The following is a 112,477-nucleotide window of genomic DNA, read 5'->3' on the forward strand; positions in this document are numbered from 1 at the left end:
TTTGGGGTAAGAGCTTCGTTGGCGCATGGAAATCCCGGCGATAAGGGCTATCGCGTCCGCTTAAAAATACGCGGACACCATCGTCCTTAATGCTGGAGTTCGGAAGGTGAGTTGGCCGGACGGATACAAAAGTTCAACCAAGTGTTCATGGTCACATGCCTTGACAAGGTTTCCTTACAACTTGCTTAAGCTAAGCTTACATTTCTGTAAGCTTCAGATTTAAATAATTGATTTGCCCATACTTTAAGACTATATCGGCGATAACTACTTGCACCTGAGAACTTCCGGCATTGCGATGCGTAGGGTGGCTTCATCCCACCAACTCTGTTGCGCCAAGACGTTCAGGCGGGCGCACTTATTGTCGTCCGCGTTGACCACGATCCTGGGACTTTAAGAGTGATGCGTCTGTTCCAGCAGCGCATCGCGCGCACTCGAGTATTCCCCCCAGTGGCTCAGCGCCGTCTGGTCGATCGATTTCAGTTCATCGATGCACACTAGGTAACCTTACCTGACAGAGGCATGAGGCATGAGGCATGAGGCCAAGATTGTGATTCTGTAAGCTACGGATTGCTTTGATCGATTCACTGCATTCTCAAGGCGCACGCAATGCTGAATGCACCGCATAAAGCCCTTGATAGCCGCAGATTAGCCAGAACTAAAACTTACTGACAGAGGCTCAGAGCAGTTGGCGGTAGACCGTGTATTGACCAGGACTGATACTCTCCAGCCATACCCTCGGTGACGCCTAAATTCTGTTGATTATCGACGTGGTAACAGCGGGCCTAGATGGCGGGAGTCGTTGCGGACGGCTCACTCGTCATGCCGCCCGACTTGGGGCTTGGGGCGGCTGCGACGGCAACGACCGTCCACCATCCCGACCTTACCAGCAGCAGTATTAGCATCACCATCAGGGGTAGCGTCAGCCAGCCATAGCTGTGCTGCGCCAACACTCCGAAGAGCCAACCTCCTGCAGCCGAGCCCAGGGTCTGGCCAAGACCCGATGCTGCGGCTAGACCGCCCATAACGGCACCCAAGCTGTTCGGCGCGGCGCCTGCGGCCAGGTAGGTGATGACCGGAAGTACCAGACCTATACCCGCCGAAGTCAGGCTGACACCCAGGTACATCCAAGCGCCTGAACGACCGGCCGCCAGCACCGTCAAACCAAAAATCGCGAGGACAAGCCCGATGCCGATGAGGGTTCGCGCCGCGCGTTTCTCCAGTAACGACGTAACGAAGAGCACGGCGTTTACGCCCAGCATGACAAGGCTGCACTCGGCCAGCATGAGCGCCGCGTGCCGAGGGGACTGTTGCAGCACAAGACCGAGTTCAAAGCCCGCCAGCACGAACATCACTACTCCACTGAGCCACAGCAGCGCGGTTGGCTGAGCGCGGACCAAGCTTGCCGGCTTGGTTTGGACGGCAGCCTCAACGACAGGCGACGAGGGCAAAGTGCCAGCCAGCCCGAGCATCATCATCCCGCCTAGCAGGGCTGATAGAACCAGCACGAGCTTCGCTGATAGCGCCGTGTTAACCACTCCGTCGACAAGTAGTAATCGCCCGACACCGTTAGCTACCTCGATCAGTGCGGGACCGAACAGAAATCCCAGCAGTGACATGGCTCCCAGCCACGCGAAACGCCGCGCGCGCTGCTCCACCGGCGTGTGTTCGGCGACCAACGCCGCGACGACAGGAACGACCGCGGCGACGAAGAAGCCGGTCGCAGCGCGCAGCACATATATCCCCACCAATCCGACAATCGCTGGGAACAACAAGAGCAATTGACTGATGACGTAGCCGGCGAGCCCGATTAGCAGGATCCGGCCGCGCCCGACTCGATCCGAAGCGATCCCCCAGAGCGGCGCCCCCAGCAGCACACCGGCCGCATACACACCACTGAGAAAACCAACGTGCTTGCTGACTTCAATGTAGCTTATGCCGGGCAGCATTGAGGTCAACCAGCCTGGCAAGACGGGTATTAGCGCCCCATAGCCGGCGGAGACGCTGAAGACAGAACCCGCCAGCCACGCTAGCTGGACAGCCCGCAGCACATCTGGTCCAGCGGTCTTTCTAGAGCTACTGGCAGCGATGGTTTGTTTCACTTCTGTACGTCCGGCGCAGCCCACAAGCGGGTGAGCAAGTTGTAGATGGGCACGAACACCAGTCCGACATAGGCCCCGTAAAGAAAGCTCTCGATCAAACCTAGGCAGAAGCCCCAGAAGGTAAGCCACTTGAACGCTGGCAGAACCATCTCCAAGAATGCAGCCATGCGTAGGTTCGCCGGCACGATCAAACCATAGATGACGCATAGCACGAAGCTGATGGCGGCGAAGAGTCCGAGCGACCAACTGACAATTTTAATATTCAGCATTTGTCTTGCTCCTTATGGGCTTCGAACTGGCAGTGCTCGCGACGCTGGTGAGCATTGTTTGCGTGAACATTGGAGCGCGAGTGAGCTCGGTCACTCAGTGCCGATGGCCGCCTGACTTCGTCTTCACCGCGCTACTTTGCTTTGCGCTGTTTTCTTTATCCACACTGCCGTGACCGCCGTGACCGAACAGGTGCATCGCGATAAAGGCGATGAAGATCAAAATCCAAAACCAGTTTTCTGTCAGCCACACCATGACGTTTCTCCTTCAGGGGTTGTCGATGTGTCTATACGTCAAATGGCCCTTGCATCATCCATCCTAGCCATCGATTGCATATCATCTGAAGCTTGGTTTTTAGCGCTTTCATATAGATCTATTAGCGCTGGGTTGCTCGTCTCCAGCACCACCTTCGTTTTTTCCATTTCTAAAGACAAACCATGCGCCACGACGAGAAATTTATCTGTTCTGATGGCTTGCTCATACTCGATCACGCGGTCCTTCGGGATTCCAATCCTGGATAGCGCTGCGTCAAATGCGGCCACACTGCCGAATAAAGCGGAACCCTCGACGACCGCCATTATCATTCCATCTAAGCGCCCTAACCCCACGATACTGAAACGCTGCGTATCGAAGCCATCGATAGCGAGTTTACGGACAGCCACCACAGCATCACCATGGTTGGTGAAGGCGGCGATTAGCGTGCTTTCATACTGTGTTTGGTGTTGCATGTCTCGACTCCTCGCATGAAAAGCTGAACGACTGGTCAGCCAAGGCGCATGTTTCCACGCTGCGCTGACATCGGTATTTTTATGAAGTGCTCAGCCTTACAGCAGCACCGGCTTGTCAGGCAATTCATTCGCGTTGCAGCGCTCAGAAGGAAAGTGCAGAAGTAGGTGCTGCGTTACTGCCTGCACGCCACTGAGCACGCCAGCTTCGAAATTTCCCTGGCTGAAGGCGTCCTCCATTTGGCGACAGACCTTGCTCCATGCCTGCACGTCCAGCTTGGCGTTAATGCCGCGGTCAGCAACGATTTCCACGGCCCGATCGGCAAACAACAGATAGATCAGTACGCCACTATTATCTTCGGTGTCCCACACACCAAGTTGCGAGAACAGTTCAATCGCGCGGTCGCGGGTAGACTGCCCATTAAGCAGCGCCGCAGCGCTTAGCCCACCTTCGAGCGCGAAGCGGATTTCTCCGGCATGTACGACCTCGCTCGCCTTGATGGCCGCTTCAATCTTACTCAATGTACTCCCTGGAAAGATCCGCCTGAGTTGCCTGTCAGTCACCAACAAGTGATTTATGACCCGTTTAAGCTTCATTACTACCACCTCCCCGACGCCCCACCACCACCGAAGCCACCGCCGCCACCATGGAAACCGCCGCCACGGTTGCTCAGCCCACCATAGAAGCCGCCGTGTCGATACCCCGACATGCTGCCACCGAACATGCTGAAAAGCACCGCAGCCACGCCGGCGAGCAATGGCATCAACAACCCTCCGGCAGCGAACCAGGCGATCAGCGCGACCACCCCGCCGGTAACCACGGAACCCACTCCCTTGCCCAGCGACGCGCGCAACACTGCGCCCACGCCGAGGGCCAAAATAAACAACAGCGGAATGTACTGTTGTATTGCGCCAACATCGGCTGAGGTTGGCGCTATGGGCGCGGGCAAGGCTTCGCCGTCAATGACCCGAACGATTTGCTCCACCCCATCCCTGATACCGCCATAAAAATCCTGACGTTTAAAGCGCGGCAGGATGATCTCGCTGATGATGCGTTTACTGGTGGCATCGTTGAGTGCGCCTTCCAGGCCGTAGCCCACCTCGATTCGCAGAGCCCGGTCGTTCTTCGCGATCACCAGAATGGCGCCATCATCAATATTCTTACGGCCAAGTTGCCATTGCTCGGCCACTCGCAACGCGTACTGTTCGATTTCTTCTGGAGCCGTCGAAGCCACTATCAACACCGAAAGCTGGCTTCCCTTCCTGGCTTCGAGCGCCGTTAAGGATTGCTCCAGTGCAGCCTTTTGCTCTGTTGAGAGTGTCTCCGTCTGGTCGATGACATGCCCCGTCAATGGCGGAACTTGGAGCTCTGCGACGGAAATCAGCGCCCAGCCAAAGGTCAGCGCTGCGAGCAGCAAGCGACTGCTTCGACTGATGGCTTTAGCGGAAATCACTTGGCTGCCTCGGTATCAAAGCTGACACTCGGCGGCGTCGAGATTTGTTTTTCATTCTCGACCGTGAAGCTTGGCTTTTCCTTATAGCCGAGTGCCAGCGCAGTCAGGTTGGCGGGAAACGAACGCACAGTCACGTTGTACTCCTGCACCGCCTTGATATAGCGGTTGCGCGCCACCGTTATGCGATTTTCGGTGCCTTCCAATTGCGCCGCGAGATCGCGAAAACCCTGATTGGCACGCAGGCTCGGATAATTTTCAGAGACCACCAGCAAGCGCGACAATGCCCCGCCCAACTGGCTTTGCGCCTGCTGGAATTTCTGCAACGCCAGCGGGTCGTTGACCAACTCCGGAGTCGCTTGAATCGAGGTGGCTTGGGCGCGGGCTTCGACCACCTTGGTCAGTGTGTCCTGCTCGAACTTCGCCTCGCCTTTGACGGTTTTGACCAGATTGGGCACCAAGTCTGCGCGACGCTGATATTGATTGATCACCTCCGACCAACTGGCCTTAACCTGTTCGTCGCTGCTTTGAAAGTTGTTATAGCCGCAGCCAGTGAGACTAAGCACTAGCGTTAGCACAATTAGAGTCGATAGTTTCTTCATCATCAATACTCCTTAGGATTGAATCGGCGAAAACTCAAGATGCTACTTCGGTTAGGCTCCGCCTAGGCTGCGGCAAGACAAAGTGGAAATAAATTACGCTGCTCAGCAGTGCGGCAAAAAAGCACCACACCGAGATGAACCAGGCTGTATAGAAGTAATAAACTGCGCCAAATGACAATAACGCCAACGCGCCGAAGACCTTGACCATACGGTGTGTGGACAGCAGCGGACTCACGGTGGTTGAAACCAAGTACAGCAACATCACCGCAGCCGCATAGAAGTGTGGCGAGTCATATTCAACATGCTGGCCGATGGGACGCGACACTACTGAGTACACCACAAGCATGTACAACAGATAGGTGCTGACCGCAGCACCTATTGCAACCACCGGGATCAGCGCACGCCTGCGGCGACCAGGAGGCTCAAGCATATACACAGCCAAGGGTATGTAAGCCGGCCACAGCACATGCGAAAAGAACGAATACACGTGTGTCATCAGCGTGTTCAACAGTGGTGCATCAAAGTTGAAGGTCAGCCAGACCACTCCTTCAACCAGTTGCTGAATGGCGAATAACAGCGGAATGGCAGCGAATGCTAACTCGTTCGGACGGCGCGCTGCCCTAAGTACCAGCGTACCGATCCCGAGCAGCAAGGTCCCTGCGGTAAAGCTGGCAGTGGCTGAGAAACACATTTAGTCAGCCCTCCCGGCCACTGCTTGGTTGAGCGGGCTCATAAGGATGCGTCTGTTGCAAGATTATGAACCGGGGCAGATTTAGCCTGCTTAATACCCACGAGCTTGGTGCGTTTAAGCAGCAGCGCATTGATAGCCACAACTGCCGAACTGCCCGACATGGACAACGCTGCGACTTCCGGCGACAGAATAAAGGGGTAGAACACCCCGGCAGCGAGCGGGAAAGCGATGGCGTTGTAGGCGACTGCCCACCATAGGTTCTGGTGCATCTTGCGCAATGTTGCGCGTGACAACACGATGGCGCCGACTACATCGTAGGGATCGCTCTTCATCAGCACCACCTGGGCGCTTTCCATCGCTACATCGGTGCCTGCCCCGATGGCAAAGCCAACATCGGACTGAGTCAAAGCCGGGGCGTCGTTGATACCGTCGCCGACCATGCCTACCTTGTGCCCCTGCTCTTGCAGTTCCTTGACCTTAGAGGCCTTCTGGCCAGGCAGCACGTCGGCAAAGAGGATGTCTATGCCAAGCTCTTTCCCGATGCGTTCGGCGGTCGCCTGGTTGTCACCGGTTAACATCGCGACCTTGACACCGCGCTCCTGCAGCTTGGCAATAGCCTGCTTAGAGGTTGGTCTAACAGCATCGGCAATGGCTATTAGGCCGATCAACTTGCTTGCGCGGGCGACATAGACCACTGTTCTTCCGCCGCCCTGGAGCCTAGCGGCTTGCGTATCCAGTTCCCCAAGATCGATCTTCTCCGCTTCCATCAACTTGCGGTTACCGAGCAGGACAGCATCGGCGCCAATCGAAGCGCGCGCACCCTGACCGTCGATATTGGCGAAGTCGGTGGCAATCTCGGTAGGTAGCTCGCCGGCGCGCTTGAGGACGGCGAGCGCGAGCGGGTGTTCTGAGAATTTCTCGACCGCAGCTGCCGTGGCCAGCAGACGGTTTTCGTCGACGCCCTTCGCGGTCACCGTCTCGACGACGTCCGGTTGACCTAGTGTCAACGTTCCGGTCTTGTCGAAGACGACGACGGTCAACTTGGTGGCGTTCTCGAGGGCAGACGCATTCTTGAACAGAATGCCGTTCATCGCTCCCAAGCCGGTGCCAACCATGATGGCCATTGGCGTCGCCAGCCCCAATGCGTCAGGACAAGCGATCACGAAGACCGTAATCGTCAGCGTGAGCGCAAGCAGCAAAGGCTGCCCGAGGACCCAAAACCAGACAATGAATGTCAGCAAGGCGATCGCAATGGCGATCCATACCAGCCACTGCGCTGCTTGGTCAGCGAGTAGCTGCCCAGGCGCCTTGGAGTTTTGGGCTTCTTGTACCAGCTTAACAATCTGCGCCAGAGCAGTGTCAGCGCCCACCTTCGTAGCCTTGTACTGGAAGCTGCCGCTCTTGTTGATCGTCGCGCCAATCACGGCGTCGCCGACGGACTTTTTGACCGGCATTGACTCTCCGGTGAGCATCGATTCATCAACTTGCGAGCTTCCGTCAGTTACTTCACCGTCGACCGGAATTTTGTCACCCGGCTTAATGATAACGGTTTCGCCCGCAAGGACTTCTGACGTTGGCACCTTGGTTTCAACACCGTTGCGGATGACCGTAGCCAAAGGCGGTGCCAAATCCATCAAAGCTCTGATGGCATCAGATGCGCCTGCCCGCGCTCGCATTTCCAGCCAATGCCCGAGCAAGATAAATACCAGCAGTACGGACACAGCCTCATAGAAGACATCCCCCTCGAAGAAGAAGGTGGCGCCCAGACTGAAGATGTACCCCGTGCCTACTGACAAAACGACCAGCGTAGCCATATTGGCCACACCATTGCGCATGGCGCGCCAGGCAGCGACGAAGAATGGCCAGCCCGGATATGCGATACCCGCCGTGGCGACGATGAACAGGAACAGCTTGCGCTCTAGTCCAAACGGAGTTGCGAAATCGCCGAACATCTGGCCCATCGGCGAATACAGGAATACTGGAATGGCGAACAGCAGCGCAACGAAGAACCGGTTGCGCATGTCGATCGCCATGTCTTGCATCGACATACCGGCCGAGTGCCCCATGTCATGCATCATTTCGTCTTTTTCTCCACCTGCCGAGCCTTTTGCCGCAGCGTGCCCCGCGTGGGAACCCTTGCGGGCAGAACTCGATTTATCCGGTGCGGCGCTGGAGGCCTTTTTCTCGTGGGCCGTGTGGTCGACATGTTTAGTTCGTCCGTCCGGGGACGCCCCGTCCGCCTTGTGTTCTGAAGGGCTGCAAACGTGAGCGGGCAACAGCTCACCGCCACAGTGATAGCCGCAGTCGGCGACACGTTGCTGCAGGTCTGTGAGTGTGACTTGGTCCTCGTCATAGTGGATCGTGGCGCTGCCGGCAACATAGTTCACATCAACGTGGTGGACGCCAACCATGGTCGCAAGTTGTCGCTCTACGCCCGAGGCACTCAGTGCGGAGACCAAGTTACCGACTTCAATGGTGCTTATCTTCATGATGGTTCCCTATTAAACAGTGTGATCACGACAGCCGCTGGTGGGGGATGCAGTCAGGCGTGAATTCGAACACGATGTTCAGGTCGGGCCGGACGTTTTTGTCCTTCTTGCCGGCGTAGTGCAACCGCCGCAGAATGTCGCGCATCAGGTTCAGGCGCCCTAGATGTTTGTTGTCAGTGCGCACGATGTGCCATGGCGCGATTGCAGTGTGAGTGCGTGTCAACATTGCATCGCGGGCATCTGAGTAGGCCTTCCACTGCTTGACTGCTACCGAGTCGATCGGGCTGATCTTCCACTGCTTGAGCGGGTCGTGTTTGCGATCGGCCAGGCGTTTTATCTGCTCTTCCTTGCTGATGTCGAGGTAGTACTTCAGCAGCTTGATGCCTGAATTGACCAGCATCTCCTCAAACTGTGGCACCGAGGTCATGAACTCCTCGTACTCATCCTGGGTGCAGAAGTCCATTACGTGCTCAACGCCGGCGCGGTTATACCAACTGCGGTTGAACAGCACGAGTTCCTCAGCCACCGGAAGATGGGGTACGTAACGCTGGAAGTACCAGCCACTGCGATCACGATCGGATGGTTTGCCCAGTGCAACCACCCGCGTTTCACGCGGACTGAGGTGCTTGACGATGCGTTTGATGCTGCCATCCTTGCCCGAAGAATCGCGCCCCTCAAGAATCACCAGTATCTTGTCCCGGCAGCCAATGAAATGGCGCTGCAGTTTGACCATTTCTAGCTGGAGAAGGTGTAACTGCTCACGGTAGTCCTCGCGCGAAATCGAAGCATTTTGTGGCTCGACACTGAGGACGGAATCGAGGCGGTTTATTAATAAAGCGTCGATTACCTCAACATTGCCCTTGTGTTGCTTTTTCTTGCCATGTTTTTTACTCAAGATTGTATTCCTCCGTCGAAGTCAGAATAAGGAAAAGAGGTGCGCCTATGGACTTAGCTTGAAAAATCATCTCGTCTAAGTGACATTCACTTTACTTGGGTCAAAGTCTTTTAATATTTAATACACCCATCTTTTACACTTGTGTGTAACACACAGGTCAAGCACCAAATCTGATTGAGTGCATGTCTAATAGCGAGACATGCATCTCCGTGATACCTAAGGCTGAAACTCTGATTTAGCTAGATCTAGCGTAGACGGTCATTACTGACACACCAGCTACGCAAAGATTACATTTTGGTAAGGTTCGTGATTTCTGGATTACTTTTGTCAAGATTGAGTCTGCCATTATAAATTTAGGCTAACAGGTTTTAGACGGCCATTAATTAACCTAGATCAATGACAAACATCCTTTACCTCAATGGGCTTAAATAGAGGCGGCGGAGAACTTGAAGCTCCTTGATAGGGATGGTGTCCGACTCCTGAGGATTTTTCTCTCTGGAGAGTCGGATGAGCACTTGACGGTGTTCATGGGCAAACTCTAGACAACGCTTGCTGACATCAACCTGAAGCCAGAATTACATTTCTGTCAGTTTCTGGTTGGCTGGGCTAATTCGTTGCAAACTCAGCCCCATCATCACTTCGAGAGCCACTCCTATGAGACTGCTGGTTGCGGAAGACGAACCGAAAATAGGTATCTACTTGCAACAGGGCCTTACTGAGGCTGGGTTCAACGTTGATCGTTTCACCAATGGTACTGAGGCCCTGCAACACGCCTTGAGCGAAGCGTATGACCTGCTGATTCTGGACGTTATGATGCCCGGTCTGGATGGGTGGGAAGTGCTTCAGAAGGTGCGTTTGGCAGGGAAAGATGTACCGGTGTTATTTCTGACTGCGCGAGACCGTGTTGAAGATCGCGTTAAGGGGCTTGAGCTCGGAGCGGATGATTACCTGATCAAGCCCTTCGCATTTTCTGAATTGCTGGCCCGCGTCAGAACACTGCTGCGTCGCGGTAATGGCGCACCTTCGCCAACCAATTTGAAACTGGCCGACCTTGAGGTTGACCTGCTCAAACGCAGGGCCATTCGGGGGGGGAAACGCATAGACCTGACGGCCAAAGAGTTTGCGCTGCTGGAGTTGCTGCTCCGTCGCCGGGGCGAAGTGCTGCCGAAGTCGCTCATCGCCTCGCAAGTTTGGGACATGAATTTCGACAGCGATACAAACGTAATCGAGGTTGCGGTGCGCAGGCTCAGAGCGAAGATTGATGACAGTTTTGAGGTCAAGCTGATCCACACAGCACGTGGTATGGGCTACATGCTTGATGCACCCGATTCGGAGTCAAAATGAACCGTCTGTCCCTGACTACACGCATGAGTCTGATGTTCATGCTTGCGGTAACAGCTGTGCTCACCGTCGCCGGAGTCAGCTTTAACCACCTCAGCCAGCATCACTTCAAAATGTTGGATCAAGAGGCTCTAAACGAAAAACTCCACTCGACCCAGAGAATCCTGGGGGAGCTGAAGAGTACCGATCAATTCGGCGAGTTAAAGCCAGAGTTACAGGCTCTGCTCGGGGCTCACCGTAATTTGACAGCCGTCATCCTAGACGATGACGGGAGGCTACTTTTCGCTGATCCAGGGCCACTCAATGTTCCGGAGGAGTTCCTCACGACGACCAACAATAATTTTTGGGAATGGCAGAACCAAGAGCAGATGTTCCGTGGCTTGACTGCTCAAGCGATGGTGACCGGTCGGGACAAGCCGCTGACCGTGATCTTGATCTCTGATGTTACTGAGCACATGTTTTTCTTTGAGACGCTCCAGCGATGGTTCTGGATAGGGCTGGTGATCAGCGCGCTCGTCAGCGCGGGGCTGGGCTGGTTGGTTGCCGGCAGTGGCATGCGTCCTATTCGTCAGGTGACCAAGGTCGCTGCGTCGATGTCGGCCAAGTCACTTAAAGAGCGCATTCCATTAGCGTCTGTTCCAAAAGAGCTTCAACAGATGGTGTCGTCGTTCAACGCGATGTTGTCACGTCTGGATGATGCTTTTGTCCGGTTATCAAATTTCTCTGCGGACATTGCTCACGAACTGCGCACACCGGTCAGTAATCTGATGACCCATACCGAAGTGGTGCTCTCTAGAAAAAGGAATATTGAGGACTACGAAGACAATCTGTATTCGAATCTGGATGACTTGAAGCGTATGTCTCGGATGATCGACGACATGCTCTTTCTGGCTAAATCTGACAACGGCCTGATTACCCATGAGAACAAACCGATAGACCTATTGGACGTCGTAGAGAAGCTGCTCGAATACTACCGCCTGCTGGCAGATGAGCGCGGCATCAACCTAACGGTTTCAGGGGCAGGGAGTGTCCGGGGCGACGTACTAATGCTGCACAGAGCTATCTCGAATCTGCTTTCTAATGCGCTGCGGTACACCCCGGAGGGGAGGACCATCAATGTCGATATCCAACAGAGAAGTACCTCGACATTTGTGGTTGTGGAAAATCCAGGAGAAACCATTGCCCCCGAACACCTTGAAAAGCTCTTCGATCGTTTTTATCGCGCGGATCCGGCACGGCGTGAAGGGAGCCCCAGCAATGCTGGACTGGGGCTCTCAATTACGCGGTCGATCGTAGAAGCCCATGAAGGCAAGATCTGGTGTACCTCATCCAATCGAAAAACAGCCTTCCATATGGAATTTCCTAATGCCGGATCGAAACGGGCCTAGCCTCGCTGAGGCGCCGTCTTGGAGCAAGGGGCGATTCACTTTGCTCCAAGACGGATTGACCGACAGGCTTCAGAGAGAAAGCCAATGTAGCGCACATTGGGAAAATAAAAAGCCACGATGACAACCCTCAATTATGGACCAGAGGGCATGCGCAAAGCTTACTGAAATGTAATCGAATGGTCGGCAGTCATGTGGCATCGTGTCCTAGCTCTATAACGCGGATCATCCTGATCCATAACCAGGGTTAAGTTCGCGGCATACGCTTGGTATTCGCCTGTGGTTTTAATCGGAATTGAGAAGTAAAAACTAGATCTCCCCCACCCAACCTCGAACCAACAGCTTATGCTGTGAGGAGTCTTGCATGTCATTCTTTAAAACTACTACCGTAGCTGTTGTACTTACCGTCGGTTTGCTCGTGAGCGCTATCGCCCAGGCGCATCCAAAACTGGTGTCTTCTACCCCAGTGGAAGGCTCGACGTCTGCGGCACCTTCCAAGATCGAGCTGCACTTCTCGGAGAATCTCACGACTCAGTTCTCGGGAGCGAAACTGATCATGACTGACATGCCGGGTATGCCGAATTCACCTATGGGTGTTAAGGCTGGTGTCGCCGGCGGCGACGATCCGAAAATGATGGTTATCACGCCCGCCGCTCCGCTAACCACAGGTACTTATAAGGTCGAATGGCGGGCAGTCTCCTCCGACACTCATCCTATTACCGGCAATTTTTCTTTTAAAGTGAAATGATCCATGAGCGACTCAATCAACATCGCCCTTCGCTTCGCTCTTTATTTAGACCTGATGCTGCTGTTTGGATTGGCCATTTTTGGCTTGTATAGCCTCAGGGGAAAGGAGCGGGTATCCGGCGTTGCCTTGAATTTTGAGTCGCTCCTTTTCGGCACTGCAGTTGTTGGTGTACTTCTGTCCCTTGCTGCCATGTTGTTACTTGCGAAAGCGATGAGCGGCGTTTCAACGTTTATGGAGCTTCACCATCACATCTTCGAAATGGTTCTAACTGGTACCGACGTCGGGCTCACCTGGATGGTCCGAATAGCAGCCCTGGTGCTGGCAGGTATCGCCATCACACTTAACAAGCACCTCCCAACTCTCAGTCTTTGGGCGGTTACCGTCTTCGGTGCTATTGCTCTCGCTACCCTAGCGTGGACAGGACATGGCGCAATGGACGAAGGCAATCGTCGTTATATACATTTCATTAGCGATATCCTTCACCTTCTGGCAGCCGGCGGTTGGATGGGAGCTCTGGCCGCATTCGCTTTACTGCTGCGTGCGAAAAGACTAAACGGCGGACAAGAAATACGGGTTCTCTCCCGTGTCCTGACTGGGTTTGAATCAGCTGGCGCGCTAATTGTTGTGACTTTAAGCATTAGTGGCGTAGTGAACTATCTCTTTATCGTGGGCCCAACCCTGGACGAAGTGATGCTAACTACTTATGGCTTTCTGCTATTTTTGAAAGTTTTACTCTTCGTAGGTATGATTATATTAGCGACGCTAAATCGGTTCCATTTGAGTCCACTGTTAGAACGCTCAATCAAGGAAGGGGACCATACCGTCGCCGTCAATGCTTTACGACGTAGTATGACCCTTGAATTCTCCGTTGCAGTAGTCATAGTATGTCTTGTCGCTTGGCTAGGAACCCTGAGCCCGGAGATGGATATGAGCACGGTGCAGCATTAATACTCCGCATAATGTCCACCGCTACCTAGAGCAACGCAAATTTTGTGAGCGTTGAGCCAAGCGTCCATGTTGCCGTAACGCTACGGTCTCAAGCCACAACTCGTTTGTCACCAGCAGTTGGCTCCGGGGGTTAAAGTCCGCACCCTTGCCGCTAATAGTCAGGAGCAAGTGCTGCCAAAGGAGCCAAGTGCTTAGAGCCTGTTTGCAAGCAAGAACATAAGGCAGAAATATCCCCTTGAAGGGCGATCGCCTTCTCCTAAATACTGTCAACATCAGCGGTAGCTACGGCGAGAGGGGAGCCTTCCAATATCGTCGGGGCGATCTGTAGATATTGGCGGATAGCTGTTTGATGACGGTACAGGGTTCGAGGATTCGCATAACGAGGAGCTATGCGCGCCCCGTAACTCAGGCACGACCTGACATGGTTGACGATTTCAGCTGGAATCTCTTCGAGAGCGGGAAAGTAATGCAGCTGTTGGAATACTTTAAGTAGAACGGCTAACCCAATGGTAAGAACAGGGCTTTTAGCCGTTCTAGAAAGCCATTCGAGCTCAGATTCTGAGAGCGAATAGCTCTGATGAAGCTCTTTCGACGACAGATTCGCCGGCAGCTTCGGATAGGCTGTCCGCTCCAGAGAGGCCATGGAGTTCGTCCCTCAAGGAAAAGCAAAACCTTCAGCATAGACGGCTAAACTTAGGACGAGGAAAGGAACCGCAGAAAAAATTTAAATCATAGCAATATCATAATATTACAGAGCGAATGTCCTAATTTTCCTTTATCTCGGCATAACCCCTTCCACGGAAGTCCCATCCTGCCGAGTCGCCAATGAACGCGGCAAGGGTTTGGAAGTAGCCATTGCCGCCACCTTGACCTTCGATCGTGTAAAGCACCACGGCATCCTTGATGCCGTCGTTATTTAGGTCAGCAAACTTAACCTGACGGCCCTCTTTGTATTCATCCCCGCCATCCCGGGCGATTTCACTCGCGATCATCCGATCTGCAGATGCAGCAAGGTCGGATGGCACTAATGCCTGAACAGTCGATTCGACGGCCTGTGCTGCTGGTTCCGCCGGCCGGGCAGTCGGGGTGACCTGAGCCTGAATCGGTGCCTGAGGTACCTTGCCTAACAAGATTGCCTCAGTCTCAGTCATTGGTTCATTAGGCTTAGCAGGTGCTTTGCTCGCGTGAACACCGGAGCTGATCTTTTGAAGCACTGCAGCACGTAATTCTTGCATGTCTGCAATGTCAAAAAGTTGGTTGCGTGTGTTGCCGAACGGTTGACCTTCACCCAGGAACCATCGTGCAAAAAAACCTGGACGCTTGTTTTCCTGTTGATCGACCAAGTGGTCAATTAGCTCATTGGCAGTTTTTGAGAAACGATCAAATCCATCTTTGCCGACGACTTGCACGATCGAATCCTTCTCCCGCTCGATGTTGCTTCGCGCGAGCTCGAGCATGACAATGTTCGTGTCGACCAGTTTGCTTTCGCACTCGTTCGTATAATTTCCAAGGCATGCCTGCCTGTATTCTTGAACTGCATTGTTTGCCTGGAAATCGTTGTAGGCTCCGCAGCCTGACATAGACACCAAAACACCTGCAGCTACAACCCCACGAAACATGCCCATCCAAATATCCTTTTAAACCCGAGAACCGGTAGACTGCCGTGGCGATCGCCAGCAGTCGCTCCTAGTGATGAAGTAGTCGAAACCGCCTACAGGACCAACTCCGTGGTCTTTCTGTAGGCAAGAAAAAGCCCCCGTTTCGCGGGGGCTTTCTCAACCCTTGCGGGTTAGCCGATGTTCACGCCCATCGATTTAGCCAGAGGCGCCAGGCCACCAGCAAACCCTTGGCCGATCGCCTTGAACTTGAATTCGTCGCCATTGCGGTACAGCTCGCCGAAGATCATGGCGGTTTCGGTCGAAGCGTCTTCGCTCAGGTCGTAGCGCGCCAGTTCTTTGCCGTCAGCCTTGTTCACTACACGGATGTAAGCATTGGCAACCTGGCCGAAGCTCTGCTTGCGCGCTTCAGCGTCGTGAATGGTCACTGCGAAAACCAGCTTCTTCACAGCGGCAGCCAGACCGTTCAACTTGACGGTGGCTTGCTCGTCATCACCTTCGCCTTCGCCGGACTGGTTGTCGCCCATGTGTTCAACAGAACCATCCACCGATTTCTTGTTGTTGTAGAAAATGAAGCTGGCGTCGTCGAGAACCTGGCCACTTTCACCCAAGATAAAGATCGACGCGTCGAGGTCGAACTTGGAGCCGTCGGTAACTCGTGCGTCCCAACCAAGACCTACAGTGACTTCGGTCAGGCCTGGGGCCTCTTTAGACAAACTTACGTTCCCGCCTTTCTGCAGAGATACGGCCATTTTCGATTCCTTTACATGAGGTAAACAAGGCCTTGAAATCAAGGCCAAGTAAACAAAAAACAGTTTAATTAATGACTAAATTTTAAAAATTCATGCCGTAGTTATTGGCCAGAGCTTTCAAGCCGCCGGCATAACCCTGGCCAACAGCGCGGAATTTCCACTCGCCGCCGTTGCGGTACAGCTCAGCAAACACCATCGCAGTTTCAGTCGACGCGTCTTCTGCCAGATCGTAACGAACTACTTCCGCATTGGTCGTATCGTTAACGATGCGAATGAAGGAGCCGCCGACCTGACCGAAGCTTTGCTTGCGTACTTCTGCATCGTGGATGGTAACGATGAAGACCACTTTGTCCACGTCGGCCGGGATGCGGCTCAGGTCTACCTTGATTACTTCGTCGTCGCCGTCGCCTGCACCAGTGCGGTTGTCGCCAGTGTGCTCAACCGAACCGTCAACGCTTTTCAGCTGGTTGTAGAAAATGAAGTCGGCTTCCCCGCGTACTTTGCCATTTGCGCCCAGCAGTAGCGCACTGGCGTCCAGATCGAACTCAGCACCATCAGTAGCACGCGGGTCCCAGCCCAGGCCTACCAATATTTTGGTCAGGCTCGGGTCAGTTTTGGTCAACGAGAGATTGCCACCTTTCTGTAGGGTCAACGCCATGGGTATTACTCCTTGTGGTATGGGCTATTTTTCAGCGGTTTCAGGTTGAGCTTCTTCCTTGCCTGGGAAGACAAGGCTTGCAATCACACCGATCGCCAGTACAACCATAACGATCAGCAGGCTGGTGTTTGCATCGATTGTGTAGCCATGGTGGAACATGTGGTCGGTTGCGTTCAGGCCGAGTTTAATGGCGATGAAGAACAGCAGCGCGACTACAGATTTTTCCAGGTGGACCAGGTAGCGTTTCAGCGCTTCGAGCACGAAGTACATGGTACGCAGACCCAGGATCGCAAACAGCATGGCTGAGTAGACGATCAGCGGTTCACGACTAACCGCGATTACCGCCGGCACAGAGTCGAATGCGAACAGGACGTCAGACACTTCAGCCACAACAAGGCAAAGGAATAGCGGGGTAGCAAAAATTGTTCCTTTTGCTGCCAGGGTCATGCCTTTGTTTTCAGGCTTCTTCAACTCAACCTGAAGCTGTTTACGGCTGACGAAGAAGTTATGGCCATAGAGTTTCGGCCACACAGGGAACAGCTTCTGTGCGAAGCGGTAAGCCATGTGCTTGGAGTAGTCCTCTTCCTCGTCATCATCACCGCCGGCGCGCAGCATCATAACTGCGGTCCATGCCACGATTACTGCGAAGACGATTTCGACCCACGGACCGAAAGCCAACAGTCCGGTACCAATGGCTACGAAGATGCCGCGGAACACGATGGCGCCGATGATGCCCCAATACAGGACTCGGTGACGCATGCCATCCGGCACTTTGAACCAGGCGAAAATCGCCATGAACACGAACAGGTTGTCGACGCTCAGAACCTTTTCCAATGCGTAGCCAGTTACAAACAGGCTGGCGACTTCCGGGCCGTGCTGTACGTATAGGAAGCCGGCGAACGCTAACGAGATAGCGATCCAGAAGATCGACCAAATCGAAGCCTTAGCCAGGGAAATTGGCTTGTCACCGCGGTGAGTGACCATGTCGAGGAGAAGCGCGCTGAGTGCGATCCCGACGAATACCGCCATGGTAAGCGGAGGGAAACCGATGTGAGTGTCCAAAGTACCGCTCCTTAAAGTTCAAAATCAGCTGGGTTAAGGCCCAGCTCAAGGCAGACCAAGCGGCACGCTGCTTTTTCTTTGTCATCGAAGTCGCCGTCAGACGCACCAATGGCGCAGCCGACGCGAACCAAGAGGCGTGCAGCGCCAGCATCGTTCTTGATCTTGCCGATAACCTTCAGTGCTTCGGCCTGGCCAAGCTGAAAATCGAACTCGAACTTTTCGCAGTGTGCGTTGAACGCCTTGATCACATCGCCCATGTCGAACACTTTCAACTCAGGCGAGTTTTGAATGAAGCCGGTCATCTTCTGTTTTTCTTCAGAAGATATACCACCTGACGCCGCCGAGATGAGCGCGCAATTCGCAGTCATCGCATCAAGAAATTTCTGGTTCTTGAACTTCGAAACTTCAGTAGTCAGTGCTTCACGCGCTGCAACTACGTTTTGTTTAAGCCATGCAAACATGTTGTTTTCCTCCAAGGGCGGGGTCGACAGACCCTGCCAGATTTTCTATTTGGAGCCTGCGCGCCAGTTCATGCCCCAGCCGTAAGCTTTGTCCATAACTGCGTGACCTCGATGGAAGTCCACACGCCGAGAGACCTTAACGGCGCCGTTCACATTTTCAAGCATCGCAATGGCACACATTGGTTCACGGCCGCCTTCTTCATTGAGACGCACCTCAATTTCAGGTTGGCCTGGGATGAAAATGGTCACAACACCATCGGTTTCTCTCCAGTTCGGAGCACCCTCGTAGATGAAGGCGAAGACCAAGATCCGGCGGATTTCACTCCACTTGGTCCCGTTGATGTGCATCCACTCACCACCAGCGACAGAGCCAGTACGGTCGTCACCCATCAACTGAATGAAAGGCTCACGTGTAAGACTACCGAACGATTTTCCGAGGGCTTGAACAACTCCCTTCTCGCCGTCCTGCAGTTCGTACAGGCAACCAACGTCCAGGTCGACGGATTGGCTTCGCTTGAAGAACCCGCCCGAGCTGCCTTTGTTCCAGTTCAAGTTCACCTTGATTTCGCCGAAACCGGCTGCAGTCTTTTCAAGACTGATAGACGATCGTGTTTTATCGAGGGTGACCTTGCTCAGACTGATCGTAGATTTAGGTGCAGCGGCCGGAGCAGGCGGTGGCGTTTGTACCACAGGAGCGGGGGCAGGTGCTGGGGCCGGCGCTGGTGCGGCGACCTCTACACCAAAGTGCTTGGCCAACGGCTCAAGGCCGCCATTGAAGCCCTGGGCCACACAGCGGAATTTCCAGTCACCATTTCGGCGATAAAATTCGCCGAGGATGAGTGCTGTTTCCTTCATGCCGCCAGTAGGGATTTGGGCTTCAATGCCACCCGTCACCACAACCGAAAGTTGTGACACGCGCTCAAAGCTCGCCTTGTTCTCGTAGATAGTGGCGGTAAGGGCCACTTTCTCAACTGCAGACTCAAGACGACTCGTATCGAGGGAGAACACTGCGCGCCCGGCCGAGGACTCGGTCAGCTGAACGGCGCCACCCAGAATTTGAGGCTGGCCATAGAAACACATGTCGCCATCGCCTCGGACTTTGGCCGAGGCGCCCAGTGCGAAGGCCGAGACGTCAATGTCGGCCCCTGGGATTGGCGAGTAATTGATATCAACGCGAAGCAGGCCGCTGGCAACCGGCGCATTACCACCAGGTACGAGATTCGCCATTAGCGCAGCGCCTGAACGGCCAGAGTGATCAGGTCGTCGGCAGTTCGACCATTCGTGGTCGTACCGATTGCCTTGAATTCCCAGTCACCATTCTCGCGGGTCAGGCTCGCCATGACGATTCCGGTGTGCCCACCTTTTTCCGATAGGTTGAAGCGTGCTAGCTCATTGTTGTTGCTGCCATTCACGATACGGCAGTAGGCCTTTTCGACCTTCTCAAATGACTGGCCGGTGAAGGAATTCACAGTAAAGATAAGGTACTTAACGGTTGAAGGCAGACGTTGCAGGTCAACATGGATCGTCTCATCATCCCCATCGCCATCGCCTGTACGGTTGTCACCGGAGTGCTGGATCGATCCGTCCAGGGACTTCAATTGGCGGAACCAGACCAGGTCGATTTTCTGAAAGTCGCTGTTGAGCAGAATGCAGGAAGCGTCGAGGTCGATCTCTGTACTGCCACCAAACATCTTGCCAAGGAAGCCTGCCGGCTTTACCGGGTCCCAACCCAAACCTAGGCTAATGCTAGTAAGCGAACTGCCGGCCGTTTTAGCCAGGGAGATGGATTGTTTTTTTTGCAGGGTGAGTGCCATGGTTACGCTCCTTGTTGGTCGTCTGTGTTCATGTGCCGGTCAGCGTTGACCGTCACTTGCAGGTTGGCGTGCGCGACATTGCTCACGCCCCATTCCCGCTGCTATCTGCCCGCAGTCGAAGTCGACACCATGCGGGATGAAAGTTTCGCCAGTATGCTTCTTGCGCCGCAGCCAACAACTCGAAATCGCCGCGGGTGTCGCCCCATGCTTTAAACCGGTAATTGCCAAGTGACCCATACACAGCGTCAAGTCTGAGCACTTTGTTCTCGCATCTACAGTTGTTGCCAGTCATACGCCCGTTCAACAGACCGTCTTCCACTTCAAGCCCGGTACCGATCACCTTGATGCCAAGGCGATCTGCAAAAGGCTGGACAATCAACGCTGGGGATGCAGAGAGCAACGACAGCACCAGCCTCTAGCTCAACTGCGACAGATTCTAAACCTGAAGGCCGCATGAGCTGTACCCAATACAACCCTCAGAATTTCACGGTTCGCTTTTGAAAGCACTTCACATCCTCGCCAGTAAGAAACGTACTGATCAGCTGTGCCTTCAACTCTTCACGTTTCAAATCCCGAGTCAGGAATCGGACGCTTGGCAGCGCAAGCCGCAAAATGCCTCGTTTAAATCCGATGCTTCCGAAAGCGAACTTCAGGAAAGGAACGAAGCTATCGCGCCGAGTCAGTGTGCCGTCGAAGTCTAAGACCGGCACCACCTGTGTTCGCTGCGTGGCTGCTTTGTCAGCTTTCAATGTCATCGCAGGGCCTCAGCCAAGCGGATAGGCGCCTCGACAGGACCTACATCCGGCTGACGAACTCCGTGCCATTCCGCTCGCTCAAGGATGTTGACCGCCCACTTGTAATGGGTCGCAGGCTCGCACATGGCATCGTTGTGCTTGAACACTGCAGGAGCAACGTCACTGACAATCATCTTCGCGCAGTTGAGGTCTTCGAGGCTTACGCGCAACGTGTCCTGGATCGTGCTGATCTGCGATGGATGAATCGCCGTCTTGCCTACCAAGCCATGGGCGATGTCGAGTTCCAGCTCCTCCATCAGCAAATGCGGTGTCGCGAGTTGCTCGAACACCGGTGCCGTGAGTGCGAAACCTTGGGATCCCATGACGCCTGCCAACATTGGGATCACGTAGCCCATAGGGGTGCTATAGAGCGTTGTTGCAGGATTCCTTCGAAGTCCAAGACTTCCCATCAGGTCGTTCCCACCGATACGTAGGGCGATAATCCGCTTATTCAGGCTCGCCTTCAGCGCCTGGCCCAACTCGACCATTGCCACAGGGTTGAACACGTCTGTAGTTTCCAGCGTCGGCATGAGGTACAACGCCGGGTTCGTAACGGCCTGCTCCCATTCCCCTAGGTTGCGCAGGGTCAATTTCGGCACTACGAACCCATCAATGTGGGCCATCAAAGGCCAATCATTAAGCACAGCAGCCATCACCGAGTCTCGGGGACGAACAAACAGCAGCGGACCATCGGACGGACGCCCACCGCGCTCGTTGATCGCGGTCAGCAGGCCATTCAGGTTTCTCAACGCCGTGTCGACGTCAATTTCCGCGATCGCATCCTCCAGACACACGACCAAAGAACGTAGTTCTGGAAGTTTTGTGCGGAAAACCACATCAAGCAGATCCGCACGTGTGGCCGGCATGTAAAGCGTTGCCCCCAGGGCGTAAGGAGAAAGGACTTTCATCAGCTCACACTCCGAATGATGGTTACCGCCCGGTAAGGGCCTAATGCAGCACCCACTTCTTCCACAGCGACCCCAGCGCCCTCAGTCAGGTGCATGAGCAGCTGAACATCACTGTCGCTACGGCTGCGCACCAAGACGTGATCAGGTACGCGACGCAGTACCGCGCGTGTTGCTTCGGCAATACCAGGCTTTACTCGATTGAGATTGGTAATGCCGAACTGGGAGGCCAGAGACTTGACTACGTGCGAAGCTGCACCCTGCAGTTCAAAACGCTGGGTATCGGTCCATGGAGAGGCTTGAGGAACCGTCCCCAGTGCCTTTCGCTTCTCCTCGATCTGCTCGATGAACTCGCGGGTTACATCGTGCTCACGCAGATGGTCATAAACCACACAACCATGCAGGCCTCCATCTGCGGGCCATATGGAGCGCGAAACCAGACCAGAAACCGTCGCACCAAGGATGCCGGAGGGCATAACCCAGTCATCAGCCGACGCGGACAACCACGCCCGGCCGCAGGGATCTGCCAGCACTACAAGCCGGGGTTCCTCAGGGAAGCGCGAGTCGCGATTGAGGCTGCGCTGAATCTCGCCAGAGATTGCGCCCTTCCCTGTCCAGCCATCGACGAAGACGATGTTCTCGGAACCATGTGCCTGAATGATGGCCTCGAGGGCGACTTTGTCGATCCCCCGATCTCGGACAATGCTGATTCCGTAGTGGTGCGCATCTCGACCCATGTCGAGCAGGGCCCGACGCAACAACACGCCGAGCGGCAAGCCAGCACGAACGAACGACACAAGCACAATAGACGGGCCCGTGCATGCCTCGCTCAGCGCCAGCGCCAGGGACTGAACGTCCATGGCCATGCGGGTACCGTTTTGTTCGAGTGCGCGCTCGTAGAGGGCTTTGTGCACGTCAGTCGGCGCACTCTCAAGGCTGATCATTTCGGAGTAGTGCTTCTGCTTCGACTGAATCAGCCGCTCCTTCTCCAAGACATCAGTGGTCTCCATCTGAACGGCCTGCAGCAGGAACTGAACATCATCTGCTGCATAGCTGCCGCTCCCAACGGTAACCAGACCTGCAATAGCCTTAGTCATGGACTTTCCCTCCAACCAGCTTGGCTAATTGGCTACGCGCTGGGGTCGCCCACATATGGCACTCCCGCATGAAACCGAGGTCAGTGATGCTGTCCCCAAAGCCCAGCACCGGACGCTCACCATGGGCCTTACGATCACGGCGCAACAATTCTTGAACAGCCACTTCCTTCGACAGGCCCTGCGGCAAGAACGCGAGGTTGTTGGAATTGCCGTGGATGTGCATGCCTTCCAATAAACCGCGGGCCTGTACTTCAGCGAGAACCGTTTGCAGGACTTCATCATTGGATTCGTTGTGCTTGGTCACCACGTAGTGGCGGAGGCCTTCTTCCTCGACAACCCATCCGCGCAAGGAAATACCAAGCTCCTTGCCAATGGCAAGGGTTGCTTCACTGAGGCCTGGCAAGCGATTCTGATAGTCAGCAAGAACATCGCTCATGCGAGCTTGCCATTCCTCGTCAAGCTTTCCATCAGCACCAAGGATCACGCCGCCATGCGAGCAGACGGCACCGTGCATAAAAGGCAGTTTCACACGACTGAATGCTTCAACGCTGCGCGCTGTAACTGGGACCACGTCGGTCGTGGACAGGAGCCACTGGGCGAGGGAGTGTTGGACCGTACTCATGTAGCCATTGGGCTGTCCCTCGATATCGAGAGTCGCAGTAATCCGCTGAGAACCTTCTGGCATTTTGCGAGCAGTCTGGAACAGGGTGTCGTCGAGATCGACCAGGGCGAGGGGGCGCTTATTGACCATCGACAATCACCTCCGCGCTCAGGGATTCTATCAGGGCGGCGGACACAGCCTGCTCAGGTGTTTCCGAGCAAATAAGGACACGATCAAATTGCCCTGGGCTGACATTGTAGAGGAAGTTGGGGATACCGAGACCGTAGTTGTCCGCGAACGACAACGCGTGACCGATGGCATGGCCCAGTGCGATTGGTGAGCGACTGGTCGAACTGAAATGCACATCAGCACCAGCACGCTCCAAGCGCTCGGCAAGCAAAAACGGACGCCAGACAAATTCGCTGGTACCAACCACGAGTACGCGCTCACCCGCTTTGACTTTCAGATCGAGAGCCAAAGTGTCTTCTACACAGCGAATACCATGGCGCCCCCAATCGCTTTCCGTCGACAACGGCCACACTCCGGGCTCGATGCTGCCCACGGCCGGCATTTCCGGCAGCGGCGCATCAGCGTCCTCGTGGAAGGTATACGACCCCTGCAACAGCGAAACCTGATGAGCAGAGTCACCGATGGTTTTGCGCACCGCATCGCCAGACCAATCCGTCAGTACGCACGTCACCACGCGCTCTACCTGAGTCAGGCCGGCATCGACCAGCGCACGGTGAAGATTGATGAAGGTTTTGCCCGTCGAGGCTTCGTCGTCGACCAGCACTAGCGAACGGGCATTTAACATCATTTCCCGAACGTCGGCATCGATCGGCAAATGAATGAGGTGCGCACTGGCGTGACTATGTTCTTCTTCAAAACGGGCGAACAGGTCATTGCCAGTAGGGTGGCGTGTGCTGACCATGTAAACCGTGTCCGGGCGCGTCGCGCTGTATGCGCGATGCACACCAGCACCCAGGCCAACTGCTGTTTCAGCCATGCCGATAACGAGTACGGGCCCAGGCAGGTCGTCAGGAATTTGTGAAGCGAGGCTATTGAAGCTTGAATTCATGATCGAAGGCCGCACAGGTATGTGGCGACCGAGTACTTTGGACACGAAAAGAAACGCACGCTTTGGATTACGGCGCTCGGCAAAACCGAACAAGGAGTCCGGGTCGATATGTGTGGCATCGACAGTGACATCGAGACGCCCGCGCATCAGTTGTGCGCTTAGAGCTTGTTTAACTGCGTTACATTCCATGAAACAAATTCCTAGGGTAGCGTGAGGTCGATAACCTAACGTCTCTTCCGCAGCTTTAAAGTCAAAATAGGGGCTAAAAATTCTTGGCTTCGACGCGCCACATAGATGCTTGGGCCGAACGTGCTAATTCAGCAGTTGTGAACGTCCTGCTGCTGGATGCTTGAACTGCATCAATGCGGCACGCATCCAGAAAGGAGAGGAGCAAAGACGCTTTAACGGCAAAGTTCATATTTTGAGCATCAGGCATTGTAGAAGTTACCAAACCGATAACAGCGCCTGTCGAATCAAATAAGGGAGATCCGCTAGAGCCAGGTTGAATAGCCGCAGTAAATTGTAGAAGGCTAGAATCGTTATGCAGGCCAAACAACGCCGACACACCGCCCTGGGTCACGTGGACACCACCGCCGGCGAAACCCGACATAGGGAAACCCAGCGCGACTACAGATTCGCCCAAGTCGCAGCCGGAGCCGTCCTTAAAAGAGACAGATCTGAGGACAGGGGACTCCATCACCCTGAGGAGAGCGATGTCATTACGCTGATCAACGACGACCGGCTCTGCACGATAACGACCTTCAAAGGAGGAAATGAATATGTCACTCATGCCCTCGATTACATGAGCACAGGTGAGCACATGGTGCTGGGAAACGGCGAAACCAGTGCCGGTTGCGCACGTTCGTGCGCGGTCAGCCTCCGCAGAGCTACTGCGCCCTTTTGGATGAGCGTCATTAATATCGATCCCGATGCGGCGGCCTAGAGCGGCTAAACCATAAGCCGAACCCTCAGCCAGTGCGCGAAACTTCCATTGCTGATTGCGGATGTAGAATTCGCCGATAATGATCGCCGCTTCACCGTTATCGCGAAGGTCCAACCTATATTCAATCTGTTCGTCAACAAGTAGGTGCAACGAACGAAGATCGCTTACCGGTCCTGCTGCAGAAAAAGTGTATGCGATGAGAAGTAGCCGATCGCTACCGGACGGGAGGGCTGACAAGTTCAATTTACAACCAACCTTTGCTTGGTCGCCGCTCCACTCCATCCAAGACTGTGACGTCTGAAATAGGGCAGCCTCACCAGTGGGTTGGCGTTTGTCATTTACCGGCAGTATGGCAATCGCAGCGTACTCCCCGAAAGCCGAGGAGTTCCCGCATTCCAGAGTCCATTCACTCCGTGCACTTGATACCGCAGTGTTTGCGCCTGGCGCGAGCACCATCATTCCTTGATTACTCCTTAAGTGCTAAAACCACCGCGCTGCAATGGTACCAAACTTCAGGTTTCTCAATGCCTCAGGATGTCATTTTGGCACTACAGCTGCAACGGTGACCCCTTTCACACGTACGTCTGGCCGCCAAACGGTAGCTGGCTCAGGGAGATTCAGGCGGCGCGTAGCAAATATACCCGCCAAATTGACGCCAGCCTCCCGGGTATAACCAACGCCACCAGAGTAGCGCGGGTTGATTTCCAACAAGTGGGGATGACCGTGCACATCATCCTTCGTCTGAACATTCACGATGCCGTCACATTGGAAATGCTCGGCCGCTTTGAGTGCGAGCTCGACCGCCCGACCTTCCTTCTCAAAGATCTGATGAACACCAGTCTTTCTTCTGGCTACGAACGACACCGCTCGTCCAGCCTCGCAGACCATGTCGACCGAACACTCGCTCCCAGCCATGTAAGGCATGACAAGCATCGCCGGCGGCGACCCTCCATCACAGTACGCATGCATGTAGGTTTCGAAATTCGCAACTCGCGCATCGGGATCTGCAAAACAACGGAAGGGATCGGCGCCTTCCTTGAAACGCCAAAAGCCTTGGCCATAAATGCCGACTGCGGGTTTCACGCATACCTCACCCGACGCGGCGAGGGTTTTGTATGCAGCAAACATTTCATCAGCATTCGTAGCAGTAATCGCTGGCACGCAGGCCAAACCCGCGCGCTCAGCTTCAACGGTGAATTTGCTCTTGTCGTCGACAAGATCGAAAGTTCGCATCGACATCCCGCCGGTTACCAGAACCAACCCAGCTTGCTCGAAGCGTGTTCGGGCCTGCTCAAAGACGCCACCCAGTCGACCTGCCAGGATTACTTTGATGCCATAGGTGCGTGCAGTTGAAATCACCCACGATATCCGCTCTTCATCACCACGAGGCTCGGTAAAGCTGATATCGGCACCGGCCGTGATTTCAGGACGATCGTCTCGATGCGAGGCAAATATCTTCACGTCAGGCGGCAACGCATCACGTGCGCCTTGAATAATGTCGCGCTGGCTAGACTGCCCTTCGAGAAACCAAATCATGTTTTAATCTCACTTGTAGATGTGCACTGACAGTCAAACCCTATGACGGGAACTGACAGCATCCGATGGTCAACCAAAACATAACGAGTGCTGCGGTAGCGTCAAGGCAATTCAGCGCGCTCCTTCAGGAGAGCGTCATCACAAGACAAGCTCCCATCCACAATTTGGTTTTCAGGTTTAAACTGGACCGCTTGCATGCGGTTCCTGCGCTCGTAAAGTAATTAGGGACGGTAGTGGTGAGGCAAAACTAAGCGGGGTCCGCCGAAGAAGAACAAATAGCATTGTCACTTTTGAGTCGAGTCCAGTTCAGAATGGGCACCGACCACAACATTTCCTTGGCAATTTTGCACCGATATCAAGTAAGTCGTCCACAGACATTCTATTTCAGCGTATGAAGCTGCAGGGTAACTGAAGCTCACCCCGTACCGTTCTCAAATTTTGAACCAGTAGAAGCGCAAGTGGCCCAAGCTATTGAGGCCCTCATGGTGATCAGCCAAAACGCGGACACACGATATGTTTCCGCGACTCCAAGCCGATTGCAGCTCGCGCGTACTTATTATGTACCACATGGCAGGAACGGCTGTAAAACTGCACTGTTGGCGCTGATTAAAAACTGACCCGGTGGATGCGGAAGAAATCTTGGACTACTTGGAGGCAGTTCGTGTAATAACCACCGCTCAGATTAAATAGGCGGTGCGCCGAGACCGGACGTCAGTCTGGGTGCTGGGCACATTTGTTACGCCATCCGATGCACTGGTCTTGCGGTGGTGATTTGTGGAGCAATGGGGTCACTGGGCATAGAAATTTTTTCATTCGGTTGCTGACATGATTTCTCAGACTTTCCTACTAGCTAAGCCCGCCTCTTGACTGACGCCCAATACGCTCAGTCAAAATACCCAGGATGATGAATATTGTGGCAATCATGGCGCGAATATATTTTTAGCAATACGGAAGCGAATTATATCTTTGAATAAACCCACAAGTTTTCGACACTCAATTGCATGCGAATACTATTGGTGGCAACATAGGACTCAGAAGAATCAGTACTTTGAATCACAACACGTCAGTGTCGTGAAGTTTCGGATACGGTCCTAACCGAGCGGCAATTCATCACAGACAACGGAGTTACATAGAACGCATTCGTTATACGCGTGTTCCACCTTCAGCGTATCAGGAGACCGGACGACTAAAGCACGAATATCTATAGAGTGCATTAACAACGCTTCTAAAATACCGATATACTGAGTTCGCATCGCCACATACATTTTATCAACCTTATTTAACTCACATTGAAGTATTGAAATCTTCTCCTGCAAATTCCTACACTTGGCATCTTTATCAAATGCCCATTTAGAGATAAGTGAAGATTGCAATACGACATCAATCTCAAATTGATATTTCCTGATTGTCTCCCTTGATACTCCTGCGTAAATGGAGAATTCTTTTTGGCTGTATGTATACTGCACAGAGCGATCGCGATAAAAAACAATTAACTCCAACAGCTTACTTCTTAGATACTCCTTGAGCCTTTCCCCCCTGTAATTCATACAACCTCCTCAATGATTACTCTTTTTAAAAATCTCTGTCAGCAGAAAGTTAGCTGACTGCTCCACGCTTTCAAAATGCTTATATTGGGGACTTGACTCACCGCCGGCGTTGACTATATGAACTCTGATCAAACTCGCATCATGAGCTATTCGCTGAATTTCAGACCTTTGCTTTTCATTTTGCGAGTCTACAATAAGCACCTCGCAGGGCTTGCCATCACCTCCCTTTGCCAAACAGGAAAGATGATTTTGACAAGGCTTGAGTGCAAGATTATGAGCGCACCCGCCATGAGGCATTGGGTTGATAACACGAATAGCAGCCGTAAGATAATCTTCGGCCGCCTTACGATCTGCTATCTTAAGATTATTGAACGTAGTCTGTATCAATCCCACCGCCTTGTCCTCCCTAACGCGCTGCATCATATCTTGAAGTATAAGTGATCTACTTAATGCCGAGGTGTGGTCGTATATTTGAGCTTGAGCATAATCCGCTCGTCCTAAAATAATATTCACCTGAGCGTCCGAAAGCCCGCCCTGCTTATATACAGTATTGAGCCAATGACGGATATCATGCCAAGTAAACTCTGCAACAGTGCCTGTTCGCGGATCAAGGATATCAAATTTTCTAAATAGTGAGCCACCCTGTGCTGACGTACCGCCCAACCAACTTATGAACATCCCGTCACTAACTTTTCTAAACTCGTTCGACCTTACGGATTTTGAATAGGTCAAAAGATTACGCGAAATAACGAACAACGAGTCCTCAGGTTCTAATAACGTTTTCGAGTTCGCACGAATTGTCGGCGAGATCGAGCAATAGAACTCCTCCTCATATTTAAAGTCGCGTTCAAACGGGTATACTTTATCTTGGAGCTGACATAATAATGCATCATCAAATACCCCTCTCACTACTTCCCGCATCCAACTTCTCGCAGAGACAGTCACCCCGCAATTTTTTTCCATACACTTCGCGGTTATCGAATGAGGGTGCATCCGCAGTTTCCTCTGCCAGTTTTCAACTTCACAGGTCACTGGAGCAAGTTCATCCCAACTTTTCTCATACAGATAAACCTTTTGTGACATCGCTATCTGGTTATTTAACAAACGGTTAAAAACGCGAGTTGTAGTGCAGAGGTACGCCGCTGCCTTCGATGGCTTCTTGAATCGCTCTAGTAATCCTATAGCGTCAACGAACTGTCCGGTTGAAAAATAATAGCTTCCTTTTGGCGTGAACAGCCTATGTTCTTTTGTCCATTCGGATGCAAATTTTTTCGAAAAGTACCTTAGCGATTGGTCCGAACTCAGTATTTTCTTCCAATCTAGGCGCGGAGCCGATCGTAGCTGTTTAACTATATGTCGCCCTTCCATTGTCGTCTTAGCGATGAAAGTCACTGCTGCTTTGACCGCAGGATACATTTCCTGAGGGAAAGGTCTATACAAAAGCGTACCACCCTTCTCAGGAAAAACTTTAAAAGCCCATCTCCCTTGAAGTTTTATCAAGCATTCCAACGGAAGGCACGCTAATTCATTAATTCTGCATCCCAATGCAATATTTATCAATAATGCATTAATGAAAAACTTGTCACGAAGCTCCAATTCCGGGTGATTAACCAATGCGACAATATCTCGAAGAACCTCCGTCGGCAGCAATTTTTTCTGCCTTCCACTTTCAGACCCATGCCTTCCATACTCAAGACGGCTCTTTGGTGCTGTATATAAAATCCTTAATCCAAGCCTCATTTGTAGCCATTTAGAGAAGGCTTGGAGATTGGATAGGCTTGATACTTTTCCTACTATCCCGCGCTCGATATAAGTATTCTCAACTGCGATAAAATCGAGAAGGTTAATCTGGGCAATCGTTTTATCACCAATCACCGAATCAAGCCTTACCAATGCCTCGATAATCGCGAAAGCTCCGCCATCAGCAATTCCCACTTGAACTCGCTTAGCTGCAATGTAAATTTTCGCCACCATCCTCAAAGCATTGTTTTTAAGGCGGCCAAAACGAAGAGTTAAAACAGTTAAATTTCCGGGCCTTTTAACCCAATCCAAAATATCCCAATCATCGCTAAAAACATTAATTTCGGGGCTCAATACTTTCGAGACGGAAGTCGTAAGCTCGTGTAGTGCGATAGGCACTTCCAACATTAATAAACTCTCGCTCATAGGAAGTTACTCACCATTTTCTATTCTCGTTACAACATCTTTAACGGATTGGTAGACCCTTTCTAGATCCTTAAGAACCTTACTACGTTCTTTGCCACCTTCAGCCTTATCCCACCTCGAAAGTTCGGTCTCCAAGTACTGCAAAGACTTTTTATGATCTGCATCGCGCCAAGCAATAAAATACCTACACCCATTATAACAACTAAAGAAAGGGTGCTGCCCGCACACTCCTTCTTTGCCGCACTCTCCCACAAGAGCGGGCGTTTGTACGACGGGAATCAGTATCGGCGAACCAGCACCCCGAGGACCAACACGTCCGTTAAAAAAGAGACCATTAAGATCTGAAAACAAACCTCCAAGCCTCTTGTTAGCTCGTTCTAGCAGCGGGCAAAACTCCGATGCCAAACAATCTATGTACCAATCTGCTGCGGTGATGGAACTATGTTCTAATACATATTGAATTTCATCTCTTGACGCCCCTTGAACAGCCATTTGTGTAGCCCCACTATGGCGTATTCGATACGGAGTTAACACCAATAGCTCTTTCGTCCTCGGGCTGACGAGGCCTATTTTTTGGCTCCAAAGTGTTAATCCACGACCAAAGTCTGGTCTTTTCCCACCCGACATACTAACTAATAAGGTTTTTCGCGATTTCTGCAAAACTCTCACATGGGGTAGTGCGGAATAATCTCGTATAGCAACCGCCAGCTCTCCGGTTATGGGCCATAGCTCTGCCTCCTGACCTCTTTGTTTCTTCGCCTTAGGAATCCTCAAAAAAAACTGCTGGTCAGATGCTGTGGGGTCGGGCATCCATAGTGCGCTGTCTAACATTTCATGTAGCTGAATGGGGCGTTTTAGCGTTTCAAACGCAATCCATGCGAATAACCGGACAGACGTGTCCCAGGTTGATTCATCGGGTGCCTTGGCCACCATAGCTCTTCTTACAACTTCTATTTCCGAACTGGTCAATGCCCCTCTGGTTTCATGCCATTGGAGTATTATATTCTTTGACTCACCTGGTTTAAACTTTATTGCATCCAGCTCTAACGCATAAACTTCATCGGCGCCGGCCAAACAGTTCTGCGCTGAATATCTATAAAACATTCGAAATTGCCCGCCTGCCTGTGACTCAGCCAATGTGATATCAAACAGATCCCCCAACGAAAGATCGGAAAAATCAGTCCACGAAGTATTCCATTTTGACTCAAGACACAATAATGCTGAACGAAAGCTAGGCAGAATACGAGGACAAACCTTTTTAAGCTTAAATTTCAAATACTCATGCGCAGCATTAATGACTATTTTAGGAAGCTTGTATTCATCCAAACATATTGAATACCGCCGCCTCTGCCACTCAGTTTCAATCCTGCAAGTTGTAATATCGATAAAGAAAGGGTTCAGTGCATCAGCCCGACATTCAACATAAAGCCTACCCTGTTCATCACGAAACTCTTCGAGATGATTTAATTCAATATTCATCTATGATTCCTTCCTTGTTCATCTGAATTAGCCTATTCCTAGTCAAATCCCTGATCGCTCGTTTGGCATAACACCGCAGTGAGTTGGGGCTGCGCCACCCACCCATGTAAACTATGTGATCAATTTCTGTGGCATTATTCTCCAGCGAGCTTGCTGCCTCATAGAGTCGATTAAAGACCGCATGCCTAACCACGTGCCAATGAAATTTATCAACACATTCCAAACGTATATCTTTTGAAATCTTGTTAGCTGAAGAGCAAGATAGGGGACGGCCCATATTAGACGATCCATGCGACACAAACAGGAAGTCATGATCCAAGAATACTGTGAAGCCAAGTCTTTTTCCATTTGCCTTTACTCTATACGTGGATACATACTCTTCAATGTACCCGATAACATCTTCGTCTCCCGGACCAAAGTAAAGCAATCGTCCATAGGTTTTAACAAGAGGATTATTTGGCGTCCGTGGATCTACGTAGTTTGCTCCTCTCTCTTCTATACGAACGATTTCAAGCGAAGGATAATCACCTGTAAGATTTATATCTTCCAATCGAAGGGCGAGCGCTTCACCAATTCTAAGACCAAACCTCAGCATCAATCGCCATAAAATATAATTACGCAACTGCAGACCACGCTTTCGTGTGGCGTTGTCCAACCTAGCTTTCAATAATTTCTCGATCAATTGCAGTTCGTCATCAGTTAAATCCTGCGCGATAGCGTCAGCGTTACCGCCAGCCATGACTTCGGACCAAACCTGTTTATGGCTCTCAATAAGCTTAACGTAATTAACATTGCTGTCCACTTGATAACTTACTAACGGAGTGAAGTTCTCCACAAACCACAGCGCGAATGCACTACAGCTGTGAAGCACCTTGGTAACATATCGGCTTATTTGATCACCACCTTGGGATGGCAATATTACGGTTTCGAGCCAGCGCGCGAAGCTCCTGACATTCTTGAAATCAATACCACGCCCTTCTAGCAGCATTACCTCAATATCAACACCATTCTTTCCCGCCCATGTAAAAAGGAATGCCAAATGATAAAATATTGTTCTTATGCTGGATTTAAATCTACGATTACCTAATGAATACGACACTTCGTACACACTTGCACTCACGACAGGTATGAATGTTTTTTCAGCAACCAACATATACCTTGCTAGTTGACCACGAGCAAACTTTATAACTTTGTACTCTAGATATACCCGTTTCGTAGAGGCACTACGATTCGCTAAGTTAATCATGAGCGCTCCTCTCGCCCACGCCAGCTAAGTTCGCAAGTTCAACAGCCTGATAAACGTCTACTTCCCGTAAAATAAATTCACCGAAAGAATAATCATTCGCAGCTTTTGACTTTTCTTGACAGAGGAAATTTTCACGCGATCGAAGAGGTGGCTGTGAGGCGCTAAATGTTGATGCCTCACAAAAAGAAGGAATAGGGATGGAAATAGTTAGACGCATAGCTCATACCCCGACGAAAGCTCTGTCATGGGGGTACAGATGCCGGGCCGCGGATAATTCCGACGCCTACCTGCTATCCAAAAACCCGAGGTGCTGCATTGGCACTGTTTTTCAAAGTAGACCTGCCTATCGTAATAATCAACCCCTGCATCACGGCTTAGCGACGACGGCGCTGGACGTTCCTCAGACTACACGTATCTAGGCACGCGGCATTAAGGTAAATCATGGATAAAGCCGAAGCTGACCGTCATGACAAGATGCTTGAACTCGCTGAGTTGCTGGCAGAAGTGTTGCAAAAAGCCGTGCCGTCCCTGAGCGAGCAGCAGGTGGAGGAAGCCGGGATCTACATGGCGAAGAATCGCGATGTGTTTGCCAAGGCGTTCAAGAGCCAGCCGGATGCGTTGTCCGAGTTGCTGAACCCGGCGGCGGAATAAAGCCCGAATTGAACAGGCCCTGGATCGTTGATTCAGGGCCTTTTTAATAAGGGCTAGGCGTACAGCAGGCGCTCGGCCAGTTCATCGGCCACTCGGGCGGGTGAGCGTTTTTCGGCTTGAGCGTGGCCGAAAATTTCGGTCAGGCGTGTGCCGATGTTGGACAGGTGCGCGGTGATGGTCGCCAGGTCCGCGCCACTGTGCTTGAGGGCGACGTAGATCAGGCCGCCGGAGTTGATCACATAGTCCGGTGCGTAGAGGATGCCGCGCGCTTCCAATTGGTCGGCCACTTGCAGGTGGGTCAGCTGCGCGCTGGCGGAACCGGCCACGGCGGCGCAGCGCAGTTGGGCGACGCTCTGGCGGTTGAGGACAGCGCCCAGGCCGCACGGCGCGAGAATGTCGCATGGGGTACTGAGTAGGGCGTCGTTGGCAATCGGGTGGGCGCCCAGTTGCTCCATGGCTAGTTGCACTTTGCCAGGGTCGATATCGCTCACCAGCAATTCGGCGCCAGCGGCGTGCAGTTGTTCGGCCAGGGCGTAGCCGACGTTGCCCAGGCCCTGGATTGCCACACGCAGGCCTTCCAGGTTGTCGCTGCCCAGGCGGGCCATGGCGGCCGTGCGGATGCCGGCGAATACGCCCATGGCCGCATGGGGAGACGGATCGCCGGCGGCGGTGGTGCTGGTGACAAAGCGCGTGTGCTGGGCGATGCAGTCCATGTCTGCCACGGAGGTGCCGCTGTCGATGGCGGTGATGTAGCGGCCATCGAGTTGCTCGATGCACCGGCCGAAGGCTTCGAACAACGCGGCGCGGCTTTCCACATGGGCCGGGCGGATGATTACAGCGTTGCCGCCGCCCACCGGCAAGCCGGCCAGCGCGGCTTTGTAGCTCATGCCTCGGGCCAGGCGCGCGGCGTCGGCCACGGCGCTTTCGTCGTCGGGGTAGGCCAGGTAGCGACAGCCGCCCAGGGCCGGCCCCAGGCGACTGCTGTGAATGGCAATGACCGCCTTCAACCCGCTCACCGGGTCAACGCTCAGGTGCAGGGATTCAAGGCGGGTGCTGTGCATGAGAGCAAACATCGTCAAGCTCCCGAATCACTTCTTGTAGTCGCCAAGTATAGGCCGCCGGTAAAAGATTGCCGGAGCACGCGGGAATAAGCCGACCGCAATTTCAGGCTTTGTGACATAAACAAGTAGGCTGGTTCTCAAGAAGCTGGACGAAAGTTCTCGGCAAGGCTAAAACGAGACATCCGACGGAGAATGCAATGAATCCCCGCCAAGCCTTTTTCGACTGCCTGCACCGCTCGCCTGCGGCGCTGTTTGAAGCCGCCTTATGGATCGCTGCCGAGCACGACCCCGCCGTGGAGCCACGGGCGATCCTGGCTGACTTCGCGGTGCTGCAACAGCAGGTAAGCCTCGGCATGCCGCTGCTGCCGGCCGATGAGCTGGGCCAACCGTTGCTGCGGATACTGAACGACCTGGGGTTCGCCCAGGATGACTTCACCCCCTTGCGCCCCGCCGCCGCGCTGTTGGACAAGGTGTTGCAGCGCCGCCGCGGACAGCCTCTGGCCCTGGGGCTGATTGCCCTGGAGTTGGCGCGGCGCCTGGAGATCCCGATGGTCGGGGTCAACTTCCCCGGGCACTTCCTGCTACGGGTAAGCGGTGCCGATCATTTGCTCGACCCCTGTGGCGGGCGGCGGCTGTACCCCAACGATTGCCGCGAATTGCTGCAACGCCAGTACGGCCCCAATCTCAAGTTGCAAGCCGAGCACCTGCGCAGCGCCGAGCCACGGCTGATCCTGCAACGGCTGTCGCGCAACCTGCGGCAACTGCACCTGGCCAATGACAATCACCTCGCGGCGCTGATCGACGCCGAGCGCGTGCTGGAACTGGGCGATGCCAGCGCCGCCGACTATCTGGCGCGGGCCAGTCTGTACAAGCACCTGGATTGCCCGAATGCCGAGCGCTTCGATCTTGAGCACGCGCTGTTGCTCAGTGAAGACCCGGTGCAGCGGCTGCGTCTGACGGAGCGGCTGGGGCATTTGCCGCCTGGGGCGGTGGTGCATTAAAGGGGGCGACCGGTGAACCGCGTCGCCCTCATCGCCGCCTCGCCGGGGCTCGACAGCTCCTACAAATAAGGGGGTTGCCCTTCAGGATTCAAGCGGGTGCTGGAGGATCTCAACCGGCGCCTTGGTCTCGGGGGAGCGCACCTGAATGATCAGCAGCGCGGCGATCACCGCCGGAATTGCGCAGAAGAAGAAAATCTGCTGCACCGGTACCTGCATCGCCAGCAACATGCTGCCAAACAGCGGCCCGAGGATCGAACCAAACCGCCCGACACCCAGCGCCCAGCCCGTGCCCGTCGCACGTACATGGGCCGGGTAAAAGTTGCTGGCAAACGCATTGAGGGTCAACTGGCCACCGATGATGCAAAAGCCCGCCGCAAACACAAACGCCACCAGGTAACGCGGGTTGTCGTGATTGAGCCCCAGCAGAATCGTGCACACCGCCGCGGCCGCCAACACACCGGAGAGCAGGCGGACCTTGCTTTTCAGGCGGTCGGCAAACCAGGCCATGCCAATCGCGCCCAACGTGCCGGCGAACAGGAACATCGAGGTCACCAGGTTGGCTTTGTTCAAGGCCATGCCACTTTCCAGCAGCAGTGACGGCAACCAACTGATCATGAAGTACAGCAGGATCAGGCTGACAAAAAAGGTCGACCAGATCAGCAGCGTCGGCCGGGCATAGCCATTGCGAAACAACTCCACCACCGTCAGCTTGCTGCCCTGCTCCTGGCGATTCTGTTCTTCGCTGGCCGCCGGCGCCTGCCAACCAGGCAGCATGCGCGCCGTGACTTTCTGCAGGCGCGCATAGGGCGGCGCATCGCGCAACAAACGTGGCAAGGATTCAGGCAGCAGCCATACCAGGAAGGGAAACAGCAGCAACGGCGTCACACCACCGGCGAGGAACACCGCCTGCCAGCCGAAACTGTCGATAAAACCCGCCGCGACAAAACCACCCGCCGCGCCACCGAACGAGAAACCACAGGCCGCCAGCGTCACCATCAACGTGCGCATACGCGGTGGCGAATATTCCGACATCAAGGCCATGGCACTGGGCATCGCGCCACCCATGCCAATGCCGCAGATAAAGCGTGCGGCCATCAGCGTGTTCAGGGAATTGGCGAATACCATCAGCACCGTGAGGCTGGCGTAGATCAGTACGCAGGCGAGCAGGATGCGGCGCACGCCGAAGCGGTCCGCCAGGGGCGTCACGGCCAGGGAACCTAAGGTCAGCCCCAGCAGGTTGGCACTGAACACCGGGCCGAAGGCGGCTTTTTCCAGGCCCCAGTCCTGGGCCAGGGCCGGGACCACGTAGCCCAACACTTGGGCATCGTAACCATCGGTGACCAGCAACAACGCCAACAACAGGAGAATCAACCACTGGTAGCGCGACACCGGACGGGCGTCGAGTGCCGCGCGAAAGCTGGCAATCTGATTGTGCATCGCAAGGTACCTGTTTTTTTTATTGGATATCCGCCTGTAGGAGCTGGCTTGCCGGCGATGGCGGTGTATCAGGTGAAGCGCCATCGACGGCAAGCCGGCTCCTGCAGGGGTTAGGGGGTGTCAGGCTGGTTGGAGGGATGGGCCTGGATAAATGCAGGATGTTTGGCAGCCAAGGCTGCTACGCGCAGGATTCGTGGGTAGCCATCCAGTGCCACCTTGAAGCGCTCTGCCGCATACAACTGCGGGATCAGAAACGCATCCGCCAGCCCTGGCTGGTCACCAAGGCAGTAACCCTGCTCGCCGATCAATTGCTCCACGGCGCCCAGGCCCTGGCTGATCCAGTGCCCGATCCACTCCAGCAATTGCGCCTCGTCATGCCCCCACTGGCGCAACAGGCTCTGGGTGCTGGAGTTGTGCAACGGGTGAATGTCACAACCGATGATCGAGGCCACCGCGCGCTCATGGGCGCGGGCTGCCAGGTCCTTGGCGAGCAGCGGCACCTGTGGATAACGTTCATCCAGGTACTCGATGATCGCCGGCGACTGGATCAACAGTTCGCCCTCGTCGGTACGCAAGGCCGGGACACGGCCCTGGGGGTTGATCGCCAGGTATTCGGGCTGGCGGTTGGCGCCGCCCTTGGGCACCAGCAGGTTGACCGGCAGCGCGGTGAAGTCCAGGCCCTTGAGCGCCAGGGCGATGCGCACCCGGTAGGACGATGTGGAACGGTAGTAGGTATAGAGTTCCATCCCCTCGCCCCCTTAGCGCGCGGCGACCACAGTGCCACGGCATTCGCCGAAGCCGATGGAGGCAAATCCATCACGCGTGCAGCGGGCGCGCAGGATGATTTCGTCGCCGTCTTCAAGGAACTTGCGCACTTCGCCGGAGGCCAGCTCGATCGGCTTTTTGCCGCCTTCGGTGATTTCCAGCAGGCTGCCGAACTGCCCCGCTTCCGGGCCCGACAAGGTGCCCGAACCAAACAGGTCGCCGGCCTGCAACTGGCAGCCGTTGACGCTGTGGTGCGCGACCATTTGCGCCACGGTCCAGTACATGTGTTGGGTGTTGCTCAGGGTCAGACGATGGGCCGCCAGGTTCTGCTCGCGCATCGCGGCGGTGGTCAGCAGCACTTCCAGTTCGATATCAAAGCCGCCAGCGGCCTGATCACGGGTGTCTAGCAGGTACGGCAGCGGTTGTGGATCGCCAGCCGGGCGTGCGGGCTGGGCCTTGCGGAACGGCTCCAGGGCTTCAGCCGTGACCACCCAGGGCGAGACGCTGGTGATAAAGCTTTTCGACAGGAACGGCCCCAGCGGCTGGTACTCCCAGGCCTGGATATCGCGGGCCGACCAGTCGTTGAGCAGGCAGAAGCCAGCGATGTGCTCGGCGGCATCGCCAATGGCAATCGAGTCGCCCATGGCATTGCCCTGGCCGATCCAGATGCCCAGCTCCAGTTCGTAGTCCAGGCGTGCGCATGGGCCGAAGGTCGGTTCGGTCTGGCCGGCTGGCAGGGTCTGGCCCTTGGGCCGGCGCACCTCGGTGCCGGACGGGCGGATCGTCGAGGCGCGGCCGTGATAGCCAATTGGCACGTACTTGTAGTTGGGCAACAACGGATTGTCCGGGCGGAACAGTTTGCCGACGTTCTGCGCGTGCTCGATGCCGACGTAGAAGTCGGTGTAATCGTTGATTTTCGCTGGCAGGTGCATCTGGCAATCGGCGGCCAGTGGCAACACTTGGGTACCCAGGGCTTGCAGCTTGGCTTGCTGGCTGCTGCCCTCGGCGAGCAGTTCCAGCAGGCGTTCGCGCAGTGCCACCCGTGGGCCACGGCCCAGTTCGAAGAAGGCGTTCAGTTGGCCGTCCGCCATGGCATCGATGGCGCGGCGCGCTTCACCGTCAAACAGGTCACGGGCCGCTTGCAGATCAAGAATATGCTCGCCAATCGCCACGCCACTGCGCGGTGCCGAACCGTTGAGGCTGAAGATGCCCAGGGGCAGGTTCTGCAAGGGGAAATCCGGGTGACCGTTGGCCGAGGCCACCCAACTACGGGTGAGAGTGGACTGAGTCATGGTTTATCTCCGATTCGGGTTGAAGGTTGCCGGCAGCGTGGCCCAGCAAGCGTCGTAAGTGTTTTGCAGTTGCGGGCAGTCCAGGGCGAAGCGGGTCGGGCGCAGCACCTGGCTGGTCTCGAACATGAAGGCCATGGTGTTATCGATTTTGTGCGGCGCCAGGTCCACGGCGATGGCCTTGGTGCAGGTCTCGCCATCCGGGCCGTGGGCGCTCATGCAACTGTGCAGCGACGCGCCGCCGGGCAGGAAACCTTCGGCCTTGGCGTCGTAGGCGCCCTGGATCAGGCCCATGTATTCGTTCATCAGGTTGCGGTGGAACCACGGTGGCCGGAAGGTGTTTTCGGCCACCATCCAGCGCGGCGGGAAGATCACGAAGTCGAGATTGGCCAGGCCGTGGACGCTGGTAGGCGAGGTCAACACGGTAAAGATCGACGGATCCGGGTGATCGAAACTCACTGTGCCGATAGTGTTGAAGCGGCGCAGGTCATATTTGTACGGCACGTTATTGCCGTGCCAGGCCACCACGTTCAGCGGCGAGTGATCGAGGGTGCAGCCCCACAGCTCGCCGAGGAACTTCTGCACCAGCGGCGTGGGCCGTGAAAGGTCTTCGTAGTGGGCGACCGGGGTCAGGAAGTCCCGGGGGTTGGCCAGGCCATTGCTGCCAATCGGCCCCAGGTCCGGCAGGCGCAGCGGCGCGCCGTGGTTTTCGGCGACGTAGCCGCGAGCCTGGGCATCCAGCAGTTCGATGCGAAATTTCAGGCCCCGTGGCAGCACGACGATTTCCAGCGGCTCGACCTCCAGCACCCCAAGTTCAGTAGCGATGCGCAGGCGGCCTTGCTCGGGAACGATCAACAGTTCGCCGTCGGCGTTGAAGAACACCCGCTCCATGGAGCAGTTGGCGCGGTAGTGATAGATGCTGATGCCGGAGGGTTTCTCGGCGCCGGCGTTGGCCACCATGCCGACCAGGCCGTCGATAAAGTCGGTGGGTTCTGCAGGTACATCCAACGGGTTCCAGCGCAGGCGGTTGGGCGTCACCTCGCCCAGCGGGCCACCGGCCAGTTGTCGTTCCAGCTTGATGAATGCCGGGTGATTGGCCGACGGTTGGATGCGATACATCCAGGTACGCCGCGCTTCGCTGCGCACCATGGTGAAGGCGGTGCCGGAGAACAGTTCGGTGTACAGCCCGTAGGGCGCTTTTTGCGGGGAGTTCTGGCCGACCGGCAGTGCACCTGGCAAGGCTTCGCTGGCGAATTCATTGCCAAAGCCCGATTGGTAATCGAGGGTCATGGATCGTCCTCAGTAAGGAAGTTGTTTTTATCGTAATCCAGTTACGCATAACGTAATTTGCTCCGTATCGACCGTCAAGCTATAAAGACCGCCATTCGTCTTTCGGACACACGCTCTCCATGGAAAAGCCCCCCGCCCCCCGCGACACCGGTAAACAGAAAGTCCGCTCGGCCGAAGTCGGCACCGACATCCTCAAGGCCCTGGCCGAACTGTCGCCGGCCACGTCCCTGTCGCGCCTGGCCGAACATGTGCAGATGCCCGCGAGCAAGGTCCACCGCTATTTGCAGGCGTTGATTGCCTCGGGTTTTGCCGAACAGAACACGGCCACCAACCATTACGGCCTGGGCCGCGAAGCCTTGCGTGTGGGGTTGGCGGCGCTGGGCAGCATGGACGTGCTGAAAGTCGCCACCCTGCCCCTGGCGCAGTTGCGCGACGAGTTGAATGAAACCTGCTTTCTCGCGGTGTGGGGCAACCACGGCGCAACGGTGGTGCATATCGAACCGGCGGTACGCGCGGTCACGGTGGTAACGCAACTGGGGTCGGTGCTGCCGCTGCTCAGTTCATCCACGGGCCTGGTGTTCAGCGCCTTTTTGCCAGAGCGCGAAACCGTCGACCTGCGCACGCAGGAGATCCAGGCCGGCACCGCCCATGCGCTGGCGGACGACCAGGCGTATGGGCAGGCCTGTGCGCAGATTCGCCAGCGGGGCCTGCACTTTGTGCATGGCTTGCTGATGCCCGGGGTCGATGCGCTGTCGGCGCCGGTCTTTAATGCCATGGGCCAGGTGGTGGCGGTGATGACGGTGGTGGGGCCGACGTCGTTGTTCCATGCCGATGAAGATGGACCGGCGGCCCGGCAGTTGCTGGCGGCGAGCCAGGCGGTGAGTTGGCGGATGGGTTATCAACCCTGACCCGTTGCAACTGAATGCATGTGGGCAAATGTGGGAGCGGGCTTGCCCGCGATGGCGGTGGGTCAGTTGATACATTCTGCGACTGATACACCGTCATCGCAGGCAAGCCAGCTCCCACAGTTGGTGAGTGGTGTGTGCAAAGTCCTGTGCCCAGCCGAGATCCCCTGTGGGAGCGGGCTTGCCCGCGATGGCGGTGGGTCAGGTGATACATTCTGCGACTGATACACCGTCATCGCAGGCAAGCCAGCTCCCACCTGTTGATCGGCGTTGCTGGGAGTAATCAGGCCATCAGGCCCAGGGTCTTGGCCTTGGCCACGGCCTGGGTGCGCCGCTCCACCCCCAACTTGCTGTGAATCCGCCGCGCGTGGGTCTTCACCGTGTGCAGCGAGATAAACAACAAGTCGGCAATTTCCAGGTTGGAGTTGCCCAGCGCGATCAGTTGCAGCACCTCCAGTTCCCGTTGGCTCAACGGGTTTTCCCCTGGCGCCGCCACTGCATCCTGAGGTTCAAGCCCCAGTTCACTGAGCAACCCCGGCTGGCGCAGACGCAGTTCGCGCACCGCCTGTTGCACCTGGCAGCGCGCCGCCAGGGCCAGCCCGGTTTGCAGCGCGCGCACCGCGTTCGCGCGCTCGCCCAGTTGCCAGGCCACCTCGCCCAACACCAGGTGCAACTCCACTTCCAGGCACTGCATGCCACGCTCGCGGGCCGTATCGAGCAAGGCCGTGAGCCGCTGGATGGGTTGCTCGGCCCGGCGCAGCTTGACCTGGGCCAGCACCAGCAAGTATTCCAGCCGGGGGATCAGCTCCAGGGTCGCCGGCGGTGCCTGTTTCGCCTGCGGGCCATGATAGTGGCGCAGCACCCGGCTGACGGCCTCCAGGGTCAGTTCGGCGCGCCCCTGCTGCAACCAGAAGTGCCCACTGAGCAACAGCAACACCGCCCGGTACACCGTGTCGGGCACCTGCCGGCGCTGCATCAGGCGCTCGGCGTCGCGCAACTGGATAAACGCCTGGGCGTAGTCGCCACGGTTGGCCGCCAGCATCGCCAACCCAAGGAAGCCGTACAGCACGCGCTTATCCTGGCTATGCAGGCACATGCCCAGGCCGGCTTCGAGGCAGTCGGTGGCCAGCGCGTCATGCCCCTGGCGCAGTGCCAGGTGCCCACGGCGCAAGGCAATCCGGCCCATCAGCGGCCCGGCCTTGAGGCGCTGCTGCACCAGCATGGCCTGCACGCCTTCCAACAGGCTCTGGGCCCGGTACGGTGCGCCCCGCTGTTCCAGCAGTTGCGCGTGATCAAGCTCCAGCACCGCTTCCAGCAGCAACGAACCATGGGCCCGCGCCAGGCACAGCGCCTCGCGATTGAGTGCCTGGGCCACATCCAGTTCGCCGCGCAACAGCGCTTGCTGGGTCAGCCCGGACAGGCACATCAGACGCGACGTCCAGGCGCTGTCCGGCAAGTCATTCAATGCCTCCAGAAAATGCCCACGCGCAGGCACCGCTTCCCCCCCAAGGTGCAATAACCAACCCCACTGCGCCTGCCAGCGCGCCAGCAGATGGCGTTGCAGCGCGGCGGTGGGTTGCGGGGTGAAGCGCGCCAGTTGATCGATGCATTGCGCGGCCTGGTCGAAACGCCCGGCAAACAGCAAGGCCGCCGTGACCAGCCCCACCAGTTGCGCCGAGCCGAGCATCAACTCGTCGCCATGTTGCTCATGCAGGCGCAACAACAGCACGGCGTTTTGCTGGCGGAACAAGTCTTCAAAGCTGAAGTGCTCCAACAGGCTGACCGCCACTTCGTACTCTTCAGCCAGCAGCGCCTGCTCAAACGCCGCCTGCCAGTCCTGGGCTGCGGTAAACCATTGGCAGGCGCGCCGGTGCCAGGAACGCCGGGCCGGCCAGGGTTCGTCGCGCAGTAACTGGGCCAGGGGCGCGAAAACCTGCAGCCACTCCGGCGAATCTTCCCAGGGCTCGATAAACGCGCCGAGGGCCTGGAGCTCGCGCAGGTAGTCGGCGCCATCGCCAAACCCGAACAGGTGTTCGCACAGCCCCGGGTTGAAACGCGGCAGGTGCGCCAACACGCGCCAGGCCTCCTCCAACTCTTCGGGCAAGGTGCTGAACAGTTCGTGTTGCAGGTAATCGAGCAAGGTCTGGGAGCGCCCATGCCAGGCACCGCTGTCGGGATGGCTGTCGCCTTCGAGCAGGGCGATACGCACGCCGGCGCACCAGCCGGCGCTGAACTGCAGGACTTTATCGGCAGCCTGCCCGCCCGCGGCGTGATGCTCGAGCAGTTGCTGGACCTCGCGCTGATCGAACGCCAACTCGGTGCCGCCGCACTCCCACAACTCATCATCGAGCAACAGCCGTGGCCAATTGCAGGCCGGCCGGCGCCGCGCGCCCAGCCACCAGACCAAGGCCGGGCTGCTGGCCGCCAGCACCCGATCGAGCAAGGCATCCAATGCGGGCGCCGCCACCCGGCAATAGTCATCGAGAAACAGCCAGGCCGGCGCTTGCCAGCGGCTCAGGTCGAGCAACAAGCTGGCTTGATCGACAAACACCAGGCCCAGGCTTTGGGCCAGGCGCTGACAGAAATCCAGCGGGTCCAGGGCCGCACCGTTGAGGGGCAGCCAATACACTTGGCAACTCGCCGGGGCCTGCAGGGCGCATTCGGCCAACAAGGCACTCTTGCCACTACCGGCCGGCGCGCACAGCAACCGGACCCGCGCCTCGGCCCCCAGCAACGGCTCGGCCAGGCGTGGGCGCAGCAAATGGTGGGAAGACAGACGTGGCATGAATCCAGGGCGATCCAGGCGACGGGTCATGGCGGTCATTACAACGTCCCTTTTTTATTGTTATGCGGCGTGCGGTCTACCGTAGTCCTGTCAATGGGCGTTGTTGAAGAAGTATTCAGCGGGCTGATTGCCGGGCATAAAAAAGCCGGGCTTCATTTGAGCCCGGCACAGGGTTGGCAGGTTAAAACCCGAGCCTATGTGGGAGCTGGCTTGCCTGCGATGGCGGTGGGTCAGGTTGATGGGTTTTGCCTGGTCCACCGCCATCGCAGGCAAGCCAGCTCCCACAGTGATTGGCTTTACAACCTCAGGTCAGCGTACGCCCGAGGCGCGCAGGGCCGATGGGGTGTAGTCCGCCGCCTTGGCGTTGAAGCCGAATACAAAGCTGCTCTTCTCTTCGTTCTTCATGCCCAGGGCGATGTAGCGGCCGGCGATGATGTCGTACAGGGTCTCGACGGTGTAGGCCGGGGTCTGGTGGTTGTAGTAGAACTGCGCATGACCTTCGGCAACGCGCCACAGTTGGCCGCGGCCGTCATAGTGATCCACCAGCGCCACTTGCCAGCTGTCTTCGTCGATGTACATGTGGCGCTTGGCGTAGATGTGCCGCTCGCTTGGTTTCACCGTGCCCACCACTTCCCAGACCCGGTGCAGCTCGTAGCGGGTCAGGTCCTGGTTGATGTGGCCGGCCTTGATGATGTCGTCATATTTAAGGGACGGCGAATCGAGCTTGTAGGCGTTGTAGGGAATGTACATTTCCTTCTTGCCCACCAGTTTCCAGTCGTAGCGGTCTGGCGCGCCGGAGAACATGTCGAAGTTATCCGAGGTGCGCAGGCCGTCGGACGCAGTGCCCGGCCCGTCGTAGGCCACTTGCGGTGCACGGCGCACGCGGCGTTGGCCGGCGTTGTAGATCCATGCCAGGCGCGGTTCTTTCACCTGGTCGAGGGTTTCGTGTACCAGCAGCACGTTACCCGCCAGGCGGGCGGGCGCGGTGACCGACTGCTTGAAGAAGGTCAGCACGTTGGCGCCCTTGGCCGGGTCCATGTCCGGGATCAGTTGTGGCACTGCCACTTCTTCTTCAAAGCGGATCGGCGTGTAGCTGCCGTTGGTCTGCGGTGTGGCCTGGGTGATGATGCGTCGCAGGTTGCCGCCGTGATAGCGAGTGATGTGGTTCCACAACACCTCGACGCCATTTTTCGGGATCGGGAAGGCGTAGTAGCGGTTGCCGGTGAAATTCTCCAGGCCGTTGCCGTCGTTGATCGACTTGACGTTGAGCGCGCTGCGCTTGATCGACTCGTAGATATCGTCGGGCAGGTTGACCGTGCGGTGGGTGGTGTAGACCGGGATTTTGTAGGTCTCTGGGTAGCGCTTGAACATCGCCACCTGGCCGTCCGACAGTTTGTCCTTGTACTTGTCGACCGTGGCCGCGGTGATCACGAACAGCGGTTTTTCATTGGCAAACGGGTCGGCCAAAAAGCCCTTGCTGTCCACCGCGCCGGCGTTTTTCGGGATGCCACCGGTCCAGGCCGGGATCGAGCCATCGGCGTTACCGGCTTTCTCGGCGCCCACTGGGGTCAAGGTCGTACCGAGCTTGGCTGCTTCTTGCGGTGACACGGCGGCCATCACGTTGGCGGCCACCAGGCTGAGGGCCAGTACACCGCACTGCAAAATCATCTTACGCATGGTTGTTGTCCTTGTTCTTTTTTAGCCGAATCAGAAGTTCACGCCAAAGCTGAGGGCGAGGAAGTCACGGTCGGTCAGGGTGTTGTAGTCACCGCCAAAAAAGTCGGTGTAGCTCAGGCTCGCGGTGTAGGTGTTGCGGTAGTCCGCATCGACCCCGACGCTGAGCGCCTTGGCCCCTTCGTTGAACAGGCCATTGGGGCCGTAACCCTTGACGTCATGGGACCAGGACAGGTTGGGCTTGAAGTTGATCCCGGCGATCACGTTGTTGTAGTCCAGGATCGCCCGGGCGCGATAACCCCAGGAAGTCGCCGTGACGAAGCCGTCGGTATCACCGCCAAAACCGTATTGGCCGTAGACCGAATCACGGCCGTAGCGCAGCTTGGTTTTGTTCTCCAGCCCGCCCACCCGCACGATGGCCGCCTCGCCCACTACGGTCAGGCGTTCAGCGCCCAGCACCTGGTCGAAAAACTGGGTCATGGTGGTTTGGAACTGGGTGATTTCCTTGCGCCGGTAGCCGGTGTTGTCAGCGCCGAATGAGCTCTTGATCGGCGACACGGTGTTACCGGCAATCGGGTTGACCAGAGCCAGGGTCAGGTCGGTGGTGTTGAGTTGCACCGGGGCGTTGGGGCGGTAGCTGATTTCCCCGGTCCAGGCAGTGCCGGTGGGCAGGGTCGTGGAAAAGCTGGCGCCGTACAGGCGAATGTCTTCCGGGTAATCCAGGTAGTACTGGCCGCGTCCGAGCATCACGCTCTGCGCCAGGCCGGCGCCGCTGCCGGGGGCAATGCCGTTGGCGGTATTGATGATATTGCCGATGGTCGCAAGGTTAGTGTTGGCCGTGAGGGTGCCCACGGTCGGCGTGCGGCTGTGGTAGTTCATGAAGTACAGGCCGTATTCGGTGTCATCGCCGAGCCAGCGCAAGGCCATGCCGAACTGCCCGGAATCACGAGCATCACGGTCGGCGGCGCGGCGCACGATCACCCCTTCGTTGGTCACGCCAAAGCCTTGGCCGAACGCAGCGGCCACAGGTTGCAGCGGGCGGATCGCCGGGCTGCCGACCGTGTAGTTATTGGTGCAGCCATCGGCCGCCACGTCGCCACCAAAGAAGGTGCCGCAGTTATCCAGTACGGTCTGGTCCCATTCCAACTGGTAAAAGCCTTCCACGGTCAGTTGGTTGGTCAGGCCCTGGGAGGCAAACAGCATGTTCACCGGGATCAGGCCTTCCTTGATCTCGGCGCCAGGCCGGCGGAAGGCCGAGACGTCGACGGGGTTGATGCTGTTGATGGAGTTGCCGATGAAGGTACTTTCGCCCCAACTGACCACCTGCTTGCCGGCACGCACGGTGCCCGGCAGGTCGCCCAGGGAATAGTTGTGATAGACGAAGGCATCGAGGATCTGTGCACCGCTGGATTTGGAGCCTTCCTTGCGGTTGTGGTCGCTGATCGGCTTGAACTCACGGTCTTCGTCCTTGAGTTCGAAGTCGTACCAGTACTTGCCCCGTACAAACACCCCGGTATCGCCGTACTTGAGCTCCAGGTCGTGCAGGCCCTTGAAGATTTTCGAGTAGGTTTCGCCCTTCTTGAAGTTCAGCCGCCCGTCATCCCCGGTGGAAGCCTGGCCACTGCCGCCGTTGACCGTGCCCACCAGCTTGCGGTCGGCATCGCGCATGCCCCAGCTGGCACCCACCGACAGCGACGAATCGAACTGCCCCTCGATCTCGCCGATATTGAATGAAACAGCCTGCGCCTGAACGCAGCAACCCAAAGCAACCGCAGCGGCCAGCGCCTGTGGCCTGAAGATGGCGCGCATTGTTGTTTTTGTCATGCGTCTTCCCCGGTGGTGTGACAGAAGGCCCCACCCTACTGCCCGCCATCAGGAGCGATAAGCGCACCAAGGAGGTATTCGTTGTGTCGCTCCAAAGGATTAACGCAGGCTCTAGCGTGGGTATTGGCGGGGCTATCGACGCAGTGGATGGAGCGCCATCAAGAGAATGGATACCCCGCCCCGTCAGGCGCGCCACTGTTGTTGTTTTGGTAACAGTCCTTGTCCTGAATCAGTGTTTTTCATTCTGTTACAACGGACTATTCTTACCGGGCTTTCAAGGCGAACCGCCTGCTTCACGAAAGCCAGTTTTTGACGGATTGAAGCGTATTTTCAGTCTGTTACCGGTGTTCACTGACGTTGATTTGTAGCTCCTTGATCCAACGTCTTACTTCGGCCGCTGCTTATGCAGCGGCCTTTTTTATGCCTGAAACAAAGCGGGGCGCCATAAGCGCCCCGCAGGATTTACTGTTTTTCAGGTAACGATCACAGGCTGTACTTCTGCAGGTTGTCCATCATCTCTTTCAAGGCTTCGATGTTGTCCTTGGGATGGGCCGCCCCTTCAAAGTCGCAGATCTGCTGCCAGTGCGCCGCCACATCCTCTGGCGAGAAGCCCGCCTCGGGGTCAAACCCGACGCCCAGGCTGCGTTCCCAGCGGGTCTTGCCGATCCAGCCGCCGCCCACTTCAAACAGCCCAGAAGTTTCCTGGCACGCCTCGCTGCCCAGGTACACCACCAGCGGGCTGACCAGTTCAGGCTTGAGCCTTTCGAACACCTGCGGCGGGATCAGGCCTTCGGTCATGCGCGTGCCGCCGGTAGGTGCGATGGCATTGACCAGGATGTTGTGCTTGCGCCCCTCCAGCGCCAGGGTGCGGGTCAGGCCATACAGGCCGAGCTTGGCCATGCCGTAGTTGGACTGGCCGAAGTTGCCGTAGATGCCCGACGTGGAGGCGGTGAAAATCACCCGTCCGTAGCCTTGCTCGCGCATATGCGGCCAGGCGGCGCGGGTGACTTTGTAGGCACCTTCGACATGCACGCGGTAAACCAGGTCCCAGTCGCTGTCCTCCATTTTATGGAAGGTTTTGTCACGCAGGATCCCGGCGTTGTTCACCACCACGTCGATGCGGCCAAACACCTCGAGGGCGTGTTGCACGATCTTTTCGCCGTCGGTCACCGAATCGTGGTTGGCCTCGGCAATCCCGCCGGCCTCGCGGATCTCGGCCACCACACGGTCGGCCGCCGAAGCGTTGGCGCCTTCGCCCTGAGTCGAGCCGCCAAGGTCGTTGACCAGCACCTTGGCCCCGTGCCTGGCGAACAGCAGCGCATGGGCACGCCCCAAGCCACCCCCGGCACCGGTGACGATCACGACTTTATCTTGGAACTGCACAGACTCACTCATAGGGAACTCCAGCGAAGACAGTGGACGATGGGTTGAGTGTCAGGCACGGGGCTTGTGGTCACAATAAATACGGGCGGGGGTGAATGGTGCGCAATAAGGCACGGGGATGATCGGCTCGTATAGGAACTGGCTTGTGTGGGAGCTGGCTTGCCTGCGATTGCATCACCTCGGTACAACTGATTTACCGAGGTGTACCCATCGCAGGCAAGCCAGCTCCCACACAAGCCAGTTCCCATAGCTGGTCTTTGCTGGCCTCGATACCCTCGCGAAACGCCAGGTAATGCTTGAGCACCTGCACCGGCGCTTCAATCTGCGGGTAGTGGCCGATGTTGGCCAGTAACACCGTGTCGGCATCCGGTATCAGCTCGCGGTAGCGCGCGACCATATGCGCGCCGGAGATCGGGTCGACTTCGCCATCGATCACCCGCAACGGCACTTCGCCGCGCTGCATCGCCGCCACCCAGCGCTCGCGTTGACGGCGGCGCTGGGGGATGTAGGCGATGAGTTTGTGCAGGATCCGTGGGCCATCGTTGTTTTCGATCAGGCTCCAGAAGTCATCCAGGGCACTTTCGCTGGGGCGGGTGTCGGGGCCGAAGATCTGCTTGAAGCTGTCGGCCAGGGCATTGCGCCCGAATGCGCGGCCGATCATCCAGCCCAACGGGCTGAGCAAGAGTTTTTGCACCAGCGCCGCGCGGTGGGTCTCGGGGAACAGCCCGCCATTGAGAAACACGCAACTGGCCAGCTGGAACCGCCCCTCATAGTGCCGGGCGAGCAGTTCCTGGGCCACGCTGTCGCCGTAGTCATGGGCCATGACATGCACCGGCTGTTGAATCCGCAGATGGGCCAGCAGGGCCTGTTGCAGGTCGGCCTGTTCCAGCAGGCAATAGGTGTGGTCCAGGGGCTTGGCCGAGTCGCCAAAGCCGAGCATGTCGCAGGCAATCACCAGGTTGCGCTGGGCCAGCGGCTGCCAGAGGTAATGCCAATCCCAACTGGCGCTGGGGAAACCGTGGATCAGCAGCAAGGGCTCGCCCTGCCCGGCCACCCAGTAACGGATGGTCTGCCCGCGAAAGACAAAACTCTGCCCGCGCTTGCGCCAGGCGCTCAGGGGGATCTCGGCCAGTGGCATCAGAGTCGGTATCCAGGGTCTTGTTGATCAAGCTTGCGCAGCAGCGCCGGCCAGGCCAGCGCGCCGCCCATGCCTTGGGCGCTCTTGGTCACACCGGCAATCATGGCCTTGGCCCCCGCCAGAATCTGCGGCTCGATGGCGATCAATTCGGCCCCGCCGTTTTGCGCCAGCACCTGGATGTCGCAGGCGCGCTGGAAGGTGAACATCATCAGGAAGGTATCGGCAATGGTCGCGCCGCAGGTCAGCAGGCCATGGTTGTGCAGCATCAAAAAATTGCTCGGCCCCAGGTCGGCTTGCAAGCGGGCCTTTTCCTCGTGGTTCAGCGCCACGCCTTCGTAGGCGTGATAGGCCAGGCTCGAGAGCACGAACAGCGACTGCTGGCTGATGGGCAGCACGCCCTGCTTCTGCGCCGATACGGCCACGCCCGCCGCCGTGTGGGTGTGCAGCACGCAGACCACGTCGTGGCGTACCTCATGTACCGCGCTGTGGATGGTATAGCCCGCCGGGTTGATCTCGTAGGGGCTGTCCATCAGCTTGTTGCCGGCCTGGTCGACCTTGACCAGGCTGGAGGCGGTGATTTCGTGGAACATCAGCCCGAACGGGTTGATCAGGAAGTCTTCGGTGCCCGGCACCTTGGCCGAGATATGGGTGAAAATCAGATCATCCCAGCCATGCATGGCCACCAGGCGATAGCAGGCGGCCAGGTCGATCCGTGCCTGCCATTCGGCGGCGCTGACCTGGTCTTTTACACTCTGTGTCGATGGTACGGGGGCTAGGCTCACGGCAAGGACCTCGACGCTGACGCTGTGGTGTTCTTATTATTTTTGGGCTGAAGGGCCAGTCTAGTCAGACCACAGGCCTGCCGTAGTTGCGTTGGCAGCCAGCTTGATGACCGAGCGAGTCAACCGTGAGGATAGTTCGGATTCGTACAATGTGGTGTCAGAGAAGCGACGCCAGTAAAGGTGCGGCAAACAGGTTGAGCAAGCCCGTCAGGACCATCACCAGCCCGGCCACCGAGCCTTCTTCGCCGCCCACTTCGTGGGCACGGCTGACGCCCGCTCCGTGGGCGCCCACCCCAAACAACGCGCCCCGCGCCAAGGCACTGCGCAGCGGCAGCCACTTGAGCAGGACCCCGCCGAGCATGGCGCCGAACACACCGGTGAACATCACAAACACCGCCGTTAGCTCCGGTACGCCGCCCAGATCGTGGGCCAGGGGCATGGCAAAGGGGGTGGTGATCGAGCGTGGCACCAACGACATCGTCACCGCGCTGTCCAGGGCCAGCGCCTTGGCCAAGCCAAAGGAGGTGCCAATGGACGCGGCGCTGCCGGCCAGCATCCCCAGGAGCAACGCCGACCAGTGCCGCATCAACAATTGGCGCTGCTGCCAGATCGGGATGGCGAATGCCACCGTGACCGGGCCCAGTACCAGCATCAGCCAATGGGTGTCGGTGGCGTACTCGGCATAGGCGGTGTTCAGCGGTACGGCCACCGCCAGTAGCAGCGCGGGCACCAAAATCAGCGGTGACAGCAGGTAGCGCCCGGTGCGCCGGTAGATCCAGCGGCTGAAACCATAGGCCAGCAGGGTCAGGGCCAGCCAGAACAGCGGCATCAGTTCAAGCTTCATGGCGCAGCTTCCAGCGGCAGACCAGTTCGACGGTAAACGCCGTGACCAGCATCACCATCAGGGTACTGAGGGCGATCACCAGCATGATCCGCCAGCCGTCATGGCGCAGCAGGCCACCGTAATCGAGCAGGCTCATCAGCGCCGGGATAAAAAACAACAGCATTTCTGCCATCAGCATGCCAGCGCCCAATTGCAGGGCCGCCGGCTTGATCAGGCCGCTGGCGAACACCAGCAACAGCAGGCCCAGGCCAATCACTCCGCCGGGGATCGGCCAGGCCAGCCATACGGCCAGTTGGCAGCCCAGCAGGTAGATCGCCAGCAATACCAGCAGCTCAACCAGCAGCCGGCCCAGGTGTTTGAAGGTGAAACGTTTAGTCGACATGGGTTCCTCGCAGGCCCTCATTTTAAAGAGCCCTCTGGCATCCCCAAAGCGAATTGTTAGACTGCAAGCCATTCCAAACTGGAATTGGTGCAATGGAATTCAAACAGCTGCGCAGTTTTATCGAAGTGGTGCACCGTGGCGGTTTTACCCAGGCCGGGAAAACCCTGCATATCAGCCAGTCCGCCGTGAGCAAGCAAGTGGCGCAACTGGAACAGAGCCTCGGTACCCCCCTGCTCGACCGCATCGGTTCGCACGTGCGCCTGACCGCCGCCGGGCAGGTGGTGCTGCAACGGGCCGAAGCCATGTTGCGCTTGCAGACCGAGCTGGTGAGTGAGCTGGACGACCTTAATCAAATGACCCGTGGCGAATTGCGCATGGGCCTGCCGCAACTGGGGGGCGATATGCTGTTTGCCGGGCTGTTTGCCGAATATCGCCGGCGCTACCCCAATGTCAGCATCCAGTTGCTTGAAGGTGGTAGCCGCAATATTGAGCAGGCCATTCTCGCGGGTGAGTTGGACGTCGGCGGCAGCCTGTTGCCCACCGATCCGGCGTTTGCCTGGCAAGCCTTCTGCGATGAGCCGCTGGATGCGCTGCTGCCCGTGGACCACCCGTTGGCACAGCGGGCCCAGATTGGCCTGGAGGAATTGGCCGACACGCCGTTCTTGATGTACCAGCGCAGCTTTGTGCTCAATGACCGGCTGCTCCAGGCCTGCCAGCAACTGGGCTTCACGCCACGGGAAAGTGGGCGCAGCGGCCAGGCGGATTTTCTCGTCGCACTGGTGGCCGCAGGCCAGGGCGTAGTGCTGCTGCCCAGTGTGGTCGCGCGCGGCCTGGAGCGCCCCGGTGTGGTGCGCCTGACACTCAGGGCGCCCGATTTCCTACGCTGGGACATCGCCTTTATCTGGCGCAAAGGCGCCTATCTGTCGAAAGCCGCCCAGGCCTGGCTCGCGCTTTTGCGCGAGTACCCGATCAGCCGCGCAGTGCCGTGACCAGCTCCGCCAGCCAAGGCTCGGCATCCGCTTCCGGGGTGACGCTTTCGCTGGCATCCAGGCGCAGCATCGGCAGCACTTCACGCACGCCCAACTCGCCAAACAGCTCGCGCATCTGCTCGCCGCCGCCACAGAAGGTGTCGCCGTAGCTGGCGTCGCCCAGGCCGATCACCGCACCTGGCAAACCGCGCCAGGCGGCGGGCAGTTGGTCGCGGATCGTCGAATACAGCGGCATCAGGTTGTCCGGCAGTTCGCCCATGCCGGTGGTGGAAGTGACGGCCAGAAAGGCGTCCGGGGCGAAGGCCTGCACGTCGGCCAGGGTCGCCCGCGGGTTATGCCAGGCCTGGAAACCGGCTGCGTTGAGGATACCCATGGCGTGGCGTGCAACTTCTTCTGCCGTGCCATAGACCGAGCCGGAAAGGATGGCGACTTTCATCAATCTGATCCTGTAGTTGAGTGAAAACCTGGGATATTAACAGCTGGCAGCCGGCTCGGTTGCCCTACACTAACAAATCCACAAACACGCTATGGATCGTTCAATGATCAACGCCAAGCTGATGCAGATGGTGGTCAATGCCTCCAACGACGGGATTGTCGTGGCGGAACGGGAAGGCAAGGACAAGCCGCTGATTTACGTGAACCCGGCCTTCGAACGCATGACCGGCTATAACCTGGACGACATCCTTTATCAGGATTGCCGCTTCCTGCAGTCAGGCGACCGTGACCAGCCAGCGCTGATGGCCATTCGCGAAGCCCTGGACAGTGGCGGAGCCTGCCGGGAAATCCTGCGCAATTACCGCAAGGACGGCACGCACTTCTGGAATGAGCTGTCATTATCGACGGTTTATAACCAGGCGGATGGGCAGACTTACTTTGTCGGCGTGCAGAAAGACGTCACGGTTCAGGTCAAGGCCCAGCAGCGTGTTGCCCAGCTGGAAGCCCAGGTGGCGCAGCTTACAGCCGAGTTGGCCGCGCTCCGGGCGACGAGCGGATCTAACAAACTTTAGAAAATACGGTCTTTAGGGTGATAATCCGTTTAATCACGCATTTCCTTGAGCCACATCAATGCAACGCGACGCCCTTTTGACCCAGGACGAACTGGACTTCATCCAGAACATGCACCACAACCCACAACTGAATGTGCGGGATGTGTCGTCGAGCCTGACGGTCAATGGCGGCGCGCAGATCCGCGATCTGCTCACGCGCCTCGCGGCCCATGAGCAGGTGACGATCCAGGCGCAGTTCGATAACCAGCAAATGACCTTTCCTCTGCAACTGGTGGAAGACGAGTTCCATGCGCTGCACTTGCGCCTTGGGGTGCCGAGCATTTTCGAAGACGGGCCGATGATCCGGCCGTGGCGCCTGGTGCTCGAAGAGCCGGTGGCCCTGGAGAATGTCAGGGGCCAGCCTGGTTCACTGTGGGTGCATGAAGTGTCGTTCAAGGGCCTGCTGGTGCAGTCCCGGGGCCGTAGCAAACCACCCAGGACGTTCTCGATGTGGTTCAGCCCCTCTGGCTACGAGCGAATTGCGGTGCGTGGCACCCTGGAGCGCGAGACCGCGCGAGGGCTGTTTGCCTACCGCTTGAACCAGGGCGATGTGGATGAAACCGAGCGCCTGCGCCAGTTCATCCTGCAACAGCATCGCCTGGCCCACCCTGAAGTGCATGCCTGATCTCAGGTATCCAGGGTTCCACTGAGAAACTGCTGCAAGCGCCGCTGCATCAACCTTCCTTCACTGCCCAGGCAACCGATAAAGCTACCGGCCAGTTGCTGCTGGGCCATGTCCGAGGCATCACCGGCCAGCAGCAGCGGACAGTCCAGGGTCAAGGCCAGGCGCCCCAGGCGCTTGGGTAGTTCGTGGGTTGGCGCGCGATTGGAGAACAGCACCAGGGCCTGCGGGCGGATCTTCTCGCAGATCAGCGTCAACTCATCCAGGGGCTGGCCGACGCTCAGCACATGCACCACCCGTTCATCACCACCGAGCATGAGCCCGGCCACCAGCAGTTCCAGTTCGCGGCACTCACCGGCAATCGCCGCCAGCAATACCTGCGGCGTGCGGCCAGCGCGGGCCAGTTGCAGGCGCTGGGAGATCCGCGCACGCAGGAAGCTGTCGAAAAACAGCCATTCGCTGGCTTGGCCGAAACGTCCCTGATGGCGCAATAACTGGTGCCAAAGGGGCATCAGGATGTCCTGGAACACCACCGCAGCGGGGTACGCAGCAAAGACCTGGCCGTACAGGCGCTCCAGCTGCAGCTCATCAAACGCACCGATGGCAGTTTGCATCTGCTGCTGCCACTGGGCCCATTCATGATGGTCGCTGCCTTCCTGCAGGTGGTGCAGTGATGACGATTGCCCATCGTCCCGAGCGAGAATCTTGCCGACTTTGCTGACCGCCACACCACGCTCGATCCAATCCAGAATGCGATGAACGGTCTCGATGTCCTTCTGCGTGTACAGGCGATGCCCACTTTCGGTGCGCACCGGCTGGATCAACCCATAACGGCGCTCCCACGCGCGCAGGGTGACCGGATTGATACCTGTCAATCTTGAGACTTCACGAATCGGGAACAACTCATCGCCAGTGCGTAGGGCACCTTGCTCAAGACCGGGGGATGGAGCTGTGATTACAGACATCAAAGGACCGAAAATTGGCACGTAGTTGGATCCCATTTAACGCTTTTATACCTGTCTTTTTCAAGGGATCTGCCCAGCCGTCCAATGCCGCTGGCGTATTTCGTCAAATCAGGAATAATCCTTGCCTGTTTTTTTGCGTCGCCACCCTACCCTGCGGCTTCGCCTGGGACGCCACCTACCCGGTGCAACGCGCCCACACATTCGGAGATACACAATGTCTACCCAACCCGTCACCTTGATGGTTGCACGCCGTGCTGCCCAAGGCCGTTATCAAGACATGATGAGCTGGCTGCGCGAAGGCGAGCAATTGGCCACGGACTTCCCCGGCTACCTGGGTTCAGGCGTACTTGCCCCGCCTGCCGATGGCGGCGAATTCCAGATCATCTTCCGCTTCGCCGACGAGCAGACCCTGCATGCCTGGGAGTTCTCGGCCTCGCGCAGCGCCTGGCTGGGCCGTGGCAGCGAATTGTTCGCCAACCCCATGGAGCATCGGGTCAGCGGCATGGAGGGCTGGTTTGGTGCCGTGGGCCAGCGTCCGCCGCGCTGGAAACAGGCCGTGGCGATCTGGCTGGCGTTTTTCCCGGTTTCACTGCTGTTCAACTTTGGCCTTGAGCCGTTGCTCGCCGAGTTGGGCATGTTCAGCCGCGTGCTGGTCAGCACCCTGGCCCTGACGCCGTTGATGGTCTATCTGTTCATTCCGCTGTCGACCCATTTGCTGGCGGGCTGGCTCAATCCTGCCCCGCCGCGGGTAAAACCTGCCGAAGCGGCCGTTTGAGCCGATCCGCAACAGGCCGGTCGCTGGTATAGTTTTAGCTTGCCCGCGACCCGAGCCTCCCATGACCTCTCCCGCACCGATCCTGATTACCGGCGCCGGCCAACGTGTCGGCCTGCATTGCGCCCAGCGCCTGCTGGACGCACAGCAACCGGTGATCTTCAGCTATCGCAGTGAACGTCCAGGCGTGCAGGCCCTGCGCGAGCGCGGGGCGATTGGCGTGTTTGCCGACTTCTCGTCCGAGGCCGGTATCCTGGCGTTCATCAGCGAACTCAAGACCCATACCGACAGCCTGCGGGCGATCATCCACAACGCCTCGACCTGGGCCCCAGAAACACCCGGTGACGAGGCCAACGCCTTTATCGATATGTTCAGCGTGCACATGCTTGCGCCGTACCTGATCAACCTGCATTGTGCTGAGTTGTTGCGGCGCTCGACGCCGGCCGACATTGTGCACATCAGCGACGACGTGACCCGCAAGGGCAGCCGCCAGCATATTGCCTACTGTGCCACCAAGGCCGGGCTCGACAGCCTGACCCTGTCCTTCGCCGCCCAATACGCGCCCCGGATCAAGGTCAATGGCATCGCGCCGGCGATGGTGATGTTCAACGACGGCGACGACGCGGCTTATCGTGCCAAGGTCCTGGCCAAGTCGGCACTGGGTATCGAACCCGGGCCCGAGGTGATTTACCAGAGCGTGCGTTACCTGCTGGACAACCCTTATGTGACCGGCACCACCCTGACCGTCAATGGCGGGCGGCATGTCAAGTAAACCCGAACACCAGCGGCCTGGGGTTCCTGCAACTGATTGGACGGAGCAAGTAGCAATGCCACAACTTCAACCAGGTATGGCGCGCATCCGGGTCAAGGACCTGTGTCTGCGTACCTTTATTGGCATCAACGAGGAAGAGATCCTCAACAAACAGGATGTGTTGATCAACCTGACCATCCTGTATGCCGCACAAGACGCCGTGCGCGACAACGATATCGACCACGCCTTGAACTACCGCACCATCACCAAGGCCATCATCGCCCACGTCGAAGGCAACCGCTTCGCCCTGCTCGAACGCCTGACCCAGGAGCTGCTGGACCTGGTGATGAGCAACGAGTCGGTGCTGTATGCCGAAGTCGAAGTCGACAAGCCCCATGCGCTGCGCTTTGCCGAGTCGGTGTCGATCACCCTGGCAGCCAGCCGTTAACCCCCCTGAATCTGTGTGAATCCCATGACCGACCAACAACGCCTGGAACTCGAAGCCGCCGCCTTCCGCCGGCTGGTAGCGCACCTGGACAGCCGCAAGGATGTACAGAACATCGACCTGATGAACCTCGCCGGTTTCTGCCGCAACTGCCTGTCCAAGTGGTACAAGGCCGAGGCCGACGAACGCCAGATCGAGGTCAGCCTCGATGACGCCCGCGAAGTGGTGTACGGCATGCCGTACGCCGAGTGGAAAGCCCAATACCAGCAAGAAGCCAGCGCCGAACAACAAGCGGCGTTTGCCAAAGGAAAACCCCATGACTGACCTGAACACCCTGCGCACCCGCCTCGACAGCGGCGAACACCTGTTTGCCGACACCCTGGCCTTTATCGCCGCCGGCTACGACTACCAGCCACAAGCCTTCACCAATGGCAGCGTAGAAAACGCCGCCGGGCAGAATGAAGGCTCGTGCAAGACCCTGGGCCTGGCGCTGCTGGAAGGGTTGAGCGACCAGCAGGCCTTGCTGGCGTTTGGCGAGCATTATCGTTCGGTGCTGGCGACGCCTGAGGGCACGGATCACGCCAATATCCGCGCGCTGATCGAGCATGGGTTGGCGGGAGTGAAGTTTGTCCAGCCGCCTTTGACCCGCCGCTGATCCAGCTTGCAAACCCGGTCAATGTGGGAGCCGGGCTTGCCCGCGATGGCGGTGGTGGCTGTCACACCGCCATCGCAGGCAAGCCAGCTCCCACATTGATTGGATTTCCAGATTGAGATTGCGCTGTTCGTCCAGTTACACACAAAAAAAACCGGCCTTTTGGCCGGTTTTTTTATGGCAACGGTTTAGAAAGAAGCGTCTTTCAAGCCGTCGAGGTAACGCTCGGCATCCAGGGCCGCCATGCAACCGGCGCCGGCCGAGGTGATGGCCTGGCGGTAGACATGGTCAGCCACGTCGCCAGCGGCAAAGATCCCTTCGATGTTGGTTGCAGTGGCATTGCCTTCACGGCCGCCCTGCACCACCAGGTAACCATCTTTGGCGGTCAGCTTGCCTTCGAACAGGGAGGTGTTCGGGGTGTGGCCGATGGCGATGAACACGCCGTCGACTTTCAGCTCGTCGAAGCTGCCGTCGTTGTTTTTCAAGCGCGCACCGGTCACGCCCATGTTGTCGCCCAGGACTTCATCCAGGGTAGCGTTGAGCTTGAGGATGATCTTGCCTTCGGCAACCCGCGCGTGCAGCTTGTCGATCAGGATCTTCTCGGCGCGGAAAGTTTCGCGGCGGTGAACCAGGGTCACGGTGCTGGCGATGTTGGCCAGGTACAGCGCCTCTTCCACTGCGGTGTTACCACCACCGACCACAGCCACCGGCTTGTTGCGGTAGAAGAAACCGTCGCAGGTCGCGCAGGCGGAAACGCCCTTGCCCATGAACGCCTCTTCCGATGGCAGGCCCAGGTAGCGAGCGCTGGCGCCAGTGGCGATGATCAGCGCGTCACAGGTGTAGACGCCGCTGTCGCCGGTCAGGCTGTAGGGCTTTTTCGAGAAATCCACTGCATTGATATGGTCGAAGACGATTTCGGTCTCGAAACGCTCGGCGTGTTCTTTCATGCGCTCCATCAACACCGGGCCGGTCAGGCCGTGGACGTCACCCGGCCAGTTGTCGACTTCAGTGGTGGTGGTCAACTGACCACCCGCCTGCATGCCGGTGATCAGCAACGGCTTGAGGTTGGCCCGGGCTGCGTAGACCGCAGCGCTGTAACCGGCAGGGCCGGAACCGAGAATAATCACTCGCGAATGACGGGTATCAGACATGACTCACTCCTATCGACCGCCCGGACTACAGGGCGGCTGGAATAAAAAAGGACCGCGAAGCACTTGGGGAAGGCTTGAACTCGCAGGCCCTGAAAATAATGGGTGCAGCGTATAGAGGGGGGCAAGATTAAGGAAATACGGATTAACAATCCAGCTCATAGGCGGTCTCTATTCCGTGGCACCTATTAATCAACATGTTTGTTACCGTTAATGTCGGCTTGCTGACCGTGCTTTCACCGTATCGGCAAAGCCGGTAAGGTCGGCGCGTTCGCCCTTTTGCCCGGAGTTATCCATGCCCGCCCCCGTTCTGTCAGGCCCACAATACCTGCGTGAAGGCCTGAAACTGGTCTTGAGCCCAGGCCTGCGCCTGTTCGTCCTGCTGCCCCTGGCGATCAACCTGATACTGTTCGTCGGATTGATCTATTTTGCTGGCCATCAGTTCAGCCTGTGGGTCGACACCTTGATGCCGACGCTGCCCAGTTGGCTGAGTTTCCTCAGCTACATCCTGTGGCCGCTGTTCGTGCTGCTGGTGGCGTTTATGGTGTTTTTCAGCTTCACCATGCTCGCCAATATCATCGCCGCACCCTTCAACGGTTTCCTCGCGGAAAAAGTCGAAGTGGTGGTGCGCGGCACCGATGACTTCCCCGCCTTCAGCTGGGCCGAGCTGTTTGCCATGGTCCCGCGCACCCTGGCCCGGGAAATGCGCAAACTGGGCTACTTCCTGCCCCGGGCCATCGGCCTGTTTATCCTGTCGTTCATCCCGGTGGTCAACCTGATTGCCGCACCGCTGTGGCTGCTGTTCGGGGTGTGGATGATGGCGATCCAATACATCGACTACCCGGCCGACAACCACAAGCTGGGCTGGAACGAAATGCTCGCCTGGCTGCGCCAGAAGCGCTGGCAGAGCATGAGCTTTGGCGGGATCGTCTACCTGGTGCTGCTGGTGCCGGTGGTCAACCTGCTGATGATGCCAGCAGCGGTGGCCGGGGCGACGTTGTTCTGGGTGCGTGAGCAAGGCGCCGAAACGATGCTGGCGAAAAACCCCTAGGCTGTTCGATTGACCTGGATCATGGCGATTTGCCCATACAGAGCACATGGTTATTAAAACTATAAGCCTGTGGGGAGCGCACCATGTACAGACCGTTGATGCTGATGTTCGGATTGATGTTGGGCGGTGAGGCCTGGGGGGCCGCCGCCGCCAATGAGCCCATATTGCCGGTACAACCGGCGAAGATCACCGATGCCGACAAGGTCGAACTGGGCAAGCAATTGTTCTTCGACCCACGCTTGTCCAAGTCCGGCTTCATTTCCTGCAACTCGTGCCACAACCTGAGCATGGGCGGCAGCGACAATCTGCCCACCTCCATCGGGCACAACTGGCACCAGGGGCCGATCAACTCACCGACGGTGCTCAACTCGAGCATGAGCGTCGCGCAGTTCTGGGACGGACGCGCGGCGACCCTGCAGGAGCAGGCCGGCGGCCCGATCGCCAACCCCGGTGAGATGGGCTTTACCCATGACCTGGCGGTGGACGTGCTGCGCTCGATCCCGCAGTACCAGGCCGCGTTCAAGAAAGTGTATGGCGATGACGGCATCAAGTTCGACGATGTGACCAACGCCATCGCGGCCTTCGAAGAAACCCTGGTCACCCCCAACGCCCCATTCGACCGCTGGCTGCTGGGCGACAAAAAAGCCATCAGCGCCACGGCTGCCCAGGGCTACCAGCTGTTCAAGAACATCGGCTGCGTGGCCTGCCACAACGGCGAGGCGGTCGGTGGCAGCACCTTCCAGAAAATGGGCATGGTCGAACCCTACGCCACCAAGAACCCGGCCCAGGGCGTGGCCGGCCTGACCGGCAAGGATCAGGACCGGATGATGTTCAAGGTGCCAACCTTGCGTAACGTCGCCCTGACCTACCCCTACTTCCACGACGGTGCCTATTGGAACCTGAGCGAAGCGGTGGACGTCATGGCCCGCCTGCAATTGGGCCGCAAGTTGAGCACCGATGAGGTCAGCCAGATTGTCGCGTTCCTCGACACCCTGACCGGCGACCAGCCGGACTTCAAGCTGCCGATCCTGCCGCCGTCCTCGGCCAAGACCCCGCGCCCTACGCCGTTCAACTAAGCCAATGCCGGGCCCTGTCGTCACAAATCCGTCATTGCGATGACACAATGGCGACATGGCCCGCGCCGACACTGGCTGCATGACGACAGCCTTCCTGAACATCACCCTGATTACCGAAACCTTCCCACCGGAAATCAACGGCGTGGCCAACACCCTTGGCCGCCTGTGTGATGGCCTGCGCGCGCGCGGGCATCAGGTGGAGTTGGTGCGCCCGCGCCAGGGTGGCGACTTGAGTCGCATCAGTGACGACGGCCTGCTGCTGTGTCGCGGCTGGCCTTTGCCGGGCTATCCCGGCCTGCAATGGGGCCAGTCCTCGATGCACAAGCTGCTGCGGCGCTGGAAACGCCAGCGCCCGGACGTGCTGTACATTGCCACCGAGGGCCCGCTGGGCTTGTCCGCCTTGCGTGCGGCACGGCGCCTGGGGATCAGCGTGGTCAGCGGTTTCCATACCAACTTCCAGCAGTATTCCAGCCAATACGGCCTGGGCATACTCAGCCGCTTCCTGACCCACTACCTGCGCTGGTTCCACAACCGCTCCACCCTGACCCTGGTGCCCAGCGTCAGCCAGCGCCTGGAGCTGGAGCGCCGCCACTTCGAGCGCCTGGACCTGTTGTCACGCGGCGTCGACAGCCAATTGTTCCACCCGGCCAGGCGTGACAATGGCTTGCGTGAGCAATGGGGCCTGGGTAATGAAGATATTGCCGTCCTGCATGTCGGACGCCTGGCACCGGAAAAAAACCTCGGTTTGCTCAAACGTTGCTTCGAGGCGTTGCAGGCGACTTATCCACAGCGTCGCTTGAAGCTGATCGTGGTCGGCGACGGGCCGCAGCGCGAAGCCCTGGCGAAAACCCTCCCGGCAGCAGCGTTCTGTGGCACGCAACGCGGTGAGGAGCTGGCCCGGCACTATGCGTCGGGGGATTTGTTTCTGTTCCCCAGCCTCACCGAGACCTTTGGCAACGTGGTCCTGGAAGCCATGGCATCGGGCCTGGGTGTGGTGGCCTACGACCAGGCGGCCGCCACCCAGCATATCCGCCACGGCTACAGCGGTGCCGTGGCGATGCCGGGGGATGAGGATGCGTTCTGCGATGCCGCCAGTTGGTTGCTGGAAGAGCCGGAGAGTTTACGCCGCGTGCGCCTGAATGCGCGCCAGCATGCCAGTCGCCAGGGCTGGCCGGCGATTATTGAGCGGTTTGAACATCAACTGCGCGGGGCGTGTGGCGAGGACTTGCTGGAGACGGGCAGCTCGAAGCTGACCTGACGAGCCCTATCGCGGGCAAGCCCGCTCCCACAGGTTGCTTGCATTCCAATGTGGGAGCGGGCTTGCCCGCGATAGAGCCCGTCAATTCCCCCCTTAAACCAGGGTAGTCAACGCCTCACGGCTGAACGGCAAGATATCGCCCTCACGCCCTTCACGCACTTTCAGCGCCCAATCCGGATCGACCAGCAGCGCACGCCCCACGGCCACCAGGTCGAACTCGTCGTTATTCAAGCGCTCCAGCAGTTTTTCCAGGCTTGCCGGCTGTGCGATTTTGTCGGTGTTGACCATGAACTGCAGGAACTCGCCATCCAGGCCGACACTGCCCACGGTGATGGTCGGCTTGCCGGTGAGCTTACGGGTCCAACCCGCCAGGTTCAGCTCGGCCCCCTCAAACTCAGGCTCCCAGAAACGCCGCGTGGAGCAGTGGAAAATATCCACGCCCGCGTCAGACAACGGCTTGAGAAACTCACCCAACGCCTCGGGGGTTTGCACCAGGCGCGCGGTGTAATCCTGCTGCTTCCATTGGGAGAAACGGAAAATGATCGGAAATCCAGGACCTGTGGCGGCCCGCACGGCCTGGATCAACTCAATGGCAAAACGCGAACGGTTGGCCAGGCTGCCACCGTATTCGTCCGTACGCTGGTTGCTGCCTTCCCAGAAGAACTGATCGACCAGGTAACCGTGCGCGCCGTGGATTTCCACGCCGTCCATGCCGATGGCCTGGGCATCCTTGGCGGCCTGGGCGAAGGCGGCAATCACCTCCTTGATATCCTCGACCGTCATGCCACGAACCAGCACGTTGCCGTCCTTGAGTTTCTCCATCGGGCCATAGGCCGGGACGCTGGCATCCGGCTCGGTGCCGATGCGCCGCACGCTACCGACATGCCACAACTGCGGGACGATCTTGCCGCCTTCGGCATGCACCGCATCGACCACTTTCTTCCAGCCGGCCAATGCCGCTTCACCGTAGAAATGCGGCACGTTCGGATAACCGTTGGAAGCCTGGTGGCCCACCACTGTGCCCTCCGTGATGATCAGGCCTACGCCGGCCGCCGCGCGACGGCGGTAGTACTCGATCACTTTGGAATTGGGTACGCCACCCGGGGAAAACGAACGGGTCATCGGCGCCATGACCACACGGGACGGCAATTGCAGCGCACCGAGCTGGAAAGGTTTGAACAAGGCTTGGACAGGCATGGGAGCACTCCGCACGAGAGGGATTTTATGATGCGGATAATATGGAGCGTGGGCAGTGCCGGATAGCACTATTGATTGCGGTGATTAAGGGGTAAAAGCCGTGAGCCACATAAAACACCGTAGGAGCCGGCTTGCCGGCGATGGCCGTTACTGCGGGTCGCCGGCAAGCCGGCGCCTACAGCAGGTCAGGCCAGGGCTTTTTCGATGGCCTGGACCACGCTCGGATCATCAGGCGCGGTACGCGGAGAAAACCGCGCCAATACTCGCCCATCCTTGCCCAGCAGGAATTTCTCGAAGTTCCAGGTGATATCCCCCGGAAACTCTGCCCCCTCACCCGCCAGCAGGCGGTACAACTGATGGCGATCAGGGCCGTTCACCGAAAGCTTGCTGCCCAGGGGAAAGCTCACGCCATAGTTGAGGCTGCAGAACTCCTGGATCTCTTCTTCGGTCCCAGGTTCCTGGCCTGCGAACTGATTGCACGGCAGGCCCAGCACGGTGAAACCCTGGCCCTTGTATTGCTGGTAGAGGTTTTCTAGCGCGGCATATTGTGGAGTCAGCCCACATTTGGAGGCGACATTGACCACCAGCACGACTTGCCCCTTGTAGGGCGCCAGAGGCAGCTCCTGACCATCCAGGGCTTTGAGTTTAAGGTCGTGGAAAGCACTCATGAAGAACTCCAGGTTTCCCATATTCTGTGTAACGGCCATTCGAGATTACAGCCGCCAAGTCGGCAAGAATAGCCGCCAATCAAAAAAGGCGCCCGAAGGCGCCTCTCTTTTCAACTGACTGGACGTGGCCCGTCAATCAATGGTGGTGACCACCTTCGCCGTGTACGTGGCCGTGAGCCACTTCTTCCTGGGAAGCGTCGCGGATGGCAACGATCTTGACCTGGAAGTTCAGGCGCTGGCCTGCCAGCGGGTGGTTGCCGTCGACGGTCACGTCATCGCCGTCCAGGTCGCGGATGGTCACGATCTGCATCTGGCCGTCCGGAGCGGAGGCGTGGAACTGCATGCCCACTTCCAGTTCGTCGACGCCTTCGAACATGCTGCGGCTCAGGGTGCTGACCAGTTCGGCCGAGTACTCGCCGTAGGCATCTTCAGGTTCTACGGCAACGGTCAGTTCATCACCAACCTCTTTGCCTTCCAGGGCCTTTTCCAGGCCAGGGATGATGTTACCTGCGCCTTGCAGGTAGACCAGCGGCGCGCCGCCGGCGGAGCTGTCGATGACCTCACCAGCGTCGTTGGTCAGGGTATAGTCAATGGAGACAGCCTTGTTGGCGGCGATCGGCATGGGGCGAGACCTTTTGCATAAGAATGAAGAACGGACAAGTCTAAACAAGGATTTGCCCGAAAGCGAACACAACCCGGACAGACGGAGTCGATCCGGTGACCCGACGGTCGTCGGATTTCACCAGGATGCAGATGGCCACTGGGTCGCCGCGCTGTCCTGCGGCCATACGCAGCACCTGCGCCACCAGCCGCCCTGGCAATCCCGGGGCTGGGTGATGGATCCGGCGCAACGCCTGGCAAAAATAGGCCAGCCCTTTGCCTGTGGCTGGTGTGCGCAGCGCCCGGATAACGATACCCTTGGCAGCTGATTCCCGGTCGGCGCGCAGCCATAGCGCACCACCGAAGCCATGCACCTTCAGAGAATTCGCATGCAGACTTTTTTTATCGCGCCCACCGATTTTGGTGTGGGTCTGACCTCCATCAGCCTTGGGCTGGTGCGTACCCTTGAACGGGCCGGGCTGAAAGTCGGCTTTTTCAAGCCCATTGCCCAGCCCCATCCCGGCGACACGGGGCCTGAGCGCTCCACCGAGCTGGTGGCCCGTACCCATGGCCTCAAACCACCGCAACCATTGGGCCTGGCCCATGTCGAGCGGATGCTCGGCGATGGCCAGCTCGATGAGTTGCTCGAAGAAATCATCACCCTTTATCAACAGGCGGCCGTGGGCAAGGACGTGCTGATTGTCGAGGGCATGGTGCCGACCCGCAGCGCCAGCTATGCGGCACGGGTCAACCTGCACCTGGCAAAAAGCCTGGATGCCGAAGTCATCCTCGTCTCGGCCCCGGAAAACGAGGTGCTGACCGAACTGTCCGGCCGTGTGGAATTGCAGGCGCAGCTGTTCGGCGGCCCGAAAGACCCGAAAGTACTGGGGGTGATCCTCAACAAGGTGCAGACCGACGAGAGCATGGAGGCCTTCGCCGCCCGCCTCAAGGAGCATTCGCCGTTGCTGCGCAGTGGCGATTTCCGCCTGCTTGGCTGCATCCCGTTCCAACCCGAGCTCAACGCCCCGCGCACACGCGATGTGGCCGACCTGATGGGCGCGCAAGTGCTCAACGCCGGCGACTATGAAACCCGGCGCATGAACAAAATCATCATCTGCGCGCGCACCATGCGCAACACCGTGGAGCTGCTCAAGCCCGGCGTGCTGGTGGTGACGCCGGGGGATCGCGACGACATCATCCTCGCCGTCAGCCTGGCCGCGATCAATGGCGTGCCCCTGGCCGGCCTGCTGCTGACCAGCGACACCCTGCCCGACCCACGGATCATGGACCTGTGCCGTGGCGCATTCCAGGCCGGGTTGCCGGTGCTGTCGGTGAGTACCGGCTCCTATGACACTGCCAACCAGCTCAACAGCCTGAACAAGGAAATCCCGATTGATGACCGCGAACGTGCGGAGATCATCACCGATTTCGTCGCCAGCCACCTGGATGCGCGCTGGCTGCACCAGCGTTGCGGTACGCCACGGGAGATGCGCCTGTCGCCGGCAGTGTTCCGCTATCAGTTGATCCAGCGCGCCCAGGCCGCCAACAAGCGCATTGTGTTGCCCGAAGGCAGCGAGCCGCTGACCGTGCAAGCCGCCGCCATCTGCCAGGCCCGCGGCATTGCCCGTTGCGTGCTGCTGGCCAAGCCGGCCGATGTCCAAGCCGTAGCCCGCGCCCATGGCATCGAGCTACCTGAAGGCCTGGAAATTCTGGACCCGGACCTGATCCGCGAGCGCTATGTCGAGCCCATGGTGGCGCTGCGCAAGAGCAAAAGCCTCAACGCACCGATGGCCGAGCAGCAACTGGAAGACACCGTGGTGATCGCCACCATGATGCTGGCGCTGGATGAAGTAGACGGCCTGGTCTCCGGGGTCATCCACTCCACCGCCAATACCATCCGCCCGGCCTTGCAGCTGATTAAAACGGCGCCGGGCTGCACCCTGGTGTCATCGGTGTTTTTCATGCTGTTCCCTGAACAAGTGCTGGTCTACGGCGACTGCGTGATGAACCCGCACCCCAGCGCCGCGGAACTGGCGGAAATCGCCCTGCAAAGCGCCGACTCGGCCGCCGCCTTCGGCATCACCCCACGCGTGGCGATGATCAGCTATTCCAGCGGTGACTCGGCCAGTGGCGAGGAAGTGGAGAAAGTCCGCGAAGCCACCCTGCTGGCCCACGAGCAACAGAGCTCGCTGCTGATCGACGGCCCGTTGCAGTACGACGCCGCCGCCAACGAAAACGTCGCCCGGCAACTGGCGCCCAACAGCCTGGTGGCGGGCAAGGCCACGGTCTTTGTATTCCCCGACCTCAACACCGGCAACACCACCCACAAGGCGGTGCAACGCAGTGCCGATTGCGTCAGCCTCGGCCCCATGCTGCAAGGCCTGCGCAAACCCGTGAACGACCTGCCCCGTGGGGCCCAGGTGGACGATATCGTCTACACCATCGCCCTGACCGCGATTCAAGCCGCCAACCGACCTATGGATGCCTAAATGCTGGAATTCCTGCCTGCCCCCCTGCGTGGGGTAATCGCCTCGCTGTTGCTGGCGTTGAACACAATTCTGCTGTGTTCATTCCTGTTTATCGTCGCGCTGTTCAAGGCACTGCCCTTCGCCAAGCGCTTCAGCGAATGGCTGATGAACCAGACCCACGAGGCCTGGATCAGCAATAACAACACCTGGATGAACCTGGTGCGCCGCACACGCTGGCACCTCAAGGGCCTGGAAAGCCTGGACTACCAGCACTCGTACCTGGTGACCAGCAACCACCAGAGCTGGGTCGACATCATGGTGCTGCAGTACGTGCTCAATCGGCGGATCCGTCCGCTGAAGTTTTTCCTCAAGCAGGAGCTGATCTGGGTGCCGGTGATTGGCCTGGCCTGGTGGGCGCTGGGCTTCCCCTTCATGAAGCGCTACACCAAGGCCTACCTGGAAAAACACCCGGAGAAGAAAGGCAAGGACCTGGAAACCACCCGCAAGACCTGTGCGAAGTTTCGCGACAACCCGGTGGGTATTTTCAACTTTGCCGAAGGCACACGCTTCACCCCAGGCAAACATGCGCAGCAGCAGTCGCCGTTTCGTTACCTGCTCAAGCCCAAGGCTGGTGGCATTGCGTTTGTGCTGGATGCCATGGGTGAGCAGTTGAAGTCATTGGTCAACGTGACTATCCACTATCCGGGCGGCCGCCCGGGTTTCTGGGACTTGCTGTGCGGCAATGTGCAGGAGGTGGTGGTGCAGTTTGAAGAGGTGCAGATCCCGGCCGAGTTCATTGGCAAGAATTATGAGCAGGATGGGGAATATCGGCTGGCGTTCCAGGGCTGGATCAACCAGTTATGGGAAGACAAGGATGCTCTGCTGAGCCGACTTCACATCGAGTACCCAGGCAATAGGTGATCACCATGTGGGAGCAGGCTTGCCTGCGATAGCGGTCTGTCAGAGGTAAGTGCATTGCCTGGCCTCCTGCAATCGCAGGCAAGCCAGCTCCCACATTGACGGTGTTGACCTTTAGAGTGTGAAAAAAGCCCGCCACCGAGTGATCGGTGGCGGGCTTTTTTGTGGCGGCGAGGTTTAGATCGCGCCGCGCTGGCGCAACAGCTCCAGCACTTGCTTGACGCTGTCGTCCAGCGACAGTGCCTGGGTATCGATCACCAGGTCAGCATTCAACGGCACGTCGTACGGGAACGACTCGCCAGGGATGTTATCCCCACCGGCGGCGTACAAGCCTTGCGGGTCACGCTCGGCACACACCAGCGGCGAGGCCTGCACGTAGACCGTGAGCAAGCGGTCACTGCCGATCAACGCCTTGGCCTGTTCCCGGCCTTCGGCATCCGGTGCGACGAAGGCCGCCAGGGTCAGCAAGCCGGCTTCGTTGAACTGACGCGCCACGTGGGCCGCACGCCGCCAGTTCTCGGTACGCCCGGCACGGTCCTGGGGCAGGCCTTTGTTCAGGTCATGGCGCAGGTTCTGCCCATCCAGCACAAACACCGCACGGCCCATATCGAACAGTTTGCGCTCGACCGCATAGGCCAGGGTGCTCTTGCCAGCGCCCGACAAGCCGCTGAACAACACGGTAGCCGGCTGCTGGCCGAAGCGCTGGGCGCGTTCTTCGGTGGCCACATGGGCCAACTTGCCGTGCTGCGCGGCGCTGCCATGGCTGACCGGCGGGGCGATGATCATGCCCGCAGCCACGGTGCCGTTGGTCAAACGGTCGATCACGATAAAGGCGCCGGTGGTGCGGTTGCTGGCGTAACCGTCCAGGGCAATGGCCGCATCGAGGCTGACCTTGACCCGGCCGATCTCGTTCAACTGCAAGGCACTGGCCGGGCCTTCCTCGAGGGTGTTCACATCCACACGATGCACGATGCCGGTGATCGAACCCGGCACATAGCTGGTGGCGCGCTTGATGTCGTATTTCTTGCCCGGCAGCATCGGCTCCTCGGCCATCCACACCAGCATGGCGTCGAAGGCATCGGTGACTTGCGGCACGTTGTCGGCATGCACCAGCAGGTCGCCACGGGAGATGTCGATCTCGTCTTCCATGGTCAGGGTCACGGCCTGGCCTGGGCCTGCGTGCTCCAGTTCACCTTCGAAGGTGACGATGGATTTGACGCGGCTGCTCTTGCCCGACGGCAGCACTACGACTTCGTCGCCCTTGTGCACGATGCCGCTGGCCAGGGTGCCGGCAAAACCACGGAAGTTCAGGTTCGGACGGTTGACGTACTGCACCGGGAAACGCAGGTCGGTGTAGTTGCGGTCGTTGGCGATCTCGACGGTTTCGAGGATCTCCATCAGCGACTGGCCGGTGTACCACGGCGAACGCTCGCTTTTGTTCACCACGTTGTCGCCCTTGAGCGCCGACATCGGCACAAAGGCCATGGTGCTCGGCTTGAACGCAATGCCATCGGCGAACTTCAGGTAATCGGCCTTGATCGACTCGAAAATGCTCTCGTCGAAACCGTTGAGGTCCATCTTGTTGATCGCGATGACGATGTGCTTGATGCCCAACAGCGAGGCGATAAAGCTGTGGCGACGGGTCTGGGTCTGCACGCCGTAGCGCGCGTCCACCAGGATGATCGCCAGGTCACAGGTGGACGCACCGGTGGCCATGTTGCGGGTGTACTGCTCATGGCCGGGGGTGTCGGCGATGATGAATTTGCGCTTGGCGGTGGAGAAATAGCGGTAGGCCACATCAATGGTGATGCCCTGCTCACGCTCGGCCTGCAGGCCGTCGACCAGCAATGCCAGGTCGATATCGTCACCGGTGGTGCCGACTTTCTTCGAATCGCGGGTGATGGCTTCCAGATGGTCTTCGTAGATCATCTTCGAGTCGTGCAGCAGGCGCCCGATCAGGGTGCTCTTGCCGTCGTCGACGTTGCCACAGGTCAGAAAGCGCAGCATTTCCTTGCGTTCGTGCTGGCCCAGGTAGGCGAGGATGTCCTCGCTGATCAAATCAGATACGTGCGACATGACAACCCCTTAGAAATAACCCTGACGTTTTTTGTCTTCCATCGAGCCGGCGCCATCGTGGTCGATGACACGGCCCTGGCGCTCGGAAGTTCGCGTCAGGAGCATTTCCTGGATGATGTCCGTCAGCGTCTCGGCTTCGGACTCCACCGCGCCCGTCAACGGGTAGCAGCCAAGGGTACGGAAACGTACTTTCTTCTTGACGATACGGGCTTTGTCTTCGTCGGACAGGTGCTCGAGGATGCGCTCGTCGTCGATCATGATCAGCGTGCCGTTCTTCTCGATCACTTCGCGTTCGGCGGCGAAGTACAGCGGCACGATCGGGATACCTTCCAGATAGATGTACTGCCAGATATCCAGCTCGGTCCAGTTGGACAGCGGGAACACGCGGATCGACTCGCCCTTGTTGACGTTGCCGTTGTAGACGTTCCACAGCTCCGGACGCTGGTTTTTCGGGTCCCAGCGGTGCTTGCTGTCGCGGAACGAGTACACGCGCTCTTTGGCGCGGGATTTCTCTTCATCGCGACGGGCGCCGCCGAACGCTGCGTCGAAACCATACTTGTCCAAGGCTTGTTTCAGGCCTTCGGTCTTCATGATGTCGGTGTGCTTGGCGCTGCCGTGGGTAAACGGGTTGATGCCCTGCGCCACGCCGTCCGGGTTGACGTGGGTGATCAGCTCCAGGCCCAGTTCCTCGACCATGCGGTCGCGGAATTTGTACATTTCCTGGAATTTCCACTGAGTGTCCACATGCATCACCGGAAACGGCAGCTTGCCCGGGAAGAATGCCTTGCGCGCCAGATGCAGCATCACGGCGGAGTCTTTGCCGATGGAGTAGAGCATCACCGGGTTGTCGAACTCGGCGGCAACCTCACGGATGATGTGGATGCTCTCCGCCTCCAGCTGTTTCAGATGCGTCAGTTTATCGACCATGGCTACTCACGGAAAAACGATTCTTTTTGGACGGCCTGCGGGCCGTGTTCGAGCGGGGCATGCTAGCACAGCACCTTCTTCTATTCAGGGAGCCAGCTAGATCGAAACGGTATATGGATATACCGCCTCGTTTGGCCGTACATCGCCCCGTAGGAGCCGGCTTGCCGGCGATGGTGTCCTTGAAATCAATGCATGACTCAAGGGCCTCATCGCCGGCAAGCCGGCTCCTACAGTGGATGCAATGGGGGCTTAGATCGGGTTGGGGCAATCGATAAACAGGTGTTCCAGGGCAAAGCGCCGGGCCAGGTAGTCGCCCAGGGCCTGCACGCCATAACGCTCGGTGGCGTGATGACCGGCGGCGATAAAGCTGATGTCGTTTTCCCGGGCGCTGTGGAAGGTCTGCTCCGAGGCTTCGCCGCTGAGGTACAAATCCACCCCGGCCAGCACGGCCTGGTCGATGTAGCCCTGGCCGCCGCCGGTGCACCAGCCCACGCGGCGGATCATCGCGCTGCCTTCGATCAGCAACGGCTCGCGGCCCATGGCTTCCTGCACGCGCCGAGCGAAATCCCGCGCCGACAGCGGCTCGGCCAGGGAGCCCACCAGCCCCACGACCTTGAGGTTGTCCGGGTCCAGCGGGCCTTCGACGGTAATGTCCAACTGGCGGGCCAATTGCACGTTGTTGCCCACTTCCGGGTGCAGGTCCAGCGGCAGGTGGTAGGCCAAGAGGCTGATGTCGTGCTTGAGCAGGGTCTTGAGGCGGCGCTGCTTCATGCCGGTGATGCACGGGCTTTCGCCTTTCCAGAAATAGCCGTGATGCACCAGCACCAGGTCGGCCTTGGCCTCCACCGCCGCGTCGAGCAGCGCTTGGCTGGCGGTCACGCCACTGACAATGCGCAACACCTGCGGCCGGCCTTCTACCTGCAGGCCATTGGGGCAGTAATCGGCAATTTTCGCACTGTTCAAGTAGCGATCCGCTTCTTCAACCAAGGTGCTCAGGGCGACGGCCATAAAAGACTCCTAAATATCCCGTTCAGAGGCGCTCGCGGCCTCGTATAATGCGCGACATTATGGGCGCTCCCGCGCCCCCTGCAACCTGTCAGGACTTACTTGATGCTCAAGGCACTGCGTTATTTTGGATGGCCATTGTTGGCCGGCGTGCTGATCGCGATGCTGATCATTCAGCGTTATCCGCAATGGGTCGGCCTGCCAAGCCTGGACGTCAACCTGCAACAGGCGCCGCAAACCAGCGCGGTGCAACAGGGCCCGGTGACCTACGCCGATGCGGTGGTGGTGGCCGCGCCTGCGGTGGTCAACCTGTACACCACCAAAGTCATCAATAAACCGGCGCACCCACTGTTCGAAGACCCACAGTTCCGGCGCTTTTTCGGCGACAACTCGCCCAAGCAGCGCCGCATGGAGTCGAGCCTCGGTTCCGGGGTGATCATGAGCCCGCAAGGCTACATCCTGACCAACAACCATGTGAGCACCGGCGCCGACCAGATTGTCGTGGCCCTGCGTGATGGCCGCGAAACCCTGGCGCGGGTGGTGGGCAGCGACCCGGAAACCGACCTTGCCGTCCTGAAGATCGACCTGAAGAACCTGCCGTCCATCACCATCGGCCGCTCCGAGGGCCTGCGCGTGGGTGACGTGGCGCTGGCGATCGGCAACCCGTTCGGCGTCGGCCAGACGGTGACCATGGGCATCATCAGCGCCACGGGGCGCAATCAGCTGGGCCTCAATAGCTACGAAGACTTCATCCAGACCGACGCGGCGATCAACCCGGGCAACTCCGGCGGCGCGCTGGTGGATGCCAGTGGCAACCTGACCGGCATCAACACCGCGATCTTCTCCAAATCCGGTGGCTCCCAAGGCATCGGCTTCGCGATCCCGGTCAAGCTGGCGATGGAAGTGATGAAGTCGATCATCGAGCACGGCCAGGTGATTCGCGGCTGGCTGGGGATTGAAGTGCAGCCGCTGACCAAGGAGCTGTCGGAGTCCTTTGGCCTGACCGGGCGCCCAGGCATCGTGATTGCCGGCATCCTGCGCGGCGGCCCGGCGGAAAAGGCCGGGATGCAGGTGGGCGATGTGATCCTCAGTATCGACGGCGAACCGGCGGGCGACGGCCGGCGTTCGATGAACCAGGTGGCGCGAATCAAACCGACGGAAAAGGTCGCGATCCAGGTGATGCGCAACGGCAAGGAAATCAAGCTGCTGGCCGAAGTGGGCCTGCGCCCGCCGCCGGCACCGGCAACGGTGAAAGAGCAGGAATAAACGACGATCCTTAAAGAGATACACTCTCAATAGTCATGTTATATTATTTCAATATTGATATTGGAATGTTAGACCATGACGTCTCGAAAGTTTGCGCCCCTGGCCGGTCTCGCCTTGGGATTGCTGGTAGACCCGGTGTTTGCCGAAGACACCCACCCCCTTGAACTGGGCACCACCAGCATCACCGGCGAGGCCTATGAGTCCGCCACCGGCCCGGTCAAGGGCTACCGCGCAACCCGTTCGGCCAGCGCGACCAAGACCGACACGGCCCTGCGCGATATCCCACAATCGATCAGTGTGATTCCCGCCACGGTGCTCAAGGACCTGGGCAGCAACAACGTCGAGCGCGCCCTGGAATTTGCCGGCGGCGTGTCCAAGCAGAACAACTTTGGTGGCCTGACCCTTTACGAATACAGCATTCGTGGCTTCACCACCTCGCAGTTCTATCAGGACGGTTTCAGCGCCAACCGCGGCTACCCCAGCACACCGGACGTGGCCAATATCGAACGCATCGAAGTGCTCAAGGGCCCCGCCGCCAGCCTGTATGGCCGTGGTGATCCCGGCGGCACGGTGAACATTGTCACCAAGAAGCCCCAAGCCGAAGCCTTCACCACCGTGCAGACCAGCGCCGGCAGCTGGGACCGCTACCGTACCGCCATCGACATGAACACCCCGCTGGACAGCGAAGGCAATGTGCTGTCGCGGGTCAACCTGGCAGTGGAGGACAACCACAGCTTCCGCGACCATGTGCAGAGCAAGCGAGTGTTTGTCGCGCCCTCGTTCAGTTGGCAACTGGACCCGGACACCAGCCTGCTGGTGGAAAGTGAGTTCGTGCGCCACAGCTCGACCTTCGACCGCGGCCTAGTCGCCCCCAACAACCGCTGGAGCGGCATGTCCCGCTCGACCTTCCTCGGCGAGCCCAACGACGGCGATATCGACAACCACAACAACCGCCTGCAAGCCACCCTCGAACATCACTTGAACGATGCCTGGAAGCTGCGCCTGGCCAGCCACTACAAACAGGGCAGCCTGTGGGGCGAAGCGTCGGAAAACCGCGCGCTGAATGCCGACGGCCATACTATCAACCGCCGCTACCGCCAACGCTCCATGGGTTGGCACGACAGCATCACCCAACTGGAGTTGCGCGGCCTGTTCGAGGTGGGCAGTTGGCAGCATGAACTGCTGATCGGCACCGAGTACGAGGACTACCGCAAGAAAGAACGGGTGACCGCCATCGCCGGCCGTTACCCGATTGATATCTACCGTCCGGTCTATGGCCAGCCCAAGCCCAATGGCGAGCGCACCGGCAGTGATTTTTTCACCCAGGTGAAAAGCCAGGCGCTGAACCTGCAAGACCAGATCGTCTTTACCGACCGCCTGCGCGGTGTGGTTGGCGTGCGCCTGGAGCATGTCGAGCAACGCTCGGAGGACTTCACCCGGAACGGTGCCAAGAGCCAGAAAACCCACGATGTCATGACCCAACGGGCGGGCCTGCTGTATCAACTGACCCCGCAAGTGGGCCTGTTTGCCAACGCCTCCACCTCGTTCAAACCGCAAAGTGAGCTGGACGCAGCCGGCAATTTCCTCAAGCCCGAGGAAGGCATCGGCTATGAAGTGGGGATCAAGAGCGAGCTGTTCGACGACCGCCTGAGCACTACCCTGGCCGCCTTCCATATCGAAAAGGAAAACACCCTGGCCACGGACCCGGCCACCGACACCAAGCGCGCCATCGGCAAGGCCCGCAGCCAGGGCTTCGACCTGCAACTGACTGGGCAACTGACGGATGCCGTACGGGTGATTGGCGCGTTTGCCTACATCGATGCCGAAGTGACCCAGGGCGACAAAGAGATCCCCGCCGGCAGCCGCATTCTCGGCGTGGCCAAGCGCAGTGGCAGCCTGTTGGGCGTGTACGAGTTCCAGGATGGCGCCCTGCGTGGCTCGGACCTGGGCGCGGCGTTTACCTACGTCGGCGACCGTTCGGGCGAGGCCGGTAAAAGCTTCGAGTTGCCGGCCTACCATACCGTCGACCTGCTGGCCCATTACAAGGCCAGCGATAACGTCACCGTGGGCCTGAACCTCAACAACCTGTTCGACGAAAAGTATTACGAGCGCTCCTACAGCAACTACTGGGTCAACCCCGGAGAGCCGCGCAACTTCACCGTCAGCCTGACCCTCAACCTGTAAAAGGACCTCACCATGCAAGCGCTCAAATCATTGGCCGTGCTCGGCCTGCTGTTCGCCACCCAGGTCTCGGCCCATGGCCTGTGGACCGAACAACGCCGGGGCCATGTCGAGGTGGTCTACGGCCACGGTGCCGAGGATGAAGCCTTCAAGGCGAGGAAAGTCAGCGGCGCCTGGGCCTACGACGCCAGTGGCCGGATGATCCCGGTGACCGTGCAGCGCCTGGACGATCAGGCGCGCCTGCAACCGCTCAAGCCGCCTGCCGTGCTGGCGGTGGCCTTTGATAACGGCTTGTGGTCGCAAACCCCGGACAAGAAGTGGGTGAACAAGGGCCGCAGCCAGGTACCTGGCGCCGTCGAAACCACCCAGGCCCTGAAGTACAGCCTGGCGATCTATCAGGCCGGGGCCAAGCTGCCCAAGCTGGATCAATTGAGAATGGTGATTGTGCCCGAGGTCGACCCGCTGACCGTCGGCCCCGGCCAATCGCTGCCCGTACGGGTGCTGATCGACGGCAAGCCTGCCGCCGGGATCAAGTTGATTGGTGACTACCGCAGCGCGCCCAATACCCTGAGCACCGAGACCGACAAGGATGGCCGGGCCCAGGTACTGGTGCGCAACGAGGCATTGAATGTGATTGCGGCGCAGACAGAAGTGCCGGTCAAGGGTGACAGCGAGGTACAGGCCCGCGCGCTGTTCAGCTCACTGACCTTCCTCGGCCAGCCCCATCATGAGTGAACACCACTGAAGCCATGTGGGAGCCTGCTTGTGTAGGACTTGCCTGGGGCTGACTTGTGTGGGAGCTGGCTTGCCTGCGATAGCATCACCTTGGTATGAATGACACACCAAGGTGCCTGCATCGCAGGCAAGCCAGCTCCTACACAAGCCCCCACACTAGAGGCTGACAGGCGCTCTTTCGCACAAGGTATTGAGCGCCGCCGCCCATTGCGGATCATCATTGAGGCACGGCACCAGCACCAACTCCTCACCGCCGGCTTCGCGGAACTGCTCCAGGCCGCGATCACCAATCTCTTCCAGGGTCTCGATGCAATCGGCGACAAACGCCGGGCACATCACCAGCAACTTCTTCACCCCCTGCCGGGCCAAGGCCTCCAGGCGGGCCTCGGTATAGGGTTCGATCCACTTCGCCCGGCCCAGGCGCGACTGGAACGCCACCGACCATTTATCGTCCGCCAGGCCCATGCGCGCGGCAAAATCGCGGGCGACGCTGAAGCACTGCCCGCGATAACAGGTGGTGCGCACCTGCGGCGACGCATTGGCGCAGCAGTCGCCCGCGCCTTCCAGGGAATGCCCGGGGTTGAGCTTGTTCAGGTGCCGCTCCGGCAGGCCGTGGAAGCTGAACAGCAGGTGATCGTAATCCTGCTGCAAATGCGGCTTGGCACTGGCCACCAGGGCGTCGAGGTATTCCGGCTGGTCGTAGAACGGTTGCAGGATCGAGAACTGCAGGTTGAGCTGCTGATCGCGCACCACACGCCGCGCTTCTTCGATCACCGTGGTCACGGTGCTGTCGGCAAACTGTGGATACAACGGCGCCAGCGTGACTTTGTGGATACCTTGGCCAGCAAGGCGAGTCAGCACGCTCTCAATCGACGGTTCGCCATAGCGCATCGCCAGCTCCACCGGGCCCTGGGTCCACTGCGCAGTCATCTGCTGTTGCAGGCGACGGCTGAGCACCACCAGCGGCGAGCCTTCATCCCACCAGATCGAAGCGTAGGCGTGGGCCGACTGCTCGGGACGCTTGATCAGGATCAGCGACACCAGCAAGCGCCGGACCGGCCACGGCAGGTCAATCACATACGGGTCCATCAAAAACTGATTGAGGTAGCTGCGCACATCGGCCACCGAAGTGGACGCCGGTGAGCCCAGGTTGACCAGTAACAACGCGTGATCCGTCATGCAACATCCTATCTCTAGAGGCGGCTGGACAAGTCGTCCAGGGCCGCGTGCAACTCAGTGAACTGAAAAGTGAAACCGGCGGCCAACAACCGCTCGGGCAACGCCTTCTGCCCGCCCAGCAACAGCCCGGACAACTCGCCCAAACCCACCCGCAAGGCAAACGCCGGCATCGGCATGAACGCCGGGCGGTGCAGCACCTGGCCCAGGGTCTTGGCGAACTCGCGGTTACGCACCGGCTGCGGCGCGCAGGCATTATAAGGACCGCTGGCGTCAGGTTTGTGCAGAAGAAAATCAATCAGGGCGATTTGATCCTTGATATGCACCCACGGCATCCACTGCCGACCGTTGCCGATAGGCCCGCCCAGCGCCAGCTTGAAGGGCAGCAACAGCCGCGACAAAAAGCCGCCCTGCGCCGCTAGCACCAGGCCAGTACGCACCAGCACCACCCGCAGGCCAAAGGCTTCGGCGCGCTGGGCGGTTTCTTCCCAGGCAATGCATAACTGGCTGGGGAAATCGTCCTGCACCGGGCCGCTGGCTTCGGTCAGCTCGCGCTCACCGCCATCGCCGTACCAGCCCACCGCCGAACCACTGATCAATACCGCAGGTTTTACCGCCAGGCCTTCAAGCCAGGCCAGCAGGGTTTCCGTCAGGCTGATGCGACTGCTCCACAGCAGCGCCTTGCGTTTGTGGGTCCAGAGGCGGTCGGCAATCGGCGCGCCGGCCAGGTTGATAACGGCATCCACCGGCTGCGTCACGTCCTGCAAACGGGCCACGCCCTGCACCTGCGCACCGCACAACGTGACGACCTGCGCGGGGTTGCGGCTCCAGACCGTCAACCGATGCCCCTGGGCGCTCCAGTGCTGGCAGAGCTGGCGGCCGATCAGACCTGTACCGCCGGTCAGCAAAATATGCATGAGATCTTCCTCCTGTAACGTTGGCCGGGCATCGCTGGTCTATTTTATAAGCAGGGATCTTTTTAATCGGCCGCGACCTGGGTTTAACCATAGGTCACGCGACACATTCAGGCATGCCGAAACTTATACCAAAAAACAATATTGTACAGCTATTGGTGTCGGCGTAGTCTGTACCCAACGGTAAAACGAGGCCTCCCATGACTGTTCCCATCGCGATCATCGGTACCGGCATCGCCGGACTTTCGGCCGCCCGAGCGTTAAAAGATGCCGGGCACGTTGTACAACTCTTCGATAAAAGCCGTGGCAGTGGCGGGCGTATGTCCAGCAAGCGCAGCGAGGCCGGTGCACTGGACCTGGGCGCGCAGTACTTCACTGCGCGCGACCGGCGCTTCGTCAATGAAGTGCAACGCTGGCAAGCCAATGGCTGGGCCGCCGAGTGGGAACCGCAACTCTACAACTGCCAATCCGGCCAACTGAGCCCCTCCCCCGACGAACAGACCCGCTGGGTCGGCACCCCGCGCATGAGCGCCATCACCCGTGCATTGCTGGATGACCTGCCGGTGGAGTTTGGCTGCCGGATCACCGAAGTGTTCCAGGGCCAGCAACACTGGAACCTGCTGGACGCCGACGGCGGCAACCATGGCCCCTTCAGCCATGTGATCATCGCCACCCCAGCCCACCAGGCCACGGCATTGCTGGCGGCGGCGCCCAAACTGGCGAGCACGGCGGCCGGGGTGAAAATGGACCCGACCTGGGCTGTCGCCCTGGCATTCGACACGCCGCTGGATACGCCGATGGAAGGCTGTTTCGTACAAGACAGCCCCCTCGACTGGCTGGCCCGCAACCGCAGCAAACCAGGGCGTGACGCCACGCCAGACACCTGGATCCTGCACGCCACCAGTGCCTGGAGCAAAAGGCACCTGGACCTGCCCAAGGAAGCCATCATCGAACTGCTCCACGGCGCCTTTGCCGAACTGCTGCATTGCAGCATGCCGGCGCCCTCCTTCAGCCTCGCCCACCGCTGGCTGTACGCCCGCCCGGCGGGCAGCCATGAATGGGGAGTGCTGGCGGATGCCGACCTGGGCCTCTACGTATGCGGCGACTGGTGCCTGTCAGGCAGGGTCGAAGGCGCATGGCTCAGCGGCCAGGAAGCCGCGCGGCGCCTGCTTGAGCACCTGCAATGAAGCGCATCAACCCGGCGAAATTACTGCTCTCGAAATGGACCGCCACCCAGCCTCGGCACAAGGAAAAGCATTTCCTGGTCACTGAGTTGTTTCGCGATGAACAAGGCCGCGTGCTGGAGATAGAACTGCAAGCGGTCCTGACCCGTCGCGCAGAGCGCCTGGCCTGGCAAAGCCTGCAAGATGCCGGGCAGTGGAAAATCGGCTGGCAGTAAAAACCTGTACAAATAATTTGACTTGTATAGCTTCAGACCTATGATGAGATTAAGTTGTACAGGAATTACATGCTGTACAGGAATCTTGTAGAGGTTTTGCCATGTCCACCCCTGTGTCCGCCACCGGCAAACCCAAGATCGCCATCAGCGCCTGCCTGCTCGGCGAGAACGTGCGCTTCAATGGCGGGCACAAACAATCCCCTCTGTGCAGCCAGACCCTCGCTGACTACTTCGACTTCGTGCCCCTGTGCCCGGAAGTGGCCATCGGCCTGGGCATCCCCCGTGAGCCGATTCGCCTGGTGGGCGACCCGCAGCAACCGCAGGCCGTGGGCACGGTGCACCGCGAACTGAACGTGACCGCCGCGCTGGACACCTACGGCCAGGACATCGCCGCCGAGCACACCGACCTGTGCGGCTACATCTTCATGCAGAAGTCACCGTCGTGCGGCCTGGAACGGGTCAAGGTCTACCGCGACAACGGCACCCCGGTGGATGGCGGCGGGCGCGGCATCTATGCCCAGGCATTCTGCGCCCGCCACCCCAATCTGCCAGTGGAAGAAGATGGCCGCCTGCATGACCCGGTGCTGCGCGAAAATTTCCTCACCCGGGTGTTTGTGTATGCCAGCTGGCAGCAACTACTGGCCGAGGGCTTGACCCGCCACCGCCTGCTGGCCTTTCACTCGCGCTACAAATACCTGCTGATGGCCCACAGCCCAGCCCACTACAAAAGCCTCGGCCATCTGCTGGGCAGCATGGGCAAGGGCTGCGACCTGCATGCCTTGGCCAGGGACTATTTCAGCGAGCTGATGAGTGCCCTGAAAAAGTGCGCCACCCGTGGCACCCATTCCAACGTGCTGCAGCACATCAGCGGCTATCTCAAGCAAGCCCTCAGCGCCGAGGACAAACAGGAGATGCAAACCCTGATCGGCCAATACCGCCACGGCATCGTGCCGCTGGTGGTGCCGCTGACCTTGCTCAAACATCACTTTCGCCAACATCCGGACCGCTACATCGCGCAGCAGGCCTACCTGCAACCGCATCCGGAAAATCTCAGCCTGCGTAATGCGATCTAACCCATGAATGCTTCCCTGCACCACCCCACCCACCCCGTCGAAGACGTCGCCCAGGCCCTGGAACAAGGCTGGCTGCCGATTCGCGAAGTGGCGCGCCAGACCGGGGTCAACGCCGTGACCCTGCGTGCCTGGGAACGGCGCTATGGCCTGATCGTGCCGCAGCGCACGCCCAAGGGCCATCGGCTGTTCAACACTGAGCATGTGCAGCGCATCCAGGCCATCCTGACCTGGCTCAACCGTGGCGTGCCGGTCAGCCAGGTCAAGCAGTTGATCGACAGCGCCCAGCCGGTGGACGACAGCGGCGAAAACGAATGGCAGGGCCTGCGCCAGACCCTAGTGCAAGCCATCAGCCAACTGGCCGAGCGCCGGGTCGATGATGTGTTCAACCAGGCCATGGCCCTCTACCCCCCGCGCACCCTGTGCGAGCAACTGTTGCTGCCGCTGCTCAAGGAACTGGAACAGCGCTGGCAAGGCCAGTTCGGCGCGCAGATGGAGCGGGTGTTTTTCCACTCTTGGCTGCGCAGCAAATTTGGCGCGCGGATGTATCACAACAATCGCCAACTCAGTGGCTCCCCGTTATTGCTGATCAACCATTGCGACCTGCCGCTGGAGCCGCACCTGTGGTTGAGCGCCTGGTTGGCCAGCAGCGCCGATTGCCCGGTGGAAGTCTTCGACTGGCCGTTGCCCACCGGCGAACTGGCCCTGGCGGTCGAACACCTGCAACCACGCGCCGTGGTGCTCTACTCCAGCAAGGCCATCAATCTGGCGGCGCTGCCGAAACTCTTGAGCGGCAGTAGTTGCCCAATCCTCCTCGCCGGACCAACGGTGTGCATCCACCAGGCCGAGTTGGCGGTATTAACCCAAGACATCCCTGAACTGTTGCTGGCCGAAGACCCGTTGTCGGCCCATCAGCTCCTGATCCAGCGTGGGCTTCTTTAAATGCACCTGATCTGGCTGCGCAGCGACCTGCGCCTACATGACAACACCGCCCTCGCTGCCGCCTGCCAGCGTGGCCCGACGGCGGCGGTGTACCTGATCACGCCGGACCAATGGCTGGCCCATGACGATGCGCCGTGCAAAGTCGACTTTTGGCTGCGCAACCTCAAGTGCCTGGGCCAGGCCCTGGGTGAATTGAATATCCCACTGCTGATCCGCCACGCCGATACATGGGATCAAGTGCCACAGGTATTGGTCGAGCTGTGCCAGGCCTTGGCGGTCGAGACCGTCCACGCCAACGAAGAGTACGGGATCCACGAAAGCCGGCGTGATGCCGCCGTAGCCCAGGCCCTGGAAGCACAAGGGGTGGATTTTTACAGTTACCTGGACCAACTGCTGTTCCAACCCGGCAGCGTACTGACCAAGACCGGCACCTACTTCCAAGTGTTCAGCCAGTTTCGCAAGGTCTGTTACAACCGCCTGCACAGTGCCCTGCCACGCCGGGTGCCGACGCCCAAGGCCCAGGCGGCCTTGGCATTGGTCAGCGACAAGGTTCCCGAACAGGTCAGAGGATTCGCCGCGCCCAGCGACACCCTGCGCGCCCTGTGGCCGGCCGGTGAAGACGAGGCACAGCGGCGCCTCGGGCAATTTGCCGATGCCCAGATCAGCTACTACAAGGACGAACGCGACTTTCCGGCCAAGCCCGGCACCAGCCAACTCTCTGCGTACCTCGCTGCTGGCGTGGTCTCGCCGCGCCAGTGCCTGCATGCGGCGCTGCAAAGCAACCAGGGAGAGTTCGAAAGCGGCGATATCGGTGCAATCACCTGGATCAACGAGCTGCTGTGGCGTGAGTTCTACAAACATATCCTGGTGGGCTACCCACGGGTGTCGCGCCATCGTGCCTTTCGCCCGGAAACCGAAGCCGTGGCCTGGCGCCACGCCCCCGCCGACCTGGCCGCCTGGCAAGAGGCGCGCACCGGCCTGCCGATCATCGACGCCGCGATGCGCCAGCTCCTGGAAACCGGCTGGATGCATAACCGCCTGCGCATGGTGGTGGCGATGTTCCTGACCAAGAACCTTTTGATCGACTGGCGCGAGGGCGAGCGCTTTTTTATGCGGCACCTGATCGACGGCGACCTGGCGGCCAATAACGGCGGCTGGCAGTGGAGTTCGTCCACCGGCACCGACTCGGCGCCGTATTTCCGCATTTTCAGCCCGTTGAGCCAGTCCGAGAAATTCGACGGCGAAGGGCGTTTTATCAAGCAGTGGCTGCCGCAACTGGCGGGATTGAACAAAAAGGAAGTGCACAACCCCGACGCCGTCGGCGGCCTGTTTGGCGTGGCCGACTACCCACGGCCCATCGTCGACCTGAAGTCTTCCCGCGAGCGGGCGTTGGCGGCCTTTCGTGCCCTGCCCCCGCGCCAGGCGGCAGGAGGTGGGTATGAGTGATTTCCTGCGCCAGTTTGCCCAGTCTTTCGCCGGTCTTAACAAACACAACCTGCACCGGCTCGACAGCCTGTACAGCCAGGACATATCGTTTAGCGATCCACTGCACCAGGTCCACGGCATCAGCGCGCTGAATGCGTACTTCGCCGAGCTTTACAGCAACGTCAGGCAACTGCATTTTGACTTCCACGGCTTCGACCACGTGGCCGAAGGCGAGGGTTATCTACGCTGGACCATGAGTTTCTGCCACCCGCGCCTGGCGGGCGGCCAACAGATTCAGGTGCAAGGCTGCTCCCACCTGCTATGGCACGACAAGGTCTACCGGCACCGCGATTACTTTGATGCTGGAGCGCTGCTTTACGAACACCTGCCGGTACTTGGCCGGCTGGTCCGTTGGTTGAAAGGGAGAATGGCATGAGCCTGAAATCGCCACGCCGTTATTGGCTGACAGGAGCAAGCAGTGGCATCGGTGCCGCCCTGGCCGAAGAGTTGCTCGGCAGTGGCGCGCAGGTGGCGCTGAGTGCACGTTCCAAGGCGCCGCTGGAACAACTGGCCCAACGTTACCCCGGCCAAGTGCTGGTGGTGGCCGGAGACTTGACCAACAGCCAGGTCGTACGGGAAATCGGCGAGCAGATCGCACAGACCTGGGGCGCCCTGGACACCGTGATCCTGAATGCCGGCACCTGCGAGTATGTGGATGCCCGGCAGTTCGATGCGTCGATTATCGAACACGTGGTGCGCACCAACCTGCTGGCCAGCAGTTATTGCATCGAAGCCGCGCTGCCACTGCTGCGTGCCGGTCACACCCCGCACCTGGTGGGGGTCGCCAGTGCCGTCACCTACCTGCCGATGCCCCGCGCAGAAGCCTATGGCGCGTCCAAGGCCGGCCTGCGCTACTTGTTCGAATCCCTGCGCATCGACCTGTCTCCCGAAGGCATTGATGTCACGGTAGTCAGCCCCGGTTTCGTCGATACGCCACTGACCGAACGCAACGATTTCCCCATGCCCCTGAGCTGGCCGGCCGACAAGGCCGCGCGGCATATTTTCGGCAAACTGGAAAAACGCCCGCTGGAAATCGCCTTCCCAGCGCTGTTCATCGCCACACTGTGGCCACTGTCGAAACTGCCGAACCGCGCGCAACTGATCATCGGCAAACGCATGCTGCGCAGCCCGCCGCCGCAGAAGGACGACCTGTGAAGATCGCCATAATCGGCAGCGGTATTTCCGGGCTGACCAGTGCCTATCTGCTCAGCCGCCGTCACGACATCACGGTGTTCGAAGCCGCCGACCGGATTGGCGGCCATACCCATACGGTAGACGTGACCGTCGAGGGCACGCGGTATGCGGTGGACACCGGGTTTATTGTGTTCAACGACTGGACCTACCCCAACTTCATCCGCCTGCTGGGGCAGATCGGCGTGCCGTTCAAGCCGACCGAAATGAGTTTTTCGGTGTGCGACCCCGAGGAAAATGTCGAGTACAACGGCAACAACCTCAACAGCCTGTTCGCCCAGCGCAGCAATCTCCTGTCCCCGGGTTTCTGGGGCATGTTGCGCGACATCCTGCGTTTCAATCGCCAGGCGCCCCTGGATTTGCAGGAGCAGCGCATCAGCGCACAGATGACCCTGGGCGAATACTTGCAGGCGGGCAACTACGGCCCGCGGTTTATCCGCCACTACATCGTGCCCATGGGCGCGGCGATCTGGTCGATGCCCCTGGCGGACATGCTGGGGTTCCCGCTGCAGTTCTTCGTGCGGTTCTTCAAGAACCACGGCTTGCTGTCGGTGAACAATCGGCCGCAGTGGTGCGTGATCGAGGGTGGCTCCAGTCGTTACATCGAGCCGCTGACCCGCTCGTTTGGCCAGCAGATCCGCCTCAACTGCCCAGTGCAAAAAGTCGAGCGCACACCAGAAGGCGTGGTTATCCACAGTGCCGATGGCCGTGAAATTTTCGACAAGGTCGTCTTCGCCTGCCACAGCGACCAGGCCCTGGCCCTGCTGGACGATCCCAGCCAGGCGGAGCAGCAGATTCTTGGGGCGATAACCTACGCCGACAATGACGTGGCCCTGCACACCGACACCCGCTTGCTGCCCGATCGCCCACTGGCCTGGGCCAGCTGGAACTATCGGATGGACGCCAGCACGCACAAGCCGGCAGCCGTCACCTATGCCATGAACATCCTGCAAGGCATCGACAGCCCCACCACCTTTTGTGTGAGCCTCAACCAGACGGCGATTATCAACCCGCTGAAGATTCTCGCCCGCTATACCTATGCCCATCCGCAATACAGCCTGGCGGCGGTGGCGGCGCAAGCGCGCTGGGAAGAACTGCATGGCGCCCGGCACACCTATTATTGCGGGGCCTACTGGGCCAGCGGTTTTCATGAAGACGGCGTGGTCAGCGCCCTGCGCGTGGCCCAAGCCTTTGGGGAAACCCTGTGAACAGCGCGCTCTACAGCGGCTGGATCGCCCACCGGCGCTTCACCCCCAAAGGCCATGCGTTTCGCTATCGCATTGGCCTGCTGTACCTGGATCTGAGCGAACAGGAACAGGTGCTGGGGCTGTCGCCCTTAGCAGGTCATGGCCGCTTCGCGCCCTTTGCGTTTCGCCAGCAGGATTACCTGCGTGAATTGACCCGCGACGGCACCTGCTTGATCGATGCCGTGCGCCAAGTGGTCGGCACGGCGCTGGGGCATACCCCCCAGGGCAACATCTGCCTGCTGACCCAGGCCCGCAGTTGGGGCCTGGCGTTCAACCCGGTGAGTTTCTTCTATTGCTTTGAGGCCGACGGGCAACTGGCGGCGATTGTCTGTGAAGTGACCAACACGCCATGGCGCGAGCGTTATCACTACGTGCTGCCGGCCCAGGCCCTGGCGGTTGGCGAGCATCAGCATTTCGCGGTGGCCAAGGCGTTTCATGTGTCGCCGTTTTTGCCCCGAGACCTGGAATACCGCATGAGCTTCAGCCCGCCGAGCCAGCGCCTGGGCGTGCATATGGCCGACTGGCAAGGCGAGACCAAGGTGTTCGATGCCACCTTGAGCCTGCAACGCGAAGCCCTCGACCGCGCCAGCCTGCATCGCTACTTGCGGCGCTTTCCGTGGATGACCGCCAAGACCTGCCTGGCCATCTACTGGCAAGCGCTGCGCCTGCTCTTTAAACGCACACCGATTTTTCCCCATCAGGCCGCCGATGGCGCCTGTGCAATTGGCTATCCCAAGGATCGTCGCCATGAAATCCCCTAGCTTATCGGTCAAATCCAACCGCCTGAACGTCAACGGCCTGACCGGCGCGCTGTTGCGCAAAGCCGTGCTGCGCCAACTCGGCAAGCTGCGCCATGGCCAACTGGTGGTGATCGAGGACGGCGAGCGCCAGGTGTTCGGCGCACGGGAAGCGCACTTGCTGGGGGAGATCCAGATCCTCGACCCGGCGGTGTGGGGCCTGGTGGCCGCCAACGGTTCCATCGGCGCCGGCGAGGCGTTTATCCATGGGTTCTGGAGCAGCCCGGACCTGACCGCCGTGGTGCGCGTGATGGTCAGCAACCTCGATGTACTGGACGCCCTCGAAGGCGGCCTGGCCAAGCTGGCCCGCCCACTCACCCAAGGCCTGCACTGGCTCAATCGCAACACCCGCAAGGGCTCGCAAAAAAACATCGCCGCCCACTACGACCTGGGTAACGACCTGTTCCAGGAGTTTCTTGACCCGACCATGATGTATTCGGCGGCGCAGTTCCTTACCGCCGACGACACGCTGGAGCAGGCACAACTTAACAAGCTGGAGCGCATTTGCCAGAAACTGGCACTCAAGCCATCGGACCACCTGCTGGAAATCGGCACCGGCTGGGGCAGCATGGCCCTGTATGCAGCGCAGCAGTACGGCTGCCAGGTCACCACGACCACCTTGTCCAAGGAGCAATTTGCCTACACCCAACAGCGCATCCAGGCCTTGGGGCTGCAGGACCAGGTGACGCTGCTGTTGCAGGACTACCGCGACCTGAGCGGGCAGTACGACAAGCTGGTGTCCATCGAAATGATCGAGGCCGTGGGCCATCGTTTCCTGCCCACCTACTTCAAGCAATGCGCGCACTTGCTCAAGAGCGACGGGTTGATGCTGTTGCAGGCCATCACCATTCGCGAACAACGTTATGAACAGGCCAAGGGCAGCGTCGACTTCATCCAGCGCTACATCTTCCCCGGCGGTGCCTTGCCCTGTGTACAGAAGATGTTGCAGATCGTCAGCCGCGACACCGATATGAACCTGTTGCACATGGAGGATTTCGGCCTGCATTACGCGCGAACCTTGCGCTTGTGGCATGAGAACTTTCGCCGCGCCCACGGTCGACTGACGGAACTGGGCTACGACGAATACTTCCTGCGCTTGTGGGAGTTCTACCTGTGCTACTGCGAAGGCGGCTTTATGGAACGCACCATCGGCACCGCGCAGTTGCTGCTGGCCAAGCCCTGCGCGGTGACACAACCGTTGCTCGGGCGCTTCAATGCTTAAAAACCTGGCCAACGCCGCGTTGTTCCAGTGCGGTTGGTTTGCCTGTGTGATCGGTGGTGACAGCCTGTGGTTGTTGGTCGGGCTGGGCGTGCTGGCGGTCCACCTGCTGTGGATAACTTCGTGGGCCGTTGAGTGGCGGTTGATCTTGAGCGTGACCGTGCTGGGCACCCTGCTGGACACGCTGCTGCGCACGCTCGGGGTGTTTGAATTCAGTGATCCAGGCCCGTTGATTCCTGCGTGGCTGATCCTGCTGTGGGCGCTGCTGGCGACCACCCTACGCCACTGCCTGGCCTGGAGCGCCCGGCCCTGGTGGCGCGCAAGCCTGCTCGGAGCTGCGGGCGGGCCGCTGTCGTACTACGCCGGCAGCCAGTTGGCCGGTGTGAGCTTCGGGTTTGCCACCGTGCCAACCCTGGTGGCAATCGCGCTGCTGTGGGCTGTGGTATTTCCTGGCCTGCACCGGCTCGCGCGCTGACGTTTGTCAGAGCTTTCACACGCGCTAGACCGGCTTGCCTTACACTGCGCGCCTATGACCACCATCCCGCACACCCAAATCACCGAACCTGCCGTCACCTGCTCCACGTGCGCAGCCTGCTGCTGCCAGCTGGAAGTCATGCTGATCACCGACACTGGCGTGCCTGATCGCTTTATCGATACGGACGATTGGGGCGGCGAAGTCATGCTGCGCCTGGACGACGGCTGGTGCGCGGCGTTGGATCGCGACACGATGATGTGCACGATCTATGAGAAACGACCGCTGATCTGCCGGGAATTCGAGATGGGCGAGCCGGAGTGCCTTGAAGAGCGCCTGGGGATTGCGACGGTCTACCGCTGATCCCAGGGCAAATGTGGGAGCTGGCTTGCCTGCGATAGCATCACCTCGGTTTGTCTGAAGCACCGAGTCGTCTGCATCGCGGGCAAGCCCGCTCCTACATGGGTTCTGCTGTGCTGGGAAAATCAGAGCGGCATGGTGTAGTTCAACGAATAGCTCTCGATACCATCGTTGTGGCTGCTGATGCCAGCGTTGGAATAGTGCGTGGCACGGATCCCCACCTGGTGCCCACCGGCAAAGCGCAAGCCAAAGCCCAGGCGGTCTTCGAACTGGAAAGCGCCGCCAATGTTGTTGTCTTCGACCCGGCTGCGTGAGAACAGCGCCAGGCCGATCCCCGCTTCGATGTAGGGTTTGACCGACTCACCGGCAAATTCATACACAAACACCGGCGAAAACGACAGGCTGCTGACACTCGCCCGTTCGTCACCGTCCCAGAAGGTATAAGCGCCGCTCCAGTAGCCAGTCAGGCGCCCCACATCGCTCTGCCACCAGCTCTTGTCCCAGTCCGATTGCAGGCCCAGACGATAAGTCATGGTCGAATCGCTGGTATGCCCCACCGCAAACTCCAGGCCGGCAGCCTGGGCCGAAACCGAGTGTCCCACCACGACGGCCGCAATCGCAGCCAAACAGAACAAGCGCCTCATAAGAAACATCCTTTCCAAACGAAGTTGTATGGTTTTGTACTGCTCATCAAGAGCTATAGAAATCACGGACAACGCAGAAGTTCAGCCGGAAAACCCGCTATTTCACGAATTTTTCACAGGGCGAAGCTTCGCACAACGCCGCTGAATTTCCATAGTGTGGGTAGGATATTTCTGAGATGTTGCGGATCACCACTGGTCCACAACTGCGCGTCCCGAGGATTGCCCTCGGCCAGCAGCTGACGCTCACCCAGCAGGCGTTGCAGTTGGCGCGCCACGGCCGCCCCGGTGTCGATCAGGATGATCGACGGTGGCAGCATCGTCGCCAGCAGCGGCTTGAGGAAAGGATAGTGAGTGCAACCAAGGATGATGGTGTCGCATCCGGCCTCGACCAGCGGCGCGACATAACCTTGCAGCATCTGGCACAGCGCCGGGCTGTCCAGGTCGCCGGCTTCGATCAGCTCCACCAGCCCCGGGCATGGCTGGGTAATCACCCGCACGTCGGTGGCAAAACGATCCAGCAGCGCAGCGAACTTGGCACTTTGCAGGGTGCCCGTAGTGGCCAGCACCCCGACCACACCGCTGCGGGTTGCGGCGGCGGCTGGCTTGACCGCTGGCTCCATGCCCACCAGCGGCCAGTCCGGGTAATCACTGCGCAAATCCGCGACCGCCGCCACGGTTGCCGTGTTGCAGGCAATCACAAAGGCCTTGGCGCCCTGCCCACGGAAAAACTCTGCGACCACCCGCGAACGTTCGCGAATGAATGCAGGGGTTTTCTCGCCATAGGGGATATGCCCGCAATCCGCCACGTATAGCAGCGATTCATGGGGCAACAACCGATGAATTTCGTCCAGCACCGACAGACCGCCGACACCGGAGTCGAACACACCAATCGGTGCATCCTTAACCATGCTGGCTACCGCAGACGCTGCAACCAGGATCGCGCTTGACCCGCAGTTCGCGAAAACGTGTACCCAGGGCATCGATCAACAGCAGGCGCCCAACCAGCGGTGCGCCAAAGCCAGCCAGCAGCTTCAGGGCTTCCAGGGCTTGCAGGCTGCCGACCAGGCCTACCAATGGGCCGGCGACGCCGGCTTCGCTGCAGGTCAATTCGGTATCGCTGCCGTGCCCATATAAACAGTGGTAGCAGGGGCTTTCCGGGCGGCGTGGGTCGAACACCGAGAGCTGGCCTTCGAGGCGAATCGCCGCGCCGCTGACCAGGGGCTTGCCAGCCGCCACGCACGCCGCGTTCACCGCCTCACGGGTGGTGAAGTTGTCACAGCAGTCGAGCACCAGGTCCACATCGGCCACGACGGCGGCCAGCGAGTCGGCGTCCAGCGCCGTGCGATGGGCAATCAGCCGGATCTCGGGGTTGATCGCGCTCAGGCGGCGGATGGCCGAGTCCACCTTGCTCAGGCCAACGCTGTCGGTGTCGTGGATGATCTGGCGTTGCAGGTTGGTCAGGTCGACGGTATCAAAGTCCGCCAGATGCAGCTCACCCACGCCGGCAGCCGCCAGGTACAGCGCCACCGGGGCACCGAGGCCGCCGAGGCCGACGATCAGCACGCGGCTGTTTTTCAGGCGCAACTGGCCGTCGATGTCCACCTGTTGCAACAGGATCTGTCGGCTATAGCGCAACAGCTCCTGATCGGTCAGCACGGCCGGCGCCCCAGGCTGATGCGCTCGTGGCCGCCGAGGTCGATACGGCTGTGGACCTCTTCGAAACCTTGGGTCAGCAGCAAGTCACGCACGGCCGGGGCCTGGTCATAACCGTGTTCGAGCAGCAACCAGCCACCAGCCTCCAGGTGCTGCGGCGCCTGGGCGATGATCAGGCGCAGGTCGTCCAGGCCGTCGTGGCCGGCCACCAGTGCGCTGGCCGGCTCGAAACGCACATCGCCCGCCACCAGGTGCGGATCGCTGTCGGCAATGTAGGGCGGGTTGCTGATGATCAGGTGATAGGTGTGATCTTTCAGGGCGCTGAACCAGTGACTGTTAAGCACCGTGACGTTATCCAGGTGCAAGCGCTGGCGATTGCGCTCGGCCAGGGCCACCGCTTCGAGCACACGATCCACCGCCGTCACGCGCCAGGCCGGGCGCTCGCTGGCCAGGGCCAAGGCGATGGCGCCGCTGCCGGTGCCCAGGTCCAGGACAGTGGCCGGGGTGGCGGGCAACAACTCCAGGGCTGCTTCCACCAGCAACTCGGTGTCCGGGCGCGGGATCAGGGTGTGCGGCGCGACTTCCAGGTCGAGCTTCCAGAAGCCTTGCTGGCCGAGGATATAGGCCACCGGCTCACCGCTGCGGCGACGTTGCAGGTAATCGGCAAAGCGCAGCGCGTCTTCGCTGTTGACGATTTTTTCCGGCCAGGTGTGCAGGTAGCTGCGGGACTTGCCCAGGGCAGCGGCCAGCAGCAATTCGGCGTCCAGGCGGGCGGTAGGCGAATCTGGGAGGTCGGCGGCGCGCAACAAGCTGGCAATAATGGTCATTTATTCACCTATCGCGGCCAGTTGGTCGGCCTGGTATTCGGCGAGCAACGGCTCGATCACTGCGTCCACGCCACCGGCAAGGATTTCGTCCAGGGAATACAGGGTCAGGTTGACCCGGTGGTCGGTGACCCGGCCCTGGGCGTAGTTATAGGTGCGAATGCGCTCGGAGCGGTCACCCGAGCCCACCAGCAACTTGCGCTCGCTGGCAATTGCGTTGGCCGCGGCGCTGGTCTGCTGGTCGTTGAGCTTGGCCGACAACCAGGACATGGCCCGCGCCCGGTTCTTGTGCTGGGAACGCTCTTCCTGGCACTCCACCACAATGCCGGACGGCAAGTGGGTGATGCGGATCGCCGAGTCAGTCTTGTTGACGTGCTGGCCACCAGCGCCCGATGAGCGATAAGTGTCGACGCGCAAGTCCGCCGGGTTGATTTCGATGGCTTCCTGCTCGTCCGGTTCTGGCAATACCGCCACGGTGCAGGCCGAGGTGTGGATACGGCCCTGGGACTCGGTGGCGGGCACACGTTGTACGCGGTGCGCGCCGGATTCGAACTTCAGCTTGCCGTAGACGTTCTCGCCTTCGACGCGGGCGATGATTTCCTTGTAGCCGCCGTGCTCGCCTTCGTTCTCGGAGAGGATTTCCACGCGCCAGCCGCGCCGCTCGGCATACCGCGAATACATGCGAAACAGGTCGCCGGAGAAGATCGCCGCCTCGTCACCGCCGGTGCCAGCGCGGATTTCCAGGAAGACGTTGCGCCCATCGTTAGGGTCTTTGGGCAGCAGCATGCGTTGCAGGTCGCCTTCGAGCTCGACGAGCTTTTCCTTGGCTTCGCGGACTTCTTCCACGGCCATTTCACGCATGTCCGGGTCGCTGTCCTTGAGCAGCGCCTGGGCGCCTTCAAGGTCGGCCTGCACTTTGAGCAGTTGCGAATAGGTGGTCACGATCGGCTCAACTTCGGCGTATTCCTTGGAATAGGCACGGAACTTGGTCTGATCGGAAATAACCTCGCCGTCGCCGAGCAAGGCGGTCAGTTCTTCGAAACGGTCCTGGAGCACGTCCAGTTTATTGAGCAGTGACGCTTTCATTGCAGTTTTTTATCCGAAGAGCTGTCTGACGCGCCCTCACCGAGGGCAAAGAGTTCCTGGGCCATGGCCAGCGCATCGAGGCGGCCTTCGGCTGTCAGTTTTTTAAGCTGTACGCTGGGAGCATGCAACAGCTTGTTGGTGAGGCCACGGGCCAATTGCATCAAGATATCTTCAGCGTTGCCGCCATTGGCCAGCAGGCGCTGGGCCTTGATCAATTCCTCGTCACGCAGGCGCTCGCCTTGCTGGCGATAGGCCTTGAGCACATCCACCGCGGCCAGCTCGCGCAGGCGCACCATGAAGTCATCGGCGCCGATCGCGACCATTTCCTCGGCGGCCTGGGCAGCGCCCTGGCGGCTCTTGAGGTTTTCGGCGACCACTTCGTGCAGGTCGTCGACGCTATAGAGGTAAACGTCGTCCAACTCGCCGACTTCCGGCTCGATATCCCGGGGAACGGCGATATCCACCATGAAAATCGGCTTGTGCTTGCGCAGCTTCAGCGCGCTTTCCACCGCGCCCTTGCCAAGGATCGGCAACTGGCTGGCGGTGGAGCTGATGACGATATCGCTGCGCACCAGTTCCGCCGGGATGTCGGCGAGCAGCACCGCGTGGGCGCCGAACTCTTCGGCCAGGATGCTGGCGCGCTCCAGGGTTCGGTTGGCCACCACAATCCGCTTGACCCCCAGGTCATGCAGGTGCCGGGCGACCAGGGTGATGGTCTCGCCGGCACCGATCAGCAGGGCCTGGCTGCGTTGCAGGTCGCTGAAGATCTGCTTGGCCAGGCTGACAGCGGCGAATGCCACGGAGACCGGGTTTTCGCCAATCGCCGTATCGGTACGCACCTGCTTGGCCGAATTGAAGGTGGCCTGGAACAGACGCCCCAGCAACGGCCCCACGGTCCCGGCTTCACGGGCCACGGCGTAGGCCGATTTCATCTGGCCGAGGATCTGCGGCTCGCCCAAAACCAGGGAGTCGAGCCCGGATGCCACACGCATCATGTGACGAACTGCCGCATCATCTTCATGCACATAAGCGCTGGCGCGCAGGTCATCCAGGCTCAAATGATGGTAATCAGCCAGCCAGCGCAGCACCCCATCCGACGAAAGATGTTCCTGCTCTATATAGAGCTCACTGCGATTGCAGGTGGAAAGGATCGCAGCTTCGCGGCTGTCGGTGAGCCGGCACAGCTGCTGCAAAGCCTCAACCAACTGCTCCGGGGTAAACGCCACGCGCTCGCGGACGTCTACAGAAGCAGTCTTGTGGTTGATACCCAGAGCAAGGAAGGCCATTCAATATCGCTGATGATGTCGAGAAGCCGACAATTGTCCTACTTCGACTCATCCAGAACAACCACCGTCGTCTATTGTCCTAATGCCTTGTGTCTATAAAGGCGCCAATTGAGACTCGGTTATGTTTGGCCGAGGGCTTGTGTCATGATGATCCGACCGCAGGTTAGTCGTCCTCTTCCTATATGAATAGATCTTCCGCGTTGCTCCTTGCCCTTGCCTTCCTCGGCGGCTGCCAGTCCATGGCCCCCGTATCGCCGCAGAATCCTGCGCCGGTGGAAGACAGCACCCCCGTCCCTGAAAAACCCAAGGTTTATTCCTCGTTCAGCGAAGAAACAGTGTTCAGCCTGCTGAGCGCGGAGCTGGCCGGCCAGCGCAATCGTTTCGACATTGCCCTGGATAACTACGTGACCCAGGCCATCAACACCCAGGACCCAGGGATCTCCGAGCGCGCGTTTCGCATCGCCGAATACCTGGGCGCCGACCAGGCCGCCCTGGATACCGCGCTGATCTGGGCGAAAAACGCCCCGGACGACCTGGAAGCCCAGCGCGCCGCGGCGATCCAGCTGGCACGTGCCGGGCGCTACGACGACTCCATGGTCTATATGGAGAAAGTCTTGCAGGGCAAGGGCGACACCCATTTCGACTTCCTCGCCCTGTCGGCCGCCGACACCGACCAGGACACCCGCGATGGCCTGATGAAGAGTTTCGACCGCCTGCTGCAAAAGCACCCAAGCAATGGCCAGTTGGTCTTTGGCAAGGCGCTGCTGCTGCAACAGGATGATGAACCGCAAGCGGCTCTCAAGCTGCTGGAGCAGAACCCGCCGGAAGAAGGTGAAATCGCCCCGCTGCTGCTGCGCGCACGCCTGCTGCAAAGCCTCAATCGCGGCAAGGAAGCCTTGCCGCTGCTGCAAAAAAGCATCAAGAAGTATCCGGACGACAAGCGCCTGCGCCTGACCTACGCACGCATGCTGGTGGAACAGGACCGCATGGAGGACGCCAAGGTAGAGTTCGCCAGCCTGGTCCAGCAATACCCGGACGATGACGAATTGCGTTACTCCCTGGCACTGGTCTGCCTGGAAGCCAAGGCCTGGGAAGAAGCCAAGGGCTACCTCGAAGACCTGATCGCGCGGGAAAGCCATGTCGATTCGGCCCACCTGAATCTGGGGCGCATCGCCGAGGAACGGGATGACCCGCAAGGCGCACTGATCGAATACGCCCAGGTCGGCCCCGGCAATGACTATCTGCCGGCACAACTGCGCCAGGCCGATATCCTGATGAATAACGGCCGCACCGACGAAGCCGAAAAACGCCTGGCCGCTGCCCGTGATGCCGAGCCGGACTACGCTATTCAGTTGTATCTGATCCAGGCCGAAACCTTGTCGGCCAACAATCAGGGGGAGCGCGCCTGGAAAATCCTCGCCCAGGCCCTGCTGCAATACCCCGACGACCTGAACCTGCTGTACACCCGCGCCATGCAGGCCGAAAAACGCAATGACCTGGCCCAGATGGAAAAAGACCTGCGCCTGATCATCAAGCGCGACCCGGACAATGCCATGGCACTGAACGCCCTGGGCTACACCTTGTCAGACCGTACGACGCGCTATGCCGAGGCCAAGGCCCTGATCGAACAGGCCCACCAGCTCAACCCGGAAGACCCGGCGGTGCTCGACAGCCTGGGCTGGGTGAATTACCGCCTGGGCAACCTCGACGAGGCCGAACGCCTGCTGCGTCAGGCCCTGGAGCGGTTCCCCGACCAGGAAGTCGCCGCGCATCTGGGCGAAGTGCTCTGGGCCAAAGGCAACCAGCGCGAAGCCCGACAAATCTGGGCCAAGTTCCTCAAGGAACAACCCGACAGCCCTATCCTGCGCAGCACCATCAAGCGCCTGACCGGATCCGAGACTCTTTAATTCTATGTTTTTGCGCCACGCCATCGTTTTCAGTTTTATCGCCCTGCTCGCCGGTTGTGCGGGCTTCGGTGCCCGCGAGTCCGTCGAAGGCCAGGGCAACCCGGCACAATGGCGACAGCACAAGGATCAGCTCAGCAGCATTGATGGCTGGCAGATCGAGGGCAAGATCGGGGTTCGCGCACCGAAGGATTCGGGCAGCGGCACCTTGTTCTGGCTGCAACGCCAGGACTATTACGACATCCGCCTCTCCGGCCCCCTGGGCCGTGGTGCTGCACGCCTGACCGGTCGACCGGGACAAGTGAGCCTCGAGGTAGCCAACCAGGGCCGCTACGAAGCGCCGTCACCGGAGGCCTTGCTCGAAGAGCAGGTCGGCTGGAAGCTGCCAGTCTCGCACCTGGTCTGGTGGGTTCGCGGGCTGCCCGCACCTGACAGCAAGAGCCGGCTGAGCCTCAATGGCGACAGTCGCCTGGCCACCCTGGAACAGGATGGCTGGCAGGTTGAATACTTGAGCTACGTGGAACAAAGCGGCTACTGGCTGCCCGAACGTATCAAGCTGCACGGCTCCAACCTTGATGTCACGCTGGTGATCAAAGACTGGCAACCACGCAAACTGGGGCAGTGACATGACTGAACGCCTGACGCTGCCGTCCCCGGCCAAGCTCAATTTGATGCTGCACATCCTCGGTCGTCGTGAAGACGGCTACCACGAGTTGCAGACGCTGTTTCAATTTCTCGACTACGGCGACGAGATGACCTTCGCCGTGCGCGACGATGGCGTGATTCAACTGCACACCGAATTTGCCGATGTACCCCACGACAGCAATCTGATCGTGAAGGCCGCAAAAAAACTTCAGCAGCAATCCGGTTGTACGCTGGGCATCGATATCTGGATCGATAAAATCCTGCCCATGGGCGGCGGCATCGGCGGCGGCAGCTCGAATGCCGCGACCACCCTGCTCGGTCTCAATCACTTATGGCAACTGGGTTGGGACGAAGATCGCCTGGCCGCACTGGGCCTGACCCTGGGCGCCGACGTCCCGGTTTTTGTGCGTGGACACGCCGCATTTGCTGAGGGTGTCGGGGAAAAACTCACACCCGTAGACCCCGAAGAGCCGTGGTATGTCGTGCTTGTTCCGCAAGTATCTGTAAGTACAGCAGAAATTTTTTCAGATCCGTTGTTGACACGTAACTCTTCTCCCATTAAAGTGCGCCCCGTTCCCAAGGGAAACAGTCGAAATGACTGCTTACCGGTGGTAGCAAGGCGTTATCCAGATGTACGTAACGCTTTGAATTTGTTAGGTAAATTTACCGAAGCAAAACTCACCGGAACTGGAAGTTGTGTGTTTGGGGGCTTCCCAAACAAAGCTGAAGCTGATAAAGTCTCGGCCCTTCTTACAGAGACCCTTACAGGGTTTGTAGCAAAGGGAAGCAACGTTTCGATGTTGCATCGCAAGTTGCAAAGTCTGCTCTAAAGGAACCGAGTACTGGGTACTCGTTGCAACAGATACAGGGGCGTCGCCAAGCGGTAAGGCAGCAGGTTTTGATCCTGCCATGCGTTGGTTCGAATCCAGCCGCCCCTGCCATTTTCTATACTCATCCAGGTTACCCTCAGCCTCTAGGTACTGCGCGTGTCCAAGATGATGGTCTTTACGGGGAATGCCAACCCCGATCTGGCTCGGCGTGTTGTACGTCAGCTGCATATCCCTCTCGGTGACATCTCTGTCGGTAAATTTTCCGACGGCGAGATTACAGCCGAGATCAATGAAAATGTCCGCGGTAAAGATGTTTTCATTATTCAGCCGACTTGCGCTCCGACCAACGATAACCTGATGGAACTCGTCGTGATGGCTGATGCCTTCCGCCGCTCCTCAGCGACTCGAATCACAGCTGTAATCCCTTACTTTGGTTATGCCCGTCAGGATCGCCGTCCGCGTTCTGCACGTGTGGCTATCAGCGCGAAAGTCGTCGCTGACATGCTGACCGTGGTAGGTATCGACCGTGTTCTCACGGTTGACCTGCACGCTGACCAAATCCAGGGGTTCTTCGATATTCCAGTAGATAACATCTACGGCTCCCCCGTCCTGGTGGATGACATCGAAGACCAGCGCTTTGAAAACCTGATGATCGTGTCCCCGGACATTGGTGGCGTCGTGCGTGCACGGGCTGTTGCCAAATCCCTGGGCGTGGACCTCGGGATCATCGACAAACGCCGTGAGAAAGCCAATCACTCTGAAGTGATGCATATCATCGGTGATGTCGAAGGGCGTACCTGTATTCTGGTCGATGACATGGTCGATACCGCCGGCACCCTGTGCCACGCGGCAAAAGCCTTGAAAGAGCACGGTGCGGCTAAAGTCTTCGCCTACTGCACACACCCTGTGCTGTCGGGCCGAGCGATCGAGAACATCGAGAACTCCGTGCTGGACGAACTGGTGGTGACCAACACCATCCCGTTGTCCGCAGCTGCTCAAGCCTGTGCGCGTATCCGTCAACTGGATATCGCCCCGGTTGTTGCTGAGGCGGTTCGCCGTATCAGCAATGAAGAATCGATCAGCGCGATGTTCCGCTAAGGGTCAAACCTTGGCAGCATCAACCTGACGAAAAGCGCCCCGCCCCAGCACTCTGCTGGGGCGGGGCTTTTTTGCCCATATCGCCTTTAGCGCTGGTCGCAAACGCTGGGGCGAATGTGGTTATTTTGGAGATACAACATGAACGATTTTACTTTGAATGCTGAAGTGCGTTCCGACCTGGGGAAAGGTGCGAGCCGCCGCCTGCGTCGTCTCGCAAGCCTGGTTCCAGCTGTAGTCTACGGTGGCGAAAAAGCCCCTGAATCCATCAGCATGCTGGCTAAAGAAATTGCCAAACTGCTCGAAAACGATGCGGCCTACAGCCACATCATCGAGCTGAACGTAGGTGGCAAAAAGCAGAACGTCATCATCAAGGCCCTGCAACGTCACCCAGCTAAAGGCCACGTGCTGCACGCTGACTTCGTACGCGTTGTAGCCGGTCAGAAACTGACCGCTATCGTACCTGTGCACTTCGTTGGCGAAGCTGCTCCGATCAAGAAAGGCGGCGAAATCTCGCACGTTGTAGCCGAGATCGAAGTGACCTGCCTGCCGAAAGACCTGCCTGAGTTCATCGAAGTCGACCTGTCGGCTGCTGAAATCGGCGACATCATCCACCTGTCCGACCTCAAGGCGCCTAAAGGCGTTGAGTTCGTCGCACTGGCTCACGGTGATGACAAAGCTGTTGCAAACGTTCACGCTCCGCGCGTTGCACCAGAAGCTGAAGAAGGCGCTGCAGAGTAATTCACTCTGTAATGCCGGAGCTTGAGGAAACATCGCGGACCGAAACGTAGCGAGAAAGCGGGCGATAACGCGGCGTTTACTCTTGAGTAAATGATCTCTTGTTGTCCACTTTCGCCGCCCGTTGGTTGCGGCGATGTTATCCACAACTCCAAAGGAAGGGCCCCTGTCGTGACTGCCATTAAACTGATCGTTGGCCTGGGAAATCCAGGCGCCGAATACGAACAGACCCGGCATAACGCGGGGGCCCTTTTTGTTGAGCGTATCGCCCACGCCCAAGGTGTAAACCTTGTGGCCGATCGCAAATATTTTGGCCTGACCGGGCGCTTCTCGCATCAGGGTCAGGATGTTCGTCTACTGATTCCCACCACCTACATGAACCGCAGCGGCCAGGCTGTCGCGGCGCTTGCGGGCTTCTTCCGGATCAAACCCGAGGAAATCCTGGTGGCCCATGACGAACTGGACCTGCCACCCGGCGTTGCCAAGCTCAAGCAAGGCGGCGGCCACGGCGGTCATAATGGCCTGCGCGACATCATCGCGCAGTTGGGCAATCAGAATACGTTCTACCGCCTGCGGCTCGGCATTGGCCACCCAGGCGTTGCCAGTATGGTTTCAAATTTCGTCCTGGGTCGTGCGCCACGCGCCGAACAGGAAAAACTCGATGCCAGCATCGATTTTGCCCTCGGCGTGCTGCCGGATATCTTCGCCGGTGAATGGAACCGTGCGATGAAAAACCTGCACAGCCAGAAGGCCTGACTCTTATCCGAGGGGAAACACCATGGGATTCAATTGCGGCATCGTCGGCCTTCCTAACGTCGGCAAGTCCACCCTGTTCAACGCCCTGACCAAGTCCGGTATTGCGGCGGAGAACTTCCCCTTCTGCACCATCGAACCCAACACCGGTATCGTGCCAATGCCCGATCCGCGCCTGGAGGCCCTGGCGGCCATCGTCAATCCCAAGCGCATCCTGCCGACCACCATGGAGTTCGTCGACATCGCAGGCCTGGTAGCCGGTGCGTCGAAAGGTGAAGGCCTGGGCAACAAGTTCCTCGCCAACATCCGCGAGACCGATGCCATCGCCCACGTGGTCCGCTGCTTTGAAGACGAGAACGTGATCCACGTCTCCAACAGCGTCGACCCGAAACGCGATATCGAGATCATCGACCTGGAACTGATCTTCGCCGACCTCGACAGCTGCGAAAAGCAACTGCAAAAGGTCACGCGCAACGCCAAGGGCGGCGACAAGGACGCAGTGGTCCAGAAGGCCTTGCTTGAGCAACTGATCGCACACTTCACCCTGGGCAAGCCTGCACGCAGCCTGATGAAGAGCATGAGCACCGACGAAAAGGCCGTGATCAAAGGCTTCCACCTGCTGACCACCAAGCCTGTGATGTACATCGCCAACGTGGCTGAAGACGGTTTTGAAAACAACCCGCTGCTCGACGTGGTCATGGCCATTGCCGAAGAAGAAGGCGCGATGGTTGTACCGGTGTGCAACAAGATCGAAGCGGAAATCGCCGAACTGGAAGACGGCGAAGAGAAAGACATGTTCCTCGAGGCCCTGGGCCTGGAAGAGCCTGGCCTGAACCGCGTGATCCGTGCGGGCTACGAAATGCTGCACCTGCAGACCTACTTCACTGCCGGTGTCGAAGAAGTGCGTGCCTGGACCGTCAAGGTTGGCGCTACCGCACCACAGGCTGCGGGTGTGATCCACACCGACTTCGAAAAAGGCTTTATCCGCGCCGAAGTTATCGCCTACAACGACTTCATCCAGTTCAAGGGCGAAGCCGGGGCCAAGGAAGCCGGCAAATGGCGCCTGGAAGGCAAGGAATACATCGTCAAGGATGGCGATGTGATGCACTTCCGCTTCAACGTATAACGCTTCACCGGCGGCCTATGCCCCCACAAAAAAAGCCGATGCCCAGCATCGGCTTTTTTTATGGCCGCACCAATAACGACGCCGATCTCCAACAGTTCAAGCGGCCCATGAAACATCAAGCAATCGTTAAATATTTTTAATAAAGACATCTAAAAAACAGGACGCAACCACTTCAAGCATGAGATTTGCTTAATCAATAACATTCATAAATCATTTAAGACTTCTCCTACCAACAGCTACAAATAACCTTCCTACAAAAACTTGAATATTTCCCAAGAACAACGCCCTAAACACTTAAAGCACAACAGCGGCGCATTCCAACATCCTTTCGCGATGACAACCTGGATATTTTGCGGTCTACTGGTCAATATCATTCGCTAATTCAAACAATAGTGAAGCGACAACTCTATTGGAGCAATAGCAATATGTCGGCCTCCTATCAGAACGAAGTTGAAACAGATACACCATTCAACGAATACCCAGACATCGAAACAACTATCATAAATACCGCCCCGCTCAACATTGACATGCTGCTGCTGGGGGAAACGGGGACGGGTAAGGACACCTTGGCGCAACGTGTTCATTGCTTATCGGGGCGGCGGGGGAATTTCGTCGCACTCAACTGTGCGGCAATACCGGAGAGCCTTGCCGAAAGCCAACTGTTCGGTGTCAACAGCGGGGCCTACACAGGGGCCATGCAGTCACGTGCAGGTTCTGTCGAGGCCGCGCACCTGGGGACCTTGTATCTTGACGAAATAGACAGCATGCCGCTGAGCCTGCAGGCCAAATTGCTGCGGGTGCTGGAGTCGCGGGGGGTTGAGCGCCTGGGCTCAACCCGCTTTATTCCAGTGGATATGCGCGTGATCGCCTCCGCGCAGCAATCCTTGCATGAGATGGTCGAGCAAGGAGCGTTCAGGCGCGATCTGTACTTTCGCCTGAACGTGGTCAACATCAACCTGCCGCCGCTGCGCGAGCAACGAGATCGCATCATCCCTTTGTTCCTGAAAATGATCCGGCAGGAGGCCGAGTATTTCAAATGCCCTGTGCCGGCCCCCCCCAGCCACCTGTTAACACAATTACTGTGTCATCCCTGGCGGGGGAATGTCCGCGAGCTGCGTTCGACGGCCAAGCGTTTCGTCCTGGGGTTAGCCCCCCTTTGCGTCCCCGAGGCAGCGCGCGCAGACATGAACATGCCTCTCAAGGAGCGGCTACAGCAGATAGAAAAATCACTGATTGAAGCCTCACTGAACCGCCACGCCCACAACGTCGACGTGGTGGCCATCGAACTAGGCGTTGCCAAGCGCACACTTTATTACCGGATGAAACAACTGGAAATATCACTGACCTGAGTACCTTGCACAACTCACCCGCACGGCTCTGAAAAAGTTACACCTTTTGAAATACACCCTCCAGAAACACGTGGAACGCATACATCTTCTGCGCCACATAAATCATGGAACAGCGAAACTGGATGTGACACACCACCTCTCAGGATCGCCCTATTCCAGTGAGATCAACGTTAAGTACGGAGTAAAAAATATGAGTATCGGTTCTATTGGCTCTTCCGGATCTAACCCTTACGGCAGCGGCGCTGGTGGTATGAGTGTAGAACAGGCCGACGCGGGCCTTGAAGCCGCAGAAGCAAAAAAGAGGGCAGATGGTGTGAAAAACGCTTGGAAAACTGCGGAGAACCAAAATACCGCAGGTATAAAAACAGCCGCTGACGCACTCCGTTTGTAATCAGTCCGGCAGCCCTCTGGCCTTCCTGGTGCTTGACAGCGGGAAGGCCACTTAAAGTCTGCGCTACACCTCCCCTCCTGAGTACTTACGTAATAGGCGCCATATGTTTATAGGAAGAGTAAGTTCTTTTGAAGAGAATAATCTTGCTGGCGCCGCAAGCGCACAAGACTCATCTGTCTCTAGTACCGACGTGAACTTTTTTGCCTCAATCATGGCACCGTCAATGCCGGCAAATTCGGCGACAACTTATACGACGCCACAAAGTATGCTTTCCGAGGCATCAGGCAAACTATCCTCCGTAACCCAACGCATGACCAAAAGTCTGCGTGCCCTGAGTGGCGACGATAAGTTTGACGAAGCGCGCAAATACCCGGACCAACTGTCCGATACGCTATTGCTCACGCATTTACTCGTCAAGAGTGTCGGTAAAACCGCACAATGCGTGGATAAAATCTGCAATCTTCAGTAGATAAACATGACTCGCACCCTGCGTATTGTATTAGTTCTAGCGTTTTCATTTATGCTTAATGCCTGTAGTGAACGTGTCGAACTTCACCGTCAACTCTCTGAGCAGGAAGCCAACGAGGTCCTCGCGGAGTTGGCAGACAAACATATACGCGCCAGCAAAGTTCCCGCCAAAGACGGTGTTGTCGTGATGGTCAACGCATCCGACATCGGGCGCGCCGTACGTACCCTGGATGCAGTGGGATTGCCCAAGGCCGCCCGCGCCACCATGGGCGAGACGTTCCGCAAGGAAGGGGTCATCTCGACCCCGCTTGAGGAACGGGCGCGCTATATCTATGCCTTGTCCCAGGAGCTGGAAACAACGCTGTCGAACATCGACGGAGTCATCGTCGCCCGGGTACACGTGGTGTTGCCCGAGCGAGTCGCACCGGGTGAACCGGTGCAACCCGCCTCCGCATCGGTGTTCATCAAACACGATCCCCGGCTCGACCCCGACAACATCCAGGCCCGTGTGCGCCGGCTGGTTGCCAGCAGTATCCCTGGCATGACCAACACTGCCGAAAACCCGCAAAAATTGACCGTGGTATTCGTCCCGGCAACGGCCTACATGGAGCAGCAACGCCTGGCCTATTTCGGTCCATTCCTGGTTCCCGGGGACGACATTGGATTTTGGCGGGCCAGTGTCACATTCACCCTGATCGTTTTGGTGCTGCTGATTATCGCTGTAACGTTCTGGCGGATCCGAGGCCAGCGCGTACTACCGCCGCCATCCCCTAACGCCCCGGCCCACGCGCCCGATGAGTAACCTGGCTTGGGTCCAGTGGTGGGCAACCCCCTGGATGTATTCGCGTGAAGATTGGAGAGCGGCTGATGAACACCCTGCGCTGAATGGGCTGTATCGCAGTCGGCATTCATGGGTAGGCAAGATATACGGCATCGCCCCCTGCCTACCTCCTCCGCCCCAGCCCACCCTGCTTCAATTGGCGCTCGCCTCGCCGGACCAACTGGACCTGGTGCTGGCATTGGTCGACAGCACGTGTCGCCCGAGCCACGCCAGCCTATTGAATGAAAGCCTCCTCCAGTGGTGCAACCGACTCTCCAAGGCGTTGCCTGCAGATATGTTGTTGCCCGATGACGACCCTCTGCAATTACTACGAACCTGGGTCAGCCCGCCAACCTGGCAGAGAATCAGATTGAGGTTTTCTCGCAGGCGCGTCTTGGAGCTGGAGAAAAACGCCCTTTCGCTGGGCGACTCGTACAGTCGCCTCGATACCCTTTGGCACGCCGTAGTCTGGCGGATTGCAACGATCAACAGCGACGGTAAAGCGCCTTATGCCAAGGACCATGGAGACTGAAAACGATGTTTTGCCGACATAAAATCGACTTGCCCAAAGGTGCCGCTGCCACTCCCGAAACCCTGATCCCCCGCGAAACGCTGGCGGGTTATGCCCAGGCCAACACTGTGTTGGAACACGCCAAGGCCCAGGCCAGGAAATTGCTGAAGTTGGCAGAAAAGCAGCGTGAAAAGCTCCTGGAACAGGCCGGCCTTGAGATCTGGCAACGTGCCGATGTGCAGTTCAAACGCTGGGAAGTCGAGCGCCAGGCGATGTACGACAACCTTGAGCGCTATGCCTCGTCTATCGCCAACCAGGCTATTGATCTGCTGCTCGAAGAAACGCCCCCAGCACAACGCATGGCGGCCCTGATCAAGCAATTGATGGCAAGCCAGGTTCCGCTGGTCAAGGCGGCTTTGCTATGCCATCCACAGGAACTGGAAGCCGCCAGGCACTTCCTGGCCGGCCACAACAATACGCTCTGGGCGTTGCGTGCTGACGATACGGTCAAACCTCAAACACTGCTGCTACAGACCGAAGAGGGAGACTTCTGTATCGGCTGGGCCGCCATGCGCGATAGTTTCCAGGAACAAAGCGACAAGTTCTTGGGCAGCTGATTTTAAACACGCATATGTATCCAAAATAAATGGCTACATCTGGAACCAATTCGAAATACAAACCACAGAGAGGAAACACAAAAGGAGCGAAGCCATGAACTACTACGAAGGTTATAGAGCACGACTTGTACAGGATGCGAAGCTCACTAGAAACGATGTCCGCGACTTGATGGAAGACAACTCTGGATCTGAGGAAGATATGGCTTTGTTCTACGAACTGCTGAGGAAGAATCGCAAATCCGAATACGTTTACACCGAGCATATTAGAGCCAGGCATATGCTGCTCAAGTCTGGCCTGGACAGCGGGCAGTAAATTGAAGGAGCTACTTTGCAACTGGTTGAACAGCCGTACTGAAGAACTAATACTGTTTGAGGATGACGACGAAATAATCCTCAGCCGCGGTTCTGACACCCTGTTACTGCGCGTCCAACTGACCTCAAGCCGGCCTGACAAATCACACCTCCACACCTGGATGCGCCTGGGCAATGCAAGCCTGAGTCACTTTCAGGGAGCGCTCGCCCAGGCGCCTGCAACGGGTGTGCTCTGGCTCGTCCAGTGTCTACCGCACAGCGCCGGCGAAAAGCATCTATTGGACAGTCTCGAAGCCCTGCTCAACCAGCGCGATACCTGGCGCGCAATGATTACGCGCCTCACAAAACCAACCCCAAGGTTCCAGCCCACGTCACTCCGATCGCTGCCGCACTAATCAGGGAACGCTCCATGTATAACAAAAACCACAAGCGCACTTGCTTGCGCGCCGTCTCGCCTGCATCCCCCCAAAAAAGCCGCCGTTGGTGCTGCCTGCTGGTGCTGCCCTGGTTGCTGGCGCCCTTGCAGAGCCCCCTCGCCGCTATCCCCGCCGAATGGAAAAACACCGCATACGCCTATGAAGCCGAACATAAGCCGGTGCGCGATGTACTGGAGGATTTCGCCCAGACCTTTGGCACGCAATTGCAGATCGACGGCCTGCTGGAGGGCAACGTCAATGGCAAGATACGCGCCAACACCCCGCAGTCGATGCTCGATAGGCTGGGGGTAGAACACCGCTTCCAGTGGTACATGTACAACAACACGCTGTACATCAGCACCCTGGACCAGCAAGAGTCCGCGCGCCTGGAGGTGTCCGCCGAGACCGTGGCTGACTTGAAGCAGGCATTGACCGATATTGGCCTGCTCGATAGCCGCTTTGGCTGGGGCGAACTGCCCGACGATGGCGTGGTGCTGGTCTCAGGCCCCAAGCGCTATATCGAGCAGATCAAGAACTTCAGCAGCCAGCGTAAATCTCCCGACGAAAAACAGAGCGTGCTGACGTTCCCGCTCAAGTTCGCCAACGCGGCGGACCGCCCGATTGATTACCGTGGCGAAAAGCTGGTCATCCCGGGGGTTGCCAGCATGTTGCGCGGGTTATTGGAGCCTCGCGATGCCTCGGCACTGTCGTCAATGAACCCGCGCCCCACCTCGTCATCGCAGCCTTCGCCCATAACCCCGATCCTGCCCCGCCTGGGCAACCCGATGCTGGACCAGATGCTCGGCTCGCAAGCGTCCCTGGGGCAGACGGGGCCAAGCATGGCGCTCACATCCCGGGCACCGCCTGCCCGAGGCAAGATCCGTGTCGAGGCCGATGTGCGTAACAACGCGGTATTGATCTATGACCTGCCAGAGCGCCAGACAATGTACCGCGAACTGATCGCTCAACTCGATGTGGCACGCAAGCTGGTGGAGATAGACGCCATCATCCTTGATATCGAGCGCACGCAACTGCGCGAGTTCGGGGTCAACTGGGGCTTTCAGAACAGTCGCTTTCGCGCCGGTGTGAACATGGCGCCCGGCACCTCCGCGCAAATATCGATCGAGAACCGTGACCGTTTCTACGCCGACATCCGGGCCCTGGAGGCCAAGGGACTGGCGACCATGGTGTCCAACCCGTCAGTGTTGACCCTGGAAAACCAGCCGGCGGTGATTGACTTCAATCGCACCCAGTACCTGACCGCCGGCGTCGAAAACGCAACCATCTTGCCCATCACCGTGGGCACCAGTTTCCAGGTGGTGCCGCGGGTCATCACCTCGCGCGGCAGCCACCAGGTCTATCTGGCGGTGGATATCGAGGACGGCAACTTCGACGAGTCCAACCCTGAGCGCATCGGCCCCGATGTGCGCCGGGGCAAGGTCAGCACCCAGGCGGTGATGGCGGAAAAACGCTCGCTGGTGGTCGGCGGGTTCCATGTCACGGAAAGCGCCGACCAGAAAAACAAAGTGCCGGTACTGGGGGATATTCCCTTGCTGGGCAAGGCGCTGTTTTCTTCAACCCAGCGCAAAAACAACCGGCGTGAACGCCTGTTTATCCTGACCCCACGGGTGATCGGCGACCAGGCCGACCCGTCACGCTACTTGCCCCAGGACGACCAGGTGGAACTGCAAGCAGCCCTCAAGCCGCTGGCCAGGCGCTATGCCGGGCACCCGCCGGTGATCAAGCGCAGCGAGATCACCAGCGCCCTCGCCCACCTCGTCACCGGCCAGGTACCCGATGCGTTCAAGGCCGCGCCCATGCCCCTGGGCCTGAACACCTTGTGCAACCCTCGCGAGTTGCTGGCGCTCAATACCGAACGCAGCCAGTGGTACGCCGGCCCGCAGTTCAACGTGGCGGTGGTGGTGATGCGCAACCAGTTCAAACGCAACGTGCGCATCGATGAAAACGAATGCAGCAACGCCCAGACCCTGGCCGTCAGCGTCTGGCCACGGGCCTGGCTCAAGCCGGGCGAAGAGGCTGAGGTGTTCATCGCCATGCGCCCGGTGGTCAAGGATGAACACATCGGTATCTCCCGCCCGTCCCTGCTCACCCCAACACGGAAGACTGCGCCATGAAACAACCACTCGCCGGCATCACCCTCTTCGCACTGGCTCTGTTGATGGGCGGTTGTACACCAACGTGCAAAGGTGACTCCTGTTCACGGCCACAATCGAGCGCCGGCAAGCTGGTGGTCTGGTGGCCGCCGCAGATGCGGGTCGAACCCGGCCCTTCGGGCGAAAGGGCCGATTACCAGACGATCTCGCTGGAGCAATGACAAGCATGGGATTGCCCGACGAGGGTGCGCGTCGCCAGGTACTCCTGGGCAACCTGGTAAGCGGCAATGCCGCCTACCAGTCGCTGTGTCCGGGCATTGGCCTATGCCGTCTGAATGCCGGGCGCCAAGCCGGCCTGGCCTTGCAGATTGCGCCTGAGGCGTTGCAGCCTGGCCAGTTGGACCAGGTGCTGAAGCGGCGCTTTGCCCACGCGATCGGGTTCGATGGCTGCTTTGTCTATCTTGATGCCAAAGGCAGCCTGGTGATCTGGCATGCGTGGTCGCCAAAAGGCCATTCGGCCGATGACATCGTCAGCCGCCTGCTCTCCCTGGCCAGGCTCGAGGCCCTGGATGTACACCGCGCGCCCTAGCGGCGCGCCAACTCCGGCAGCTCCAGGGTCTGGCGCTTGGCCTCATCATCCAGCTCACGCAAGGTGCGATAGATCAACGCCACCGCCTGCAAGGTCTCCCGCGGGATCGGCGCGCCCAGCTTGCGTTCATACAGCATGCGCGCCAACCACACACACTGGATCACCGGCACATCAGCAGCCTTGGCCCGGCCAATCAGTTTGCGGGCCTGGGCATCCGTGCCCTTGTCGACCAACATGGGCAGCGGCGTCTTGCCAGGCCTGTAGTACAGCGCCACGGCATAGTGCGTCGGGTTGACCACCAGCATGTCGGACTCTTCAAGCTTGGGCAGCTTGACCTTGGGTTCTTCCTGGGCGAGTTGGTAGGCCAGGGAGCGGCGCTGGCCCTTGACGTGAGGGTCGCCCTCCATGTCTTTGTACTCCTTGACCACCTCCACCTGGGTCATACGCATGCGCTTGGCAAAGAAGTACTTCTGCATGGCCAGGTCGACCAGCGCGAGCACCAGCAGCAGCCCGAGGCAGGCGTGCAGCAAATGGCGGAACAAGGTAATCAGCGCCACGATGTAGCTTTGCAGGTCGCTGGTGGCGAGGTTGATCAGCACCCCCAAGGACGGGGTGATCACCACATACAGAATCAACGAGAGCAGCAATGCCTTGGCGAGCCCCATCAACAGGTTGATCACTGACTGGGCAGAAAACATCTGCTTGACCTGATTGAGCGGGTTGAGGCGATTGAAGTCCGGCTTCAAGCTCTCCGGAGCGAACAAAAAACCGAACTGCAGCCAACTGCTCATCAGCTTCACGGCAATCGCTACCCCACACATCAACAGGCCGAACGAAAAAAACACCACCAGGCCGTCCATCAACACCTCTTCCAGGGCGCGAACAAACGGTTGGCCAATGCGCGAAAACGGCAGCGCCATCAACTGCTGGAAGCGCTGCAGGCTGGTTTGGGCAGTAAACAGAGCGATCTCGCTGATCGCGGTAAGCACCAATAACTTGGCCACGTCCTGGCTCTGTGCGACCTGGCCTTTCTTGCGTTGGTCCTTGAGTTTCTTGGGGGTCGCCGCGTGTTTTTTCTCGCCTGAGTCACTCATGACCCCACGCCCCCAATCATCACGCCCAGGGAGTGCTTGAGGTCGAGCAAAAGGCCCATGCGCCCGGCGATCAAATCTTCCAACAGGGGAAAGTACAGCAGTAAAAAGGCCAGGCCTGCCAGGCTCTTGGCCGGCATGGCCAGGGTCGACACCTGCAACTGCGGGCTGTAGAGCCCCAGCAGGGCAAAGCCGAATTCCAGCAGCAACAGCACCGCGATGAACGGCGCGGCGTAGAGCATCATGTGCACGAAGGTATCGCCGAGCAGGCCCAGGAACACGCTGAAGCCATTGACTGCGGGCAGTGGCATCCAGGCCGTGGGTGGCCAGATCAGATAGCTGTCCCAAATCACCTGCGTCAACGCCCCCAGCCCGAGGGTGGTGATCAACAGAAAAATCGCCAACTGCTTGAACAGATGCCCGACCGGCGTGGCATCCGGCCCCAGCGAGGGGTTGAGTTGCCCGCCCGCCAAGGCGCCTCGCTGGTTATCGAGCAACGCGCCGACCGACTCGACCATCCAGAACGGCATGAACAGCAACACCCCCAGCAACAGGCCCAGGGCCGCTTCCTTGAGCACCAGCCCGGCAAGCAGCAGCGCCGAGTAATCCTTGCCCATCAACGCGGCATGGATGCCGGGCGTGGGGAACAAGGCCAGCACCATCACAATCGTATGCCGGGTCATGCCGCGCACATGCTGGAAACAAAACGCCGGCACCAGGAACATGCACGGGTAGATGCGGGCCATGCTGATCAGCAGGCTGGGCAAAAATTCCAGATAAAGGAGCAAAGGCTGTTCCTCAGTTCAGTGCCGAGCGGGCAATCATGTCGAAGGTCATATTGATCAGTTGAATCAACTCCACGCCGATCCAGCGCCCGGTCAATATCAGGGTTATGCCGACGGCAACCAGCTTGACCCCAAAGGGCAAGGTCTGGTCCTGCACCTGCATCAGGGCCTGCACCAGGGACGTCATCACCCCGACAATCACCGCGACGATCAGCGGCGGCGCCGAGAGCACCACCACCAGCAGCATGCCCTGCTTGAACAGCACGATCGGTTCCATAGATCACTCACAGATAAGAAAGGAACAGGCTGTCGAGCAGCCGCGACCACCCGGAAACCAGCACGAACAGGAGCAATTTCAGGGGCAGGGAAATGGTCATCGGCGAGACCATCTGCATGCCCAGGGCCAGCAGCAGGTTGGAGACAATCAGGTCGATGACGATGAACGGGATGTAGATCAAGAAGCCGATCTCGAACCCGGCCTGCAATTGCGAGATCACATAGGCCGGGATCAGCAACATGAGATCGTCACGGTGGGCGTTTTGCGCCATTTCCGGGGGCCACATGCGGGCGGTGTTTTCCACCAGGTGGGTCAGGATGTCGGGGTCGGTGTTGCGGGTCATGAACAGGCGCAGCGGCTCGATGGCCACCAGCCCCGTCTCCTGGAGCCGTTGCACACTGCTCAGGTCTACCGGGGCGTCCTTGACGTTCTGGGCGATCGCATAGCCCACCGGCGCC

General features: G+C 58.7%; 113 protein-coding genes, 1 tRNA gene and 3 pseudogenes (1 of these 117 cut by a window edge). 54 read left to right on the forward strand and 63 right to left on the reverse strand.

Annotated elements, in window-relative coordinates; genetic code table 11:
• Window positions 1-782 precede the first annotated feature (782 nt).
• From HBO19_RS25560 to ppk2, 10 genes are all read right to left on the reverse strand, one after another.
• Window positions 783-2,099, reverse strand: coding sequence for an MFS transporter (locus HBO19_RS25560; protein WP_034114915.1), 1,317 nt, complete (start codon window positions 2,097-2,099; stop codon window positions 783-785).
• Complete coding sequence (locus HBO19_RS25565) at window positions 2,096-2,368, reverse strand: DUF5676 family membrane protein (protein WP_034114916.1); 273 nt, start codon at window positions 2,366-2,368, stop codon at window positions 2,096-2,098. The genes HBO19_RS25560 and HBO19_RS25565 overlap by 4 nt, the downstream gene beginning before the upstream one ends.
• Before the next feature lie 94 nt (window positions 2,369-2,462).
• Entirely contained in the window at window positions 2,463-2,621 is a 159-nt protein-coding gene (locus HBO19_RS25570; protein WP_080758785.1) for a DUF2933 domain-containing protein, read from the reverse strand.
• Between the two features lie 38 nt (window positions 2,622-2,659).
• Window positions 2,660-3,094, reverse strand: a complete 435-nt coding sequence (locus HBO19_RS25575; protein ID WP_052229594.1) for a hypothetical protein — start codon at window positions 3,092-3,094, stop codon at window positions 2,660-2,662.
• 96 nt (window positions 3,095-3,190) lie between these two features.
• Window positions 3,191-3,688: a TPM domain-containing protein gene (locus HBO19_RS25580; protein ID WP_034114917.1), complete on the reverse strand. Its 498-nt coding sequence runs from the start codon at window positions 3,686-3,688 to the stop codon at window positions 3,191-3,193.
• A 2-nt stretch (window positions 3,689-3,690) separates the two neighbouring features.
• Window positions 3,691-4,545 (reverse strand): TPM domain-containing protein, encoded by an 855-nt coding sequence (locus HBO19_RS25585; protein WP_218575093.1) that lies wholly within the window; start codon window positions 4,543-4,545, stop codon window positions 3,691-3,693.
• Entirely contained in the window at window positions 4,542-5,144 is a 603-nt protein-coding gene (locus HBO19_RS25590; protein WP_034114918.1) for a LemA family protein, read from the reverse strand. Before HBO19_RS25590 ends, HBO19_RS25585 begins: the two co-directional genes overlap by 4 nt.
• 34 nt (window positions 5,145-5,178) lie before the next feature.
• Entirely contained in the window at window positions 5,179-5,835 is a 657-nt protein-coding gene (locus HBO19_RS25595) for a DUF6629 family protein (RefSeq protein ID WP_034114919.1), read from the reverse strand.
• 38 nt (window positions 5,836-5,873) lie between these two features.
• Complete coding sequence (locus tag HBO19_RS25600; RefSeq protein ID WP_034114920.1) at window positions 5,874-8,324, reverse strand: heavy metal translocating P-type ATPase; 2,451 nt, start codon at window positions 8,322-8,324, stop codon at window positions 5,874-5,876.
• 25 nt (window positions 8,325-8,349) lie between these two features.
• Complete coding sequence (ppk2, locus tag HBO19_RS25605) at window positions 8,350-9,168, reverse strand: polyphosphate kinase 2 (RefSeq protein WP_052229597.1); 819 nt, start codon at window positions 9,166-9,168, stop codon at window positions 8,350-8,352.
• 705 nt (window positions 9,169-9,873) lie between these two features.
• On the opposite strand from ppk2, the gene HBO19_RS25610 reads away from it, so the two are divergent.
• The 4 genes from HBO19_RS25610 to copD all read left to right on the forward strand — a co-directional run bounded on the left by HBO19_RS25610 (window position 9,874) and on the right by copD (window position 13,641).
• Window positions 9,874-10,563 (forward strand): heavy metal response regulator transcription factor, encoded by a 690-nt coding sequence (locus tag HBO19_RS25610; RefSeq protein ID WP_048388146.1) that lies wholly within the window; start codon window positions 9,874-9,876, stop codon window positions 10,561-10,563.
• Window positions 10,560-11,948 carry a heavy metal sensor histidine kinase gene (locus HBO19_RS25615; RefSeq protein ID WP_170058546.1) on the forward strand — a complete coding sequence of 463 codons (1,389 nt, stop codon included), beginning with the start codon at window positions 10,560-10,562 and terminating at the stop codon, window positions 11,946-11,948. The genes HBO19_RS25610 and HBO19_RS25615 overlap by 4 nt, the downstream gene beginning before the upstream one ends.
• Before the next feature lie 361 nt (window positions 11,949-12,309).
• Window positions 12,310-12,693, forward strand: coding sequence for a copper homeostasis periplasmic binding protein CopC (copC, locus tag HBO19_RS25620; RefSeq protein ID WP_170058547.1), 384 nt, complete (start codon window positions 12,310-12,312; stop codon window positions 12,691-12,693).
• Between the two features lie 3 nt (window positions 12,694-12,696).
• On the forward strand, window positions 12,697-13,641 hold the full coding sequence (gene copD, locus HBO19_RS25625) for a copper homeostasis membrane protein CopD (protein WP_170058548.1): 945 nt from the start codon (window positions 12,697-12,699) through the stop codon (window positions 13,639-13,641).
• A gap of 319 nt (window positions 13,642-13,960) precedes the next feature.
• Here copD and HBO19_RS25630 read toward each other — a convergent pair.
• The 15 genes and pseudogenes from HBO19_RS25630 to HBO19_RS25700 form a co-directional block, all read right to left on the reverse strand.
• Window positions 13,961-14,284 (reverse strand): annotated as a pseudogene (locus HBO19_RS25630) (DUF4158 domain-containing protein); the annotation flags it as partial.
• A 121-nt stretch (window positions 14,285-14,405) separates the two neighbouring features.
• A complete protein-coding gene (locus tag HBO19_RS25635; protein ID WP_170058550.1) occupies window positions 14,406-15,266 on the reverse strand; it encodes a hypothetical protein in 861 nt (286 codons plus the stop codon).
• Window positions 15,267-15,430: 164 nt separating this feature from the next.
• Window positions 15,431-16,009 (reverse strand): TerD family protein, encoded by a 579-nt coding sequence (locus tag HBO19_RS25640; protein WP_046071046.1) that lies wholly within the window; start codon window positions 16,007-16,009, stop codon window positions 15,431-15,433.
• An 82-nt stretch (window positions 16,010-16,091) separates the two neighbouring features.
• Window positions 16,092-16,667, reverse strand: a complete 576-nt coding sequence (locus tag HBO19_RS25645) for a TerD family protein (protein WP_046071045.1) — start codon at window positions 16,665-16,667, stop codon at window positions 16,092-16,094.
• A 24-nt stretch (window positions 16,668-16,691) separates the two neighbouring features.
• Window positions 16,692-17,696 carry a TerC/Alx family metal homeostasis membrane protein gene (locus tag HBO19_RS25650; protein WP_170058609.1) on the reverse strand — a complete coding sequence of 335 codons (1,005 nt, stop codon included), beginning with the start codon at window positions 17,694-17,696 and terminating at the stop codon, window positions 16,692-16,694.
• Between the two features lie 44 nt (window positions 17,697-17,740).
• Window positions 17,741-18,190, reverse strand: coding sequence for a tellurite resistance TerB family protein (locus HBO19_RS25655; protein ID WP_069553158.1), 450 nt, complete (start codon window positions 18,188-18,190; stop codon window positions 17,741-17,743).
• A gap of 45 nt (window positions 18,191-18,235) precedes the next feature.
• Window positions 18,236-19,417, reverse strand: coding sequence for a TerD family protein (locus HBO19_RS25660; protein ID WP_170058551.1), 1,182 nt, complete (start codon window positions 19,415-19,417; stop codon window positions 18,236-18,238).
• Window positions 19,417-20,004, reverse strand: a complete 588-nt coding sequence (locus HBO19_RS25665; RefSeq protein ID WP_046071042.1) for a TerD family protein — start codon at window positions 20,002-20,004, stop codon at window positions 19,417-19,419. The genes HBO19_RS25660 and HBO19_RS25665 overlap by 1 nt, the downstream gene beginning before the upstream one ends.
• Before the next feature lie 82 nt (window positions 20,005-20,086).
• Window positions 20,087-20,759: pseudogene (locus tag HBO19_RS25670) on the reverse strand (HAD-IB family phosphatase).
• Window positions 20,756-21,706, reverse strand: coding sequence for an HpcH/HpaI aldolase/citrate lyase family protein (locus tag HBO19_RS25675; protein WP_169865920.1), 951 nt, complete (start codon window positions 21,704-21,706; stop codon window positions 20,756-20,758). The pseudogene HBO19_RS25670 and the gene HBO19_RS25675 overlap by 4 nt, the downstream one beginning before the upstream one ends.
• Window positions 21,706-22,800, reverse strand: a complete 1,095-nt coding sequence (locus HBO19_RS25680) for a cysteine protease StiP family protein (RefSeq protein ID WP_046071040.1) — start codon at window positions 22,798-22,800, stop codon at window positions 21,706-21,708. The genes HBO19_RS25675 and HBO19_RS25680 overlap by 1 nt, the downstream gene beginning before the upstream one ends.
• Entirely contained in the window at window positions 22,793-23,551 is a 759-nt protein-coding gene (locus HBO19_RS25685; RefSeq protein WP_170058552.1) for a trehalose phosphatase, read from the reverse strand. Before HBO19_RS25685 ends, HBO19_RS25680 begins: the two co-directional genes overlap by 8 nt.
• The gene (locus HBO19_RS25690; protein ID WP_170058553.1) at window positions 23,541-24,668 is read right to left on the reverse strand and encodes a phosphoribosyltransferase domain-containing protein; all 1,128 of its coding nucleotides are present in this window, start codon (window positions 24,666-24,668) and stop codon (window positions 23,541-23,543) included. Before HBO19_RS25690 ends, HBO19_RS25685 begins: the two co-directional genes overlap by 11 nt.
• 73 nt (window positions 24,669-24,741) lie before the next feature.
• A complete protein-coding gene (locus HBO19_RS25695; protein ID WP_170058554.1) occupies window positions 24,742-25,881 on the reverse strand; it encodes a trypsin-like peptidase domain-containing protein in 1,140 nt (379 codons plus the stop codon).
• 78 nt (window positions 25,882-25,959) lie between these two features.
• Window positions 25,960-26,958, reverse strand: coding sequence for an ATP-grasp domain-containing protein (locus HBO19_RS25700; protein WP_046071036.1), 999 nt, complete (start codon window positions 26,956-26,958; stop codon window positions 25,960-25,962).
• Window positions 26,959-27,407: 449 nt separating this feature from the next.
• Between HBO19_RS25700 and HBO19_RS28620 the strand changes: the two are divergent.
• Window positions 27,408-27,552 (forward strand): annotated as a pseudogene (locus tag HBO19_RS28620) (transcriptional regulator); the annotation flags it as partial.
• 497 nt (window positions 27,553-28,049) lie between these two features.
• Here HBO19_RS28620 and HBO19_RS25705 read toward each other — a convergent pair.
• The 4 genes from HBO19_RS25705 to HBO19_RS25720 are packed head-to-tail and all read right to left on the reverse strand — an operon-like array spanning window position 28,050 to window position 33,396.
• Entirely contained in the window at window positions 28,050-28,505 is a 456-nt protein-coding gene (locus HBO19_RS25705; protein WP_170058555.1) for a hypothetical protein, read from the reverse strand.
• A 9-nt stretch (window positions 28,506-28,514) separates the two neighbouring features.
• Entirely contained in the window at window positions 28,515-30,671 is a 2,157-nt protein-coding gene (locus HBO19_RS25710; RefSeq protein WP_170058556.1) for a hypothetical protein, read from the reverse strand.
• A gap of 6 nt (window positions 30,672-30,677) precedes the next feature.
• On the reverse strand, window positions 30,678-32,150 hold the full coding sequence (locus tag HBO19_RS25715; RefSeq protein WP_170058557.1) for a site-specific integrase: 1,473 nt from the start codon (window positions 32,148-32,150) through the stop codon (window positions 30,678-30,680).
• Entirely contained in the window at window positions 32,140-33,396 is a 1,257-nt protein-coding gene (locus HBO19_RS25720; RefSeq protein ID WP_170058558.1) for a site-specific integrase, read from the reverse strand. Before HBO19_RS25720 ends, HBO19_RS25715 begins: the two co-directional genes overlap by 11 nt.
• 441 nt (window positions 33,397-33,837) lie before the next feature.
• On the opposite strand from HBO19_RS25720, the gene HBO19_RS25725 reads away from it, so the two are divergent.
• Window positions 33,838-34,047, forward strand: a complete 210-nt coding sequence (locus HBO19_RS25725; protein ID WP_046071033.1) for a YebG family protein — start codon at window positions 33,838-33,840, stop codon at window positions 34,045-34,047.
• A 53-nt stretch (window positions 34,048-34,100) separates the two neighbouring features.
• Here HBO19_RS25725 and HBO19_RS25730 read toward each other — a convergent pair whose 3' ends face one another.
• Window positions 34,101-35,120 (reverse strand): Glu/Leu/Phe/Val dehydrogenase, encoded by a 1,020-nt coding sequence (locus tag HBO19_RS25730; RefSeq protein ID WP_170058559.1) that lies wholly within the window; start codon window positions 35,118-35,120, stop codon window positions 34,101-34,103.
• Between the two features lie 185 nt (window positions 35,121-35,305).
• Here HBO19_RS25730 and HBO19_RS25735 point away from each other — a divergent pair, with 185 nt between their 5' ends.
• Entirely contained in the window at window positions 35,306-36,109 is an 804-nt protein-coding gene (locus tag HBO19_RS25735; RefSeq protein WP_169954911.1) for a transglutaminase family protein, read from the forward strand.
• 81 nt (window positions 36,110-36,190) lie between these two features.
• On the opposite strand, the gene HBO19_RS25740 is transcribed toward HBO19_RS25735, so the two are convergent.
• From HBO19_RS25740 to hmgA, 4 genes are all read right to left on the reverse strand, one after another.
• On the reverse strand, window positions 36,191-37,546 hold the full coding sequence (locus HBO19_RS25740) for an aromatic acid/H+ symport family MFS transporter (protein ID WP_169954910.1): 1,356 nt from the start codon (window positions 37,544-37,546) through the stop codon (window positions 36,191-36,193).
• 110 nt (window positions 37,547-37,656) lie between these two features.
• The gene (gene maiA / locus HBO19_RS25745) at window positions 37,657-38,292 is read right to left on the reverse strand and encodes a maleylacetoacetate isomerase (RefSeq protein WP_170058560.1); all 636 of its coding nucleotides are present in this window, start codon (window positions 38,290-38,292) and stop codon (window positions 37,657-37,659) included.
• Between the two features lie 12 nt (window positions 38,293-38,304).
• Entirely contained in the window at window positions 38,305-39,603 is a 1,299-nt protein-coding gene (gene fahA / locus HBO19_RS25750) for a fumarylacetoacetase (RefSeq protein WP_170058561.1), read from the reverse strand.
• A 3-nt stretch (window positions 39,604-39,606) separates the two neighbouring features.
• Window positions 39,607-40,890 (reverse strand): homogentisate 1,2-dioxygenase, encoded by a 1,284-nt coding sequence (gene hmgA, locus HBO19_RS25755; protein ID WP_169954907.1) that lies wholly within the window; start codon window positions 40,888-40,890, stop codon window positions 39,607-39,609.
• Window positions 40,891-41,009: 119 nt separating this feature from the next.
• Here hmgA and HBO19_RS25760 point away from each other — a divergent pair, with 119 nt between their 5' ends.
• Window positions 41,010-41,798 carry an IclR family transcriptional regulator gene (locus tag HBO19_RS25760; protein WP_170043015.1) on the forward strand — a complete coding sequence of 263 codons (789 nt, stop codon included), beginning with the start codon at window positions 41,010-41,012 and terminating at the stop codon, window positions 41,796-41,798.
• A gap of 280 nt (window positions 41,799-42,078) precedes the next feature.
• On the opposite strand, the gene HBO19_RS25765 is transcribed toward HBO19_RS25760, so the two are convergent.
• The 8 genes from HBO19_RS25765 to HBO19_RS25800 all read right to left on the reverse strand — a co-directional run bounded on the left by HBO19_RS25765 (window position 42,079) and on the right by HBO19_RS25800 (window position 52,607).
• Window positions 42,079-44,619, reverse strand: a complete 2,541-nt coding sequence (locus tag HBO19_RS25765) for a LuxR C-terminal-related transcriptional regulator (protein WP_170058562.1) — start codon at window positions 44,617-44,619, stop codon at window positions 42,079-42,081.
• Between the two features lie 270 nt (window positions 44,620-44,889).
• Window positions 44,890-46,257 (reverse strand): DUF1329 domain-containing protein, encoded by a 1,368-nt coding sequence (locus tag HBO19_RS25770; protein ID WP_169954904.1) that lies wholly within the window; start codon window positions 46,255-46,257, stop codon window positions 44,890-44,892.
• Window positions 46,258-46,287: 30 nt separating this feature from the next.
• Window positions 46,288-48,078 carry a DUF1302 domain-containing protein gene (locus tag HBO19_RS25775; protein WP_169954903.1) on the reverse strand — a complete coding sequence of 597 codons (1,791 nt, stop codon included), beginning with the start codon at window positions 48,076-48,078 and terminating at the stop codon, window positions 46,288-46,290.
• A gap of 483 nt (window positions 48,079-48,561) precedes the next feature.
• Entirely contained in the window at window positions 48,562-49,473 is a 912-nt protein-coding gene (locus tag HBO19_RS25780) for an SDR family oxidoreductase (protein ID WP_170058563.1), read from the reverse strand.
• Window positions 49,474-49,654: 181 nt separating this feature from the next.
• Window positions 49,655-50,599: an alpha/beta hydrolase gene (locus HBO19_RS25785; protein ID WP_169954901.1), complete on the reverse strand. Its 945-nt coding sequence runs from the start codon at window positions 50,597-50,599 to the stop codon at window positions 49,655-49,657.
• Window positions 50,599-51,381 carry a class II aldolase/adducin family protein gene (locus HBO19_RS25790; protein WP_170058564.1) on the reverse strand — a complete coding sequence of 261 codons (783 nt, stop codon included), beginning with the start codon at window positions 51,379-51,381 and terminating at the stop codon, window positions 50,599-50,601. Before HBO19_RS25790 ends, HBO19_RS25785 begins: the two co-directional genes overlap by 1 nt.
• Window positions 51,382-51,538: 157 nt before the next feature.
• On the reverse strand, window positions 51,539-52,225 hold the full coding sequence (locus HBO19_RS25795) for an LrgB family protein (protein WP_169954899.1): 687 nt from the start codon (window positions 52,223-52,225) through the stop codon (window positions 51,539-51,541).
• A complete protein-coding gene (locus tag HBO19_RS25800; RefSeq protein WP_169954898.1) occupies window positions 52,215-52,607 on the reverse strand; it encodes a CidA/LrgA family protein in 393 nt (130 codons plus the stop codon). The genes HBO19_RS25795 and HBO19_RS25800 overlap by 11 nt, the downstream gene beginning before the upstream one ends.
• A 92-nt stretch (window positions 52,608-52,699) precedes the next feature.
• On the opposite strand from HBO19_RS25800, the gene HBO19_RS25805 reads away from it, so the two are divergent.
• On the forward strand, window positions 52,700-53,596 hold the full coding sequence (locus HBO19_RS25805; RefSeq protein ID WP_170058565.1) for a LysR family transcriptional regulator: 897 nt from the start codon (window positions 52,700-52,702) through the stop codon (window positions 53,594-53,596).
• Here the strand turns inward: HBO19_RS25805 and HBO19_RS25810 are convergent.
• A complete protein-coding gene (locus HBO19_RS25810) occupies window positions 53,577-54,032 on the reverse strand; it encodes a flavodoxin (RefSeq protein ID WP_169954896.1) in 456 nt (151 codons plus the stop codon). The genes HBO19_RS25805 and HBO19_RS25810 overlap by 20 nt on opposite strands.
• 103 nt (window positions 54,033-54,135) lie before the next feature.
• Here HBO19_RS25810 and HBO19_RS25815 point away from each other — a divergent pair, with 103 nt between their 5' ends.
• Window positions 54,136-54,603 (forward strand): PAS domain-containing protein, encoded by a 468-nt coding sequence (locus tag HBO19_RS25815; protein WP_169954895.1) that lies wholly within the window; start codon window positions 54,136-54,138, stop codon window positions 54,601-54,603.
• A gap of 58 nt (window positions 54,604-54,661) precedes the next feature.
• Window positions 54,662-55,267, forward strand: a complete 606-nt coding sequence (locus HBO19_RS25820; RefSeq protein WP_169954894.1) for a hypothetical protein — start codon at window positions 54,662-54,664, stop codon at window positions 55,265-55,267.
• A gap of 2 nt (window positions 55,268-55,269) precedes the next feature.
• On the opposite strand, the gene HBO19_RS25825 is transcribed toward HBO19_RS25820, so the two are convergent.
• Entirely contained in the window at window positions 55,270-56,229 is a 960-nt protein-coding gene (locus HBO19_RS25825) for a MerR family transcriptional regulator (protein WP_170058566.1), read from the reverse strand.
• Between the two features lie 214 nt (window positions 56,230-56,443).
• Here HBO19_RS25825 and HBO19_RS25830 point away from each other — a divergent pair, with 214 nt between their 5' ends.
• The 5 genes from HBO19_RS25830 to HBO19_RS25850 all read left to right on the forward strand — a co-directional run bounded on the left by HBO19_RS25830 (window position 56,444) and on the right by HBO19_RS25850 (window position 58,852).
• On the forward strand, window positions 56,444-57,004 hold the full coding sequence (locus tag HBO19_RS25830) for an antibiotic biosynthesis monooxygenase (RefSeq protein ID WP_169954892.1): 561 nt from the start codon (window positions 56,444-56,446) through the stop codon (window positions 57,002-57,004).
• A gap of 61 nt (window positions 57,005-57,065) precedes the next feature.
• A complete protein-coding gene (folM, locus tag HBO19_RS25835) occupies window positions 57,066-57,773 on the forward strand; it encodes a dihydromonapterin reductase (protein WP_169954891.1) in 708 nt (235 codons plus the stop codon).
• Window positions 57,774-57,828: 55 nt separating this feature from the next.
• Window positions 57,829-58,200: a dihydroneopterin triphosphate 2'-epimerase gene (folX, locus tag HBO19_RS25840; protein ID WP_057437798.1), complete on the forward strand. Its 372-nt coding sequence runs from the start codon at window positions 57,829-57,831 to the stop codon at window positions 58,198-58,200.
• A 24-nt stretch (window positions 58,201-58,224) separates the two neighbouring features.
• The gene (locus HBO19_RS25845; RefSeq protein WP_057437796.1) at window positions 58,225-58,521 is read left to right on the forward strand and encodes a DUF1244 domain-containing protein; all 297 of its coding nucleotides are present in this window, start codon (window positions 58,225-58,227) and stop codon (window positions 58,519-58,521) included.
• Window positions 58,514-58,852: a HopJ type III effector protein gene (locus HBO19_RS25850; RefSeq protein WP_170058567.1), complete on the forward strand. Its 339-nt coding sequence runs from the start codon at window positions 58,514-58,516 to the stop codon at window positions 58,850-58,852. Before HBO19_RS25845 ends, HBO19_RS25850 begins: the two co-directional genes overlap by 8 nt.
• 185 nt (window positions 58,853-59,037) lie before the next feature.
• Here the strand turns inward: HBO19_RS25850 and trxB are convergent, their stop codons facing one another.
• Window positions 59,038-60,000 carry a thioredoxin-disulfide reductase gene (gene trxB / locus HBO19_RS25855; protein ID WP_169954889.1) on the reverse strand — a complete coding sequence of 321 codons (963 nt, stop codon included), beginning with the start codon at window positions 59,998-60,000 and terminating at the stop codon, window positions 59,038-59,040.
• A gap of 292 nt (window positions 60,001-60,292) precedes the next feature.
• Between trxB and cysZ the strand changes: the two genes are divergently transcribed.
• From cysZ to HBO19_RS25870, 3 genes are all read left to right on the forward strand, one after another.
• The gene (cysZ, locus tag HBO19_RS25860; RefSeq protein ID WP_169954888.1) at window positions 60,293-61,048 is read left to right on the forward strand and encodes a sulfate transporter CysZ; all 756 of its coding nucleotides are present in this window, start codon (window positions 60,293-60,295) and stop codon (window positions 61,046-61,048) included.
• Window positions 61,049-61,131: 83 nt separating this feature from the next.
• The gene (locus tag HBO19_RS25865) at window positions 61,132-62,124 is read left to right on the forward strand and encodes a cytochrome-c peroxidase (protein ID WP_170058568.1); all 993 of its coding nucleotides are present in this window, start codon (window positions 61,132-61,134) and stop codon (window positions 62,122-62,124) included.
• 55 nt (window positions 62,125-62,179) lie between these two features.
• The gene (locus tag HBO19_RS25870; protein WP_170058569.1) at window positions 62,180-63,382 is read left to right on the forward strand and encodes a glycosyltransferase family 1 protein; all 1,203 of its coding nucleotides are present in this window, start codon (window positions 62,180-62,182) and stop codon (window positions 63,380-63,382) included.
• A gap of 93 nt (window positions 63,383-63,475) precedes the next feature.
• Here the strand turns inward: HBO19_RS25870 and HBO19_RS25875 are convergent, their stop codons facing one another.
• From HBO19_RS25875 to HBO19_RS25885, 3 genes are all read right to left on the reverse strand, one after another.
• On the reverse strand, window positions 63,476-64,579 hold the full coding sequence (locus tag HBO19_RS25875) for an NADH:flavin oxidoreductase (protein WP_170058570.1): 1,104 nt from the start codon (window positions 64,577-64,579) through the stop codon (window positions 63,476-63,478).
• Window positions 64,580-64,764: 185 nt separating this feature from the next.
• Entirely contained in the window at window positions 64,765-65,247 is a 483-nt protein-coding gene (locus HBO19_RS25880; protein ID WP_169954884.1) for a glutathione peroxidase, read from the reverse strand.
• A 136-nt stretch (window positions 65,248-65,383) separates the two neighbouring features.
• Window positions 65,384-65,869 carry a peptidylprolyl isomerase gene (locus HBO19_RS25885; protein ID WP_017476012.1) on the reverse strand — a complete coding sequence of 162 codons (486 nt, stop codon included), beginning with the start codon at window positions 65,867-65,869 and terminating at the stop codon, window positions 65,384-65,386.
• Here HBO19_RS25885 and HBO19_RS25890 point away from each other — a divergent pair.
• The 3 genes from HBO19_RS25890 to HBO19_RS25900 are packed head-to-tail and all read left to right on the forward strand — an operon-like array spanning window position 65,838 to window position 69,236.
• Window positions 65,838-66,176, forward strand: coding sequence for a DUF3565 domain-containing protein (locus tag HBO19_RS25890; RefSeq protein ID WP_169954883.1), 339 nt, complete (start codon window positions 65,838-65,840; stop codon window positions 66,174-66,176). The genes HBO19_RS25885 and HBO19_RS25890 overlap by 32 nt on opposite strands.
• A 60-nt stretch (window positions 66,177-66,236) precedes the next feature.
• On the forward strand, window positions 66,237-68,336 hold the full coding sequence (gene pta, locus HBO19_RS25895) for a phosphate acetyltransferase (RefSeq protein WP_169954882.1): 2,100 nt from the start codon (window positions 66,237-66,239) through the stop codon (window positions 68,334-68,336).
• Window positions 68,337-69,236: an acyltransferase gene (locus HBO19_RS25900; protein ID WP_169954881.1), complete on the forward strand. Its 900-nt coding sequence runs from the start codon at window positions 68,337-68,339 to the stop codon at window positions 69,234-69,236.
• A gap of 174 nt (window positions 69,237-69,410) precedes the next feature.
• Here the strand turns inward: HBO19_RS25900 and cysN are convergent, their stop codons facing one another.
• The 3 genes from cysN to HBO19_RS25915 form a co-directional block, all read right to left on the reverse strand.
• Window positions 69,411-71,309, reverse strand: coding sequence for a sulfate adenylyltransferase subunit CysN (gene cysN / locus HBO19_RS25905; RefSeq protein ID WP_170058571.1), 1,899 nt, complete (start codon window positions 71,307-71,309; stop codon window positions 69,411-69,413).
• Window positions 71,310-71,318: 9 nt separating this feature from the next.
• On the reverse strand, window positions 71,319-72,236 hold the full coding sequence (gene cysD / locus HBO19_RS25910; RefSeq protein WP_029295601.1) for a sulfate adenylyltransferase subunit CysD: 918 nt from the start codon (window positions 72,234-72,236) through the stop codon (window positions 71,319-71,321).
• 249 nt (window positions 72,237-72,485) lie between these two features.
• Window positions 72,486-73,244, reverse strand: a complete 759-nt coding sequence (locus HBO19_RS25915; RefSeq protein WP_169954879.1) for a Nif3-like dinuclear metal center hexameric protein — start codon at window positions 73,242-73,244, stop codon at window positions 72,486-72,488.
• A gap of 102 nt (window positions 73,245-73,346) precedes the next feature.
• Here HBO19_RS25915 and algW point away from each other — a divergent pair, with 102 nt between their 5' ends.
• The 3 genes from algW (at window position 73,347) to HBO19_RS25930 (ending at window position 77,423) form a co-directional block, all read left to right on the forward strand.
• On the forward strand, window positions 73,347-74,507 hold the full coding sequence (algW, locus tag HBO19_RS25920) for a Do family serine endopeptidase AlgW (protein WP_169954878.1): 1,161 nt from the start codon (window positions 73,347-73,349) through the stop codon (window positions 74,505-74,507).
• A gap of 75 nt (window positions 74,508-74,582) precedes the next feature.
• A complete protein-coding gene (locus tag HBO19_RS25925) occupies window positions 74,583-76,691 on the forward strand; it encodes a TonB-dependent siderophore receptor (protein WP_170058572.1) in 2,109 nt (702 codons plus the stop codon).
• A 12-nt stretch (window positions 76,692-76,703) separates the two neighbouring features.
• The gene (locus tag HBO19_RS25930) at window positions 76,704-77,423 is read left to right on the forward strand and encodes a DUF4198 domain-containing protein (RefSeq protein ID WP_170058573.1); all 720 of its coding nucleotides are present in this window, start codon (window positions 76,704-76,706) and stop codon (window positions 77,421-77,423) included.
• Between the two features lie 156 nt (window positions 77,424-77,579).
• Here the strand turns inward: HBO19_RS25930 and hemH are convergent, their stop codons facing one another.
• Together hemH and HBO19_RS25940 are read right to left on the reverse strand one after the other, a co-directional pair.
• Window positions 77,580-78,602, reverse strand: coding sequence for a ferrochelatase (gene hemH / locus HBO19_RS25935; protein WP_169954875.1), 1,023 nt, complete (start codon window positions 78,600-78,602; stop codon window positions 77,580-77,582).
• A gap of 14 nt (window positions 78,603-78,616) precedes the next feature.
• Window positions 78,617-79,516: a TIGR01777 family oxidoreductase gene (locus HBO19_RS25940; protein ID WP_170058574.1), complete on the reverse strand. Its 900-nt coding sequence runs from the start codon at window positions 79,514-79,516 to the stop codon at window positions 78,617-78,619.
• A gap of 197 nt (window positions 79,517-79,713) precedes the next feature.
• Here HBO19_RS25940 and HBO19_RS25945 point away from each other — a divergent pair, with 197 nt between their 5' ends.
• The 12 genes from HBO19_RS25945 to HBO19_RS26000 all read left to right on the forward strand — a co-directional run bounded on the left by HBO19_RS25945 (window position 79,714) and on the right by HBO19_RS26000 (window position 89,698).
• Complete coding sequence (locus HBO19_RS25945; protein ID WP_169954873.1) at window positions 79,714-80,700, forward strand: FAD-dependent oxidoreductase; 987 nt, start codon at window positions 79,714-79,716, stop codon at window positions 80,698-80,700.
• On the forward strand, window positions 80,697-80,912 hold the full coding sequence (locus HBO19_RS25950; RefSeq protein WP_169954872.1) for a TIGR02450 family Trp-rich protein: 216 nt from the start codon (window positions 80,697-80,699) through the stop codon (window positions 80,910-80,912). Before HBO19_RS25945 ends, HBO19_RS25950 begins: the two co-directional genes overlap by 4 nt.
• 101 nt (window positions 80,913-81,013) lie before the next feature.
• Window positions 81,014-81,985: a DUF523 and DUF1722 domain-containing protein gene (locus HBO19_RS25955; RefSeq protein WP_170058575.1), complete on the forward strand. Its 972-nt coding sequence runs from the start codon at window positions 81,014-81,016 to the stop codon at window positions 81,983-81,985.
• Window positions 81,986-81,988: 3 nt separating this feature from the next.
• Window positions 81,989-82,924 carry a MerR family transcriptional regulator gene (locus HBO19_RS25960; RefSeq protein ID WP_169954870.1) on the forward strand — a complete coding sequence of 312 codons (936 nt, stop codon included), beginning with the start codon at window positions 81,989-81,991 and terminating at the stop codon, window positions 82,922-82,924.
• On the forward strand, window positions 82,925-84,370 hold the full coding sequence (gene phrB / locus HBO19_RS25965) for a deoxyribodipyrimidine photo-lyase (RefSeq protein WP_170058576.1): 1,446 nt from the start codon (window positions 82,925-82,927) through the stop codon (window positions 84,368-84,370).
• Entirely contained in the window at window positions 84,363-84,785 is a 423-nt protein-coding gene (locus HBO19_RS25970) for a nuclear transport factor 2 family protein (protein ID WP_170058577.1), read from the forward strand. The genes phrB and HBO19_RS25970 overlap by 8 nt, the downstream gene beginning before the upstream one ends.
• The gene (locus tag HBO19_RS25975) at window positions 84,782-85,564 is read left to right on the forward strand and encodes an SDR family NAD(P)-dependent oxidoreductase (protein WP_170043033.1); all 783 of its coding nucleotides are present in this window, start codon (window positions 84,782-84,784) and stop codon (window positions 85,562-85,564) included. Before HBO19_RS25970 ends, HBO19_RS25975 begins: the two co-directional genes overlap by 4 nt.
• Window positions 85,561-86,808 carry an FAD-dependent oxidoreductase gene (locus tag HBO19_RS25980; RefSeq protein WP_170043034.1) on the forward strand — a complete coding sequence of 416 codons (1,248 nt, stop codon included), beginning with the start codon at window positions 85,561-85,563 and terminating at the stop codon, window positions 86,806-86,808. Before HBO19_RS25975 ends, HBO19_RS25980 begins: the two co-directional genes overlap by 4 nt.
• Window positions 86,805-87,608 (forward strand): DUF1365 domain-containing protein, encoded by an 804-nt coding sequence (locus tag HBO19_RS25985; RefSeq protein WP_169954865.1) that lies wholly within the window; start codon window positions 86,805-86,807, stop codon window positions 87,606-87,608. Before HBO19_RS25980 ends, HBO19_RS25985 begins: the two co-directional genes overlap by 4 nt.
• Window positions 87,595-88,866, forward strand: coding sequence for a cyclopropane-fatty-acyl-phospholipid synthase family protein (locus tag HBO19_RS25990; protein WP_170058578.1), 1,272 nt, complete (start codon window positions 87,595-87,597; stop codon window positions 88,864-88,866). The genes HBO19_RS25985 and HBO19_RS25990 overlap by 14 nt, the downstream gene beginning before the upstream one ends.
• Window positions 88,859-89,338, forward strand: a complete 480-nt coding sequence (locus HBO19_RS25995; protein ID WP_169954863.1) for a DUF2878 domain-containing protein — start codon at window positions 88,859-88,861, stop codon at window positions 89,336-89,338. Before HBO19_RS25990 ends, HBO19_RS25995 begins: the two co-directional genes overlap by 8 nt.
• 54 nt (window positions 89,339-89,392) lie before the next feature.
• Window positions 89,393-89,698, forward strand: coding sequence for a YkgJ family cysteine cluster protein (locus tag HBO19_RS26000; RefSeq protein WP_170058579.1), 306 nt, complete (start codon window positions 89,393-89,395; stop codon window positions 89,696-89,698).
• A 122-nt stretch (window positions 89,699-89,820) separates the two neighbouring features.
• Here the strand turns inward: HBO19_RS26000 and HBO19_RS26005 are convergent, their stop codons facing one another.
• The 6 genes from HBO19_RS26005 to hemA form a co-directional block, all read right to left on the reverse strand.
• Window positions 89,821-90,339: an acyloxyacyl hydrolase gene (locus HBO19_RS26005; RefSeq protein ID WP_170058580.1), complete on the reverse strand. Its 519-nt coding sequence runs from the start codon at window positions 90,337-90,339 to the stop codon at window positions 89,821-89,823.
• Window positions 90,340-90,452: 113 nt separating this feature from the next.
• Window positions 90,453-91,247 carry a glutamate racemase gene (gene murI, locus HBO19_RS26010; RefSeq protein WP_170058581.1) on the reverse strand — a complete coding sequence of 265 codons (795 nt, stop codon included), beginning with the start codon at window positions 91,245-91,247 and terminating at the stop codon, window positions 90,453-90,455.
• Window positions 91,240-91,995, reverse strand: coding sequence for a molybdopterin-synthase adenylyltransferase MoeB (locus HBO19_RS26015; RefSeq protein ID WP_170058582.1), 756 nt, complete (start codon window positions 91,993-91,995; stop codon window positions 91,240-91,242). Before HBO19_RS26015 ends, murI begins: the two co-directional genes overlap by 8 nt.
• The gene (prmC, locus tag HBO19_RS26020) at window positions 91,989-92,819 is read right to left on the reverse strand and encodes a peptide chain release factor N(5)-glutamine methyltransferase (RefSeq protein WP_169954858.1); all 831 of its coding nucleotides are present in this window, start codon (window positions 92,817-92,819) and stop codon (window positions 91,989-91,991) included. The genes HBO19_RS26015 and prmC overlap by 7 nt, the downstream gene beginning before the upstream one ends.
• Window positions 92,820-93,902 carry a peptide chain release factor 1 gene (gene prfA, locus HBO19_RS26025; RefSeq protein WP_169954857.1) on the reverse strand — a complete coding sequence of 361 codons (1,083 nt, stop codon included), beginning with the start codon at window positions 93,900-93,902 and terminating at the stop codon, window positions 92,820-92,822. It abuts the gene before it with no gap.
• Window positions 93,899-95,188, reverse strand: a complete 1,290-nt coding sequence (gene hemA, locus HBO19_RS26030; protein ID WP_169954856.1) for a glutamyl-tRNA reductase — start codon at window positions 95,186-95,188, stop codon at window positions 93,899-93,901. Before hemA ends, prfA begins: the two co-directional genes overlap by 4 nt.
• Before the next feature lie 182 nt (window positions 95,189-95,370).
• On the opposite strand from hemA, the gene HBO19_RS26035 reads away from it, so the two are divergent.
• The 17 genes from HBO19_RS26035 to HBO19_RS26115 all read left to right on the forward strand — a co-directional run bounded on the left by HBO19_RS26035 (window position 95,371) and on the right by HBO19_RS26115 (window position 109,866).
• Window positions 95,371-97,095, forward strand: coding sequence for a tetratricopeptide repeat protein (locus HBO19_RS26035; RefSeq protein ID WP_170058583.1), 1,725 nt, complete (start codon window positions 95,371-95,373; stop codon window positions 97,093-97,095).
• Window positions 97,096-97,099: 4 nt separating this feature from the next.
• Window positions 97,100-97,717 carry a lipoprotein insertase outer membrane protein LolB gene (gene lolB, locus HBO19_RS26040; RefSeq protein WP_070996768.1) on the forward strand — a complete coding sequence of 206 codons (618 nt, stop codon included), beginning with the start codon at window positions 97,100-97,102 and terminating at the stop codon, window positions 97,715-97,717.
• 1 nt (window position 97,718) lies between these two features.
• The gene (gene ispE, locus HBO19_RS26045) at window positions 97,719-98,567 is read left to right on the forward strand and encodes a 4-(cytidine 5'-diphospho)-2-C-methyl-D-erythritol kinase (protein WP_170043038.1); all 849 of its coding nucleotides are present in this window, start codon (window positions 97,719-97,721) and stop codon (window positions 98,565-98,567) included.
• Between the two features lie 36 nt (window positions 98,568-98,603).
• Window positions 98,604-98,678 (forward strand) — tRNA-Gln (locus HBO19_RS26050).
• Between the two features lie 45 nt (window positions 98,679-98,723).
• The gene (locus HBO19_RS26055) at window positions 98,724-99,665 is read left to right on the forward strand and encodes a ribose-phosphate pyrophosphokinase (RefSeq protein ID WP_003171603.1); all 942 of its coding nucleotides are present in this window, start codon (window positions 98,724-98,726) and stop codon (window positions 99,663-99,665) included.
• 138 nt (window positions 99,666-99,803) lie between these two features.
• Complete coding sequence (locus tag HBO19_RS26060; protein WP_169954853.1) at window positions 99,804-100,403, forward strand: 50S ribosomal protein L25/general stress protein Ctc; 600 nt, start codon at window positions 99,804-99,806, stop codon at window positions 100,401-100,403.
• A gap of 168 nt (window positions 100,404-100,571) precedes the next feature.
• Window positions 100,572-101,156, forward strand: a complete 585-nt coding sequence (pth, locus tag HBO19_RS26065; protein WP_003208389.1) for an aminoacyl-tRNA hydrolase — start codon at window positions 100,572-100,574, stop codon at window positions 101,154-101,156.
• A gap of 22 nt (window positions 101,157-101,178) precedes the next feature.
• The gene (gene ychF, locus HBO19_RS26070) at window positions 101,179-102,279 is read left to right on the forward strand and encodes a redox-regulated ATPase YchF (RefSeq protein WP_099167955.1); all 1,101 of its coding nucleotides are present in this window, start codon (window positions 101,179-101,181) and stop codon (window positions 102,277-102,279) included.
• 425 nt (window positions 102,280-102,704) lie between these two features.
• The gene (locus tag HBO19_RS26075; protein ID WP_170058584.1) at window positions 102,705-103,628 is read left to right on the forward strand and encodes a sigma 54-interacting transcriptional regulator; all 924 of its coding nucleotides are present in this window, start codon (window positions 102,705-102,707) and stop codon (window positions 103,626-103,628) included.
• A 46-nt stretch (window positions 103,629-103,674) separates the two neighbouring features.
• Window positions 103,675-104,019, forward strand: a complete 345-nt coding sequence (locus HBO19_RS26080) for a hypothetical protein (RefSeq protein ID WP_169954852.1) — start codon at window positions 103,675-103,677, stop codon at window positions 104,017-104,019.
• A gap of 310 nt (window positions 104,020-104,329) precedes the next feature.
• Entirely contained in the window at window positions 104,330-104,488 is a 159-nt protein-coding gene (locus HBO19_RS26085) for a type III secretion system rspB (protein ID WP_169954851.1), read from the forward strand.
• A 6-nt stretch (window positions 104,489-104,494) separates the two neighbouring features.
• A complete protein-coding gene (gene sctJ / locus HBO19_RS26090; protein ID WP_170058585.1) occupies window positions 104,495-105,289 on the forward strand; it encodes a type III secretion inner membrane ring lipoprotein SctJ in 795 nt (264 codons plus the stop codon).
• A gap of 555 nt (window positions 105,290-105,844) precedes the next feature.
• Window positions 105,845-106,435, forward strand: a complete 591-nt coding sequence (gene sctL / locus HBO19_RS26095; RefSeq protein ID WP_170058586.1) for a type III secretion system stator protein SctL — start codon at window positions 105,845-105,847, stop codon at window positions 106,433-106,435.
• Between the two features lie 94 nt (window positions 106,436-106,529).
• Entirely contained in the window at window positions 106,530-106,748 is a 219-nt protein-coding gene (locus HBO19_RS26100) for a hypothetical protein (protein WP_169954848.1), read from the forward strand.
• 408 nt (window positions 106,749-107,156) lie between these two features.
• Entirely contained in the window at window positions 107,157-109,298 is a 2,142-nt protein-coding gene (gene sctC / locus HBO19_RS26105) for a type III secretion system outer membrane ring subunit SctC (RefSeq protein WP_170058587.1), read from the forward strand.
• Window positions 109,295-109,498, forward strand: coding sequence for an HrpT family type III secretion system protein (gene hrpT, locus HBO19_RS26110; protein WP_169954846.1), 204 nt, complete (start codon window positions 109,295-109,297; stop codon window positions 109,496-109,498). The genes sctC and hrpT overlap by 4 nt, the downstream gene beginning before the upstream one ends.
• Window positions 109,499-109,503: 5 nt before the next feature.
• Window positions 109,504-109,866: a transcriptional regulator gene (locus tag HBO19_RS26115; protein ID WP_170058588.1), complete on the forward strand. Its 363-nt coding sequence runs from the start codon at window positions 109,504-109,506 to the stop codon at window positions 109,864-109,866.
• Here HBO19_RS26115 and sctU read toward each other — a convergent pair.
• The 4 genes in view from sctU to sctR are tightly spaced (at most 10 nt apart) and all read right to left on the reverse strand, a layout consistent with a single transcriptional unit that may run on beyond the window.
• Window positions 109,863-110,960 carry a type III secretion system export apparatus subunit SctU gene (sctU, locus tag HBO19_RS26120; protein ID WP_169954844.1) on the reverse strand — a complete coding sequence of 366 codons (1,098 nt, stop codon included), beginning with the start codon at window positions 110,958-110,960 and terminating at the stop codon, window positions 109,863-109,865. The two genes, HBO19_RS26115 and sctU, sit on opposite strands and share 4 nt — an antisense overlap.
• A complete protein-coding gene (gene sctT, locus HBO19_RS26125; RefSeq protein WP_170058589.1) occupies window positions 110,957-111,745 on the reverse strand; it encodes a type III secretion system export apparatus subunit SctT in 789 nt (262 codons plus the stop codon). Before sctT ends, sctU begins: the two co-directional genes overlap by 4 nt.
• Before the next feature lie 10 nt (window positions 111,746-111,755).
• A complete protein-coding gene (gene sctS, locus HBO19_RS26130; protein ID WP_169954842.1) occupies window positions 111,756-112,019 on the reverse strand; it encodes a type III secretion system export apparatus subunit SctS in 264 nt (87 codons plus the stop codon).
• A 7-nt stretch (window positions 112,020-112,026) separates the two neighbouring features.
• A protein-coding gene (sctR, locus tag HBO19_RS26135) for a type III secretion system export apparatus subunit SctR (RefSeq protein ID WP_170058590.1) crosses the window boundary here: on the reverse strand, window positions 112,027-112,477 show its 3' portion. Its footprint extends 203 nt past the window's final position; only the last 451 of its 654 coding nucleotides appear in the window; the start codon falls outside the window, past its right edge; its stop codon occupies window positions 112,027-112,029.

The sequence above is a fragment of the Pseudomonas sp. WS 5021 genome (genome assembly GCF_012985535.1).
Classification (GTDB): Bacteria; Pseudomonadota; Gammaproteobacteria; order Pseudomonadales; family Pseudomonadaceae; genus Aquipseudomonas.

Coding starts and splice junctions, on each gene's coding strand:
- HBO19_RS25565 (WP_034114916.1), bottom strand. CDS start 2,368: ATGCTGAATATTAAAATTGTCAGTTGGTCGCTCGGACTCTTCGCCGCC.
- HBO19_RS25570 (WP_080758785.1), bottom strand. CDS start 2,621: ATGGTGTGGCTGACAGAAAACTGGTTTTGGATTTTGATCTTCATCGCC.
- HBO19_RS25575 (WP_052229594.1), bottom strand. CDS start 3,094: ATGCAACACCAAACACAGTATGAAAGCACGCTAATCGCCGCCTTCACC.
- HBO19_RS25580 (WP_034114917.1), bottom strand. CDS start 3,688: ATGAAGCTTAAACGGGTCATAAATCACTTGTTGGTGACTGACAGGCAA.
- HBO19_RS25590 (WP_034114918.1), bottom strand. CDS start 5,144: ATGAAGAAACTATCGACTCTAATTGTGCTAACGCTAGTGCTTAGTCTC.
- HBO19_RS25595 (WP_034114919.1), bottom strand. CDS start 5,835: ATGTGTTTCTCAGCCACTGCCAGCTTTACCGCAGGGACCTTGCTGCTC.
- HBO19_RS25600 (WP_034114920.1), bottom strand. CDS start 8,324: ATGAAGATAAGCACCATTGAAGTCGGTAACTTGGTCTCCGCACTGAGT.
- HBO19_RS25610 (WP_048388146.1), top strand. CDS start 9,874: ATGAGACTGCTGGTTGCGGAAGACGAACCGAAAATAGGTATCTACTTG.
- HBO19_RS25615 (WP_170058546.1), top strand. CDS start 10,560: ATGAACCGTCTGTCCCTGACTACACGCATGAGTCTGATGTTCATGCTT.
- copC (WP_170058547.1), top strand. CDS start 12,310: ATGTCATTCTTTAAAACTACTACCGTAGCTGTTGTACTTACCGTCGGT.
- copD (WP_170058548.1), top strand. CDS start 12,697: ATGAGCGACTCAATCAACATCGCCCTTCGCTTCGCTCTTTATTTAGAC.
- HBO19_RS25635 (WP_170058550.1), bottom strand. CDS start 15,266: ATGGGCATGTTTCGTGGGGTTGTAGCTGCAGGTGTTTTGGTGTCTATG.
- HBO19_RS25640 (WP_046071046.1), bottom strand. CDS start 16,009: ATGGCCGTATCTCTGCAGAAAGGCGGGAACGTAAGTTTGTCTAAAGAG.
- HBO19_RS25645 (WP_046071045.1), bottom strand. CDS start 16,667: ATGGCGTTGACCCTACAGAAAGGTGGCAATCTCTCGTTGACCAAAACT.
- HBO19_RS25650 (WP_170058609.1), bottom strand. CDS start 17,696: ATGGCGGTATTCGTCGGGATCGCACTCAGCGCGCTTCTCCTCGACATG.
- HBO19_RS25655 (WP_069553158.1), bottom strand. CDS start 18,190: ATGTTTGCATGGCTTAAACAAAACGTAGTTGCAGCGCGTGAAGCACTG.
- HBO19_RS25660 (WP_170058551.1), bottom strand. CDS start 19,417: ATGGCGAATCTCGTACCTGGTGGTAATGCGCCGGTTGCCAGCGGCCTG.
- HBO19_RS25665 (WP_046071042.1), bottom strand. CDS start 20,004: ATGGCACTCACCCTGCAAAAAAAACAATCCATCTCCCTGGCTAAAACG.
- HBO19_RS25675 (WP_169865920.1), bottom strand. CDS start 21,706: ATGAAAGTCCTTTCTCCTTACGCCCTGGGGGCAACGCTTTACATGCCG.
- HBO19_RS25680 (WP_046071040.1), bottom strand. CDS start 22,800: ATGACTAAGGCTATTGCAGGTCTGGTTACCGTTGGGAGCGGCAGCTAT.
- HBO19_RS25685 (WP_170058552.1), bottom strand. CDS start 23,551: ATGGTCAATAAGCGCCCCCTCGCCCTGGTCGATCTCGACGACACCCTG.
- HBO19_RS25690 (WP_170058553.1), bottom strand. CDS start 24,668: ATGGAATGTAACGCAGTTAAACAAGCTCTAAGCGCACAACTGATGCGC.
- HBO19_RS25695 (WP_170058554.1), bottom strand. CDS start 25,881: ATGATGGTGCTCGCGCCAGGCGCAAACACTGCGGTATCAAGTGCACGG.
- HBO19_RS25700 (WP_046071036.1), bottom strand. CDS start 26,958: ATGATTTGGTTTCTCGAAGGGCAGTCTAGCCAGCGCGACATTATTCAA.
- HBO19_RS25705 (WP_170058555.1), bottom strand. CDS start 28,505: ATGAATTACAGGGGGGAAAGGCTCAAGGAGTATCTAAGAAGTAAGCTG.
- HBO19_RS25710 (WP_170058556.1), bottom strand. CDS start 30,671: ATGAGCGAGAGTTTATTAATGTTGGAAGTGCCTATCGCACTACACGAG.
- HBO19_RS25715 (WP_170058557.1), bottom strand. CDS start 32,150: ATGAATATTGAATTAAATCATCTCGAAGAGTTTCGTGATGAACAGGGT.
- HBO19_RS25720 (WP_170058558.1), bottom strand. CDS start 33,396: ATGATTAACTTAGCGAATCGTAGTGCCTCTACGAAACGGGTATATCTA.
- HBO19_RS25725 (WP_046071033.1), top strand. CDS start 33,838: ATGGATAAAGCCGAAGCTGACCGTCATGACAAGATGCTTGAACTCGCT.
- HBO19_RS25730 (WP_170058559.1), bottom strand. CDS start 35,120: ATGTTTGCTCTCATGCACAGCACCCGCCTTGAATCCCTGCACCTGAGC.
- HBO19_RS25735 (WP_169954911.1), top strand. CDS start 35,306: ATGAATCCCCGCCAAGCCTTTTTCGACTGCCTGCACCGCTCGCCTGCG.
- HBO19_RS25740 (WP_169954910.1), bottom strand. CDS start 37,546: ATGCACAATCAGATTGCCAGCTTTCGCGCGGCACTCGACGCCCGTCCG.
- maiA (WP_170058560.1), bottom strand. CDS start 38,292: ATGGAACTCTATACCTACTACCGTTCCACATCGTCCTACCGGGTGCGC.
- fahA (WP_170058561.1), bottom strand. CDS start 39,603: ATGACTCAGTCCACTCTCACCCGTAGTTGGGTGGCCTCGGCCAACGGT.
- hmgA (WP_169954907.1), bottom strand. CDS start 40,890: ATGACCCTCGATTACCAATCGGGCTTTGGCAATGAATTCGCCAGCGAA.
- HBO19_RS25760 (WP_170043015.1), top strand. CDS start 41,010: ATGGAAAAGCCCCCCGCCCCCCGCGACACCGGTAAACAGAAAGTCCGC.
- HBO19_RS25765 (WP_170058562.1), bottom strand. CDS start 44,619: ATGACCGCCATGACCCGTCGCCTGGATCGCCCTGGATTCATGCCACGT.
- HBO19_RS25770 (WP_169954904.1), bottom strand. CDS start 46,257: ATGCGTAAGATGATTTTGCAGTGCGGTGTACTGGCCCTCAGCCTGGTG.
- HBO19_RS25775 (WP_169954903.1), bottom strand. CDS start 48,078: ATGACAAAAACAACAATGCGCGCCATCTTCAGGCCACAGGCGCTGGCC.
- HBO19_RS25780 (WP_170058563.1), bottom strand. CDS start 49,473: ATGAGTGAGTCTGTGCAGTTCCAAGATAAAGTCGTGATCGTCACCGGT.
- HBO19_RS25785 (WP_169954901.1), bottom strand. CDS start 50,599: ATGCCACTGGCCGAGATCCCCCTGAGCGCCTGGCGCAAGCGCGGGCAG.
- HBO19_RS25795 (WP_169954899.1), bottom strand. CDS start 52,225: ATGAAGCTTGAACTGATGCCGCTGTTCTGGCTGGCCCTGACCCTGCTG.
- HBO19_RS25800 (WP_169954898.1), bottom strand. CDS start 52,607: ATGTCGACTAAACGTTTCACCTTCAAACACCTGGGCCGGCTGCTGGTT.
- HBO19_RS25805 (WP_170058565.1), top strand. CDS start 52,700: ATGGAATTCAAACAGCTGCGCAGTTTTATCGAAGTGGTGCACCGTGGC.
- HBO19_RS25810 (WP_169954896.1), bottom strand. CDS start 54,032: ATGAAAGTCGCCATCCTTTCCGGCTCGGTCTATGGCACGGCAGAAGAA.
- HBO19_RS25815 (WP_169954895.1), top strand. CDS start 54,136: ATGATCAACGCCAAGCTGATGCAGATGGTGGTCAATGCCTCCAACGAC.
- HBO19_RS25820 (WP_169954894.1), top strand. CDS start 54,662: ATGCAACGCGACGCCCTTTTGACCCAGGACGAACTGGACTTCATCCAG.
- HBO19_RS25825 (WP_170058566.1), bottom strand. CDS start 56,229: ATGTCTGTAATCACAGCTCCATCCCCCGGTCTTGAGCAAGGTGCCCTA.
- HBO19_RS25830 (WP_169954892.1), top strand. CDS start 56,444: ATGTCTACCCAACCCGTCACCTTGATGGTTGCACGCCGTGCTGCCCAA.
- folM (WP_169954891.1), top strand. CDS start 57,066: ATGACCTCTCCCGCACCGATCCTGATTACCGGCGCCGGCCAACGTGTC.
- folX (WP_057437798.1), top strand. CDS start 57,829: ATGCCACAACTTCAACCAGGTATGGCGCGCATCCGGGTCAAGGACCTG.
- HBO19_RS25845 (WP_057437796.1), top strand. CDS start 58,225: ATGACCGACCAACAACGCCTGGAACTCGAAGCCGCCGCCTTCCGCCGG.
- HBO19_RS25850 (WP_170058567.1), top strand. CDS start 58,514: ATGACTGACCTGAACACCCTGCGCACCCGCCTCGACAGCGGCGAACAC.
- trxB (WP_169954889.1), bottom strand. CDS start 60,000: ATGTCTGATACCCGTCATTCGCGAGTGATTATTCTCGGTTCCGGCCCT.
- cysZ (WP_169954888.1), top strand. CDS start 60,293: ATGCCCGCCCCCGTTCTGTCAGGCCCACAATACCTGCGTGAAGGCCTG.
- HBO19_RS25865 (WP_170058568.1), top strand. CDS start 61,132: ATGTACAGACCGTTGATGCTGATGTTCGGATTGATGTTGGGCGGTGAG.
- HBO19_RS25870 (WP_170058569.1), top strand. CDS start 62,180: ATGGCCCGCGCCGACACTGGCTGCATGACGACAGCCTTCCTGAACATC.
- HBO19_RS25875 (WP_170058570.1), bottom strand. CDS start 64,579: ATGCCTGTCCAAGCCTTGTTCAAACCTTTCCAGCTCGGTGCGCTGCAA.
- HBO19_RS25880 (WP_169954884.1), bottom strand. CDS start 65,247: ATGAGTGCTTTCCACGACCTTAAACTCAAAGCCCTGGATGGTCAGGAG.
- HBO19_RS25890 (WP_169954883.1), top strand. CDS start 65,838: ATGGAGACAGCCTTGTTGGCGGCGATCGGCATGGGGCGAGACCTTTTG.
- HBO19_RS25885 (WP_017476012.1), bottom strand. CDS start 65,869: ATGCCGATCGCCGCCAACAAGGCTGTCTCCATTGACTATACCCTGACC.
- pta (WP_169954882.1), top strand. CDS start 66,237: ATGCAGACTTTTTTTATCGCGCCCACCGATTTTGGTGTGGGTCTGACC.
- HBO19_RS25900 (WP_169954881.1), top strand. CDS start 68,337: ATGCTGGAATTCCTGCCTGCCCCCCTGCGTGGGGTAATCGCCTCGCTG.
- cysN (WP_170058571.1), bottom strand. CDS start 71,309: ATGTCGCACGTATCTGATTTGATCAGCGAGGACATCCTCGCCTACCTG.
- cysD (WP_029295601.1), bottom strand. CDS start 72,236: ATGGTCGATAAACTGACGCATCTGAAACAGCTGGAGGCGGAGAGCATC.
- HBO19_RS25915 (WP_169954879.1), bottom strand. CDS start 73,244: ATGGCCGTCGCCCTGAGCACCTTGGTTGAAGAAGCGGATCGCTACTTG.
- algW (WP_169954878.1), top strand. CDS start 73,347: ATGCTCAAGGCACTGCGTTATTTTGGATGGCCATTGTTGGCCGGCGTG.
- HBO19_RS25925 (WP_170058572.1), top strand. CDS start 74,583: ATGACGTCTCGAAAGTTTGCGCCCCTGGCCGGTCTCGCCTTGGGATTG.
- HBO19_RS25930 (WP_170058573.1), top strand. CDS start 76,704: ATGCAAGCGCTCAAATCATTGGCCGTGCTCGGCCTGCTGTTCGCCACC.
- hemH (WP_169954875.1), bottom strand. CDS start 78,602: ATGACGGATCACGCGTTGTTACTGGTCAACCTGGGCTCACCGGCGTCC.
- HBO19_RS25940 (WP_170058574.1), bottom strand. CDS start 79,516: ATGCATATTTTGCTGACCGGCGGTACAGGTCTGATCGGCCGCCAGCTC.
- HBO19_RS25945 (WP_169954873.1), top strand. CDS start 79,714: ATGACTGTTCCCATCGCGATCATCGGTACCGGCATCGCCGGACTTTCG.
- HBO19_RS25950 (WP_169954872.1), top strand. CDS start 80,697: ATGAAGCGCATCAACCCGGCGAAATTACTGCTCTCGAAATGGACCGCC.
- HBO19_RS25955 (WP_170058575.1), top strand. CDS start 81,014: ATGTCCACCCCTGTGTCCGCCACCGGCAAACCCAAGATCGCCATCAGC.
- HBO19_RS25960 (WP_169954870.1), top strand. CDS start 81,989: ATGAATGCTTCCCTGCACCACCCCACCCACCCCGTCGAAGACGTCGCC.
- phrB (WP_170058576.1), top strand. CDS start 82,925: ATGCACCTGATCTGGCTGCGCAGCGACCTGCGCCTACATGACAACACC.
- HBO19_RS25970 (WP_170058577.1), top strand. CDS start 84,363: ATGAGTGATTTCCTGCGCCAGTTTGCCCAGTCTTTCGCCGGTCTTAAC.
- HBO19_RS25975 (WP_170043033.1), top strand. CDS start 84,782: ATGAGCCTGAAATCGCCACGCCGTTATTGGCTGACAGGAGCAAGCAGT.
- HBO19_RS25990 (WP_170058578.1), top strand. CDS start 87,595: ATGAAATCCCCTAGCTTATCGGTCAAATCCAACCGCCTGAACGTCAAC.
- HBO19_RS25995 (WP_169954863.1), top strand. CDS start 88,859: ATGCTTAAAAACCTGGCCAACGCCGCGTTGTTCCAGTGCGGTTGGTTT.
- HBO19_RS26000 (WP_170058579.1), top strand. CDS start 89,393: ATGACCACCATCCCGCACACCCAAATCACCGAACCTGCCGTCACCTGC.
- HBO19_RS26005 (WP_170058580.1), bottom strand. CDS start 90,339: ATGAGGCGCTTGTTCTGTTTGGCTGCGATTGCGGCCGTCGTGGTGGGA.
- murI (WP_170058581.1), bottom strand. CDS start 91,247: ATGGTTAAGGATGCACCGATTGGTGTGTTCGACTCCGGTGTCGGCGGT.
- prmC (WP_169954858.1), bottom strand. CDS start 92,819: ATGACCATTATTGCCAGCTTGTTGCGCGCCGCCGACCTCCCAGATTCG.
- prfA (WP_169954857.1), bottom strand. CDS start 93,902: ATGAAAGCGTCACTGCTCAATAAACTGGACGTGCTCCAGGACCGTTTC.
- hemA (WP_169954856.1), bottom strand. CDS start 95,188: ATGGCCTTCCTTGCTCTGGGTATCAACCACAAGACTGCTTCTGTAGAC.
- HBO19_RS26035 (WP_170058583.1), top strand. CDS start 95,371: ATGAATAGATCTTCCGCGTTGCTCCTTGCCCTTGCCTTCCTCGGCGGC.
- lolB (WP_070996768.1), top strand. CDS start 97,100: ATGTTTTTGCGCCACGCCATCGTTTTCAGTTTTATCGCCCTGCTCGCC.
- ispE (WP_170043038.1), top strand. CDS start 97,719: ATGACTGAACGCCTGACGCTGCCGTCCCCGGCCAAGCTCAATTTGATG.
- HBO19_RS26060 (WP_169954853.1), top strand. CDS start 99,804: ATGAACGATTTTACTTTGAATGCTGAAGTGCGTTCCGACCTGGGGAAA.
- ychF (WP_099167955.1), top strand. CDS start 101,179: ATGGGATTCAATTGCGGCATCGTCGGCCTTCCTAACGTCGGCAAGTCC.
- HBO19_RS26075 (WP_170058584.1), top strand. CDS start 102,705: ATGTCGGCCTCCTATCAGAACGAAGTTGAAACAGATACACCATTCAAC.
- HBO19_RS26085 (WP_169954851.1), top strand. CDS start 104,330: ATGACCAAAAGTCTGCGTGCCCTGAGTGGCGACGATAAGTTTGACGAA.
- sctJ (WP_170058585.1), top strand. CDS start 104,495: ATGACTCGCACCCTGCGTATTGTATTAGTTCTAGCGTTTTCATTTATG.
- sctL (WP_170058586.1), top strand. CDS start 105,845: ATGTTTTGCCGACATAAAATCGACTTGCCCAAAGGTGCCGCTGCCACT.
- HBO19_RS26100 (WP_169954848.1), top strand. CDS start 106,530: ATGAACTACTACGAAGGTTATAGAGCACGACTTGTACAGGATGCGAAG.
- sctC (WP_170058587.1), top strand. CDS start 107,157: ATGTATAACAAAAACCACAAGCGCACTTGCTTGCGCGCCGTCTCGCCT.
- hrpT (WP_169954846.1), top strand. CDS start 109,295: ATGAAACAACCACTCGCCGGCATCACCCTCTTCGCACTGGCTCTGTTG.
- HBO19_RS26115 (WP_170058588.1), top strand. CDS start 109,504: ATGGGATTGCCCGACGAGGGTGCGCGTCGCCAGGTACTCCTGGGCAAC.
- sctU (WP_169954844.1), bottom strand. CDS start 110,960: ATGAGTGACTCAGGCGAGAAAAAACACGCGGCGACCCCCAAGAAACTC.
- sctS (WP_169954842.1), bottom strand. CDS start 112,019: ATGGAACCGATCGTGCTGTTCAAGCAGGGCATGCTGCTGGTGGTGGTG.